Here is an 86,964-nt window from a genome sequence, read left to right as displayed (position 1 = left end):
CGTCTTGCAGCCGTCTTGTCAACGACTCCCACTCGGTCGCCTCGGCTTGCGCGGCGGCGTGTTTCCCTCGAAGCGTCTGTTGGCGCCTGCGCAACGTCGATTGTTGAATCTTCGTTTCCAACCGCTCCGTTGTCAGGGTGTAGCGGCGGGTGAGGCTCGCCGGAAACCACACGCCTGACAGGAGTCCCCCTCGATGATCGCCATGAGACGTCACTGCTTGGAACCGGATGAATTGCGACAAGTGCTCCAAGGAGAGCTGTCCCAGGAGCAGTTTGATTCGGCGATTTTGCATCTGGATACGTGTGAGCCCTGTCGCACGGCGGTGGAGCAGATTGGTGGCGGCTTGCAGGCGATCGGCGAATCCGATTCCTGCCCCGACGATGCGCTGGCCGGCGTGCAGAACGAAACGGCCTGTCAGATCGCGCTTCAGGAACTCTTGCAGCACTCGGCCGCGTTGTTGCCCTCGGTCACTGCCCCGCCGCCGCCGTTCGAAATGCTCGGACCCTACCGGTTGCTGGAACTGATCGGCAGCGGCGGGATGGGGGCCGTTTACCTGGCCGAACACCAACGCCTCAAACGCCGCTGTGCGGTCAAGCTGTTGCCTCCCGAACGCGTGATGCAAGCCGGCTGGTTGGAACGCTTTGATCGCGAAATGACGACGATTGCATCGCTGGAACACCCTCAAATCGTCCGCGCAACCGATGCCGGGCATGAAGCCGGATGGCACTACCTGGTGATGGAATACCTCAACGGGTTGGACATCGGACGCATCGCCGGCCGGATGGGGCAGCTGGAGGTTGCTGATGCCTGCGAGATCATTCGTCAGGCCGCTTTGGGTCTGGCCCATATCCATGACAGCGGGTTGGTGCACCGCGACATCAAACCGTCCAACTTGATGCTGACCCAATCCGGCACGATCAAGCTGTTGGACCTGGGGCTGGTTCTCGATGGCGACGATCCGCTTGCCAAAGACGATCGATTGACCACCGTGGGACACGTGATGGGGACGATGCCGTACATGGCACCGGAGCAACTGGCCGACAGCCGTGACGTGCGCCCCCAGTCGGACATTTATTCACTCGGCGCGACCCTGTATCGATTGATCGCCGGGCATCCGCCGCACCGGTCCGAACGCGGCTTGGCGGCACAGGTGTTGGCGATCACCAGTCGAGACGCCCAACCGCTCGATGCGATCCGCGAAGACATCGATCGCGACGTCGTCAACTTGGTCGCCAAAATGTTGTCCCGCGATCCGGCGAAACGTCCGGCGTCGGCGAGTGAGATCGCGCGGCAATTGGAACCGCTGGCGAAGCCGAGCCGATTGAAACGTTTGCTGCGGGACGCGATCCGAAAACATTCCGCCGAGGATCTGCCACGCAGCACCATGCTGCCATCGCTGGGAAAAGCCGCCGGCTCGGATGATCGATCGAAAGTTAAACGGTGGTTGATGGGTGCCGCGTTGGCGTTTGTCCTCGTGGCTGCCGCCGTGGTGATCAAGATCCAGACCGACCGTGGCGAGTTGGTCATCCACTCCGAACACGACGGATTAACGGTGTTGGTCAAGCAAGGTGACGAGGTGGTCAATCGATTGACCGTCGCATCGGGCAAGGAAAACCGCACGACGCTACGCAAGGGGACGTACCAGGTGGAAATCATCGGCGGCGGCGATGCGCTGGTGCTCAGTGAAGACGTCGTCACGATCGGACGTGGGGGGCAGCAGTCGGTTGATGTCCTGCGACGTGACCCGCCGAAGGGTGACTTGCTGTCGATGGCGATGCCGGGCATCGGCGCGACATCGGGAGAGCAGAATCTCGCCAGTGAGGATCCGTCAACTTTGGGCGACGAATCCGCAACGCCAGGGGCTGCGGAGACCGCACCAGCGACACTGCCGGCAAGTAGAACGGGAGGAATGCCCGCCGAGATGGACCTGGCCAGTTTTGATGGAAAGCCGCCTTCCTATTGGTTGGAACAGATCCACACCGAAACTGAAATGGAACCGCTCGGCGAAGCGATTTACGCAACTGTCGGCGGGTTGCAGGACTTGGCGCGGCGGGGAATGGCGACGAGTCTCCTTCATGAAAGGGTGATCGAGACCTTGCTGGCGCGGGCGCGTGAGTTCGGCGGACTGGAACGCAGATTGCCGCCGCTGCCGGGAACGACGGATCAGACGATCACGCCGTCGCAGCACTTCATGTGGTGTTTGACGGAAGTCTTTGCCGAGCCCTCATTCGATGTTTGGTACGAAACCGCCGTCGGTGAATTGATCGAAGGCAACGTCCACAGCCGTGCCGCGGTGATCACCTGTTTGCACCGACACGTCACGCCAATGGGTGTTGCTCGGATGTACGGCGGCGGCATGGGAGGCTTCGGCGGCGGATACGATCCTGGCGGGGCGATGGGCGGCACGGTTTCCAAGTTCACGACCAGCAAGTTGGTCCGCTGTTGTCTCAGCCTGGCGACCGCCGATGCCTGGTCCGAATTGCCTGGCGATCAACGCAAGGCAGCCGCGTCGATGACACGTGAAGTGTTGATCGAGTTGCCTCGCAGTTTAGGAATGGGACTGTCCCAGGAGGCTTCGAAGGAATTGACCAACGTGATCCTCGCGATCCCGGAACGTGAACGCAGCGATTGGGAAAAGGCGTTCGTAACGGGTAAGAATACCCATTCAATCGACTTCGAAATGTCTGACAGCGAATATGAAGATCACGGCATGTCGAAGATGGATTTCGACAAATCCGAATCGGTCGCGTCGGTCCCAACGCCAAGCACGCTTTTCCAAGGCCGCGACTTGGCCAGTTGGATGGAGGCAATCGAGCGTGAACGCGATGTCGCATCGCTGGGGGAAGCCATGCGGGCCGTCGAAACACTCTCGCGTGAGGCGGATATCGAAACGCGGTTGGCCGCCGCGGAGCGCACGATGCTTCTGGCCCGGCGTCTTGGAGGAATCGTTGCTGGCGGTGATCACGATTCGAATCCGTCGCACCAATTCATGAGTCTGTTTCTGAACACCTTCACACGATATTTCCCCGATCCAGGCGTGACGGTCGTCCAACAGGAATTGTCCGATGGAAATGCCAACAGCCAGATGGCGGCGTTATGGGCATTGAACAATTATTTGAATCAACGCGGTGTCGACTGGTCGACGGTGGTGGCTGAGACCAATGCCAATGTCTGGCTGACCACGCAAGCCGCCAGTCCGCTCAACAAAAGTCGATTGGAGCAGTTTAAAACAAGGCTTCTCAAGTTAGCCGAGGCGCAGCCGGAGGACGGCGAGGAATTGAATCGTGACGTGATGGAGCACCGCCACGCGTTAGACCTGGCCAAGGACTCGGCACTCGTCCTGGCGGTGTCCTTGGGTGAATCGATCGCCGACAACGAGACGCTCAAACGTTACGTCATCGGGCAGGTCGAATCTACCAGAGCAACCATCAAACGCTCCGGTGATGCATTTGGGGCGTACGTACAAACGGCGCTGTCGGACCATCTGCTGGTCGCCGCGATCGAGGTGGCTGAACGCGACGATTCGTTCGGCACCCCGGAGTGCTGGGAGTTTCTCGTCAAGCAACTCGTGTTTCCGGCTGACCAATACCAACAGCTTCGCTTGGACTTGTCCTCGCAGCAACGCGTCGCATTTGAACGTTTCAAAGAGGTCGTTCCGGACGTGTTGCTAAGCGAAATCCATCGGTCTCTGCAGCAAACCGAAGGCTGGCTCGTGCAATCGGATTGGTTCGCGTTGGCGATCCCCTATTTTGCGGAACGGTTTGAATCGACGAAAGAAGCGTCCGAGACGATCGCCGCATTTGAAAAGGCGCTCACCGAGCAATCCATCAAGCTGCCGGAGAATCTGCGAAACGTGATCAACCGGGCAAAGGAGACGATTCAATTTCGCCAGGTTGTCACGGAATAGTGGCTCGTCGTACGACGACCTTTCCAGCTTGTCGCTGTGAGTCGTAGAGACGACGGCCCGGAAAAGCGATCAGCTTAGGTTGGTCTAGAACCGTTGGTGTCTAGCCTTTAGGCGACTCTCCGTCGCTGCTTCGCAGCGACAGGCGACAGCCCGGAAGAGCCATCGTATCCAGAGCAGCGACCGTGGGCGGCTAAAGCCTGGACACCAGCGCGACCTACTTTGCTTTCTTGAACACGATCGTCCGGGCTTTTTCGTCGTCGAATCCCGAGGGGCCTTCGGGGGCGCCCGGGGCGGTCGCACAGACGGTCCATCTGTCGGCGTCCAGCGTGTAGATGCCTTCGACGGTTTGCTTTTTGAACTCGTCGATGGGGCAATCGTTGATCAGCACCGAGATCCGTTTGGGCTTGGCTTCTTCGTCGATGTCAAAGGTGCCTTCATACCACTCGCGGCCGTCAGGCCCGTCGAACCGGATTTTCTTGCCCGCGACGGTCAGCGTCGCCTTTTTCTTACCGCTGTCGGTTTCCACTTCGGCCGTCCAGTCCCCCTGCAATCGCTCCATGTCCGACTCGGCGGCGCAGGCAGGGGAAGTCAAGATCAACGTCGCGACCAAACACAGTCCAAGTACAGCAGAAACAAAACGCATTGGAGGCACCTTGAGCGAACAATTTTCGGGATCCGTTAGGTGACAGCGTAGCAACAACCGGAGGGGCATGGGGGGCGGCAAGGACAGATGATCGTTCCTGTTCGCCTTCGTCCCCCTCATCATTCTGCCCCCCCTCTCCGAATTCCAGCCGACATGACAGAACACCGTCGCCGGGCGGAGAGGTAGGAAGATTTTGGAGGTAGGAAGATTGTCTCATCGGAGACTTGGAGGATTACACCATTTTCTTACCCCCAAAATCTTCTTACCTGATTTGCCCTCGTTGCGAGGCGGAGCCCGGGAACGAGGCATGAAAACGCACCTCACCCCCCACGCCCCATCAGGGCTTTGACTCTCGGCCGGGATCTAATAAAATGCTGCGGTGGAGATTCGCCCCCGTGAATCCCACGCCCGCCCCCGACACGACGGTCCTGGAGGTGGTTGATGGCCCCGGAATCCCCCGCCGAGCACCCTCGGTGATCCGGACAAGCGCAACCGACCGACCCGCTTTCGCCGCACTTGTGCGTGAGGGTTTTTTGATTCTCAAGCCTCTTTTGGAGCGAAACGATGTCTGTATGTGCATTTGCAAGCGGCCTGTTGGCGATCGGATTTCCGGGCATGCCGGAAATGTTGATCGTGCTGTTTCTGGCCCTGTTGCTGTTCGGCGGTGCCAAATTGCCTAGCTTGATGCGGAACCTGGGCAAGAGTGCCAACGAGTTCAAACGCGGCATGAATGAGTCGGCCGACGATGATGAACTGTCCGACAAGAAATCGGACGAATAGTCATGTTCGGGCTCAGTCCCTTTGAAATGATGGTGATCGGCGTGATCGCGGTCGTCCTGTTCGGCGGCAATCTGCCCGACGTGGCGCGCAAAGCCGGCACGATCTACCGTGAATTCCGCAGCCGTCTGAACGAGGTCCAGCGCGAATTCCGCGCCGCCGAGTACGAGGCGACCAAGGCGCTCAACCCCTACGAACCGTCGAAGGCGGAAAGCGAGGAGGATGACGAACCGTCCGAGCCGGCAGCGCCAAAATTCACGCCGCCATCCTGAGGCCATGCCAGCGGGAAGCGTAACGGCCCGTTGATTTAATCAGCCGTTTGGCGCGAGCCTACGGGCGCCAGTGCGTTTTCTTGGGATAGGAAGCCCGTACGCTCGCGCGAAACGGCTGATCCCGCGTGTGATCGGACTAAATCAACGGGCCGGTAAGCGAGCGGCCCCGAGTTGACGGCCTGCTGTCAGGTACCGTCCGTGGGTGACCACGCCGGTCGCTGACGCGTCCCGCTGGCAATCAATCCCTCTGTCGCGACTTGCGCCCGCTATTCCGATCGCTTGAACAGATCCAGGAACCGATCTTCGAATTCCTCGAACACTCCCAGGCGATCGAGTTCATTCTTCAGTTCGTAGGCTTTCGAGCGATCCTCGGCGGCTTGGGCAAACATCTGCTCGATCTTTTCCCGATCGGCGTCTGCAAGCTCCTGTTCGGAATCCTCTTCCGGCTCGAATTCTTCCGACGCTCCGGACTGCTTGTCGGCCATTTTCTGTTTGAACTTGGCGAGTAATTCTCCCAGCTGTTTTTCGATCGCGACGGACTGTTCTTTTAGCTCCGTCAAATCGATCGAGATTTCTGCCATCTCGGCAAACACCTCCAACACCGCCAGAGAGGCTTTGGGGAACGGCAATTGGGCGAACACGTGTGGCATTTCGCCCAGCAGACAAACCCCCTCCATGCCCTTGTCGGCCGCGGCGGCCAGCAGCACCCCGTTCAGGCCAGCGATGTGGCCTTCGTCTAAGTAGCGGACCTCGGGGCGATCGAGTTCCTGCAAGGTCGCCTTGTCCGTGGCGGCCCCGAACAGACGTGAATCATGTTCAGGCAGCATTTCGGTCGCCATCGCCGCGAACGTAAAGATCCGCTCGACGCCCTGATCGCGGGCGAAATCAATCAGCTTTTCACAGAATTCGAACTTGCCTTGCGGCGGCTGAGCTTCGCCGATGAAGACGATGATGTCGCGTTTGCCTTCCGGGGCCTTCCAGATGAAGAAACGACTGCGCGGCCGCTGTGTCTTTTGCACGATGCCCGATCGGATGATCGCATAGTCAACGTCAAACAGCCCGTTGGAGGTGAATTCGCCCAAGTACTGCATCCCCAATTTCGCCATCAGGTAATACCCGGCGCTGATCGCGACGTGTCCCATCCCCGGCCACACGGCGACCATCCAGGGACGTTTCGGTTTGTGTTCTTCGCTCATGAAAACGGATTCACGGGGAGACGGGAACGGCGGCATTGAGACGCGCCGGATGCCAAATTGGCGCTTGTCAATTTTATCCGCAAACAGCGCGCCAACGGGGATTGGCACACCAATTGCCACATCCAAAGTACTTATGTCCCGCCGTGTTTTGGGCTGCGAGCGCCGTGAACTCCTCCCAACCGACTCTTCAACCGAGAGAGCTACGATGCATACCGAAACGACTCCGACGGCCCGCGAAATCATGAACACGCATGTCCTTTGCGTCGAACCCGAGATGTTGCTCGGTGACATCGTGTCGTTCATGCTCAAACACAAGATTTCCAACGTGCCGGTGGTCCGACACGACATCAACGTGAAGCACTTGTTGGGCTTCATTTCCGAAGGCGATTGCTTGGAATTCTTGGCCAACGAGATGTTTTACGGCAATCCGAGTCCCACCCAGACGGCGACGACGATCATGAAGAAACACCCGACTTGCGTCGGCCCCGGCACCGACGTGTTCGCGTTGACGTCGATTTTCATGAGTCACCAATTTCGTCATCTGCCCGTGATCGACCAAGATCAAAACCTGTTGGGCATCATCAGCCGCCGCGATATCCTGCGCGCCCTCGATGAATTCTATCGCATGTGGAATCGCGCCAGCGATCGCGAGCGGTTCCCCGTCGACGTCCACAAGATCATGAATCACCGCTTCATCGTGACCGGTTGATCGCGTGATTTCCGCACAGGTGTGATACGCGCGTGTCGCCGCGGCACAGGATTCGTCCCGTGGACGACAGCCCGGAAGGGGCGATCGGACGTGCGAAAACAATGGTTCTTGGCTGGACGGTCCCAATCGCCGCCTCGGGGACGTTGCACAGCAGGGGCCGCGGACTTGCCCGCCGCCGCGCCGGCGCTAGGATACCCCTGACCACATGCCGGATTGTTGCGCTTGTGGTTCTCCTCCGGTTCGTTGCGGCAAGACGCAGGTTTTGCTGTAAATCCCGCCCACCGTTACCAATCGGTACTCGCACGATGTCTTCCGACAACGGTCGTGCAACGCTGGATGCGTTTTCTCAAACGCCTTCTGATTCGTTTGCCGACCGGAAACTCACCACCGTTTTTCGCCCTGATTCGTCCTCGCGCCCTGCGGCCGCGAATCGCCGGGGGAATCGCGCGCCGAGCCAGCCAGACGCGGCGGGAAAGGGGGTGGATTGGGCCCAGTCGGCGGAGGATCCCGTGCAACTGTATCTGCTGCGGATTCAACGCGCCGGCTTATTGACCAGGGAGCAAGAGACATTGCTGGCGCGCAAGATCGACCTGCATCGCAAGCGTTTTCGCGTCAGTCTGCTGGCGGCCGATTTCGTTCTGCGCGATGCGGTCGGGTTGCTCACCCGGGTCCATGCGGGCGAGCTGCGGTTCGACCGGTACGTTCAGGTCGCTGTGAGCGACCAGCTGGAAAAAGACCAGATCTTAGGCCGCATGCCGCATAATCTGCGCACCTTGGAAGCCTTGGTTCGGCAAAACCACGACGATTACCAGCGGGTGATCGCGACGACCAACCGCCGCCGTCGTGACGCGCTGTGGAACAAGATTCTTCATCGCCGTCGCCGGGCGATCCGATTGGTCGAAGAATTGGGGCTGCGGATCGAGTTTTTGAGTCGACAGACCGAAAAACTGTTCGCCATCGATCGCCGCGTGCAGCAATTGGCCGATCGAGACGATCCTGCTGCGAAGGCGGAATTGGCCGAGATCCTGGCAAGTGTCCAACAGACGCCCGAAGCTTTCTCACGGCAAATCACTCGGATTCGAAACGCACACGCCCAGTTCAATACGGCCAAAAACGAGCTGTGCGAATCGAACCTGCGGCTGGTCGTGTCGATCGCCAAAAAGTATCGCAATCGCGGCCTGGCATTTTTGGATTTGATCCAGGAAGGCAACGCGGGATTGATCCGGGCGGTCGAGAAATTCGAACACCAGCGCGGATTCAAATTCTGTACCTACGCGACATGGTGGATTCGTCAGGCGATCACACGTGCGATTTGCGACCAAGGCCGAACGATTCGGGTGCCGGCCCACGTGAATCCAGAAATCACTCGGATCAAACGTATCGACAACGACTTGCGTCACGAACTCGGACGTGCCCCCTCGGACGAAGAGATTGCCTCGGCCGCCGAGACCTCGTCCGAGCAGGCGGAGGTCATTTTGCGAGCCGGTCAGAGTCTGGCCAGCTTGCAGCAACCGGTCGGGGCCGATGAGAACGGCGAACTGGGGGATTTGATCGAAGCAAGCCACAGTGAGCGGCCCGAGCGGAACACCGATCTGCGGATGTTGAATCAACGCTTGCATCGGATCCTGGAGGAGCGACTCAGTTGGCGCGAACGCGAGATCCTGAAGATGCGGTTCGGCCTGGGCGATGGCCACGAATACACGCTCACCGAAGTCTCCCAGGTGTTTCGTGTCTCGCGGGAACGCGTCCGACAAATCGAAAACCGGGCGCTCAAGAAACTCGCCGAAGGTGGTTCCAACGCCCAACTGATCGGTTTCGTCGACTGACGCAGGCCGAGCGGGTTAGGAATCCAGCGTGCCAATCCGGTTGTGACCAGGCTGGACGGCAACCCCGACGGGAGTTGGTGCATTTGGGGCGAGGCTACGGGGGAAGTCGAAAAAGCCCACGGATGGCAGCGCGAACCCACGGATCCCCAACCACATCACATCCGTGGGTTCACGCTGCTATCCGTGGGAATAAACCGTCCTTGTTGCCTCGTGATGCCGAGGACGTGACGTTTGGCGCCTCGCATTGTTGCACTGCTCGTCGGAACATCGATTGGCACCCGACAACAACGTAGCTACGCTCGCCAGAGCGTGGAAAACCCGGCGAGCCCACCTCGGGGCGAAGGTCGCTCCATCCGACCACCCCAACAACCGAGACCGCTCCGCCACCTCTCTTCGCGCGGTCGTCCCTCCGCCGGCCCTCCCACAGCTTCGCTCGCGCCCCCTGGGCACACCGGAGCCTCCGGTGTGTCACCAAGGCCCACTCGATCGAACGCCCTTGCGTCTCGCCGATGCGTGCAACCCCACCATTGTTCGGCCCGAAGGAATGATCGGGCCCGTCACAAGTGTGCCCAGTCGCGCGCCTTGGTCGCGGCCCGGCATTTGCTCCTTCGCCCGGTATCAATTTTTGCAGCTTTAGCAGGAGCTTTCCAAGTGCAAGACAAGTTTGCCACCCTGGACGGTAATGAAGCGGTTGCCAGAGTCGCGTACGCGACCAACGAAGTCATCGCCATTTATCCCATCACGCCGGCGACACCGATGGGAGAATTCGCCGACGGCTGGTCGGCGGCCGGCATTCCCAACGCCTGGGCGACGGTTCCACAGGTTGTCGAAATGCAAAGTGAGGGTGGCGCCGCCGGCGCCCTGCACGGTTCGCTTCAAGCCGGTGCGTTGACGACGACCTTCACGGCCTCGCAAGGTCTGTTGTTGATGCTGCCGAACATGTTCAAGATCGCCGGTGAATTGACGCCCGCAGTGATCCACGTTTCGGCCCGAAGTCTTGCCACCCACGCCCTGTCCATCTTCGGTGATCACAGCGACGTGATGGCCGCCCGCACGACCGGGTTCGGAATGTTGGCTTCGTCATCGGTCCAAGAGGCACATGACCTTGCGTTGATCGCCCAGGCGTCCACGTTGCGCGCCCGTGTCCCGCTGCTGCACTTCTTCGACGGCTTTCGAACTTCGCACGAGATCAACAAGATCCGCTTGATCGATCCGGCCACGATCGAGGCGATGATCGACACCGACCTGGTCAAACAGCACCGTTACCGCAGCCTGGATCCCGATCGGCCGGTGCTGCGGGGAACGGCGCAAAATCCCGACGTCTTCTTCCAGGCTCGCGAAGCCGTCAATCCGTTCTACGACGCCGTGCCGGAGATCGTGCAAAGTGAAATGGATCGCTTTGCCCAGCTGACCGGGCGAAGCTACCAGTTGTTTGACTTCGTCGGTGCTGCCGACGCCGAGCGGGTCCTGGTGATGATGGGGTCGGGATGTGGTGCGGCCGAAGAGGCGGTGCAGACACTCAATCGCGACGGCGGCCGAGTCGGATTGTTGAAGGTTCGTCTGTTTCGGCCGCTGGACGTGGATCGTTTGATCGATGCCCTGCCCAAGTCCGTGCAGCGGATCGCGGTGCTCGATCGGACCAAGGAACCCGGCGCGATCGGTGAACCGCTTTACCAGGATGTCGTCACGGCGTTCACCCAGGCGTCGTGGAGTCGATCGTTATCGATCCCACGTGTGATCGGTGGGCGCTATGGCCTTTCCAGCAAAGAGTTCACTCCTGCGATGGCCATGGCGGTCTTTTGTGAATTGACCGTTGATGCGCCCAAGCAGCACTTCACAATCGGCATCCATGACGATGTCTCGCTGCTCAGTCTGCCTTGGGACGAGTCGGAGTACAAGGAACCCTCTCACGTCACCCGCGCCGTGTTCTATGGACTCGGTAGCGATGGGACGGTTGGGGCGAACAAGAACACGGTCAAGATTCTCGGGGAGAACACGCCGCTGCACACGCAAGGCTACTTCGTCTACGACTCCAAAAAGGCCGGCGCCGTCACGGTGTCTCACCTGCGATTCAGTCCCGAACCGATCGAGTCGACGTATCTGATTCGCCAAGCCAACTTCGTCGCCTGTCACCAATTCAATTTTTTGCGGCAACGCGACGTGCTGGAAGTCGCGGCGCGCGGGGCGACGTTTCTGCTGAACAGTCCCTACGCAGCCGACGCCGTCTGGGACCATCTTCCGCAAGAAATCCAGCGGCACGTCATCGACAAGAAACTGAAGTTCTACGTCGTTGATGCGGCCACGATCGCCCGGGAAAACAATCTCGGCGGTCGGATCAACACCGTCATGCAAACGTGTTTCTTCGCCCTCTCGAGTGTCCTGCCGATGGACCAGGCGATGGAGCACATGCAGGATGCGGTCCGCAAGACGTATGGCAAACGCGGACCGACGATCGTCGAGCGAAACTTGGCGGCCATCGCCGCGTCGACCGAATCGATCCAGCGCGTCGCGGTGCCCGATCAGGCGTCCAGCACCCTGCACCTGTCGTTGCCGGTCCCCGCCGATTCACCCGACTTCGTCAAACGTATCACCGGCATGATGATCGCCGGTAAAGGCGACCTGTTGCCGGTCAGCGCCCTGCCGGTTGATGGGACGTTCCCGACCGGCACGGCACAGTACGAAAAACGAAACATCGCTGACCAAATTCCGATCTGGGATGCCGACCTGTGCATCGAATGTGGATTGTGCGCCTTGGTTTGTCCGCACGCCGCGATCCGCACCAAGCGATTTGACGATGCCTTAATCGCATCAGCCCCCGAATCGTTTCCCGTCCGGATTTCCAAGGGCGCCGATGGACTGGCGGCGCTGACCGTTCAAGTCGCCCCGGAGGACTGCACGGGATGCGGCGTCTGTGTTGACGTCTGTCCGGCCAAGAGCAAGGAGGTCGTCAAGCACAAGGCGATCGACATGCTGCCCAAGAGTGAACACCTCCAGCGCGAACGCGAGCGATTCAACTTCTTCAGCCAGATCCCCGACCCGGACCGCACCAAACTGGATACCACCAAGGTCAAAGAAGCCCAATTGATGCTTCCGTTGTTCGAGTATTCCGGCGCTTGTGCCGGTTGCGGTGAAACCCCGTACCTGAAGTTGCTTTCGCAGTTGTTCGGTGACCGAATGTTGGTCGCCAATGCGACGGGATGTTCGTCCATTTACGGTGGAAACCTGCCCACCACGCCTTGGTCGACCAATGCCCATGGCCGTGGGCCCGCGTGGTCGAATTCGCTGTTCGAGGACAACGCCGAATTCGGATTCGGCATGCGGTTGGCGCTGGACGGGAAACGCGATCGCGCTCGAGCGTTGGTCAAACAATTGGGCGGCGCGATCGGCGATGCGCTGGCGACCGCGATCCTGGACAGCGGCCAACACGGCGAAGCGGAGATCCAGGCCCAGCGGGAACGAGTCGAGCAGCTGAAACAGCGATTGGCCGCGATCGATTCCAAGCCGGCATCGGAACTGAGTGCGATCGCCGACGCCTTAGTCAATCGCAGCTTGTGGATCGTCGGCGGTGACGGCTGGGCCTACGACATCGGCTATGGAGGCCTGGACCATGTGCTCGCCTCGCAGCGCAACGTCAACATCATCGTGCTCGATACCGGTGTCTACTCCAACACCGGCGGGCAAGCGTCCAAAGCCACACCGCGGGCCGCGACGGCCAAGTTCGCCGCCGATGGACGCAACGTCCACCGCAAGGATCTGGGGGCGATGGCCGTCGCGTACGGAAGCGTCTACGTCGCCCAAGTCGCGATCGGAGCCAACCCCGCGCAAACCCTGCGAGCGTTCCACGAAGCCGAATCGTACAACGGACCGTCGCTGTTGTTGGCCTACAGCCACTGCATCGCTCACGGTATCGACATGTCGACCGCGATGACTCACCAACGCGACTTGGTCCGCAGCGGGTTCTGGCCGCTGTATCGCTACGATCCCCGCGACGCCCACGCCGGCGAACATCCCTTCCATTTGGACAGTCGCAAACCGGCCAAACCCTTCAAGGAGGTCGCGATGAAGGAAGCCCGTTTCGCCATGTTGGCACGCTCCAATCCTGATCGGGCGCGTGAATTGATGGAACTCGCCCAGAAAGACATCGACGACACCTGGCACTACTACCAACAACTGGCCGGTGTCGAACGTGATAATCCCGACCTGCAACCAATTGAAGTGGGATAGGCTTCCAGCTTGTCCATACCGGAATGACAAGTTTGGAAGACTTTTCACCGAAGAACGCCACGACTCACAGACGCCTTTCCATGACCAATATCGACCTCTCAACCAACTACTTGGGACTTGAACTCAAGACCCCCTTGATCGCCTCGGCCAGTCCACTGACCGGCAGCCTCGAATCGCTGTTGCATTTGGAACGCGCCGGTGCGTCGGCCGTCGTGTTGCCGTCGCTGTTCGAGGAACAAATCGAACACGAACGGGAGCAATTCGAACAACTGGGCGACTATCAAACCGATGCGATGGCCGAAGCGTCGGGGTTCTTTCCCACCTTGGATCGCTACAACACCGGACCGGAAGACTACCTGCAACTGATCCGCGATGCCAAAGAGTGTCTCGGTATCCCGGTGATCGCCAGCTTGAACGGTTTCAGCAGCGGTGGTTGGAAATACTACGGCGAACTGATGGAACAGGCCGGAGCCGATGCGTTGGAATTGAACATCTATCTGGTCCCCACCGACACCAGTGTCTCCGCCTCGGACGTCGAACGCCACTATCGCGATCTGGTCAAAGCCGTCCGAGAGCAATTGCGAATCCCGTTGGCTGTCAAAATCGGACCGTACTTCTCCTCACCGGCGACCTTCGGAACCGACCTGATCGAATCGGGGGCGTCGGGATTGGTGTTATTCAACCGATTCTTGTCGCCGGAGATCGATCTGGAAACGCTCGAGTTCGTGCCCGCGCTGCAACTCAGCCAGCCCGAAGAACTCCGGCTGGCCCTGCGCTGGATCGCGATCTTGCGGGACCGCATCGAAGCGTCCATCGCCGCGACCGGAGGCGTCCATTCAGGATTGGATGTTGCCAAAGCGTTGCTGGTCGGCGCCGATGCCGTGATGATGGCCTCTACGCTGCTCAAACACGGGATCGATCGTCTGGAAGCGGTTCGCGACGAGTTGATCCAATGGATGGACGAAAACGGATACTACTCCGTCGAACAACTCAAGGGCAGCATGAGCATGAACAACTGCTCCAATCCCGAAGGACTCAAACGCGCCAACTACATGAAGGCCCTGACCTCCTACACGACCCCAACCTAACACGAGCGTGCCGCGGAAAAGAAACAGGTACGAATGGCAAGGGCTTAGTGAGCCGACGGCGCTAGCCGCGGGCCCTGATACGCCTTTTAACACGGCGGTAAGGCTCGAGGCTAGCGCCTACGGCTCAGAGTATTGGCTTAAGCCCGTGCCCTTCAGGGCAGGTACGAATGGCGCGGGATAAGTGTTGGTGTCTAGCCTTTAGGCGATTCCCTGTCGCTGCTTCTCTCGTTCCCGGGCTCCGCCTGAGAACGGAAATTCCTGGAGGCTCCGCCTTGCGTTGCACGCGGACGGTGTGGCGGAAGCCACAGCGGAAACGCGTTCCATGACGGAGCCTTGGAACGAGGTAAAGAATCGAAACCCGCTCGTCGGCTCTCTCTTGCCTCAAGCGTGCTTTCTCGCACGCACGCACGCACGCACGCACGGATGTGCTTCTCAGGCCCGATGGCGCGTCAGTCGACCAGCTCGTCGGGGCCGCTCGCTTCGATCAAATCACCGAACTCCAGCGGAGCGTCACTGGGTACTTGCGCGGGCGATTCCAAACTCAAACTGGGAACCGAGTGTGCGGCAGCAGCGCGGCCTTCCACGGTCTCGTCCTCTGCCGCCGGAGTGCCGGTTGCTGGGGATCGCTGCGTCTTTTTACCCAACATCTCACGGATGATTTTTGCCGTCAAACTGAGTCGAATCTCGACCGCTTCGCTACCACACCTCGCGGCCAGGTCGCCTGCATGACGCACCCGTTGCCACGCTTGTTCGGTCTGTCCGCGGGCCAACCGAATCCTTGCCGAACGGATGATCCGATCGACCGCCAGATCCAGTCGTTCGGCCGATCCATACGAATGTGCTGCGGCATCCAAGACGTCGGGAATCTCGCGGTAATGTCCGATGCAACGCAGCAGTTTGACTTCGCGGTCCCGGTGCGCCCCGGCTTGCAGAAAGTTGGCTTTCAAGTCGTGGATCAATGCGGCGACGTCGTGGCGATCGGCATGCAGGGAAAGGTCACAGGAGTCGATCGACAGTTGGCAGGCACGCGTCAGGTGTGCTTTCGCTTCGCCTAGAACCAGTTGATTGGCGGCCAGTCGTGCACGCGCCAATTCGATCCGCGCTTCGTAGCCGCTGCGACAGCGGTCGTCTTCCTGTTTGGCTTGCACTTTATCGCCGATCACCGGCAGTCGCACGACACAGCAATCTTCACAGGGGGCATCGGCACAGTTGCCCGATGGTCCACACAGACAGCACGTGTCGACGATCTCACAGGGGGGGCTGGTCGACGCGGCGTAGCGGACATAACGATCCGCAGCCTCGAATCGAGCCTGGGCGATCGCGATCTCAGCGGACAACAACCAGGTGTTCCCGGTCGACGCACCGGCACGGCATAGTTCGACCCGTGAATCGACCAGCCAGTCGGACGCTTCCAAGTAGTCGCCGCGGCTGGTCAGACAGGCGGCCAGATTATACGCCACCGTGCCTGATTCATAGGGATCATCGATCGCCCAAGCACGCAGCAGCGCCTTGCGGTATTTGGATTCCGCTTCGTCCAGGTCGCCTTCATGGAACGCTTCGCGGCCGTCTTTGACATAACGGTGCAGCGTCGCATCCTTTTCGACGATCTCCTGTGGACCGCCGGCGCAACCTGTGACCAGCGCTGCTGCCACCAGCCAGCCCAGCATCATGCAACGATAGGTCGATCTTTTCGTCTTGCCAGCCATCAGCGAACGCCTCCACCGCGAACCGCCGACGGAGACAATTGTTGGGTCGGTGACTTGCGCTCGCGATAGCGTCTCAGCAGCCAGTGGTCTTGGATGTCGCCGACCAACTCTTGCGTGTCCTCGACGGTATCGTTGACGCGTTGGGTGGTTCCCGGCAATTCTTCGGCTTCGCCGCGGACGATGGTGACGATCTCGCGCGTCTCGTTTGTCAGTCGCTGAATCAACCGCGCGGTTTCGCGCAGCGTTGCGAGTGTTGTGGCAACATCTGCGTTTGCCTTGTCACTTTTGGCGTCGATGTTGGCCGCCAGGGTTTCGACACTTTCGGCCGCGTCGGTCGCCGCGGTGGCGGAGTCCTGGATTCGCTGGATGGTGGTTCGGATGTCGCCGTCGACCAATTGATCGACGCGTCTTGCCAGGCGAGTCAATTCGGATTCCAGGTTTTCGGTCGTCTCACGAAGCTGGGCCAACGTTTGGACGGCTTCCGGGCGGATGGCGTCGCTGGTCAGCCTCAGTGATTCGAAGGTCTCCTCGGTCGTGCGGAAGGCCGGGTCGATGCTTTCGCCGAGCGATTTTTGTAGTTGCCTGGCGGCGTTGTCGATCGAGTTTCCGGCCGCCTCGATTTCGCCCGCCATCCGGTCGACTTGGTCGTCCTGTTCCTGAATTCGCGTGATCGTTTGGCCCGGCAATAGTCGTTTCGGCGGATCCGTTTGGCCTTCGGGGCGATTGCGACGAATTCGCACCACCGCGGGGCCGACGCCATACTTGCGGTCCAACGTCACTTCGCTCTCGGTGGTGATCTGATCGCTTTGTTTTGAATTGATCGCCAACGTCACGCGGACCAAGTCGTCATCGACGACGTAGTCCAACGCGTCGACTTGGCCGACCGTTTCGCCCAAGATGATCACCTCGGTTCCGGTCCGCAATTGAGCCGCCATGTCTTCGGGGACATGGATGTAAAACAGATCCTTTTTCACCGCCAAACCGCTGGTGAAGCGGACCGAGATGACGATCGAGAGGATAAAGACGACGATCAAAAAGACACCGACAATCTGATTGACGTAACGCAAGCGATAGGGTTCATTCATGGCCGACGCCTCCCGTGGGTGTCTATCGCCCCGTCGACGATTCGCCAGTGATTGACCGGTTTGCGAAACTTCAGCTGGTACTCGTCGCGGTCGCCTGCGAAGAACAAGATCGCCGTCCCGGCATCACGCAGATCGTCCATCGCGGAAACGAACCTGTCGTACAACGATTCCGGCAGGAAGCGCAGGGGGCGTTCCAGGATCAACAGTCGCGGACCGTTGGCGACCGCGCGGACCAATTGACAAAGTTGCAGCACCGACGGCTCGACGACGTTGGGACGTTTTTTGAGGGCCCATTTGACCTTGGCACGCTGATGTCCCGTCAGACGCCGGATCCAGTGAGCCACCTTTTTCTTCGCGGCGGTTTCCGCGATGCCGTGATGTCGCATCGGCAATTGGATGTTGTCACGCAGCGTCAGACTTTGGACCCATGCCGATCCGGCAAACACCCGTCCGATTTCGCTCCGCATTTGAAAGTGTCGCGGATAATCCGTCCCCAACCAATCTTGGCGGTCGTACAGCACCTCGCCGGCATCCGGTGGGTTCAATCCCAGCATCATCGAAACCAAGTCGCGGGGGTTGTGATGCCGCTCAAGTTCTACTTCAACCAACTCGCCCGACCGGAGGGCTCCCGTGAACCGCTTCATTTGAATCGACGTTTCACCGGTTCCTTTGAAATTCACATCGTGGAACTCCAGGATCGGTGCAGCCAACTCCCATTGCGGGGCCGGTGGTTCGGTCGTGATTGCGTCGCCGGTCACGGGCTTATCCGAATTGGAAAACGAGGATCTTGTTATAGAACAGGATCGACAGGATTGCAGAAACCGCAAACACGGCGGTCAGCGCCCGGATCCCTGCGCGGCTGGCGATCCGTGGCACATCCGTCATTGAACCGCGGGCGTTGACACCTTCCAAACAGCAAATCGCACCGGCAAAGCCGCCCGCGATCATGGTTTTGGACAAGAAGAACGTCAGATCGCTCAGTTCAAAGTTGCTGGCGATTTCACCATAAAAGTCGTTCCAGCTGGTGTGAATCGCATCCATCATGAACCCCACCGCATAACCGGTCACGACCATCGTCACTGCCGTGATGATCGCCAGGCAAAAGACGCTGATCATGACTGCCAAGACGCGCGGCATCACCAAAAACGTCATCGGGTCGATCCCCATCGAATCGATCACTTCGACCTCGCCGCTGGCCCGCATCGTCGCCAATTCGGTGCTGATCGCGATTCCGCTGCGCCCGATCACCACCAGACATGACAGCAGCGGAGCGATTTCGCGAACGATCGAGCGCCAAAGGATCGGTGCGACGATTTCAGTCGTCGCGCCCGCGGCATCGGTCCACATCGCCGCTTGCACGATCAGCAACACGCCCACGGCCCCTCCGAATCGAAGCGCCGCGGGGATGGCGTCGACCGCGGTGAACAGCACCTGTTTGGAAAACATATTGCGGACCGGATACGTCCACGATCCCGGATGGACAGCCAAGGCCAAGGACGCCCACAAGACCGAGGCGATTGCCGACAGTCGGCCGAAGCGGTCGAAGAACAATTCACCCAGGTTTCCCGTCCAATACCAGACCCAACCGGTGACGCGAGCCACGGCCAAGCGAACGAGATCGAAGGAGCGGATGGAAACGCGAAACACGGTCGGTGCTGACAAGGCCTTTGATCGGACGAAGTGGATTCACTGTCACAATCGGCCGAACCGCACCTCGGCTCCCGCATCGAACCGTTCTAGCACGCACAATCCCACCCCCACACCGCCGATCAACCGGCGCAACCGTCACAGTCCCACCAACCCAAACAGAGCAGCACCGCTGTCCCATCCCCCCAAGTGTAGAACCGCTGTCTCAGCTGTTCCCCCCTGCCCGCGAAGCGGGCACCCCGGAGCGCAACCCAGCCGCCCGCGGCCGAGGGAGAACAATTGGGGACAATGGTTCTACAAAACCCCTCTCCAATTGGTGCCACCCATCAAATACCGCCTCCGAGTGTAGAACCGCTGTCTCAGCTGTTCCCCCTGCCCGCGAAGCGGCCACCCCGGAGCGTAACCCAGCCGCACGCGGCTGAGGGGGAACAATTGGGGACAATGGTTCTACAATGCCCCTCTCCAATAGGTGCCACCCATCAAAAATCTCACCACAATAAGCAACGTACCTGCTAGCAATTAAGGTGGCCGATAGCGCACGTTGCCTGTCCGATTCACTGCGAAGCGGGGCAGCGTGACGGAGTCAGGTTCGGACCCGCTGGATCATTTTGCCCCGAATCATTCAGACACAAATCTCGCGTCAAGCTTCAGTCGTGCGAAGTGGATTAAGAAAGCGAAAAGAGCTCCACTCTTCTTTAAGGACACGCTGCAGCTGACGGTCGAGCGACTCGACGGTTGACTTGGTCTTCGCAAGAGACTTGGCATCGATCAGATTTCGATCGAACAAGAAATCGCAAAAATGCTCTACCGCGATCAGTGTTGCGGGAGCTTTGAAGCGATCCAGCGACATGAACCCCAGCAGCGACGCCAGATGTTCATCAAGCTCTACCTTCGGCACACCTCGAAAAAAATCGCGAATCTCCAGCTTCTCTCCGCTGAACGTTTCTAAAACCAGATCACCCAAAACGTCTGCCGGCGATAAAGCGATCGACCGCTGAGTGTTCAGCCAGCCGACGAATTCGTAGGCGAGCAGCATGCGATTGCGAATCGATTTTGGAGAATCGCCCGACAGCTGTTTTTCTGTCCAGTTTCTTGTGTCCTGGCCAGACACACAGCTGACGATTTCGCGCCGTACGGCGACAAACTCTTCGTCCTGGCTCAGGTCAAACTCTTTCAGAGCAGTCTCCATCACGCGAATGGACTCGTCGCTACCCCCTGCCTGGACACACTCGCGCATGTGTTGAAAGAAAATGCAGTGAAGGATTTCTTCCACCGCCCAAGGCATCAATTGGGTTTCGTCCATGCAGCGGTATCCGGCAAGGACCAATGATTCTGCGGCGGCTTCCAGATTTGCCAACCGCAACATGGTGACCGTTCCGTAAAACGCTTCACCCGTTTCCGTCATTTCGTCGGCGTCCTGGGCGACGGCGGCTTCCGCGCGTGCCGCGTCGTCAATCGCCAGGTAGTGTGTGACGCGACTTCTCAAGAACCACAGCAACCCCTCCCGATACAATTCGCGATGGTTTTCCGCCAGGTATTCCAACAGATGGACGTACCGGGCTGGATCAGACCCCATCTCCGCTTCATGCACCGCCTCGGGAAAAAGAGCCTCGCGCCATTCTGAATCCAGGTCGTCTTCAAACGCGGCTCGGACCATCTCAATGCGTTGATTCCCCTTCGCCGCCGAAAAACGATCCCACCATTTGACGATCTCTGGATTTTCGTCGGCGTGCCCCTCTGAGGAAACCGCGGATGGGCCGAAGTCGAATCCGTCCGACAGCGAGAGCGAGTGGGCGGAGTCGACCGCCAAGTCCTGATTCGCGTGAAACCTTGCCCTTGTTTTTTCACGTTTCTTTTTCGCGGCCGCACGTCGTTTTCGCTCGCGCTTCAGTTGCGTCTTCCGTGTGTTTTTGTTCTTCGCCATGCGATGTCTTCAAAAGGGGCATTCGTTCGTTTTCTGATCGACAGTTTAGCAATACGCCAAGGTCGCAGAACCCGAGCGGGCGATGATCAATCCCTCGAGCTGGAAACCGTAGCGTTCGTCCGTACGGATCATTCTCCACCGGTTGACCGAACACAGTCGGCATCCATTTCACCGGCGTGTCGATGGATGTTCCGATGGGCTGGTCAAACGCCAGAGCTGTCGAGGCCGTCGCAGTTTCTGACTCCCGCGCGTGTCCAGCTGCCAATTGGACCAAACGGCGAAGGGCACGAAAAACTTTGGCGATACTCAAGACGCGATGCCCGCACATCAAAAAAACTTCGCCGCCCCCCTTTAGTCGGGGGCTTGCGCGATCACGACTCCATGCGATGAGAACCAGCATCGTGGAGCCATCCGGAGCGTCCCGCCCGATTCGCCTTTGATCGACACAAGGGGCACAAAAAATCTTGTGGAAATGCGAACCCGCCGGCCTTGCAGGTGTCAAATTGGCAGGTTAAGTTTTCCCCACGCCGTCGACGACGGCCCCGGGCGATTGGCTCAGTTGGTTAGAGCGCTGCTTTCACACGGCAGAGGTCACTGGTTCGAATCCAGTATCGCCCATCAGATAGTGATTTCCCAAACTATCCTCAACTATAAAAACCCCTGTTTTACCGGGTGAAACGGGGGTTTTGCCGTTTGGCGGTTGCTGTTCAATAGCGCCAACTAACCCCGAAATGCAACCACAGATGCAACCACGATTCGGGGCTTCTTCGGTCGCGTCCGCCTCCAACGGGTTTTCGATCGCGGACGCCTTTTGAAATGCTTCTTCGGTCCGCATGGCGTAGTGCTTCATCGCCACGGCCACGGTGTTGCCCAACCACGCCGCCACGTCCTTGGCGGGATACTTGGCCATCAGTTCGGTTTCACGTGACGCACGCAAGTTCTGAAACAACCGTGGCCACGGTTTGTGGCCGGCCCGCTTGATGATCTTGGTGAATTGGCTCCGCAGATTCGCGGCGGACGATCGGTAGCGGTTGACGACGTATTCTGAGCCGGGGCCGTCCGGCGCCCGATCCCATGCGGATTCAAGGTAGGGCCGCAACTCTTTGAAGATTGGCACTTCGCGGACGCCACCGTCGGCATGGTGTTCCGTCTTGCTGGCGTGGACGATCATGCGGCCGGCGGGCAGATTCACATCGGTCCATTTCAGACGCAGCACCTCCGACGGACAGCGAAATCCACCGAAGCGGGCCAACGCCAAGATCGTTTGCCACTCCGCATCACAGTGTTTCATGCAATCGTAGATCACCGATTGTTCGACGAAGTGTTGACGGGCCGTGTTGCCGCCGGTTGTGGTCGGCAGATCGTCAAACGGGTTGGAGTCGATCAGCCCACGTTTGACGGCCTCTCCGAAAAACTGCTTCACCATCCCAGTTCGGCGCCGGACCGTATCCTCGGCCATGCTGGTTCGCTTTTGGTTGGTGTCGCGCCGGTTGCCCTTGGTTTTCAACCACGTTCGCCATTTTTTCGCGTCGGTTGTCGTCACATCCCGCAACAGTTTTTTCTTGCCGAAGTGGTCCAACAGGTTGTCGCGTCCCTTTTCGTACGTTTTCAGCGTCTCAGGCTTCACGTCCGTCCGTTCGGCGAAGTATTCCCGCAGCCACGCCGCGATCGTCAGGACACGGGCCTCGCGTTGAACAACGGACTCCACCAATCCGCATCGGGCCAGCTTGTTGCGCAGCCTATCGCTAATTCCCGCCAGCCAATTCGACGTGGCAAGTTCCGGCGGTTGTCCTCGTGGGACACGGCTCAACAGGTGTTCGACGTGTTCCTTGATCTCTCGCGCGGACCATTCCGGAATGTCGCCCAACCACAAACTTCGATTCCGTTTTTCAACGTCGCGAAACTGCAACCGCCAACCGTTTTTCTTCGCTTCAAAACGCAGACTTGCCATCACTTCAACTCCCATCGGTTGAACCCCATAAGAAAACAAACGCCACGGCGGGGCCGGTATGGGACCGGCTTTTCGGGGATCAACCTAGCCGTGGCAGATTCCAGTTTACAGTGAATGAATCTGCTTCGGTCTACGGGTAGGCGCGACAACAGGCAATACCGATCGCTGTAATGAGTTTTGTTGCCTCTTTTCTTCCGAGATGGATAGGGATGTTGACACTTTCCACGCGTTCAGATTCTCCATCGTCACCCGGAATCGTGACCTCGGCGCAAATCTCAATACAAATTCGTTCCTTGTCTCCTTCGACAGATTTGACCTGCCAAGAACCGCCGTCACCAGCGCCTTCGACGAGAGACTTAAACCAACCTAATTTCTTGTCAAACTTTTCGTTCAACTGCCGCAGCTTTTTGAGTTCATCTTCCATCTGCATCCTCAATCGTTGTTAGGGAACACTTTGCTTTCCGGACTTTTGATCGTGACTATCGGCGATCGTCCACGTTGAAAACGAGCATCGACAAGTCCGAAATCTGACATCTTCAACAATACTCTTTTGGCGGTCCTCGTGTGGACGCCCAGTTCGTCCAAGATCGTCTTAGTCAATCGCACCGGGTTCGAACGTTGAAGTGAGGCAGCGTACCACAGCAGCATCGCCACGGCCTCCGATCGGTTGCCACACTTGGACGCCAGCTTCATCCATTCCAGGGGGATTGGTCCCCGGATGAATCGTTCGCCCTTTCCGTGTCTCGGCAAATCAACCGATCGACGCGTCTCTCGTTTCGGTGTTTTGCGATTGGCCGGTCGTTTGGACTGCGCCGCATGCAGTGCAGCCACCTGCGATTCGTTCGCCGCAAAAAGATCTAAGTCTAAGTCCATCGAATTACCCATATAGGAAAAAGAGATCAATCAATAAGAAGTAGTGAATAAGAAGGTACGGGTCGTACATTCCATACACTTTTGCGGACAATTCGTACCGAAGTTTGGACAACCCGTACCGATTCATTTCTCCGCCTCCGTCGCGAGCCGAAACACCTTTTCCCACATTTCGCGGCCACGGTCCTCGTCAAAATACCGATCCGGCCACGACACGATCTTGGCGTCCGAGTCCAGTTCAAACCCGTCCAAGACGATCTTGCCGGCCTCCTGCATGATCAATTGAGTCTGCGCCACCGTCGCGTTGATCTTGTCGGTATCGGCCTCGATCAAGATGGCGTCGTGGACGGGGCAGCAAACTGTGATTCCGGCCTCGGTCGCCAGCGAACACGCCAGACGCATCATTTCCGCGCCGTTCGCTTGCATCGGGAAGTTCGCCAGCGAACGCGGGTTGTCTCCGCCAATCGTATGAATCGTCCATCCGAAAACGGTTTTCAATTCAAGGGTCAACATGGCCGTGTCCACGTTGGATTGCGACCAACGCCAGAACACGGGGAACGTCTCTCGATGTTGACGCAGCAGGATGCGCGCGAACGCCACAGGTTTGTTGAGTTTCGCGGCCAACCCGAATTCGCTCATCCCGTATTGAGTGGCCAGCATGCAAACCTTGAACGCGGACCGTTCGGCCGGGTGCGTCTTTTTCGTTGCCGACGGTGGAACGGCGCCGGCCATACGGGCGAATTCCAAATACGGGTCGCCAGACGCGTACGCTTGCGCCATGGCGGGATCACCGGACAACGCGGCCGCAATGCCAAGTTCTTGCTGTGACCAATCGACATAGGCGACAGAACGTCCTTGTCTCGGTTTGATCAGTGATCGCAGCCACACCGACGGGCCGAAGATGAACTTATTGTTGGACGGTTGGTTCCGTCCGGATCGGCTCGCAAACGGACGCAGCATTGTCCGGTTCCTTCCGTCCGATCCCACTTCCAGCTTTTCCAGCTTCATTTCCGAGAGCGAGTGACGCAGCTCCCGCAGTGGCGAGATTTGCGGGTAGCTTTTCGCTTGCTGGCGGAACGTCTCGTCGTCCAACGCCAACCGGCCCGAATCGGTTTCGGGCCACGGGATACGGTGGCGGATCAAGTAATCCGCAAACCGATCCTGTTTGAACGTCAGGCCGTCGAACACGCCGAAGGATTCGTCCACAGACGCGATCAGATTCGATTTGATCGGTCCCCACTGACGACGGAACATGGCCAGCGTCTCCACATCGATCGGAACGCCGGCATGCTCCATCGCCGACACGGAGACCATGTACCGACCACGGTGGATTGCATAAGGAAAGTCGATCTTCGGCAGCATGATCGGCAACAACTTGTCCAACGCGTCCACGTCCGATTGGCAGTAGTCCAGAAGGGCCAGCATTTCGCTGGCGTCATAGGGACCACCACGTATCGCCAGATCCCGCATAGAGGTTTTCTCGGTCGCGTCCATCGAGTCACACCCGTGGAACGCCAGACAACCCAGCAGTCCAAACCCGGCCGGCGGTGTCGAGCCGTTCAACATGTTTTTAAACTCACACCACAGATCCAACACGAGCGACGGTAAAGGCCATCCCAGCGAACGAAAACAATTCCACTCGGCCGATGAAAAATAGGCGACGAACAACGCGTTCGGTCCCACGTCAAACGGTGGTCGATCCATCTTGTTGATTTCATCGAATCCGATTCGGACGAGTCGCTTGGAATGAAACTCGCGAGCCACCAAGCAAACGACGTGTGGCCGTTCGCCTGGCGGTTGCGAGAATTCGAAGTCGATCGACCAAACCGAATCAAATCGGTTCAGCCAATCCACGATCACACCTGTCCAAACAATTCCAGCAGAAAGGGGTGGTCTAGCGAACGAATGAACCTTGACTTGAACACAAGCTCCAGGCACTGCCTGAAGTCCAGATCCGGCCATTGTGGATCCGGTAGGTTTCCGGTCGCCTCGTACACGGCATAGCTGCCCGCCTGCATATCGGCTTGGCATCGGACCCAACTATTAACCGCAAGCTCTTGCGCTTCGAGCATCGAGGTGTGCCACGCGAGTGTCTTACCGTCGGGATCTGGCAGTTTCGCTGGCCATAAAAACGGTGACCCGTGACGATTAACGGCCAGGCACAGCCGGACCAATTGGATGAAGTCCGGCAGTTCCGGCCACAACTCCCTTACGACCAAGTAGGACTCGCGATTCTTTTTGTCCTCGATGATGGCCGTCTCCAGTCGGAAGGCCGTATCAGGATGAACTCGACAGAATTCCATTTTGTCGGGCTTGCAGCAATTCATCGTCACGATTTTGCGCTTCACGCCGATCGCACCAGCGGCAGTGCTAGGGTCGATTCGCAACGAGACCGGATCAAACGGGTCCGGCTGGGATTCGTTCTTCGGTTCGGCCCCGGTGGCTGGCGTCGGATTCGGCGCCGCATTGTCAGCAATATCCGGAAACAGTTCTTTGCGTTCCTGCTTCGGTGTTTTTTTTGCTTTTTTTTTCGTCGGCCGTTTCGGTTTGTTATACTCAGACATGGATAGCTTCCTCGGCCGGTAGATGTTAGTGGCATCACCGGCCTATTTTATTTCGTTGTTGTCAATTTCCGCGAACGCAGGGTCCGGTGGAATTTCTGTTCTTTTGTGGGGGTAAGCCCAGGGACGTACGCCAGCTCGTATCGCAATACTGAGGCATCCGAGTGTGACCGTTTGGAATTGGTGGTGGGCGGGCTCGCAACCATGACAAAAGCCGCATCTCGTCACGCACCTTTTGACTTGGCCGCCAGATGTTGAATCACAGAGTGCGGATCGAACAGCACCTTGCGCCCGACTCGGATCACCGGCAGTTCATTGTCTCGCAACATAGTGTCCAACTTCGGCAGGCTGACATTGATTACCTGCGCCAATTCGTGGCGAGTAAGCAGTCGACGACGATTTGCAAGGCGATCCGCGACTCGATCGGCTATGGCGTCGGCAATCGTTTCCAACTCGTAGGGCGTCATTGATTACCCTCCGGTCTTGAATTACCGCCTTCGCTAGATGTTCCGTCGTTCGGGATTGCATTCCGTAGTTCCCGCACATCAACGCTTAGGCGATATAGCCGCCGCAGCAGATCTCGCTCCCGCCGCGAGTGATTGATTTCCTTCGCGATTCTCTCGGGCGAAGGCACCGTATCTATCGTTTTCATTCATTTTCTCCGCACCTAGGGGTGAAGCAACGGTGTGGAGTTTGACTGGTCGTCGAAATCAATGGAATCGACAGCCAGATTTCGTTGTTTCGTTATTTCTTTTTTGGTCTGCCTCGTCGATCAAAGGGCCACTTCGGACTCTCTGGATTCTGCCTCGCCCATGCCCTTCTAAGTGCTCCTGCAATACCAGTTTCGGAATCCAGCAACTCCCAACCCTTATCGCCGCCGATGTTCGCCAACCAGTCCTTGAGTTCCCCATTGGTTGGTTGTTCATCCTTTTCTTTCAGAAAATAATTCAGCAGTGCGTTATCCCGTTCAATGCGAAGTTCGGCGGCCGATTTCGGACTGTTGCTGCTCTCTTTCTTTTGCCTGGGTGGATCATGCGTTTTCTCACCATCGCGATTCTCCAACTCGCTCCATATCCGATCTCGATAGTCGATTAGAAGATCCACGTATTCCCGGAACAGGTCAACAAGCTCTTTGTCGACTTGGACAATCTTCCTCGTCGACTCTACTAATCCAATTCCCTCGACCAACGTGCCTCGATACATCGCGTCGTGCACGCGGAGCATGATGTTCTCAGCCCTCTCTGCGTGAACCTCATTCAGCCAATCCTGCACCTCAGTTGGCAACGCTGGAAAGCTTGGCTCTGGCCCACTGTTTGAAACGCGAACGGGCTGGTTCAACTCTGCTTCTGCAACTTGGCGTTTGAGCCAATCTTCGCGTGCCGCAATTCTCCTCGATCGATCTACGATCATCTGTTCACATACACTGATATAATCGCAAACAGCGTCCGCCAAATATTCAAGTTTTCTTGCGTTCATTGCTGATCGAATACAATCGATTGGGGAAGCGGACCGAAGCGTCTGAAGCGGTCCACAGATGCTGGTTCCTTCTCGCTAAATTGATCTGCTCTGGCACATGATACAGCAGCCTTCGCAAGCCCTCCCTCCTCCGGAAATAGTCGCATTCATTGTGCCCCGTGCCCGACATGCACGCCCGCGAGTCGATAGCGGTGATCGATTTGCCTCACCTTAAGCAACCAAATTGGGCTCGTACGAGCCTCCTTCCCGTGATGATCAAGATCGGCTTCCTTCCCATTCTACCGCTGTAAGACCGCCGGAAGGCACTACGCGAACCCATGAACTCTTCAATCTATGCGTCGTCGTGTTCGCGTAGCCTGCTGCCGATCATTTGCCGTTATGCAAATCTGTGGCGAAAACAATTTTCATCATTTGTTTGTCGAGGCTGTTTGGGTGGTCTCTACGGATCAAGATCTCGCAACACACGACGTCGTCTTCTGGTCGGTTCGCTTTGCCAAGCACGGGATTCAAAGTTAGACGTTGACAACCTCTGCAAGCTTCCGGACTGGAACCCCTTCAATTCGACTGCGAAACTCGCTGGCCGAACGCCGTGTGAACGTGATGATGGAGCAGCTCGTCGGCAGAGACTCTGCTCTGCGGCAAATATGCTGCCCTTCCTATGATCGTTCGGATCTTGCCCATTCCGGCACCATCAAAAGTCAACATGCGAAGGAACTGGTTTCGATTGTGGCGATCGGCTCACGGTTGAACTCACGCAGACATGGTGAACTGTTGCCCAACAATGGCTCATGCCAATCCTTTCGAATTCTCATAGTGGTCGTCGAACATTCGCTGGAGGCTGACCAGAACGTTGACGTACTCGTGCGAAGCGATGCCATTTCGTAGGCACTGCACAGTTAACGCGACGGCATCGTCCGACTCGTCATCGCTCGTTCCGCTGGTGACGCACGCCATGGGAATTTGCTCGTGGACTTCCAAGCACGCCACCAACCAGATTTTGGCCTCGTGACGGGTGGTCGAACCTTCGATCGTATGGTCAATAAGTTCGACTGTAAAGGAATCTACGCAGGGTCAGTCTTCGCAGATCGATCGTCGTGATCGAAGGCTTCTCTTCGGCTGCATTTCCGTATCACTGTGACACGCCCCCCTTGCTGCCTTGAACAAGACGTGTCCTCGCACTGAACCAGAGCCTGCCGGCCAAGCTTCCCTCTCCCCGCGACATGGAGACGAACAGTTGCACGTCCCTGCAGCATGAACGCACTTTACACGCCACACAACTGAAAAACGTATCGCTGTGTAGACGCAAATGACCTCCCCGTTTGGCGCGATCGAAAACAACACAATTCCAATTGCGAGCGAAGTCAATCACAAACTCGAAGATTTGCCAACTCGTCACAAGAACCAATGGCTTTCAAGCGGCATTGGCTCCAATCCAACAATCTGTCGCGAAAACTCAAATTTGGCGAAATCAAAAATGTTGTGTACCAAAGGTTTGAAATGTTCATTCGCGTCCCGACTGAAGTTGAAGATTAAATGCCGAACAACACACGCAAGATTCAGCCCAACGAGGCGCCCGCTGCATCAAGGAACGGGCTACGAGATCCGGATTGGCGGTGGCGGCTTGCCATGAGTTTCGTGCCGATCTCTGACGCGGCATCGCTGCCAGACGCAACGTGCTGGGACTTGGCTGAGTTTTTTCAGCACGGCGACGAGTGGATCACTTCGTTGGATGGCACTCGACAGTTCTCGATCGGGCCACTGCTGACGATTTTCAACGATCGGCTAAAACGCCTGACCCTGGAATCGCGCGTGCTTGCCTTTCGCGACATCACGGTTGCCGCCGAGGCAACGTGTGTCCCGGTTCAGGTCGCCCACGACTACTGCAGCATCTTCTTCGATGTCAGCGATCGCCTGCACGCGGTCCGGGCGATCGACGGCAAGATCATTCATGCGGCGGGCCACTGCGACGACACCGTCCGTCGCGAACTGTACTGGCACGCGTACTTCGGCGGGCCGCTGGTCGCCGAACACTGGCTCTTGCACCTGCCTTTTATCGGTTGCGGAGCCGAACACGACTTGGAAACCCCAGAAGGCCGACAGCGGGAGCAAATTGAACTGACGATGGCATCCCGCGAACCGGCTGCCGAGTTCTACGACCCGAAGCTGTTGCCCTTCTACCAGCAGCTACTCGACCGGGAGCCGAAAACCTGTCCCTACGCCGAAAGCGTCCTAGATCACGTTACAGACGCCCTGGTTGACCACTGGCGCCGTACGCCGACCGAAGTTGCCCGGAAGATCCTTGATTGCAAAATCGCTGCCTAGCCATCAACGGAGAACTCGAATGTCCATCAACCTCCGCCGAATCGGCGTCAACTCGTTTGTGACGGAAACTTCACGCCAACAGGGACAGGTCGTGCAGCGTCACCTGGGGAGCTACAAGAACCCGTTCGTACGCTTCATCTACCGGAAATCCGAGTTGCAAAAGGCGATCACAAGGGTGCTCCGCATGGAAATGAACGCGATCCGCAGTGAGTGCCGCGAGATCGAGCAGACCATGAAGCTGCTTGAAGCGCTGATGAATCGCTTTTTCGTGTTCCTCCGACTCGCCGATACCCGTTTTAAGGAACCGTCCTCGATGTCGAAGCCAGACGCACCGGGCCAAGCAACGCAGCCCGTCGCAACCAAGCCTGACTGGGAACGAATCGACGAAGCCCTGAAGGTCCTTCCCGCCAAATACGCATTCGGCAAGCTCTGCAGGCGGGCCGACGCGGGAGACCCAGAGGCCATACGGCGGCTCGATGAGCTGATCGAGCAAGCGCCCGAGATTCTCGAATCGACGGCGGACCTGATTCGGTTTGCCAAGCAGGCGGTGCTGAGCGGGATTTCAAGCGACAGCATCGTATTTACCAAAGCGATGATGGCCAGACTCCAGGGGATCGAAGACAAGATCAAGGCGGAGCACGTCGAAGATCCCATCCTGGGCCTGATGGCAGAGGTCGTAGCGATCAGCCAACTGGACGCGATGCGCTGCGTGATGCTGGTCCTCAACGGGCATGAAAACAAATCCGACGCGGATCACATCCAAAAACTTGCCGACCGATCGGTGCGACGGTTCGTCGGCATTCAGCAGACGTACCAACGTCTCGTCCGGCAAAGCAGAAGCAGACGCGTCATTTCCTACTCGCGCAAAACCAAATAGTCAGTCTTCCGTCACCCCGAACCGAACCCAACCCCATCATGACCACTTCGCCTCAACCCGCGGGCCCACCCATGCATTCTCCAAACGCAGAATCCCAAAACCATCTTGCGGCGATGAATGACGCCGTTGGTGTCGCCGAGGAATTCCTCGCGACGCTGCCGGGGAGCCGTCACAGCAGCTGTGTGTGCGACGTGGACGAGCGTGCCGCCTATTTTCGCGACGATCCCTCGGACCGCGTGTGCCTGAGGTTTGGCCGGATTAACAACCACTCGGGCGGATGCCTACATGTCGAGGTCTCTGACGAGCATGGTGAGACGTTCTACACGGTGTGGATCTGCGATGAGATCGTACCAATTGCGATACGATTCGCTATTGCCAGGCAGATTCCGGCAATGCTCAGATTCGTCGCCCACCATGCACAGGCGGTAGCTGCCGTGCGGGCTGAGACCCTTGCCAAATTAGTTGAAAGAGCAGCAGCGACGATGCCTGAGCCGGGGCAGGTATGCTGTGTTAAACCGCGGTGATCGATCAAATTCGGAAGCAAGGTTTCCTTCGTCTCCAACACGATTTCGGGAAGAAGGTGGTGTCGCTGGCTGCTTGTCCTGTATTCAGACTTTTCCGCGCCGCGACAGTGACGCTGATAAATGTTGCATTTTGATTTTCCATTCCCGTTGCAAAAACTGGAAGGTGCAGGACTGAGCCCGCTGAGAACAGGACGGAGCTTCCGAGGAGGCTACGGCCCAGCCCCGCAGATCTGCAGAGCGACCGACAGCCAAATGTAAGCGATGGGAATGAGCAAGCGACAGTCTCTAACCATCCTGTTGTGCCACACACTCCTTCCACCCTGCCAACGCCCGTTGGGTCAGGTGAGGGATGGCGAACTGCTCCTGTAGTTCTTGCTTTTCGGGACGTTTCAGCGGTGTTTCAAGGATACAGCGAGGCAGACAAACGGCTTCAACTTCGACGTCGCGCTCCATGCCTCGCACGAACATGAAGTGTCGGTGGCCCCTGCGAATTACTGTAGCTTGAGGGCACAGCTTCTTCCGTATGGCATAAATCGGCGTGATGATCCTCCAGACGGATCCATCGCCGAGGCGATAGTCCTTTCCGCCGATGTATCCGTTGAACTGGCCTTCGACGTGGGACATGCTGACGATGTACGAGTTGCTGACGTGCATTATGGCTGCTCCCATGAGCGACTGAGTGTTGGATGTGTTCAATGCCAGTAGACCTCGCAACGCCAAATTCACGAAATAGCTGCGAGTCCGTCCGCGCGTTGGTGTCCTATTTGAATTGCCGACTTCGCTGAGCGCAGGGTGAGCGACGCTCGAAACGCACTCTCATGATCCGCGTTTTCCCTGCGGGATCTTGGGCAATGCCGTGAGGGGTTTCTCGACCTTGATTCGGCGCCATCGATCCCGTCAAATCCACAGCGTTGTTTCCTTGCTCCGCATGTCGCTGGAAACACTGCTCGACTGAGAGTTGGAGCAAACGTTTCTGCACAGGGCGTGCAAATTTGGTGCTCTTCTTAGCGGCGATAGAATCCAACCCAGTAGTCAGTTGTTCCTTCGCGTTAGATGAGAGATTCCATGAATATTGCAGAACTTGCCCGCCCAGAAGTCTCCGAGCCGATTGATCCCAAGGATGAGATTCGATTCCCCTACATGGCCAATCCGTTTCATATGAAGTCTAACCGGGCCATGAAAAATCCCGACTACGTGGCGTTCAGGATGTCAAATTGGCATCTCCCTCCCCCACTTCCTGGGCCTGGTGATATGGGAGAATCTCTACTGAGCATTCCAATGACATGGTACTGGTTGGCGGTTGGCTGTGAGGATTGTGTAGCACCATCGGACAAGGCCGCGTATCCCGTGATATTTCCGTTGTGGGCGCAAGCCCACGCAACCAACCGCCGTGAAATCGCGATTGGAGAAGAATTCCTAGCAGAGTGGTCGCTGGAGTTCCGCAGCATTGATCGAGTCCTAAAGCGCCTCCACAAAAAGTCTTTGCTCGTCTACGCGATTCATAACACCAAACACAACAATGTGATTCTTCTCGCAACGCCGACTTTGGAGGAATGAGCAACGCAACGCCGAGACGGAAAGAAACCGTTTCTCGCTGGATGCGAAGACTCGCCAAAACGTACTTGACCAGCGGGCATTTGAAGAAGACGCGAGGATTCACGAGGTTCATCAAACGCTGATGGAGCTCTCGGCGCGATTGGAATTGACCGAACCCTTAGCATGACAACTTGGTTTTGCACCAAGGGCGAAGAGTGGGGGCGTCACTTTGACGCGTCTCCAACCCTTGGACAATTTGCAAGTCCGTGGCAAAAACAATTTTCATCATTTGTTTGTCGAGTAGCTTCCGCAACTCGTTATCAACAAGCGGCAGTAGCTGATCCGCGGCGGACGGATCGCCGTGTTCGATTTCGGAAAGGATTCGGTTGACGTCGGGCATATCACGCGAAATACCAACACGCGGATCCGGATTCCATTGTCCCAAGTCCATTCATGCTGAAGCTACCGCGGAGGTAGCACCAGACTCCACTGGATGCGACAACAGCCCAACGGGCTATGAATCACTGGGTTCCTTCAGCGGATGTGCCATCGGGGCTGGCACGCAAAGCTTAGTGCCCCGCACGAATGTCAACCAAATGCAGTGACTTGAGCACCTGCATTTAATTGCCCAATTGCTCAGCAACGGTCACGATCACATCCTTAGGTGAAGGCCCCAGTTCCATTCTTCGTGATGGCGGATGCATCGACCGAACGCACGTAGGCGATTTCGCTCGCCGCGGTGGTCAGATCCACCGCAGTGCTGAAACGCACGAGTAACCGTGTGGCGGCTGCGTCTCTGATCGCTGTTGTGGCCACAAAGAACGCCCGCGACTGGCCGACCAAAACCTGGGGCAAAGGCATTGGAACGGTAACCAGCCGCGAGCGTCCGATCCTATCGTAGCGTAAAAGGTTGATTGCGAAAAAGTTTCGCTACGCCGAAGCTGGATTTCTTAAATCCGGCTCGCCCGTCAAGCTTGGTCGATGCGTCATTCGTCGTGCCCTGGGGCGAGAATCCCGATTCGGATTCCCGCCGCGAAACCGGCACCCGAGCGCGGACGCCCTGGCTGATCTCGCGGAAATCGCCAGTGCCGGCTGATCTCGGAATCGTTCGGATTCCATCGTGCTTGTTCCGTCACCAGGTGCCGAATTTGGTGCTGTCAGTGGAATCGTGTCAATTCGAGCGTGGATTCCACGTTCCACCCACCTACTACTAACCAACCTTGGGCATCCAAAATCAATGGACATGGTTGAAGCTGTTGAAACCCGACAGACCACCTGCGACAAGGCCGCCTCATGGCGTTGCGGGCAAACGCTGGGAGTTCCTCCGGCTAATCTGGTGTTCTCTCGGCTGTGGAGGGATGCCGACCGAGGCGATCCGGGCGCAAATAGGATGCTGGGCAAACTGATCGATGAAGCCCCATTTCTGCTTGGCTCCATGGTCGATCTGTTTTGTACAGCCCGCGAGTTTGAGCGGAACGACATGATGAGAGACGACTCTACGTACCTATGGATGCACAGGGCAGAAATCAACACGGTGGTGGAAATGATAAGGTCACACCACGCAAACGATCTCTCCTTGACGTTGGCTGCCGAACTGGTCGCGATTTGCTATTTCGACGCGATGAGATGGAAGTGTTTTGCATTAGAGTGTGGCGAGTCCGGTCTCACTTGCGATTACTCCCAGGGAATGGCCTTGAGCTCACTGCAGAAACTTGCCGCCATGTCACGGACTTACTGCAGGCTCGTCCAGACAAGAGGCACCGCTAGACAGGCTCACGGTTTTGAGAGAAACATAAGTCCCGTAGCGTCACTTGCTCTCAACAAATCGCTGACTGTCCATCGACGGACATTCAATCTTGCAGGGCGTCCATGACAAACGGCCACATTAAGTCGGCATAGAAACGATGCCCGGCACCGCCCCAGCGATGCTCATATCGTTCGATGCGCCCAGAAGCCCCGAAAACCCCTAGGTCTTCCTGATCGCTCGCCCGATCGTAGCCTCGGAGACAAGCGAATCCCGATGACCATTGACCGCGGCCAGACGACGAGGAGCAATCAAGCCTGCAACAGCGGGTAGTCCACCCAAGTCGATCAGTTCAGGCACCATGTTGCAATCGCAGTGGAAGATGTACGGTTCGTGCCGCCTCCAGAATCTCCCATCATGAATACTTGCCGGGAAACCACGACTTGTCTGTCGGTTGCCCGGTCCAGGAGCCGCTGCATGTCCCAGCGACGCTCACCGGTTAACGTGCGGCCCGCCAGCAGGCAGTGAATGGCTCGGCTTCGACAAGCTAGCTTGAGGACCAGCGGATCAACTTGTCAACGGGCGAACGCGAGCCTGGCATTCGCCGTCATCGTTGTCCGGTGTCAATTGCGAGAACCAGCGAGACGCCACATCATTCTGAGCTGAAGTATTCGTCTCTTGTTTGGCGATTACCGGATGCCGTCCGGACCTGTTTTTTCCGCATCCGCCCGCGGCTCTTCCCGCCGAGGTGCCAAACGGTGGATTTTGTTTTTCCCTCTCCGCTGCAAATCGTGGCAGTGCGGTCCGGTGCCTGAAACGGTTTGAAGCATGGGAGCGACGCTGGCGCCCGCGTGGCACCAGCGAAGTTCGACGTCGGGCAACATATCGACGGCGCCACGCATCTGGTTCAAGGTGTAGCGGTCCGACGACCCAACGAGACTTCTTCGATCACTCCCGAGACAAGCCGTCTCCCCTGACCGCTGCCAACCCCGATCTCCCCCGTGGCAAGTCCAACAGTGCCGAAAGAAGGCAACAAACGGATACCTCCACCGCGATGTAGAGGTGCCTCCGCGCGGCCACGTTAGCGTCTCGCTGCGTTTCCCACAGAGTTTGTTGGCGTCGAAGGACATTCAGAATTCGGATTTTGCTTCGAGCTTGGTCAATTTTCCGCGCTGGAAAGTGCTCCCGAAGTGCCGGCGGTGTCCACCACCGCCGCGCCGAGCGGAAATCGGTTCGAGCCGGCGGTGGGTCCATCCGAAGCAGGTTAATGGTGCTGAAGACGGAGCCCGTCAGCGGTGTCTTTGACGCCCATGTGGCAGCTTGTTTGGTGGGCCAAAAGCGACGCCGGTTCACCGCCACTGCGTGTAATCGGGAATTGAGTTTTCTGAGTGATGACCATCAGCGTTCCGAACTTCTCTTTTACGACGGCAACTGCGAACTTTGTCCAATGGCGGTTCGACCGCGACCGAATCGCATTGATCGGCCAGTTGTCAGCGTTCGTCGTAGGGGATGACGGGCTCGTACCTGCCGACTGCCGGGCCTTACAAACCGAACGGTTCGAGCTCTCTGGCAAACTCGTCTGCCGATTCAATGCGTCGTTCACGATCCCGATGAAGCGCGCGTTGGAGCAGGCCCGATAGTCCGGCCGGGAGACTTGGGTCGATCTCGTCGATCGGTATTGGCATCACATTGAGCTTTTGGTGAACGATCTCCGCCGGAGAGTCGGAGTCGTGAGGGAAACGCCCTGTCAACAGACGATACAGGCAAACGGCGATCGAGTAAACATCGCAATCGGGTTCGGCATACTTGCTATTGGTGAGCTGCTCGGGTGACATATAGGCGATTGTTCCGCACACCGCTTCGCTGGCGGTAATTCCTGAATAGCCGGCGGTCTCAAAAAATTTGGACAGCCCGAAATCGGTCAGTTTGACGAAGAGCCGTCGGTTCTCCACCCCGGTCAGGATGTTGCTGAGCTTGACATCGCGATGGACCACGCCCTGATCATGCGCGTGTGCAAGCGCGGACAATATCTTGCGTACGATCCCAATGCACAAACGAAGTCTCTTGTGTTCGGGGTGTTGGGCGAGAACGTCGTCGATCTGACGGTTCTCCACATATTCCAGTATCAAATAGGGATGGTCACCAGCGATTCCGAACCCGTGGTAGCCAACGATATTGGGATGCTTGAGTTGCGAAACGATTGAGATTTCTCTCATGAACAGTTTCTTGAGTTTCTCTGAACGTGCGGCGTCCGGTAGCAGTGACTTGATTGCAAAACGCTTTTGACTGCCCAATTGGATCGCATCGAAGACTACTCCAAATCCGCCTCTGCCAAGCTCGCCTGTGATTTCAAAACCATCGACGCCGATCTGGCGAATGGACGACGCTTCATCATCAGCGACTGTAGCCACGCTTCGCCCGAGACTCATTGGCGTGCGAAAATGAAATTCAATGGGCCCAACCGAGAACGATGAATGATAAGAAACCTCCTGTAGCATTGCGCCCGACGACTCATTTGGAAATGTCACGACGAGGCAACGATCCGACTCCATGATGAAGCATGCGGTTCGCTGGGCGATTGCTCCATGCGTGATGGTCAAATCTGCCTCCGCAGCACTCCCGAAAATGTACTGTCCTGGCATTGAAAGACGGAAAGCGTACTCCTTTCCCTCCAACGTACCAACGAGTTCCCGCTCAGAAACACTGATGGCGATGGTCTCATCCGGTTCGGAGGTCTGCGACTGCAAGGATTCAATTACGTGTTCGACGACCCATGCAAACTCGGGGCGTAGCTGACGGACCTGGTCAAACACCTTCGCCGGCGGTTCAATTTCAGCGTGTAAACGCAACAACTCGAACAACAACACAGGCGCCTCTTGCTCTGGTACCCTGTCCAGCATCGTCAGTAGGTTGCTGTTCCGGGACGATCGCACGTCATCTTCGTAAACACGACAGATTTCATCGATTCGTCGCTGCGATTCGATTGAAAGGTGAGCAATTTCCAGCTTTTTCATGTCGCGGCAGAGTGAGTTATTGGAGCGAATTGGTGCAGGACGAAACCCGTTCTCAATTTCAACAGCGTATCTTCGATAGATACTTTGATTCATTGGTGCGGTACGCGGAAGCCCGGTTGGGGCGCCGCAATCGACGCGTTGCCGACGGCGAAGATGTGGCGTTATCCGCTCTAGGCAGTTTCTATGAGCGGTACGGGGAGACGTCGATTCGGGCGATCGGATCGGAGGACTCGCTTTGGCCGTTGATCGTAACGATCGTGCACCGGAAGACACTCAACCAAGCAAGACGCGAAGCTCAGCTCAAACGTGGTGGCGGCGATGTGCGTGGCGATTCCGTCTTGTCTGAGCTTCCCGTCAAAGCCGAGGTTCGCTGGGACTCCACTCCCGACGCCGTCGTGGAATCACTCGAAACAGTCAATCGGTTGCTTTCCAGCCTCCCCCCCGATCTCGCTGAAATCGCAAACCGACGACTCGAGGGACATACAAATGCTGAGATCGCGGCCCTGATCGGCTGTTCCGTGGCAACCATTGAACGCCGACTTAAGCTCATACGGTCAATCTGGGCGCAAGCGATCGTATGAACGGCCGAATGCGGGGACGTGCAGCGTACTAAATCACCACGAGCCACTGCTGCCCTTTTTGAGTCGTTCATTGCTCACGGAAATGCGAATCAAGTGCTCCACGGTACCATCTTCTTCGATCAGTGACGACGAAGAATTAAATCGGTAGCTGACCCATTAGACGCTCGTTATTGAACGGATGCGTTGACTTCGGCAGCTGTGAAGGACAGTTTTACCTGCGGTTTCGATTGACGGTATCTGTCAACCGCGTTTTGCGAGACGCCCGTTTTTTCCAATTTCAATTCCCGCAGTTCCGTCATTTTCTCAAGACTTGTGAGAGCGGCATCGGACAGGACCGTTGAATCTTCCGATTCGTTGGTAACCTCGAGAACCTGGATCGATTGCGATGTTGACAGTTTCTCGATGGAGGCGTCGGATGCGAGGTTGCTGTTGATTCTCAGCACTTCGAGTTTCGATAAAGAGGCTAAGGCAGTTGCGTTCTTCAATTCGATCTGAACGCCACGAAGGTCGGCCACGTTCAGTGACTTCATCTGCGCGATGGTTTCTGATGTATCGTCACCCAGTCTCATATGACGCCGCCCGTTCGCACGATGCAGGCTCAGCCAGGAAAGATGCTCCAGAGGGAAATTCCGAAGCACCGATGCGGTCACGTCTTGGGCCTGGCTTAGGTCCAGGATTTCGAGTCGAAAACCAGCGTCAAATTTCGGAAGAATGGCTTGAGTCCAATTCGTCGTTGCTGGAGCGGAGATCTTCACCGGTCCCGATATCTTCGCGAGCGGTGAAAAGTCGACTCCCGCAACGGAGACCCACTTCCTAGGTCCTTTCCGTGATTGGGTATTGAGACGAAGCCTTTGCCCACCGGTATCGGCTGATTCGAATGTTATAAATCCGCCGAGCTTTTCCGCTAGGTCGCGGACGTCGCGAAGGGCAGGACCAAACCGTTCTTCGGCCAGCGCGATCGATGCATCGCTTTGCGGATAGGGTGGAACGGCAGGCTTGGGGGCATCCAGACCATCGGTTTGCACGATCGTTTTTTCCACGACGAAATTGCCCCCATTGGCTGCCTTCACTGCTGGAAACAACCGATTCGGGTGCCAAGAATAGGATTGCAGACTCAGTCGGTCAGGTGCTCCATTGAATTCGAAGAGTCTTTTACCGTCCCAGTTGATGACGATTCCATCCGGCGATGAGATGATCTGAATCGAGTGCGTTTGACCATTCTGGAACTGCCTTTTTTGCACGTTGGTCGAGTTGTACGCATAGGATTTGCCGTCGATATCGCTGATGCCACTCCCGCCATTTCCATCAATAACGCAGCAAGCTGGAAAGCCTCTGTGTGGAACGCACACCACAAACGTTCCACCGGTGGATTCTCTACGTACCATTAGCTCCATCCGATACGCTTCCGGCAGGACGGCGGGAATCTCAAGAAAGGACTCGGGGTCTGGACCATGCAAAACAATCGCACCATTTTCCGTCCGGTCGGCGGCTCCCTTGACCAAGCATTCTTCTAAATTGTCTGGTAGATAATCGATTAGTGAGTGGCGCTCCGAACGGCTCGAGATCTCTTTTTCGGTTCCATCTGACGACGCAGTTCGACGAGCCTTGCTCTGGCCAACCTTCGCAGACGCCCCATCACTGACCATTCCCGATCGCGTGGACGTGGGCGCCGTTCTCGTGGGTGATGGCGATGGCTCAAGCAGCATCGACACGTTCGTCTTGGAGTCCGGGGTTCCGTTTCTGTCCCAAGTGATCACATGGTTGTGCGTGGTCGGCCACCCCCGGCGACTTGGATACGGATCGCCAATTGAGAACACCTTGCCGCCTCGGAAGACCTGTTTTCCCATTGACCCTCCGGACTGAAATTCTTTCAAGGTCGAATGTGCATGCAACGGTCGGAACTCAGGGGTTCGGCCACCCTTTGATTGAACGAGGGTGGTGTCCATTGCCGGCAAGACCCAGCCATCACTCGAGGTGGTGCCCGGAGGCAATTCAGCGGCGGGACGTGGTTGAGCAAGCATGTGAGTGATTCGATCGATCGTCCACGCCATGGTGGTCAACTCCTGGTCGATCGTCATTGCGTCATTGGGTTGTGCCGACTTCTTCGCGATAAGCTCCTTACCACTCCAGCAAAGATGTGCGTGGGTCCAGGGAGTCGGAAGTCGGGCTTGTTTTTCCATTGCCGAGACGAGCGTGACAACGGAACGTCCTTCTGGATCATTGTATGTGGCCAGTTGTCCGTCCTCAGAAACACTGACCGATCTGGCGTCTCCGGCGCGGATCGACTGCGACTGGATGACTCCATCATCATTGAGTCGATAAACCTGATTCTCTTGATCGACCAACAACACCACGGGTCTCTCGCGATCGATGCTTGTGACGATCCGAATGATCGACTCGGGGCCTTGGAGTTGTTCCAGGATTTCGCCGGATCGCGGATCGAATACCAATAGCGTCGCGCCCTCATAGGCCAATGCTTCTTCGGCCTCATTCTCGGGAACTGGTAGTGCAATCTCGTCCCGGCCGGCGGCATCCGGGGGCTTATTCGCATTCACGCGAGCGCCGAAACAGCTGATTCCCACGAGCAAGTTGCCTGTCCGAGGATCAAAGTTGATCGCACCCGCGGAGGCACCGGACAGGCGAAGAGTACGGAGATGCTGTCCATCTTCCGCCTGCCAAATATCGATATCGTTGCAACCGCATGCCCCACAGCTACCGCTCTGGCCAGCAGCCGCGACGAGTTTGCCCGCGGCATCGGTCGCCAACATTTCGTAGTGACAATCACTGGCGACCAATTCACGTGGTGACGAAGGAATCGCTGCGCTGACCACATAAGCCGCATCGAACTGTGCTAACGCGAGGCCTCGCCCTGAAGGCAAAAAGATCGCTTTTCCCCTTGCCGTCGTCATGGGGATAACTTTAGCGACAGGGACGGTTCGGGTGCGGGTTTCCAGTCTGCACTTCGTCACCGCAACCGACCGCGTCCTTTCTTCCGTGCGATACTTGGTACACTGAACGATTCGAGTTTTTTTTTCTTCCACTTGAACAGCAAATACGACTTCCATCGCAACGGCTGTCTCTTCTGCTTCAACCGGTGCAAGCCGTACCTGTTTCGTCAACGATTGATCCGAAAACAACTGGATGCTTCCCCGTTCGTCTGATTTCAGAAAAACCCCCTTTTTTAATTGGTGATCGGAAACCAGCGAAATGCCCAGGTTATTTTTCGTCCGTCGAATCTTTCCTTCGAGAATCGCGTCGAGGCGGCTTTGATCCGTCTCCACGAGTGCCCCGGCAATCGTGTCCGGCTCATCAGGGCTGCGGGTCCCTTTCAACACCACTGTCTTCGTGACTGGCACGCACACGGTGTAGGTCTGTTCGATCTCCTCGGTGTACGGGACCTGAACGGTATACGATTGCTCAATTTGCTCCATGTACGGAACTTGAACCGTGTAAGGTTCCTCGCGCGTTTCATAAACTTGGTAGCTTGCGGGGTAACGGTAGTCAGTCCAGAGCCGCTCACCGGTCGCGAGGTCATGAATGCGATAGCCATCGCCCGCCGGTGCCAGGATGCGTCCTAGCGTGGCGTCAACATCGACAAAGCGATAGCTGACACCGGGTTCGCCGACATCGAACATTTTCTTGCCGATTGCGATTTGCCAACTGCGAAGGTGACTTCGGTACGAAGACCGCCCATCGCCCCTTGAACGCAGCGCGCACGGTTCGGCCAGGACTGCGACGAGTTGCTCCGAGGTCACATCGAGATCGATGGCGACCAACCCGTCGGTTTCGAAGTCAGCGATACGCTCCCCAGTCTGCCTGGAGTAGCTTGCAATGGTTTTTTCATCACAGGACACGATCACCAAATCGGAGTCGGGCACAAACGCGCCCGCGATTGGGGATCCGCGTAAGCCTTGCAGTTCGCAAACGCTGCTCCCGTCCGCGGCGCTCACAACCATGGCAAAGCCCACCGCCGCGTCGTCTTCGGTTTCTGTGAAGCGGCTTCCGAAGATCAGGATGTTTTCGCCAGAGGAATCGAAACACGCGAAATTGGGTGCGCCGGATTCAAATCGCCAGCTTCGTAAAACGCGGGTCCCTTGACTCGAAGCCACCAGCTGCCAGATCCGACAGACGCCTTCGCCATCGACCGTCAGAACTTCGTTTCGTTCGGGATGGAAGTCGACGGCATGCGTGCCAGGGGCATGTCCGCCGAGTTCAAACGCAACTTTTCCATCGTTCGTTTGCCAGACCGTCACCACCGATCCGCCGCTGTTGGTACTGAGCAGCGTTCCGTCAAAATTGGAGACCAATCGATCGTCCTGTGGCCCGCCTCCATTAGCGAAGGTGCATCGCGCACCCTCGGGCGTTCGTGACGTTGTCGGCCAAATGCGAATTTCACCCGAGCGATCGCCTGTTGCGACACAGGCAAGATCGGGACGACTCGCCGCTGCGCTGATTTCGGCGAGATGCCCCACTCTCGAAACGGCCCCCTCCATCACATGGCCATCGGAATATCCACGGAAGTAATGTCCCGATGCCAATTCGATTGCACATGTCGGTTGGCCCGGCGAACCACTGTTTACGGGAGCCTCGTCAATCGAAAGCACTTTGCCGCGAAAATAGGTCGGGTTCGGATCCGCACGGTCAATGGGGGCAAGTAGCGGCTGAACGGTCACCACGCTTGGGTCCATTGCGAGGGGCGGTGTCCGCGGGGATTCGACCCACGCTTCGTGACCATCGGGGTGCTCCTCATCGATGATTAATCGCCGGGTGTCCGAGCCATTTTTCACAAGGCATTCGAGTCGTTTTCCGTCGGCGGAGTAGGCGATATCCATAACGTTTCCGCGGATGTTCTTGACGGCACTTTTGACACCCAGGCCGTCTTGCAGATCACGAATCTCGACTCCGCCATCGCCGCAGACGGCGAACAGCCTGCCGGACGGGTGGAACGCTGACGATCGAAAATTGCTGATGTCGCTTTCGCTTTCCGTTGAACGAGCAAGCCGAATCTGATCGCCGTCCCGCGCAACAAGCCACTTACGAACAATCGCCTTGGTCGACTTGCGTGTCTTACGGTTGTACTCTTGATCGTGCAGCGAAATCAGCTCCATGCGCGACGGATGGAATTCCGCAGTTACTATGTTGCCGACGTGCGCAACCGTGAGCGGAGTGTGATGAATGCCGTCCCAAAATCGAATATCTCCTCCTTCGGTCGCGGCGGCCAGGAGCTTGCCATCGTGACTCCAACTCAGATGTCGGATCGGTTCACCGGCATGCAGGATGATGGGCGTTCCCATCAGACGCCGCCTTAATAACGAGTGCTCGATGCCGCGGTCCTTCCACGGGACGCGGTCCAGCATGCGGTGGATCCTCGCGAGGTCGTTTGCTTCAATCACACGCGTTCCGCCGTCGAATTTCCGCGCGTACTCTACTGTTTTTTCCCGAACGATCCGTGATTCCAATTCATGTTCTTTTTGGTCCGATTCAAGACGAACCTCTTTCAACTCCATCTTGGATTGACCAAGCTCTTCGCGACTCGCCGTCAGCTCTGTCGCGGCCGAGTTGAGCTTCACCAGGCCCAGGGTGATTGTCGTTCCGCCTAACATCAAAAAAGTTGCCGCGAGTGCGGCAAGCCAACCTGCAACATGCGGGCGTTTCTTCGCCCAGTGCAACGAGTAATCGATCCATGTTGGATTTCCGGCCTGTACCAATTCACCGTCCAACCATCGCTGGAGGTCGTCGGCCAATTCATCGCAGTCGGCGTAGCGATCGGAAGCATCTCGACTCATCGCCTTCAAGCAGATCTGCTCAAGCGGAAGTGGGACCGCCGACTTCAAATCGGTTGGGTTGGGAACCTCGTCGTGAACGATGCTGGAGAGCAAGCTGATCGAGTCTCCTTCGAACGGCCGCCGCCCCACCAGCCCCTCGAAAAGGATCACGCCGACCGCATATTGGTCGGAAGCGGGCGAAATATTGGACAAGTCGCCTTCCACTTGCTCGGGCGACATGTAGGCCGGGGTGCCCACGAGTTGTCGCGTCGTGTCAGCATCCGCAACAATTTGGTGCGCGAGGCCGAAATCGGCCAACTGGACATGCGAATCCTCATCGATCAATACGTTATGTGGTTTGACATCCCGGTGAATGATGGATTCGCGGTGGGCATAAGCCAGTGCTCTCGACAGTTCGACCAACCAAACGACGAACGCTCGCAGAGCCTCGGGGTCTGGACTGGAATGGTCGGTCCGTTTGAGATGGTCGGCGAGCGTTGTACCGGGAATGAATTGCGACGCGATGAACATTCGTTCTTTGTCCTCGCCGACTTCGTAGACCGCGACGATGTTTGGATGGCGCAGACGAGCCGACGCTTTGGCCTCTCGCAACATCCGCTCTTTGCGCTGTTCGGTCGTCGCCTTTGCTCGCAGGACTTTCAGCGCGGTATGCCGGTCAAGGAGCGGATCGTACGCGCGATACACGTCCCCAAAGCCGCCGGAACCGAGTATCTCTTCGATTTCGAATCGCCCGATCGCGGTCCCGCCCTCTTTTGCGTCGGTTGGTTTTCTAGCCTTCGACACCGCTTGCCTAATCGGACGTTCGGCAGGAATTGCCGGATCGGTCAACGCGTCGCCCTCGGCGGCCATATTCGCTGGTGGAACCGCCGAAGTTGTCTTGTTTTCAGCTAGTACACCCGTCGACTTAGTCTTCTCCCGCGTATCCGCGTTTGCAGTAGATCGTGCAGCATCGGTTTGTTGCTCGACGACCGCGCGTTGTTTTGCGGCAGGAATTGGCATTTTGCGGGACGTCGTATTGGCGTCGGAAGCAGATCGGTTGCCTGTGCGTTGCTTACCAGCCGGTTGCTTCTGCATCGCAGAGTGCTTCTTGGCAGGGCGTTTCGTGCCCGTGACCTTATCGTCGCCTCGTTCCGCGGAGCGCTCGTTCGATTGCGTCGAAGCTGACTGTTTGATGGGCTCGGAAAGTTGAGCCGGTTCGTCAACCTGCAACCCAGATTCAATTGATTGCTGTGAAGGCGTTTGGACGGCTCGAATCTCGAAGACATGCTGACAAGCGGAGCACTTGGCGGACCGTCCCGCCAGCTTTGCCGGAATGATCAACGAGCTCTTACACTGAGGGCAAATTGCTTTGAGTTTCATTGTTCTACAGGTAGCTCAAGATTGCGAATGTTCGAAAACTCCCGGTGCGGGACGGCAGAACACTTGGACGTCGTATCGGCTGCCGCTGGCGGATCAGGCTGTTCCGCGGCCAATTTATGTGAACTCTCTGCTCAGGATGTTTCGCCGATGTCCCTGCAAACGGATCCACATCTCCACGACGTCGACAAAAGACCACGCTCCCTCCGCGATGTTCTCGCCGCCCGTCATCAAGTGGTAGCCTTCGCGGCGAGATCGCGAAAGGAACCCTTTTCCGTTCAATTGGTGAGTAAGCTTTTTTTGCCGCGAGAGGTGGTGGGCATGCTTTTGCACGGCTGCGGTGAGCATGGGATTCTCGACCAAAGGTGCAATCCCAAAGTGTTGTCTTTGAAGATTCGTTCGCCAGATGACACCGTCGACGATCGATTCGAGCGATGCTCCGCAAAGAATGACGCATCGAATTTTCCCGGGTCGCATGACAATCTTGCGGGTGTGCTTCTTTCTCGCCTGAGTGACTCGGTCCTGCCAGGTCGCGGTCAACGTCACATTTTTCGAAGGTTGATCTTTGGATGGCGTCCACTTGTACCAGCGAACAGGCCCGCGGTCGTTTAATTCGCTACCGTCGACAAAAACCTTCGCGTCGGAGGGGACAATAATTCTCGCGTACGCAGGTGCCTTCCAGGCATCGTCTGCAGGAGGTTTTGCAGCGGTCTCGGATGTCAAAATGATGCCGGCAGGCCTGCCAACCGAGCGGGGGCCCCGGCTTTCGGGAGAACGGTCGGTCGCGTGTGCCGGCGAAGGCACCGCGAGCATGGAAAAAGCGAAAATGGCTATGATACGATTCATGTCTGACTCTAAGTTGAATGTGATTGGCGACCGATAATCCAATCACGTTCCAGAGTGTAGTCCCCTCACAAACCCTTTCCATTGGGCGGGAAATCTCCCAAAGTCGCTGCACACCTTACACAAATCTCCAGAGATGGACCGAAGGCGCCCCGCGTCCCAAGGTTAAAAAGTCTCACTTCCGGCGACACGACGATGCCTTCGACCCGGCGCCGTTGATTCGGAAATGTCTTGAGAACGGAAGCTCTAAAAAGATCGCGTACTTAGAAGCCACCATGATCGACGGTGACGGCGGGCGAAGGCCGCAGAAACGACGCGCGGATTACAGTGATCGCCAGCGGGCCCTCGCTCACCGACGAGACGCACGTATGGCGGGAAAACAGCGTTGCGGTTGCGGAAGTGGAAAGATGTTTAAGAACTGTTGTGCCAGTGGTTGACGTGGGATTCGTTTCCGCGATCACATCTTCAACCACCGACCGTGGGTTGATTGGGTCTTGGCAACCGTTTCGTATCCACACCGCGTTCACCCAACAAACGCACCCCCTAATGAAATCCGCCATCAACCGAAGTACGGTCAATGGGCTAGAAACCGCCATTAGCTGACGCGATTCACGTCAGTTTTCGAGATGGCGGTTGCATCGACCGCCGCGCCCAACGAAGCCCGCTTCAGCGCAGCGGTCAGATTCACCGCCGCGCCGAAAAAGCGGTGTCCGACACCGCCGCGCATTAGGTGAACCGCTTCGCGCCGGCGGTGTCCAGGCCGCCGCGCTGACATCGGATGGCACAGTTTTTTCAATGGACAGGACTTTTCCGCTACGTCGAATCGGCTCGCTGGGATGCTTGTTGTAGTTCGAACCTTGTGGTCACGCAGGTGGATCTATCTTGCCAGCAGGGAATCAATGGAATCGTTTCGACTGGATGCGGCCGGCGGGGGGCGTCTGTGACGGACACCGGTGCCCAACCTGGTTCAGACATCCGCTAGCCCGACTTCCCCAGTTCGCTGCGTAATCGCCGCTTTTTGCGGGGTGGCGCCCAAAAAGTTGGCACTACATTTCCGTTTGACGTATTCGCTTGGGAAGATCCAAGCCGAGACGCTCAAGCAAGATCGTTTGATGTTCGCTCGGGTGAGCGATGCAGGCTTGGCGGATTTCAATCCCTTCTTGGGTCGGTAGGACCACATCCATCGATCGAATCTCACTCAGTTCGTCCACCACACGGCGAGGCTCGCTGCCAAGGCCGGCTTGTTCACAGAACCCACCGAGCGTTTTCCACATCACGTAAGACAGAAAACAGACCAGCAGATGAGCGTCCACCCGGTCCTCTTTCTGGTGCCAGATCGGACGGAGTTGAAGATCGGTTTTGTGAATCCGAAACGCTGCCTCCGCTTCGCTCAGTTGCGTGTACGCCTTCCACAGTTCTTCGTCACTCCAATCCTGAACGTTGGTGCGAAGCAAATAACAACCGGCGCTCAATGTTGCCCAATCAGTGTTATTCTTGACTTTTGACCAGATGATTTCCGCCCCACCTGAATCTCGCTCCTTGACCTGCACTTCGAAGAGCCTGGAGGCACGAGTATTTTGGCCGAGCAGCTTGCCGATCTCACGCTCCACTTTCTGAACGTCACGTTTTTGCTTTGTGCAACGCGTCGTCATTGTCTTAAGGCGGGTCTCGATCTTTTCCTCCGACCGGCGCAAGATTGCTTCGTCTTTTCGACGCCGATCTGCTGAACGACACACAACAAAAAGTTCTCCCTTGCCAAGGTCATCGCGACGGCAGAGTTTGACCTCCAAACCGTCGCGAACGCTGTTCCAATCTTTCTTGAGCAGCTCCGCTTCGAACTTCCGTAGCATTGATTTAGGAGTACCAATGATGTAGCGGCGACCACCATCACGAAGAAACTGAATATTGTCCTCGCTGACCATGCCACGATCCATCACCCAAAGACGCCCTGCCGTGCCGTAACGGGACTCCATCGTTTCGACGATCTCTTCAACGGTCGTCACGTCCGCTGTATTTCCCGAGAAAACCTTGTACCCAAGCGGCATACCGCAGCGGGTGACGACCAAGCCAATGCAGACCTGCTTGCAATCGCTTCGCTTGTCTCGTGAATAGCCGCGCTGTGCCTTCGGGTTGGCGGCGGCTTGTCCTTCAAAAAAGGTGCTGGTGACATCGTAAAGTAGCAGGTCGAACTCGATCTCAAACAGTTCTCCGAGTCGTTCCTTGAGATGCATTTCGATCGCATCTTTATGCGGCAACAACTGGTCGAGACCTCTGTAGAGCCGATTGTCATCGACTCGTTCTTGCGGTACTCCGAGCAAAGTCGGCAACGCCGTTTTCGGCAGCCATTGCTCGGCAATGTACAGTTCGCTCGATGGCTCACAGAAACGGGCAATCAGCAAAAGCAACACGGTGGACGACCATGGCACCGCTTCACGTCCTGCCGGAATAAGTCGATCGAACAGCGACTTCAAATTCAGTTTCTCGATCAGCTTCAAAGCGATCCAGGGAGCACCAAACTGGCGGCAGTTCTCCACTCGGACTGCCTTGGCGTTGACTTTGACATACCGCGGTTTGGGTTCCTCCAGCAACGAGAGTTGAACTTGTCCTTTGATCGGATCACTGACGAATGGGAACTTTGTTTCTGATGCAAGCTGGCCAACACCCAGTCGGCCTTCTTCATCGAGCTTGCCGAGCCAAGAAACGACGCGCTGGCGTGGCCCCCGTTCGGTGCGATAAGACTCAACGAGCGCCCAGTAAGCATGACGCTTGCCGTTCTTGGTTCGGAATTTCTGCCGGATGAACATGCCAAGATGTTAGAAATCCCAACAGGCCGGGCCAGTCCAAAAGTCGTCACTACAAAGCGTGTAGCGGGAAACGACGAAAATTTGGGCAAGCGGCAAAAACGTGGCAACGCAAATCAGTTTCAAATCGCCTGATCACGGCCGCAAAAACCGCGAAAAAAATCTTTGAGCGTCTGAACTGGGGAAGTCGGGCTAGGCTTGGAATGTCGAGCGTTATTGTTTACCCGAATGCACATTACTCTCCTTCTGTTCCTGAATCGGATCGAAGAGCAAAAACTCGGCGTAGCAGTTCGAGTGCTTCGTTCCGATGGTGAACGCGGCCTTCGGCGATGGATCCTAGGTCGCCGAGAGGATCTTCACAACGCGAAGTTTGTAGCGGAGTGCATTGCAGGTGTAATTAGCGTGGAGCAAATCATCGCCCTCTCGCCGAACGACGACCTGCAATTCCGGTCCGCCGAAATTGTGAACGGCCAGAATCGGCACTCGCTGCCCCCGCCGAAACACATTGCCGCCGAACGTGCTGGCAAGCCTCTCTTCGACTCGTTCGACGGATTCCCCAAGAACTTCCACATCGACATCATTTGACTTCTGGCCGAGCAGTTTTTCGCGAACCCAACCGCCTTTGATCACGAGCGAGTGTTCCAGATACGCTGAACTCAATGACTGAAGCTTCGCTGATAGCTGATCATCTCGATGGATGTTTCCTACCAGCCAGTCTCCCAGCTCGCCCGTCGCGTGCAAGAGGGTTGTTGCCCGTTCAACTCTTCCGGTTTGACGTTTCGGCGATTTTCTGCAACTGCAAGACCTTGGATTCCTGACCCTCGTTCACCGTGACCCAGCTTTTCCGGCCATCGTGAAAATCAAGGACAAACCTCCGGTCCGTTGCTAGGAGCTTTGAGATGTAGGCTTCGAAGTCGTCAAAGAATCTAGATTCGACTTCCGTCCAGTCAATTCTTTCGGGGGAGAAGAAGCCTTTGACTCGGATCCTCGCTGAGAACGAGTCGCCGCGTACAGCCATGGAGCGTTTTCGACACCACGTCCAGCCGTGCAGTACATGAAACAACGCGACCAGGAAGAAGACTCGCACACCGCCGCCTTCGACCTGCGGCGAAGGGCGGCTGACTCCTGAACCGCAACAATTGCGATCTTTCGGACAGCAAAAGAGCCTGCAAGCATCCGGTTTATCCGATTTTAGGGGTTGTGTGTAGCGTCCTTGAGGGAGGGGGATAAGAATGTGCACTGCTTCAATTGCCCCCCCCCGAGTGATTTTTAGATCCATGACTCGCTTCGCCCCGCAATCCCGCGACAAGAAAGCTCGCCACCGCCGAAAGACTCGACATCACCGGATGGAGCAGCTTGAGCAGCGACTCCTGCTCGCCTCCGACTGGCAGAACCCCTCTCGTCCCCTGGACGTCAACAACGATGGACAGGCGACGCCACTTGATGCGTTGCGGGTGATCAATCGGGTTGCCTTGGATGGTGAGGGCCCGCTTGGCCCCCGGTCGAATCCGCTTGCATCCTACTTTGACACCAATGCGGACGGATTGGTTTCGCCGCGCGATGCGTTGATGGTGATCAACGGTGTCGGGCAATCGAACGGGGCTCCCGTCTACGAACTTGCGGAAGGTGAAGGGGATGTTGCGCCCGCCGGATTCGCCAGCGTCATGTTCACGACGCTGCCAGGCAACGAAACCGAGCTGGTGGATATCGACACGCAGTTCGAGTTCATCGCCGAGCAGTTCAACGAATTGGGATACTTCGTCGTGGAGACGGCGACGGGTAGAGTCGGCGGCCGTTATCCGAACGATCCTGGATACGCCGAAAAGGTCTTCGAGTCAGCCAATCGGCATGTAGTTTATTCGAAGTTCCGTTCCGCACCGCCCGCCTGGGAGATGACACTACCCGCTGGCAGTCATCTCGGCGTTTATGTTTTGCAGCCGGCTGACGACCAAGGCAATCCAGAAAACCACCTGCGCGTCCGCGGCGCGAATTCAATCGCACTCGCGGCGGATGATCAACATCATTCGGCGCATCAGATCGGCTGGGAAATGCACGCCCACAGCTGGCCATCTCACATGGTCGGCGATCGAAGTTTCGATGATGTCTTGATCGACGTGACGATCGGAACCCCCTACCCGTCGAACTTGCCGCCAAAGCTCGATGCCATTCCGGGGCAGACTGTCGACGAAGAGAAACCGTTTACGTACGACGTCGTCGCAAGTGATCCCAACCCCGACGACATCTTGTCCTACTCACTGCTCGACGCCCCAACCGGGATGTCGATCAACGGCCGAACAGGGAAACTCCAATGGACGCCCTCCGAAGCAGTCGGTCCTGGACAAGTCGACGTCACCGTCCATGTCGAAGATCTAGCGGGTGAATCAGACCAAACCTCCTTCACGATCGATGTTCGTGAAGTCAACAAGCCACCGGTGCTTGCCCGGGTCGAAAACCAACGAGTCGAAGAGCAGACGGAGCTCAAGCTTCAACTGACAGCGACCGATCCCGATCGGCCCGCAAACACGCTCACCTATTCGATTGAATCCGGCCCGAGCGGGGCTTCGCTGGACCCGGTCACGGGGGCGTTTTCGTGGACGCCGACCGAAGCGCAAGGCCCGGGAGACTATGTCTTCAGAGTGCGTGTTTCCGATGGCGATGAATCCGACGACGGGACCTTCACCGTGGTCGTCAGCGAAGGCAACAGGACGCCGATCTTGTCGCCGATCGACGATTATGTGGTTCGAGTCGGTGAGCCCGTTCAGTTCACGGCCCAGGCGACTGATCCAGACATCCCGGAAAACCGTTTGACGTACCGGCTTGCAGCCGGCGCGCCTCCCGGGGCAAGCATCGACGCAGATACCGGACAATTCAGCTGGACGCCCACGGGACAGCAATCGCGTCAACAGTACAACCTGTCGGTCGTCGTCAGCGACAACGTTGATCCAGAAGCTATGACCGACATGCAGTCCTTTGTGGTGACCGTGGCGAATTCCGCACCCGAGATGGACGCGATTGAAAACCAGGGTGTCGACGAGTTGACCGAGTGGACGTATTCGCCCTCCGCAACCGACATCGACCTCCCGAGTGATTCGCAGACGTATTCGCTGCAGTCCTCTCCGGCCGGGATGCAGATTGATCCCCAGACCGGCGAACTTTCCTGGACGCCAACCGAGCTTCAAGGACCGGGCAGCTATTCGGTGGTGGTGGTGGTCAGCGACCTGGATGGAGCAACGGATACCGAATCATTCACGATTGCAGCGCGAGAAGTGAACGTCGCGCCGGTAGCGGAGCCAATTCTGAATCAAACCATCGATGAGCAGGCCCTCTTCTCGTTGCACGTCACCGCTACCGACGTCGATCACCCGTCCAACTTGCTGCAATACACTCTGACACAAGGACCTACGGGCGCCCAAATCGATTCGGCCACCGGCGAGTTCTCTTGGACGCCGAGCGAGGCCGACGGGCCGGGGACGTATCCGATCGTGGTGACGGTGACGGACAGCGGAACGCCAACCCTATCCGATCAGGTCTCGTTCGAAATCACGGTTGGTGAACTGAATCGGGAGCCGGTGCTGGATTTCATCCCCGACCAGACGGTCGACGAAGAGACAACTCTGAGGTTCACTGCCACCGCAACGGACCCCGACATTCCGGCAAACAACCTGACCTTTAGCGTCACCGGCAACCCGCCGACCTCCTCGATCGATCCGATTACCGGCGTCTTCACCTGGACGCCATCGGAAACCGAAGCACCGATGAATTACGTGATCCAAGTCACGGTGTCCGACAACGGGAATCCCTCGCGGTCCGATTCTCAAGAAGTGATGATTTCGGCCTTGGAAGTTAACGAAGCACCCGTGCTTCAAACAATTAACGACGTGACGGTGGAATTGGGCGAGACGGTGGCCTTCACCGCGATCGCGACCGACCCCGATTCTCCTGTGAACACACTGACGTATTCACTGGACCCTGGAGCACCAGACGGCGCATCGATTGATCCGGAAACCGGGGCATTCAGTTGGACACCCTCTGCCAACCAAGACGAAGGGGTCTATCCGATCACGGTGACGGTCACCGATGACGGCGATCCGATCAAGGACCACAGCCAGACCTTCGAAGTCAGCGTCGGATCCTGCGCCTTTCCCAACCTCGACAACTGGACCGTCACCCAACACGGCGACACCAAAAACCCAGGTTCGGTCGTGGTCGACAATTGCAGTGCGGTGATGACCGAGGGGGACTCGTTCTTGGTCACACTTGGACAGGCATTTGTCGTTCCAGATGCACCATCAGCGCTCGAATTTTCTTTTGATGACCTAGTGTTTGACGAGACAGACACCGGTTTCATTAATGATGCCTTCGAAGTTGCCCTACTGGATCCATTTGGCAATTCACTGGTCCCTTCGATCGACCGTGGGCACGATGCATTCTTCAATGTGACCGAGCAGATTGCGACGGCGGCAGCCTCGGGTGTGACGATCACCGAAAATAAGGTTGTCGTCGACATTTCAGGCCTGACAACCGGCGAAACGGCCAACTTAGTATTCCGTCTTATCAATGATGATGCTGATTCGGCGAGCACAGTACGTATCACCGAATTGCACTTAGGTGGGCTTCAATCGACAAGCACTGGAATCGCTGCCGTCACTGAGTCCTCTAGCCGATCAAACGTTCTGACGCAAACGTCGACAAACATTTCACCGTACCTCGTCCCCCCGGGTGAGATTCAATCAAGCCTTGATCCGGCGACACCCAAAAACTCGGATTCTGCTAGCGTCGAGCAAAGCAATGATTCAGCCGAAAGCTCGGTGTTCGTGCAGTTCAAAGATTTCAGTGATACGTCAGCCTTAAAGCTCAATGGTGCTGCCCGAACCTTAAATTCTCAAGACGGGCGGGTGTTGAGGGTGACTTCAGCTGGCCCCAGTCAGGCCGGTAGTTTTTTTAGCAGCACACAAGTTAACGCCGCCGATTTCAGTTCGGCATTTAGCTTTCGAATCACAAATCGCGGCGGGCGAATCTTTGACTGCAACAGCATTGCCGGTGCCGATGGGATTGTTTTTGTTGTCCAGTCGGTAAGTTCGAGTATCGGGTCAAGCGGGCAGGGCATTGGCTACGCAGGGATATCCAGAAGTGTAGGCGTTGAATTCGACACTTGGTGCAATGCTGCAAATAGGGATCCAAGCTCCAACCATATCGGGATCAATGTTGGTGGAACTGTCAATCATGGATCGGGAGCGCCTCACACGAGAAACATCTCCCCCGACTTCGACAACGGATCCATTTGGTACGCGTGGGTCGATTACGACGGAACAGAACTTGAAGTTCGAGTGAGCCAGAACGACATTCGTCCCGAGCAGCCGCAATTAACCCGGCAGCTAGATATTCCACAAATCATCAATAGCGAAACCGCCTTCGTGGGATTCACATCGGGCACGGGCGCCGATTGGGGGAACCATGACATCATCAACTGGCAGTACAACGAATCATTTGATCCGATCGGAGTTCCCGAGTTCACCATCAATGCGCGTACAGCGCGTTCCAGGGTGGAAGTAGGCGATCAGACGCTAATCACTGGAGATGCGCGTTCGATTATCGGCAAAGGGGGGCCGACGGAACGGGAGGTGTCCATCACTCACGTCTTAATTAACGACCGCCCAGTCAATATTGTCGACGCCTCTGGGAGCTTTTTTGCCTACGTCGAGGTTGGGCCTGGCGAGAACCGCTTTGAAATCACAGCCTTCGATGCACTGGATCAACAATCACAAACATCACTTACGATTACCGGTCTGTCGAGTGGAGACGACATAGACTTTTCTCGCTTCTCCGATATCACCGATACTTTTCAAGAAGTCTACGGTCGAACTTCATTCAAAGACTCTGACGACCGACTTCTCGTCGACTTGGCGACGAGGAACACAGGGACCTTCGAAACTGATGTCCCTCTGTTGGTCGGAATCAAGAACATCAGCGACCCAACCGTCTCGGTGGTCGGTGCGGATGGGTTCATGCCGGGCGGAACGCCGTACTACGACTACACCGAAGCGGTCCGCGATGGGACGCTCGAAGCAGGGGAAACCACCGATTCGCCCACCGTCACGTTCCACACGCCTTCGCGGCAGCAATTCGACTACGAACTCGTCTTCTACGGCAAGCTCAACGAAGCGCCAATCATCGAGTCGCTACCGAAGATCGAAGCCGCGTACGACCGAGAGTACCGCTACGAGGTGCTGGCGACGGATCCCGAGGATGACCCGCTCAGCTACACCTTGACCACCAAGCCCGCCGGGATGGACTTCGCACCGGGAACGACCGATGTCGTCTGGCAACCCAGCATCAGCGACATCGGCTACCACGACGTCGTCGTCACCGTCAGCGACGGCCGAGGTGGAACCGCAGAGCAACGTTTCACAATTGAGGTGCTCGAAGCCCCGCCAAACCGGCCACCGGTGTTTACGTCCGTGCCGATAACGTCAACAGCGAGTACTTCATTCGAGTTTCTTGGCACCGATATCCCAATTATCTCGTACGGGGAAGCTGGCCAAAAGTACTTGGTCGGGAGTCATGGATTCCTGCCAGGTTTTGAACAGCCTGGTTTCGATGACTCAGATTTTCTTGTGGGACAGGGGGCCTTTGGCAGTCCGAGAAATGGGTGCTCAAATCTTCCGTCGCCTATCAGGACAAATTGGCCCACGAACACCGACCTACTCGTTCGCCATGAAATTGACCTCCCAAGCAACGTCAGAAACATTCGATGGTATGGTGCGGTCGATAATCGATACGAATTGTTCTGGAATGGACAGCGCATTGGAGGCGGTGGCGGTGGATGTGCTCAGAGAGATTACTTTCGAGCAAATGTCTCAGATTCACTCGTCAACGTGGGTGAAAACACTTTGGCGATTCGCGGAATCGATCTGGGTGTCGTCTCTTATCTCGATTTCCGTTTGATTGCCGACTTCGTACCAGAAGGGATTGCCGAACCCGAATATCTGTATTCGGCCAGTGCGATCGATTCCGATAACGATCCACTCAGCTTTTCCCTCCAAGAAGCCCCGGATGGAATGCAAGTCGCGCCGACTACTGGGACTATCACATGGAATCCGACCGTCAAACAAATCGGCAATCACCGAGTTGTGCTCGAAGTGTCTGACGGCCGTGGCGGCGTCGCGACGCAGGAGTTCATCGTCTGTGTGCATCCGGATCCGGATAACCACGATCCAGTGATCATTAGTGAGCCAGTAACGTCGATTACAGTTCCCGCTCGCAGTACCGGATCGGTGCTTTATGGCATTGACTTCGCCGATCCGACGTCATTGTACCGCGTTGATGATCTGAATTCGAACGCCGTCGTCGTGGGCAGCACCACCGTCTCGGAGCTTAGCGATCTCGCAATCGACCCTTCAACCGGTGAAGCGTTTGCCATCAATGCCGACGGATTGTATCAGCTATCCCTTGAAACTGCAGAAACAGCTTTTATTGGCGCGACCGGATTGCCTGCTCCCAGTTCGCTGGAGATCCTTCCTGACGGACGAATCATCGCGGCGGATTTCGAAAGTTCTCAGCTCTATCTTGTCGATCGCAGCACCGGGGCGGCAACGGTGTTGTTCGATACCGGGTGGTTATTTCACGGCGATGTGGCCTTTGACCCATTGTCGGGAGATCTTTTTGGATCCGCTTTCCAGGGTCCTCCCCCAGCATCCGACACGCTGATACAAATCGATTTGGATAGGAAGACGGTCTCCGCGGTTGGTGATCTAGGAATGGTCGTCACCGGATTGGGATTCACCAGCGACGGGCGTCTGCTCGCGGCCAATAGTTCCTCGACCAATGTCTACGTCGTCGATCCCAAAACATCAATGACTCGATCTGTGTATGACGCGGGCATCACGCTTGGAGCAGGCCTCGCATTGCGCGCCGTAGAAATCACGTCCGACCCGACGACCCACTTCGGAATCGAATTCCCGCTAGGTGATCTGTCTTTCGCGGATCGCGTCGTTCGGTATGAACCGGGACCGGATGTCGCAGGTGTCGGCGATGACAATCCTCAGAATGCATTGGGACCGCCAGAACCCAATGGCGAATTCGGGACACGCACTGAACTTGGGAAAGACGGCGTTCTGGTCGTGGAGTTCGTCGACAACTATCTGGTCGATCAACAGGATGTCGCCGGGGGGCTGGATCTGTACATCTTCGAAGCCGGTAGCGCCGTTGAGAGCTTTCAAGTCGAAATCAGTGAAAACGGCATCGACTGGATCGATCTCGGCACGGTCAAAGGCCAGCCCACCGGGATCGACATTGGTCCGTTTGTCGACGCGAACAGCGTCTTTCGTTTCGTCCGTTTGACCGATGTGCTTCCAGACGAAACACGCGGCGAAGCTGACATCAATGCTATTGGCGCGATCGGGTCGATTGACGCATCCGCCTTCTATCAATACGACGTCGATGCAATCGATCCGGACCTGGATGCACTGTCCTACTCGCTGTTAGACGGGCCCGACGGAATAGTGATTGATCCAGACAACGGCTTGGTGACAGGCACTTTCTCTGCTGACGCAATCGGCATACATCCGGTGACCGTTCGGGTCGAAGACGGCCGAGGAGGTTTCGATGAACAGCGTTTTACGATCAATGTGCGGTCTTCCGCCGGCGGAGAGATTCGGGGACGAAAGACGGTGGTCGATGTTGATCCCGTTGTGATCGCAGAATCGAGTTTTGACGAAGGGCCTGGCGGATGGACCATCTTCCTGGACCAGAATCAAAATGGTGTCCGCGACGCTGGTGAACGCTTTACGATCACCGACCAGAACGGGGACTACGCGTTCACCGATCTCGCCGAAGGACGCTACACCGTTCGTGAGGAGGCTCGGCAAGGCTGGGAGCAAACCTATCCAGGACGGCCTGTCGGTTCGCGTTTGATCGCGATGAGCGAGGCCAACGGCGACGTATTTGAAGTTGATCCAAAAACCGGCCAGGCGGTACGAATTGCCTCGATCGGTTTGCCGGCTGACTCATTCGAGTTCATCGCCCCCTACACGGCCTACCTCGGTCACAACAGCAACCGTGTCAGCCGATTCGATCTCAAGACCGGAACTGCAACCGAAGTTGCCGTGCTTGATGGCGTGGAGAACATTGAAGCGTTGGCCTTCGACGGTGTCAATCTTTACGCGGCAATTTCCCTTGACCAGGACGGGCAAGCAGAGCGTCTCGCGATTATTGACGTGGAAAATTCGCAGTGGTCAGAAGTGGCCGTGTTCGGCGCTCAATTCACCGATGTCGACTCGCTCGCGGTCCTCCCCGATGGTCGGTTGTTGTTCACCCATTTGTCACAGCCGTTCTCAATTGGCGTATACGACCCTCTCACCAAGGCGGTGACGAATCTCGGCGGCCTAGAGTACAGCGTCATCGGCCTAGACGTTGATCGTGACGGAACCATCTTTGCCACCACATACGATTTGTTCACCTCCGGTAGTCAGTCGTTGCTTTTGGAGATCGACCTCAACGGACCGATCGCGACCGTCATCGGCGACACACAAATTCCTATCGCCGCCGGACTGTCTGTCGTCCCTGACTACACCATTGCCGATGGCTACTCCGTCCACGTTGCACGCAACCATGTGGTTTCAGACGTCGATTTTACAAATCGAAAGCTCTCTGACGGTCCCAACCGCCGTCCCGCGATTCAGTCTCAACCGGTGACCGCAAACGTGGTTGGAGCACTATATCGATACAACGTGTCCGCGACAGACCCTGACAAGGATCCTTTAACCTTCCAGTTGCCGGTCGCACCTGCCGGCATGACCATTCATCCGAGCTTGGGAGCAATGGTCTGGCAGCCTTCGTTTGAACAGGTTGGCACCCACGAGGTCCTAGTGCAGGTCACCGACGGACGCGGTGGATCCAATGTGCAGTCGTTCAGCATTTCGGTGGATGATCCGAATGTCGCGCCGGTGATCACATCGCAGCCAGTCCGCACAGCAGTCCGAGGCGCCACTTACCAGTACGAGCTGACCGCCCAAGATGCCGACGGTGATCCGATTACCTTCGAGATTGACGGAATGATGCCCGTTGGTATGACAATCGAACCTGTTGAGCTGGAGAATTCAGATGAAAAGATCGTTGAATCGTTCCATCGACTGACTTGGAGTGTTCCTTTTGACGCAGCCGATGCTGACACGTTCATTCGCGTGGTCGCTCGGGATTGCCGGGGCGGCGAAACCGTTCAGCAATGGTCGATCGACTTACTTGACGCCGCCACGGTAAATCGGTTTCCAGAAATTACGTCGACGCCGCGTCTCAAGGCTCGCCACGGCTTGCCTTGGTCCTACCGAGTTTCCGCGTTTGATCCTGATGGCGAGGCACTGACCTATGCCCTCGGAGCTTCCCCCCAAGGAATGCAAATCACATCCGATGGGCTGGTCACCTGGACGCCACCATTGGACACTGACACATCGGTTGCGGTCGATGTGATCGTTTCGGACGGGCGCGGTGGCGAAAAACGACAACCCTTTCGTTTGGGCATCGTCTCCGTCGACACGAATCTTGCTCCATCCATTAACTCCGTTCCTCCGATTGCAGCCGTCTTGGATCAATCCTACGCCTATGATCCCTCGGCGAAGGACCCAGACGGCGATTCCATCACTTGGAATCTAACGGTCGCGCCACGCGGCATGTCGATTGATGCGGTTTCTGGCAAGATCCGCTGGTTGCCCGACGACCAGCAACTGGGATCACACCAAGTCGTTCTGACCGCAAACGATATTTTCCTGGGCCATGCCACTCAGCGGTTTACGATACATGTCGGCTGTAACAATCTTGCGCCGGCAATTGTCTCCGTGCCCCCGACGGTTGCGCTGTCTGACAGAATCTACCTGTACCCGGCACGAGGCGAAGATTTCGAGAATGACTCGCTGCGGTGGCGGCTTGTCAACGCGCCAGCAGGCATGTCGATCGATGAATCGAACGGCGTGATTCGCTGGACGCCGAATTCCGGACAAATCGGCAGCCATGACGTGTTGGTTGAAGTCCGCGACGAACTCGGATTCGGCACGCAATCCTACACGCTCGTCGTCAATTCGGCGGATGCACCCGTTGACCCCAATAACCCCGACGGACCGACCAAGGGCAACCGTGCTCCAATTATCACCAGTGCTCCGGTCTTCAATTCCGAGGTCGGCTCGCTTTACCAATACCAAGTCCGGGCGATTGACGCGGATGGTGACAACGTGACGATTGCATTGGCGGACGGTTCGCCAGCTGGGATGGAGATCAATGATGGTTTGGTGACATGGACGCCCACGGAAAGCGATATTGGGACGCCGTTGATTTCGATTCTTGCCATCGATCAGTTTGGCGCGACCAGCACCCAAGGTTACGTGCTGTCGGTCATCACCAATCAGCCGCCATCGATTACATCGGCGCCCAATACCCAGGTCACTCGTGGCGCGACGTACCGGTATACCGTCGCCGCTGAAGACCCCGATCGAGACCCGCTGACCTGGAGCCTCGGCGACTCGGCTCCAGCGGGAATGTCCATTGATAACAAGGGAAGAATTCTTTGGGAGACGACAGGATTCGCAAATGATTCGGTCGATGTCACGGTCATTGTGACTGACAACCGGGGCCAACCGGATTCGCAAGACTGGACGATCACCATTAACGATGACACCCAGCCACCGGCAGTCGACCTGGTGGTGATCGTCGGAGATCAAGCCCATCGAGGAACGGCGCAGGTCGATTTGGGGGCCGACTACCGGGTGCGAGTCACGGCAACCGACAATGTCGCAGTCACAGACATTCGACTATTAGTCGACGGTCGACCGGTAACACTCGACGCGTTTGGGCTGGTTAGATTGCCGACGATTGCGACAGGTGACATTTCTTTGACAGCGTACGCCAACGATGCCGCAGGCTTGGAGGGATCGACGTCCGCGACCATCACCGTGGTCAATCCGTCGAGCAACAATCCGCCCAAAGAAAGTGAGCCGGGGTTTCCGACACGTCCCGATCCCGATCCGTCCGACGCGGGTGAACCCGTCGTCGAAATCACCAAACCCGTGCTGGGCAAACGCATCAGCAACGCCACACTGATAGAGGGAAGTGCCTACGATCCCGAAGGCAATTTTTGGTACTACGATGTGCGCTACGCCCGTGCCGACCGAGTCTCTCTGGCAAATATCGACATAGATGACCCGGACTGGGTGCTGATCAAACGCTCGTCCAGTGAAGTCAGGGCGGGCGAGTTAGCGGTATTTGATCCGGCATTGGTCAGTAACGATGCCTACGCGATCATCGTCACCGCATTCGACAGCAACGGACGCGGCTACGTCCAGCCGACAATGGTGTACGTCGAAGGCAGCGTTCAGACCGGAAATTTCCAATTGCAGCTGACTGACCTTACGATTCCGCTCTCCGGAATCCCGATCGAAGTCACACGTGTTTATGACACATTGGAAGCCACCGAATCCGGCGACTTTGGGTACGGATGGAAGCTCGGTGTCCAAGACGCACGTATTTTCGAAGCCACCGCGATCGGTAGCGGATCAGCCTTCAACGGAGGCAACGACAAATTTGTACCGGGCGTGACCAAAGTCTATTTGACCAACCCAGATGGCCAGCGCATCGGTTTCACCTACAACCTGACCGACCTTCAAGCCAGCTGGTTCGGCACGACCGCTCGGCCGGTCTTTACGCCGGACGAGGGCGTCTACGACACACTGACCATTGACACCACCAGTGTCGCAGTCGGAGGCATTCTGGGAGCCTTGGGCGGCGGGATCAATCCTGACGTCTACACCTTGACGACCAAAGATGGCACCAAGTACCGGTACAACCAATTCACCGGTCTTCAAACGGTCACGGACCGCAACGGAAACGTGGTCACATTCACTGAAGACGGCATCTCGCATACGTCCGGAGAATCCATCCAGTTTATCCGCGATCATCGTGGACGCATCACATCTGTAATCGACCCGGCCGGCGAGAGGATTAGCTACGAATACGATCTGAAAGGTGATCTGGTAGAGGTTACCAATCAAATTGATCTAAAAACCCGCTATGAGTATCGCCAAACGCCGCCTCACTATCTGGACAATGCCTACGATTCTCTGGGCCGCAAAGTAATGGAAGCGGTCTACGAACAGGACGCCGAAACACGATTGTATGAATTCAAAGGCGTCGTTGATGCGTTGGGCAATCGCGTCGACGAGCGAGATTTTCAAACCGATCAAAACACCGGCGTGGTCCGCGACGGCAACGGTAATGCCACGACGTTGATCTACGACGACCGCGGAAACGTGCTACAAGAGATCGATCCACTTGGCTTGGCAACGCTTCGGGAGTATGGCGACTCTAGAAATCCGGATGCGGAGACACGGATTGTCGACCGCCGTGGCTTCATCACTGACCAAGAATTTGATGCTCGTGGAAATGTGACCAAAATCACTGAACGGGGCAGCGAAGCCAATCCTTTCGCCGAACCGATTGTGACGTTGTTCTCCTACGATAACGGCAATCGAGTGAAGTCGATCACGAACCCGCTCGGTCACGTCACGGCATTTAACTACGACCGCGCGGGAAATTTGATCCGGATCAAGAACGCAGAAGACAACACGTCTTCGTTCACCTACGACGATGAAGGTCGCCGAGCATCGTTCACGGATTTTAACGGCAACACAACCGTCTATGACTACACCGACGCCTGCCCCTGCGGTTCACCGTCCAAGGCCACCTTCGCCGATGGTACCTATCAAACATTCCAGTACAACCAATTTGGCCAGGTCACCGAAGAGTCGACGCACGAAGCCGACGGCACCTTGGTGGAATACCGCAAGACATTCTACGACAAAGCCGGACGAGTCATCGAACAGCAGACCGGCCTCGAAGGCGATCCCAACCATCCGCCCACAATCGTCCGCAGCGTCTACGACGGACATCTATTGGACTGGGAAATCATCGTAAATCCAGAATCTCCGAACGATACACCGGCAACACCGGTTGCCGATCGAAAGAGCCGCATCACGGACTACGAGTACGACGCGAAGGACCGATTGATACGCCAGATTGACGCCGAAGCCTGGTGGAACTCGACGACCGAGCGTTTTGAAAACCGCAAGGGCGAAGCCCGCGGAGTGGTCGAATTCCGCTACGACGCAAACGACAATCGTATCCTGCTGCAAGATCCCGTCGGCAACATCACCACTTGGGTTTACGACGAACTTAACCGCGTCGTCGAAGAGCGTGATCCGTTCTACAACGAAAACCTAACCATCGACGCAGCGATCGCATTGCTTGAGACGCCCAGCGGCGCGGACCTCGCTGCCAACACCGGCGCCGAGCACGTTCGAGCCTTCGCCTACGACGGTGAAGGCAACCAGATCGAGATGATCGACCGCAACGGACGCCGTCGCGAGTTCGATTATGACCACTCGGGTCGCCTGACAGAAGAACGCTGGTATAACGAAGCGGAACATTCGACGGATCCACTGGCGTTGGTCAACACACTCGCGTTCACTTACGACGCGCTCGGCAACATGCTGACGGCCCAGGACGTGAACAGTCATTACGTCCATACCTACGACGCACTTAATCGCCTGACCAGCGTCGACAACAACCCCGAAGGCACGCTCGACCTGCCGCGAGTGATTTTGACGTACCAGTACGACGCCCAAGGCAACGTCATCGAGACCCAAGACGACGCGGGCGTGACCGTCGCCTCGGAATACGACGAGCGCAACCGGCTCGCCATCCGCCGCTGGTACGACGCCGACGTTCCAACAAGCGAAGACCCCGACGTCGATCCGGTCCGAGTCGATTTCCTCTACACCGCAGCCGGCCGCGAAAGCGACGTCTTCCGCTACAGCGACCTCGACTCCGACCCTGCCAACCTCGTCGGTCGCACCGAACGAACCTACGACACCACCGGCAAGTCCAACCTGCTCACCCACCTAAACGCCACCGACGAACTCCTCGCCGGATACGACTACGACTACGACTTCTCAGGCCTGCTGGTCCACGAAGCCCGAACCCACCAAGAAACGCAATACGAACAAACGATCGACTACCAGTACGACCTCACTGGCCAACTCACCTTCGCCGACTTCGACACTCAAGACGACGAGCACTACGAATACGACGCCAACGGTAACCGAACCCACTCAATAGTCGGTACCGAAGAACGAACCTACACCACCGATACCGCCAACCAACTCAAAAGCGACGGAATTTACAACTACGAATACGACGGGGAAGGAAATCAGGTCAAGCGGATCGCATTAGCTTCCGACGAGACACGAATACTCACATACGACCACCACAACCGACTAGTCCAAGTCGATGATTGGAGCAGCGATCCTGGCGATCCCTATAGTCAATCCCCAGGGGCAGTTCTGCTAAGTCGAACTGCACACGACTTCGATGCGTTTGGTCGACGGATCGCTGAAATAGTTGATGTCGATGTTGTTGGATCGGCACATACGCAAACCGACCTGATGGTATTCAATGGTGACCACGGATGGGCAGACTTCAATGGAACAAAGCGTGCACCGACCCGTTACTTCTATGGAAGTCGAATTGACCAAATAATTGCACGCATAGGCAGTGATGAAGATATCGTTTGGTACATGACTGATCGCCAACATTCGATACGCGACTACTCTTCTTCCGACGGCAGTATTGCTTCACACTCCGAGTGGGGCGCATTCGGGCTGGCTTATCTTACGGTCGCCTTCGAGGATGGAGATCGATATGGCTTCCAAGGTCGGGAGGCCGTCGGTACCACGGGGCTCCATTTCTTCAGAGCCCGGCACTACGATCCTTTCATCGGCGGGTTTACAAGCCAAGACCCGATCGGATTTTCAGGAGGGGAATTGCGACTGTATACGTTTGCTTCCAATTCCCCATTGAATGCGACCGACCCATCTGGATTAGCCTCTATCTCGGAATGGGGAGCATTTGGCAGCCTTTTTGCAGTTGGAGCGATACTCGGTGGGACATTGACATTTGGTTTCGCCTTTGCGTGCATACAGCCAAATTCCGTGTATGACCTTATGACAGTAGAAGTAATCGCTACAGCCAGTGCTGGTGCTTTGATCGGGGGCGCAGCGTTAGCCTTTGCCCCAATTACCCTTGAGTTGCTTGGAAGCCCGACTCTCCCAGAGATTTACCTCCTCCTAGGCAGGGCGGGCTTTACGGTAGTTGATGCTGTAGGACCACCTTCGGTGGGAATCGTACCACTTGCCTGCAGTTTCCTGTCTGTTACCCACGATTAATTCAATGAACGAGGAAAGGGGAGACGTGGAAAAGGGGAAGCGATGGACGAGGAGACGAGGAAAAGGGGAAGGGGGGGTTATTGGGAGATCTAAGCTTGTAACATCGTATTGTCGAGATGCGAATGTTGGAAACCGAGGTCCGAAATGCCGCGTACGGAAAGTCAAAGGTTCCAGGACTCAATTCTACCCTATTCGCGTGCAATGCGTCGTAGTTGAAATCTACAAACTGTGAGGGCCGGACATGAACCAGCTTGGTGAGCGTGATGTTTTCCGCTCTGCAGATCTGTTTCAGTATTCGGACTTTGGAATCGTCTTTGGGTGTAAGTTTCGGTCCGAGATGGAGTTTCGGATTCGCGGTGCGATCGAATTGGTTCGCAGCGAACGAGTAGGCACGCTGATTCTGTCCGGCGGGGCGACGGGCACGTCTGGCCGGAGTGAAGCGGAAATCATGGAGGCCATTGCACTCGATGCAGGTGTCGCTCCCATCCGACTCTTACTGGAAGAGGCCTCCCGGACGACGCAGCAGAATATGCTTGAGTGTGCCAAGATCATTCGATCGCGACACGATCACTCAAAGCCATGCTCGGTAGCGCTGATCACCAGCGATTGGCATATGTCACGCGCCTGGATGATGGCGAAGACACACCTGCCTTCGGGCACAACGATCTTCTGTGCTCCACAGAAAACCACATGCAACACAGAAGTTTGGTTCAAGACCATTCAGTGTGCCTGTCTGATTCGCAGCGAACTTCGGCTTGTCAAATTAGCGATGCAGCGAGGCTATCCGGACCCACGGAAATCGAACCACTCAAGTTGATTGTAAATATGCAGACGCCGCAGAAGTGGAGAAGGTGGCGATAGGCAGGGAAATCCTGTTGCGCCGCGACGAACTATGGAACCGAAAGTGAGACAAGAAAATGGATGACAGGAAAATCTGCGGAGGCTCCTTGGGAAGAAGGAATCGAATTCTGCGACCCTCGTAATCGATCATGTCAATTCGTTTCCCGCATCACATTTTCTTGTCAGCAATTCTCCTGTCGATACAATTCCCGACTCCCCCATTTTTCTGCCATCTCAAGCGCAACCCGGCCAATGATGCCTCGGAGCAAAACCCGCGGCGATGCTAGCAACAGTGAACCTTTAGCGGCTATTCCGATTGATCCGCTCGTTCTGGATGTTCTTCCACTCCAGGCCGGGCAACCGCTTTGATCGGTCCGAATGGGCGGCCGATACCTCTCCGCAGGGTGGTGTCTGTCTCTATTGTTGAGGAGCGATCGGTGAGAGTTTCACGCAATGGGTTACTGCTATGCGCGGTTTGCTGCTTCCAGCTTGCCATGACAAGCGTCGATGCTGGCGATGGCAACAGCACTTGCCCTTCGCTGCGCGATCGTCTTCCTGCGATGGTCGGGGATTTCTTCGGCGGCAGTAACATTCGCGCTCGGGGCAGCGCGTCTTTTGATCGGTTGTTCGTCTACGCCGACGACCTGGACGCACCCGCGACATTACCTCCAGGCAACAGCATCATGTCGATTTCCGAATCCGGACCGGTCGGAATTTTCGACACGTCTTTGATGTCCGTCCAGCAAGCTCAGTCGATTTTCCGGGGCGGCGGCACGCTTCCCGGCGTCACGCTGGCCGGCACGATTTCCGCAAATGCGTCACTGACGACAAGTGACACGATCTCGCAAATCCAGTCCCAATTGGCTTCGACGCCGCAGGGCTATGATATCGTTTTGCTGCAAACGCCGAGCGGAACCTATGCTGCCGCGGTCGACTCGATCTTCCAAAGCCGAAACACCGTCGCCGGAACCACCGTCTACAACTCATCAGCCTCGGGGGCGATGATTCAAGGCGGGGGAGACTCGCTCAATGGCGGCGAAGACTTGGATGCATACTACTTCTACGACCACGTCATCAACGTCGACACCGCAATCGCCGATGCGGCCAATGGCAGCGTGGGCTCGTTGAAGATCGCCGAAGGCGGAAGCGTCCTGCCGCAAGACCGCGTCTTCTTCCGCTACAGCTACATCGGCGATGTGGCGTACGGGGGAGGAGGACTGAGCCGTTTCACACCCGGTTTCGAAAAGTCATTCCTGAACCAGCTCGTCTCCTTCGAGGTGCGACTTCCCTTTGTAGCGGACGCGGCCACGAATATCACGGCAGATGGAAGGAGTCTGTCCACCAACTCGGATGCCAAAGTCGGCAACGTGATGATGTACTTCAAGACGTTGCTGCTTGAAAGCACCAACTATGCCATCTCCGGCGGCCTCGGTCTGGCCCTGCCAAGCGCGGAATCCATCGAGATCAACTTGAGCAACGGCAGTCCACTGCTGCGAGTCGCCAACGACTCCGTCCAGATCCAGCCGTTTTTGGGAGGACTGTACATGCCCGGCGACAAATGGTTCGCGCAGGGATTCACGCAGTTCAGCTTCGCCACCAGCGACAACACCGTGTACTTGAACCCCGACGGCAACGGGCTCCAGCAAGCCGGATCGATCAGCGATCCCAGCTACCTGTTTGCCGATCTTGCCGTGGGCTGCTTCGCCTACCGCAACGACCAGGCCGATTACCTGACCGCCATCATCCCCACCTTGGAAGTCCATCAAACCACTTCACTCGACGATGCCGGCAGCGTCTCAGCGGGAAACTTGCAACTCGGAAACTTCAGCGGCACGACCAGCATTACTAGCGCCGTCCTGGCCACCACCTTCGAATTCGGTCTCCACACCCACCTCACCGCCGCCTACGCCTTCCCCGTCACCTCCAACGAACGTCAATACGACGGAGCTTTCCGAATCCAATACAACCGGGCGTTGCGGTAGAGTTGCACGTAAAGCTCGAAACTGACGCCGACAGCAATGGCGAGGATCACATCCGTGAATCTTTTAGCCTAACTCAAAATTCGAAGCGTCGGTGTTTTCACCTCTGCGATTCATGGATCCCCTTCGGCGCGGCGGTCAGATTCACCGCTGCGCCGAAACGGGTGCATGAACATGTGTGGACCAGCTCAGCTGCGTGCGGTTCTGCCGGACGCGACTCGTCTCGGCGCGGCCAGGACGAAAACGAATCGCCAACGACAAAATCGCGATGCGGTGAGCAGCCGCCGATGGCATCGGAACAGGACTTCGTTAAGAATCATGGTTGCGTTCGTGGGGGAGTGAATGCTCACGAACCGATGTGGGGCACTCCGGCGGTCGTCCGATCCATTGGCCTATCGGACGCGGCAATTTGGCAGTTGGGGCCGGTCACTCAAGTCGGACGCCAACGTTATTGCTGTCGGGAAAACCGATGGAATACGTTTTTCCTTTGATGAAATTGAACGAACGCTGAACGCTCTCGATGCCCACCGGTTGATTTTGCTGGCGGACCTAAATGGCTGCCAAGATGCCTCGTCGAGGCATTGTTTCAAGCCTAATTCTGCGATGCGCTGGACATGGGCAATCGCCAGAAGCTGATCGGCGTGGTTGTTGACGCCGGCATGCCCAGGAATGGGGCCGAGGCCACGCTGGATTGCGATAGCGGGATGGATGCACTTGCAATCGCCAGTGAAATGTCTCAGCGTTTTCGAGGTGCTGGAGTACCGTGTTTCGTCATTGATCAAAAGATCACGTTGATCGGTACGCAACCGACCAGCGTTCTCGTTGAAACAGGCGATCCGAAGTTGTTGTCGATCAATCTATTGATGCCCCGGCGATACTCCAAACAAATGCTGCGTTTTGTTTTTCCATTGGTGTTGCAAAAACAAGCACCCGGGTCGTCAGGTGTCGCATCACCGGCGTAGACCGATTGCTGTTTTCGACCGGCCGCATTGCTGGCCGTTATCGGTGGAACAGACCATTGGTTGTTCAACGACCCGGTCACGCCCATACGGTGGTGTGTATCGACTGCGGCCCCAAAACGCCCAGACCGACTTGCGTGGGAAAATCTTCACCGCTGTGATTCGGCCGATCCTCTTGAATTGGTCGACCAATGCAACTGATGTCACGAATAGGCCGAATTGCGGAGCAAACGCATGGGCATCCATCATGCGCGCGGCGTCTGTGCCCGGTGCTATTGCGCCTGCTCATGACATCCGCACGTAGGTTTCGCGTATAGTTGGATGTCGCACAAGAAAAATAGGATCAGCGATGAACCATTTTAGTACCTGGATCGTGCTTGCTTTCACGACATGCCTTTTGCCGCCGCTCACACTGACGGCTGAAAAGCCGGTCGGCTCGCACTCGAACGTCGTTGAAATTGTCGTTGACCTAAGTACTGAGGTCGGCGAGTTGTACAACTTCTGGGATGTCTATCCAGTCACGGTTCAGACGCCGTTTCTCCATGAGCAGCAATTCGATCAATTGCGACAAACCTATCGGTATGCCAAATACATCAATTGTGTGCGGCTACTTGGCGGGATCGACCTCAAGAAAGATGATTACTTTCGAGGCGTTGATGACCAAGGTCAGGCAGTGTGTGATTTCTCTGAAGGGTTAGCGATGCTCTCCGGAATCCGGAATTGCGGTTTCACGCCGTGGATCGTCCTGGACAATGTGCCTGCCGAGATGAGCGAGAATCCGACGCAAAACCGCTACGGCAACACGGAACCGCCGGCTGATTTTAACCTATGGAGCAGCTACATCCGGCAGTTCGTTCAGTCACTGGTCGACGAGTTCGGGCCTGAGGAAGTCTCCAAGTGGCGTTTCCGCGTCGGTACCGAGCCGGATCTCTACCCGGGACACTGGTCCGGTACGAAGCAGCAGTACCTGATGCACTACGACTACACCGTCGCGGCGGTCCTGAGCGTGTTGCCTAACGCCGAGATTGGTCCCGGAAACATCATTGATCCGGTGAAGAAAAGAAAGTGGAAATCATGGGGGACCGAGATCATTGAGCACTGTGCCAACGGAACGAATCATGCCACCGGCCAGAACGGGACTCGGCTCGGATTCTTCGGTTCTTCGTACTACACGGCTGTAGGAACAACGGACGAGCGGTTCGATGATTTGGTAGTTCTATTGCGCAGCAAGCTCGGCGAGCATGCTCAATTTGCCGACGTACCCGTCGAGATCCAAGAGTTCGGTATCCTAAGCGAAGGTGGGAAGTGGATCGTTGGCGACGGAACTGAGTTTGGAGGATCGTGGCTTCCCCACATGGCGGACAAGATCTATCGAAACCGTGTTCGTCGTGTCTTCCAGTGGTCGTGGAACACAAATAAGGGCGGCGACCTTCCGACCCCGCTTACCCATGTCATGGACATGCTTGAAGAGATGGCTGGCGGAACGCGAATGGCCGTCGAAACATCCCGAACCAGTGAAGAGGACCACATTGGTTGCATTGCCGCGAAGCAGGGAGATCGGGTCAACCTGATCGTTTTCCGCCACTTGTCTGTACGTGAGAACGGAGAGAAACTGCCCGTCCGTCTTACGCTCGGCGGCGACTCACTGCCGAATAAGAATTGGGCCGTCACCCGCGCCGATGTGCTCGATGGGGATCACTCGGGATTCATGGGCGAGCGCAGTGCCGATATGGAGCAGGCCCGGGCCGAAGTCCGGGATGAAGCGAATCCTTATGCAATCGCGATCAAGGTCATGGCAGCAAACCGAGCAAAATACGAAGAAATGAGCAAGCTTCAGCCCCTTGACCCAATGCCCAAACCGACCCTTGATCGCTCAGGCCGAATGCACTTCGATCTGACGTTGGACGGCCACAGCGTCGTTCTTCTCCAGTTGAAGTGACCGACAACATTGGAAACTCGTTTTCATTCCGATTTTGTCGGTCCCCCGGTGGTGCTGGCGAAGGCCAAATGAGAAGAAGAATGACCACAAATTTGTCCCGCCGAAGATTACTTGTCGCTGGAGCTGCCGCTCCTACGTTCCTCGCCACTGGATTGGCAAACGAAATCAACAAACGCGTACCACGAGTCGACACACACCTCCACTGTTTCGCCGGTGCCAACGACCCGCGTTTCCGCTATCACGATCGAGCTCCCTATCGTCCCGACACCCCCGCGACACCCCAACATCTGATGGAATGTATGGACGGCGCCGGCGTGGACTTCGCAGTCGTGGTTCACCCGGAACCCTATCAAGATGACCATCGGTACCTAGAGCATTGCCTTGAGGTCGGCGGCACTCGCCTCAAGGGAACTTGCCTCTTTTTTTCCGACCGGCCCGGCTCTGTCGCCAAGTTGCCGGATTTGGTCAAGCGTGCTCCTATCGTTGCCACGCGTGTTCATGCCTACGCTCCGGATCGATTGCCACCGTTTGGCAAATCGGAACTGCGTGATTTGTGGAAAACCGCGAGCGACCTTGGCCTGGCCATTCAACTTCACTTTGAGCCTCGCTACGCCCGTGGGTTCGAGCCGCTGATCAAGGAGTTTTCCCAGACTCGCGTCGTCATCGATCACCTCGGTCGACCATTTCAGGGCGTTCCGGAGGAGCATGAAGTCATCGTCCGGTGGTCGCGATTCCACAACACGGTGATCAAGCTCTCGTCGATTCCTTTACAAACGAAATACCCGCATCGCGACATCGCGCCGGTCATCAAGAGATTGGTCAGCGAATTTGGCGCTGAGCGAGTGATTTACGGTGGCGGTTTCAGTGCGGACGCCACGCCTGAGTCCTACCGAGCGGCATTCGACCGAGCCGAATCGTTCATCGCCCACCTACCGGAAACGGATCGTATGGCAATTCTCGGCGGGAATGCCGCGAAGTTGTTTGGATTTGAGTGAATTCCCAGAAGTCGCTCGGCAAATTTTTCGCGGATCCGTGCGTCGCACGTACCCGATCCACCACGGCCGCCGAGCTAATTCCAAACAAAGCGACATGCTGTCGCCGGCCGATAACGGGAGTACCACCGCCGGGCAGATCCCGCGTCACGCACAATGGTCCGTCGATTAGCCGGGGCAGTTCCCGCTACCGATCACGAGAGTCGATTTCACACCGCCAGCCGGCTTCTCCCAATTGGCCGGCCCCCATTCCAAACGAGACTCGGCCAACCAGCCAAGTCGACAAACGGCAAATTTTCTTTTTGCCACGCACTTGCGTATTTGCATCAGCTGTTCACGTAACTCACATGATCAGCAAGTCCAAAATGTCGACCGGCCGACATCGCTCCGATAAGCAACTGCTCGCCGTGGATCGTCGAAACAAAGGCATTGGCCCGAAACGGATCGACAGTCGGTCTCCTTCGTCTTTGACCGTGAGATGATGGAATGAGGCCGCAAGGATGAACATCAGCACGCCAACGGCAGGGAAAACTCACTGAATCACCGGCTCTCCGCGCAAAACCAAACCCAATCCAAGAAACACGACCGCGATCACGTAAACGAGCAGACAGAGCGGCGCCCGATGCGTCTGTCGATAGTTGCACTTCATCGTTGCAGTGCCCTGACGAAACGGCCAACGACATCGACGTATTCAATCTCGTTCGCCCGAAAAATCGTGTTGTGATTCCCATACGGAAATCGCACAAGTTGCTTCTGTCGGGAACCGGCCCATTGGTGATTGCGCTCGGCGTGGGAGATGTCAATCAGACCGTCATTTTCGCAGTGCAGCGTCAAAAGCGGTTTCGTGTATCCGGCAAGCTTCTTGTTGTGATTGAAGTAGCGTTTGACGTCCGCCTGGACATCCGCTTCGTCCAACCCCGCCGCCTCCAGGTCGGTATAGGTCAAGAATCGCTCCAAGGGATCGGCGATGCCGCTCTCGATGATCAGGCCAGCGATGCTTGGCTGGCGATGAGCTAGATCGATGGCGTAGAGCGATCCAATGGACCGTCCGAAGACGATTGCCTTTTCTGGGGCAACCTCAGCGGCATCCATGGCCGCCTCGCCGTCACCGAGCATCGCAACGAGTTGGGCCTCGCCAGTCGAGCCACCGTAATCGCGATATTCAACGAACAAAGAATTCAGGCCCATATCTGCAAACACGTCCGCCATGAAGGGGACGTAGTCGGCAACCGCCTCGCCGTTGCCGTGGAAGTGAATCATCGTGAACCCATCGGCATCAATGATCCTCCTGTAGCAGGCCAGTTCTATCTGATCGATTTTGACGCGAAACGGATCCTCAACACACCGCGTCTGTGGAAAGAGGTAGCATCCGCTGATCGCGGGGTTATCGAGAATGCTCTTCACTTCAAAAATCCGTTGTTGTTCGGATAGACAGAAACAAGGCATTGCCGGATGATTCTCGGGAAATGGCCTCTGGCTCAAGCGGTCGGTCCTAACCAGGTCAGTACACCGCGGTCAATCGTCTCGCCTGCTATTTTCCACGGCGGTTTCGTAGACCGTGACCGCAGCTTTCGCCATCAGGTGCATGGTCTGGTGACTTGGGAGAAGCGGCAATCGCTTCAAACCCATCTCCATGATGACTTGAGCGATTGCCTTCTGAAAATCGCGTTCAAGCTTCTTGACGATCTTCTGGTCCATTAGCGATCTCCTTTGATGAACTCATTTACAAACAGCGATTGCGATCAAGAGCCCGACTCCCACCATGCAGCCCAAGGCGATCACAGAATAGCCGATTCGGAGGCTTTTGCGGATCAGGACCGAAGCAATGATGGACCGCCGATGATTCCTATTTGCGAGGGGGCTACAATGGGTGGATCCTGCGATCGCGATTTCCCGAATCGAGGTTTTTGATGAACGACTCACGCAACGGTCTCAACCTGCTCCCTTGCCTCGACTCCGACGAGATGGCCGACGCCCGTCGGCATGAGCTGGGGATCTCGCGTGAATTCGCTCGGGATCTGGGGCGATCCGCCGTCGAGATTTCCGAGTCAGGCTCTTATCAAAACGCCAAGGGCGAGCGAGTCGACATCGGGAAGATGGTCGAAAACGCAGTTTCAGGTAAGGTCAGCATCGCGCCAGACGATTCCTTGCCGGCAACAAGCCCGACGACGATTGCCGAAACGACCGTCCAGGTCACGAACGAGACCACCTTGCTAGCGGCGAAACGGCTGACCGATTCAGGACAAGACCCGCTTGCGTTGAATTTCGCCAATGGTGTTAACCCGGGCGGCGGGTTTCTCCATGGCGCGCGTGCTCAAGAAGAAGGCCTTTGCCGATCGAGCGCGCTATTTCTCACACTGGTCGGCGATCCGATGTACGACCACCACCGACAGCGAGAAGAACCCGATTCGACCGACTGGGCCATTTATTCGCCGCAAGTCCCCGTCTTTCGCTCAGATGACGGCAAGGAGCTCGACGAACCATGGCGGCTGAGTTTTCTCACCTGCGCGGCACCGTACGCCCCGACGATCGGTCAACCACGATCCGTAGACCTGCTAAAGAGCCGCATCCAACGCGTGCTCGCCATCGCCGCGGCGTACGGCTATCGCAGCCTCGTGCTCGGAGCCTGGGGCTGCGGCGCCTTCGAAAACGATCCGAAACGGACCGCACAGGATTTCCGCTCTGCACTCGAATCGCAGTTCGCTGGCGTCTTTTCAACCGTCGTGTTTGCGATCACGGACTGGTCTCCGGAGAGGCGGTTCATAGGGCCTTTCCGCGACGTTTTTTCGCAGTAGCGAGGTGTAGAAGCATCCCCCAGAGAAAGCATCGGTTTGCAAAGCCCCCACTGCCGAGATCTCCAGCCATTCCGAGCAATTATTCATTGCAACCCTGACAAAAACTAATCCGTCATCAACTTGAAACGAATAATGAGCTTCGCCGGTTGAACGCAACCGTATACCAGAACTAGTTGGCAATGCGTAGTTGACTATACAAGGAGACGGAGGCTTGGGCGATTGCGGTCGGCGGCGGCGGCAGTCACGCTCTCGGCGGATGCTGTGCTCGTCCCGTTGCTTCTGGCGGCCGCGGGAATCGAGTCTTGATCGAATACCCCCACACCTTTGAACGAAGCGATTCGTAGTCTCGATTTCCGGATACCAGCTCAATCATGACGTCTTCCACCGTACGAGAGAGCTTTATCCGGGCAAGCGATCCATGGAAGCCTCTGGGTTGAGTGAGTGTAACTTCGCCAACCCACAGCACACGCAAATAATTGTTTCCTCAATCGCTCGCGGAACTGCGACCTGTTACCGGTGAATTTTGGCTCTTGGCCAGTCGAAGTGATGCACGCCTGAGTAGTATTTGGTTTTCAACCACTCGAGATCATCACGCCAGTCCTCGATCGCTTCTTGGTAACTGTCGGCGCCGGAGCGATTGTTGGCGTTGTGGATGTTTGCTGCAAGCAAACGAGCGAGTTTCCGGAGACGTTTCCCAGATCCGGACCTTCCCCATTCTTTCATGTAGGATGCCGATTGGACAAACGGAAGGTCACCGGTGAAAGCATCCGAAAGTAGTTTCCGCCGAGCCGAAGGAGTCAGCCCCTGCCTGCCCACGCGATAGCCCATCTTGTAAATTGGACTCGATGCAACTCGATCAATCTCATCGGCTTTCGCACTCTTCGGCAGCTTGCCTCGCGTGGTAAGGTCGGCTCGGACCCATCCGGCCCATCCCTGGGAGACGTACTCAAGGCCAGGATGCCCGACTCGAAAGGCATTCAGGCAGAGCGTCCGGTGCCTCATGCTTCGGATCTCAAACGGATCCGGTTGACCAGCAAGCACGGATAAGAACATTTCTTGCGAGTAGATTCGCAAAAAGAGGCCGCTCGCTGAATTGATAATCGTGTTGATATCAAACTCTGACCAGCCTTCGCGTCCGAGGATGATGACTTTAGTTCCCCTGCCAAGCTCGCAAACGCTAATCCGATGGTCCGTCAAAAAGTGAGTGAAGTCAACACGGTCGAAGGGCGACTGGCCTACAATCGCAACTGGATAGGAAAAGTAGCACTCTGCAGCGACATTAAAGTACTCGTCTCGAAGCAGTGGACAATTCAAAAAGCTTCGCGAGGCCGGTGGTAGCGTGTCGACTATCTGCTCCGCCGCAAAGTCCGGGTCTTCACGGAAGACGTAGTACCAGCCGCCGACGTCGATCAATTCACGCTCCGTCGCCCCCATCCTTGAGAAGTCGTCAAATAGGTCTAGCCTATCGTCATCGTCGGAGGTGCCCTCAACGTGCTTTGTTGCTTCTTCTGCCATGAATCGTTCGGTCAGCTTGGAAGCTACGTCATACTCGATTGCTTTCCCATGACTGTCCCACCAAGTTTCAGTACCGTCTTTCCAAACGTAAGTTTTCCCTTTCCATCGCACTTGATAGGTCTTTTTCATTTTTGGCATTGCTGTCGTAAAGATGATGAAGTTGGAGTTGTTGCTATTGACTGCTTGCTGCTTGTGCCACGAGCCAACCTGCCAACTCGTCGACACGGTCGCTGTTTTCGACACACCAGTCGCTGATTCTGTGTCCCGCGGTAGCGCGGAAGCCAAAGCGAGACTCGAAGTCGGCTTGCCGGTCCTCCGGCCAGTCTTGGAGTTCACTTCCACGGCGTTTACAGATCCACATCCCTGAGTCTCGCGACGCATCATCATGCGGAAGTCGTATTTCTGCTCGGCAAATTTCATTTGCATCGCTCCAGAATTCCGCGAATACCCTTGTTGGTTGCCGGTAGTACCTGACTTGAAAGACACCGCTGGCGATGAGCGCGTCGTAGATGCGTTTGGACAACTCGCTTCGCACAGTTCGTAATTGACGATCGAACGAATCGAGAAAAGTCGTTTCCATTATTTCTTCGCGATTTGGCATGGCGGTGATTCGAGCATTGCGGATTTGGAAAAGACGACTCTTAAAGGTCCTGGATTGGAGACCTTCCGGCAGTCGGGAGGAGCCGCCCACGTGTTGTCGGTAGCAACATCGATTGTTTTTTCAGTGTCCAGGTTTGGGAGCGGGGTCAGATCATCTGCCGCATCAATTCGGCGTCACGTAGTCGGAAGAAGTGCCTAGTCAGCCTCTCGGCGAGCCAGCGACTGCGGATGTTCAATCCGACCTCGATGTTTCTATGTTGCCCAGCGTCGGTGAAGTTGGCAGAGGATACGAAGACCCGTTCGTCGTCGATGACGACGCATTTCGCGTGCAACGATGACCGCACTGGGACGTCGTCGGCGACCGATCGTGGATCATAGTAGACCTCCGGTAATCGGCAGCCTGCGGGCCATTGGGTGCTCTCGAATCGATTTTTGAACCTTGCCACCAAAATCTCGGACTTGGTTTTGTCGCCGTCGGGCCGGGCGATGTTCAGGAAAAACTGAACCTTCAGGTTCGGCCGGTCTTCCATCCGCTTTGCAAGTGATTCAAAGACTTTGTCGCCTTGATACACGGCATAGCCGACCACCATCACGGAATCTTGTGCATGGGTAAACAGCTCTCGAACGACGACTGATGTGTCACGATTGTTGATTCCGGGAGCTTCCGGGCCAGACGTCACCAAGTCAATCGTTTCTCGGTGGGCTCGTGCCCGGCCGCGATCAGCCAGAAGCAATTCGATGGCGAGCGAGATCTGATCGGCCGCCATCCCTCGCTGGGAGAGGAGGGCCAGGGCGCGCGACACCGACTTGCTGGTCGCAGCACTGAGAACGCGAGAGAGCTGAAACTCAGAGTATGGGGCCGTGATCCGTCCGGACCGCAAACCGCTGAGAAGGCCACGCAGGTCCGTGTCGCTCAGCTTGACCAGATCTTCCGTCATTTCCTTGCCAACTTGAAGAACTCGATTCCAAGATTGTCGACGGTCGGCACGACCAGCGAACGGTCCAGAAACTCGTTGTGTTGCTCGCAGGACGTTTCCGAGATTAACAGGCATCCGTGGCAGGCGGCACCGTGGAGGAAGCGACGCTCGTGCTGGTTTGCGGGCTGGTGTTGCGCACAGACGGGGTCGTTGGAACACAGCTCGCCCATCTCCAGGGCACTGCGGATGTGTTCGTGGATCTTGCGACCGACTTGAATCAGTCCCCCCAGTGTTCCCTCGGCATCGGACGTCCCGGTGAAGAGCAAGACTCCGTAACCTACGTCTGGGATCGTGTAGATTCGCTCGCGGATCGAGCTTGCCGGGTAGCCACATTCCAGGGAGACCGCCGTGACGAGCATGTGCGAGAAGGAATGGAACAAAACGTAGGGCAGCAAGCCCCCCTCCTCGACAAACTTTTTCGTTGCACCGGTGTGTTCGCCCTTCCAGGCTTCGTAGCCTGCCAGCAACCGTTCTCCCCTTGCCCGCACCTCGTCGCGAGCCACCCAATTCTGGACGGCTTCCGAATTGAATTGAATGAAGACGCCTTCACCGCGATTTTCGATCGCGGGAAGCCATGAGATTTCTCGGGCGAGCGATGCCCGTCGGACTCCCATTTCGAGTTCGCCATCGATGTCGGGCGAGACTGCTTCAAAACGCGTAAAGCCGACCTGAGCCATCACTTCACGAAGCCGATGGACGAGCACGACGCGATCGACGTCCTTCATCCACGGTGCGTCCCAGTGCTCTCGTGGTAGGTTCCGCGCGAAGAAGTTGCCGTCGGGTTTGTCGTCTCCAAGTTCGTCCTTGCTAGCGACCAGCGTCTCCATCTCGGCTTGTTTTACCGACTTTTTCGTTTCGGCCGACTGGCCCTTCCTAACCTTCACCTCATTGAAGACCTCGTAGTTAGTGTAGCCCTCAAGGACTTTACTGACCTTCTCCTTCTTGCGTTCATACTTGATTTCACCCTCGTCTTCAGCTTGCCCGATGAAATCCCAAACCGACTCAACGGCCTCCCGTAGATCCGCGTTCCGATCGGGAAGCGAGATCACGCTCATCACTTGAGGGAAATACGCATTGCTCGCCGTGCGGATCAGCAGGCGGTTGGACTCGCCGCATCTTTCGTTCGCATAGGGTCCGAGCCAAGGTCGTTTTCCGTCGCACCGGAGCAGCGAAGCTGGAGACTCCGCCGCGATCGCCATGTTTCGTTCACCTTTCCCGCATTCGCAGCGCACCCAGACTTCGGCCAAGTCCCCACTGGTACCACGCTCCTCTATCCATAGCTGCCGCCGACAGTCTGTCTCGCCGCCGTGAACGAAGTTGTACCAGTCGATGTCGCCAATGTGGCCGCTACGGCAGGCCCGGACGAATCGAACCGGAACCACACTTCGCTTTTTGCGATCGTCATCAATAAACTTTCCCCTGGTCAGCATTCGGCGATGGACCAACATTCTGGCTCGCACGACGCCGTGGCTGGCTTCACGGTCAACATCTTGAGTGATGAACCACTCGGGAAATTGCCACGCTGTAATACCGGTTTGCGGTGCCCCATGGTCATCATTGTCCGGCGGTGGACTAAACAGCTTCAAATTCTGAAGCGGTGGCTCGAACAGGTCCTTGAGTTTGTCCGCGAGTCGCGGCTCGATAATCTCGTCGCCGCCCGTGCTCCAGGAATCCAATCCACCAACCAACGCCGAGTGATCGGGAAGATCCAACATCGCTCCGGGACCGAACGAGGTGATCAGTTGGCTCTGGCGAATTTGTCCGTGCGGACGTGCGTGCCTCCGTCGACTCATGACGACTCCTCCTCACTTTCGATTTCAATGCCATCGATCGTCTTGAGCCACAAGTTGACGCTCGGCTCAACATCTCGCATGGACCGGTTCGCCCGAAACTTCTTGTGCCGCGGCGGCAGATTCTTGAGTTCCGGATTCAGAAACTCGTACAGAAGCCGCTGGGCACTTCCTACCTCTGTCTGGTACTGAAGGGCGCCACCGGCATCGTAGAGTTCCTTGGCGATCTTGCTCCAGTCATCGAGCAGGTCCTTGCAACGTTCTTCGACCTTGAGCCGCAGCTGCCGGGCCTCTTCCGAGGAGGAATTCTGGTGAGTGTCAAAAGCTCGTTGGGCGAGTTGCTTCACCGCAAAGTCGAGCCGTGGGTACTCGTTCAGGATTTCAGTCGCCCCTCGCGGTGCCGTCATTGGCGCGTGTCCCTGGCGGGCAAGCGCGACCAAGGTGCCCGCTAGTCCGCGATCGAGCGCCCGCGGTGAGAAGGGGGTAACGCTGGTCGCTTCGACGCTGCGGTAGAACGACTCATGGAATGTCGCAAACCGTTCGTAATGCGATCGATCGCGGGGCCGATGAATGTTCAAAATCGTGATCACCAGACCCGGGCGATTGTCATCACGTCCGACACGGCTAGTCGCCTGGATGTACTCGGAGCTGGTCTTCGGTTGCCCAAAACAGACCATCAGGCCCAGGCGGGTGATGTCCAGTCCGACGGAAATCATGTTGGTAGCGATGGCAACGTCGACGTGGTCTTTCTCCTTGAAAGGTTGCTCCAGCCGACGTTTTGCCTCGGAAACCTTGTCGGTTGTCACACGGCTGGTAAGCTCCACGGGCTCGTAGGCGATCGTGCGGTCGTTGAATAGGCCATCGGACTCGCCGACGCGTTTCCTTGCTCCGCGGCCGGTGAGTTGTGTCCTGACTTCATCCTCGATCAACCGTCGGGCACCGCCCAGCTCCCGCAGGCTGTTGAAGTAGCCAAGCAAAGTCATGTACGGATCCGCGGGATTCGCATCTGTCTTGTTGCCACCGGCTTCGTCGTAAGCCTTCTTTGCCGCCGAGAGCAGAGCCAGATACACGCGAAGCATAATGACCTTGGGACTGCGTCCTTGCGCCGCAATCCCGACATACTTGCGGGCGTTACTTTCATCCGTCGAGTGGGTTCGTGCGAAGAAAGAGTCTCGAACATCCGGCCCGGGCGGTGGAAACACGTCAACATCGCGGCGATTAAAGAGCGCCCGGATCTGACTTTGCGCCCGTCGAACCGTTGCTGTTGACGCGATGATTTTGGGATGGACGCGTTGCCCGTCAACTTCGATTGCTGACAATTCGTCCAGGGCGGTTTCGTACAAACCGACGATGGTCCCCAGCGGGCCTGAAATCAGATGCAGTTCGTCCTGGATGACCAGATCGGGAGGCGGCAGTCGATCGGCGGGAAGCGGTCGACCCGCTACAGGAGTGCATGGGCCGTAAAAGCCTTCGGAATCCACTCGATTCACGCGTCCGAAGAACCCGCCGACCTCACCTGTCCAGGGCATCGCGGCGAATTTGTCGACCGTCGCGATCAGGAAGCAGGGCAACCGACGATAGATTGGCTCGTCGACCGAAAGGATCGGCAGGTTGTTTCCACGTGAAAAGTCGCAGCGTCGGTTTGCGCACGTGACTCGAAGATCCGTCGGCTCGTCGGCGCTGGGTAGCAACTGGAACGACGTCCGATTGAACTTGGTGCCGCACCAGGGACACTCTTCCAGTGGAATTGGCGATGGCTTTCGGTCATCGTTTTTGAATGCGATCGTCTTTCGCCGGGCCGACTGACTGTCCGTGTCCCCTTTGTGGCCCATTCGGTTCGGCGTTGCCGCCCGGCCGACCCAAAGCCCGATTTCAAACGGCCACTCGCCAAGTTTCTCTACATCCTTTTGGCGTTCTAGTTCCAAGGCACAGATCAAGGCTGCTGCTCGGCCGAGTTGGTCAAGCGTCAGCAGGCGAAGCGTGTACCGCATTAGGACGCTAAGTCCGGCCGACGACAGCCCGGGGTGAGTCAATCGCCGCAGCACAAGGGTGAACGCCGCGAGTCCGAGATAGGCCTCTGTTTTACCGCCACCGGTTGGAAAGAACAGCAAGTCGACGAGTCCGCGATCGTTACTTGTAGGCTCGGCGATCCCTTTGAGGTTCATCAGGATGAACGCGAGCTGGAATGGTCGCCATGCCGGGATGATCTCGCCCGGAGGCTTTCCAAGCTGCTGAGCGAGGCGTCGCCGTCCCTGCGCCGCCATCGCCCGGTTCGCGATCCGGAAGGCTTCCAGGTACTTGGAATCACCAAGCAGATCGATCCCTGACTGGATGCGGTTGGCAGCGATATTGGCCCGATGAAGCAGTTCGTTTGCCGTCACCTGCCGCCGCGCTGACAGACTGGAAACAGACGCCTTTTGCTTATCGATCCAAGTCTTATAGTTCGTGACGAACCCGCCCAGCTGCTCCTGTGCGTCTGCGCCATCTCGCAGAATTGCCAGGGCTTCCATTTCCAAGGTGATGCCGGGGATCTTTGACGGCGCGACCTTCTCGACTTCGGCGGTCGGCAACCAACAGGATCGCACGACTCGGCACTCGCCGTTCTCGACCACGGATTCGGTTGAAACACTGTGTCCGACGGCGAACTCGAAGGCATTGCGGTACTGGACGTCGGCGACACACTCGTCCCAATCGTCGCTCTGCAAACTGTGGAGGTTCGGCCGTGCTACGAACGACACGTTGCTCCGCACCTCCAATGAGACCTGGAAGATGGATCCTTCGTCTTGCAACTCGTCAGACATCGGCTTCCGACGGTTCACGACGAACAGCGAAAGACTTCGCGTGCCTTTGGGCAGCCCGCCATCAATTTCATGATCGGGAACGGTCCGCAACGACCAGACCAATTCCACGCCGCGACTTGCGGGGATTGGGACCACACCGTTCCCCGTGGTCTTATTTCCAAGGTCGACGAGAACCGTTTGGCTATGTGGCACGCGTCGCCACTGCTGCGGACCAGTTTCTCCCTCTTCATGCTCGACACGTAGGTATTCACCGTAGGCAACCGTTGCATCGAGTTGATCAGTACCTGCCGGTAGAAGCAGGCTGATCCCCATACTGCTTGGAAGATACGACCGTCGCGCGGCTGGTTTCTCCGGTGTCTCGTCGTCATCCAGCCCTGCTGGTTCGGCAGCTTGGTCCAGTTCGTCATTGCTGGTGGGATCCGACCGTTGCTCTTCGTCCGCATCAAGCGGAACGAGGAACCCTGTCAGGTACCAGCGTGACGGGGTTTGCGGCAAAACCTCTCTGGTGTTCCCGAGTGAATCCGATGGCCCAATCAGATCGAGCTGAAGAGCCTCCAACAGCGATTGTCGAACTTGGGTCGCTTCGGGGTGAGTCTCTTTGTTCATGCGTTTCAAAACTCTGCAGAGGCGATTTTGACTGTTTGAAAAAGCTCTTGTGCATCCTGGTATGCCGCCTGCCGCATCAGCTCTGCATCTTGGCCATTTTCCTGGGCAAATGCCGCGACCTTCCTCGGGCCTTCAGAATCAATCTGATCGAAACTGTTTTGAAGGATTGAGTATGCTTCACGCCCCGAATCCGTTTCTATCAAGGGTGCCAGACGCGCTGCTAGTCGGCGAAGGTCTGGTTGATAGTGTTGCAAGATAAAAGCGATGTCGTAGGCGTCTTTCGCTTTTTTTCGACGACCCAGAGGATAAGCTTTTATCAAGATAAATGCCTCTGGTCGGGCAACTTTCACAGTGATCTTGCAGCGTTTCCCCTCGGTGTCTTCGCCATCGATGGTCAGCGTCTCATGGCAGCGTAACGCAAGATCCAGTCCAGGAAGACTTCCGACAGACACTCCACCTATTTTTGCATCGACAACCTTTTTGCCTTGATGAACAGGCGTCGTCAAAAGATCAATGGCGACTTCGGCTTCCGTGTTGGGGACGGGACGGAGGTAGCGAGTCGGAGCAGGTTTTTCACATCGACGGTATCCGTGGTGCCGCAGATAATCGTCTAGATCGATTCCCTGAGCGACTCCGTCAGGGGCCACGACAAGGTCCACATCGATGGATCCCGCATGTCCCTTGTTCGGGAATAACAGTTCAGGAACCCAGCCCCCTACGATGACGAAATCCCCGCACCGGGCCAGTGTTTCGGTGACTTCAAACATCACCTTGTAAGCGGCCTCTTCGGGACTCATTGGAAGCTCCTCGCTTCCTCTGTCGCCGCTTTCATCGGCTGTTTCAGATATTTGTCGAAGATTGGTTCAGCCGCCTCTGCGCCACGTCCGCTCATGCTCATCAAATCCAGGAATGTCTGCAGTGGAGACGTCATTTGAAGAGGTTCACTTGAACGGCCACTAAAGTGGCTCTCGTCCTCGGGGATTTGCAACATTAGATTCGCTCCGCTTTCGACTCGCCGCGCTCCGCATTCTTCTCTGAATTTTTTGAGCGAGTCATCGCGAATTGCCTCATTGGACACCAGGAACGTGGCAACGTTGTAGCGAACTTCTGGAGCTAGCCGCCATGCAGCGGAGAGATGCGACAGAGCGTGCTCAACGTTGCAGTCCGTAAACCAGTCGGCAACTTTATTCTCGATGTCTTGTAGTTCACCCCGCATGTAGAAAGCGTATCGGGGCTGATCGACGTTGCGGTAGTGTTCTACCCAGTCGCGCAACAACGCCTCAGGGTGTTTCAAGCGAAGCAGTCCATCGTGCATGACGGCATAGCTGTCTGCGACCAAGGACTTTTTGATACGTGACATCAAACCCGGGCTGATTCGAACGTCGGGGTGTTTCGCCAGCTCATTGAGTTGCCAGCCCTGTATCGGGTCTTGCAGCATCACTCGGACGACGCGGCTTGACTTCGGCGAAAACACATTCAGGTTCGTCGAAACGGTTTTGCCATACGGATTACGGAGTCCGCTGCGAAGCACATAGATTCCTTGACGGGGAAACACCAGACGGCAGTTTCCCGCAAAATCCATCCAAGAAACTCCCTGTTCTACCGCGATCTCGGCGGTTCGATCGGAGATAACCGCAGCGTAAAGAACAGGCTCTGCGCCGGTCACCTCGCACTTTCTTTTCAGATCACGGAGAGCCGCTTCGGCTGTGGCTGGCGTGACCCGCTTGTATGCCTTGACTTCGATGAGGGTTTTGGAGCCATCGGGTGCGACCAAGCAGTAGTCGTAGCCGCGATCAGCGCGGGGAACCAACGAAAAATCGCCCAGATCGGCCAGTGTTTTGGCCAGAGTCTGCTCGAAAGGGGGCGGCGTGGAGTCCATGGATTTACCAAATTGACGGCATTTACTACGCAGTAAATATCTGATTTCTAGTAAACTCACGCAAGCGTAATTTACCGAAACAGGCAAATTCACTACGGAGTAAATCGGCGTTTTCGGGTAAATCAACTTCGAACCTCCAAGCACAGCAGGATCCCTCGCACGGCTAGACGTCAATTTGCAGGCTGTTTTGCCGGATCCGCTCCAGCACGAGAAAGCCCGCCTCTTCCAGGGCGTCGGTCTCGTCACTGGCCTTTTCGATCATGTCCACCGAGATCGGGAGGTTTCCGTGTGAGATGTCGTTGCGCAGCTTGATGACAGCCTTGACGCGATCCTCGTCGGCAAGGAGTTCTGGTGTATCCTCCGGTCCGAACAGATCGGATGTGAGCTGAGTGACGCACTTTCGAACGCCTCGCTCGTCCGGTGCCCAACTGGACTTGTCGGCGTAGGTGGATGCGATTCGCTCAATCACCCGCCAGTAGCAACAGAACACTTCCAGGCAGTCTTTTCCGGTCAGCCCTTTGCGGTACCAGCTGGCAGCCGCAAGGAACCGAGGGTGTTCACGGCGTAAGGCGACGAGTGAGCCGGTAATCCACGACCACTCCTGCTCCGTGAGCTTCCGCTCGATCGTCATGGTGCGACGCCCAAGACGCATTCGTTCTTCGATTGCGTCATTGGGGTCAGCATGAAACTCAACCGGAGACCGTGTCACAGCGCTAAGCAAATCACAAAGCTGAGACAAGTAGACCGTCCCGAGCCGCTCTGCCGATTTCGGTGACGTCGCGGTCACGAGATATTCGACGGTCATCTCACACGGCCGTCGCCCGTCCGTAAGCGTGATCTCGGTGAAGTGGTCACGTCCTTCTTTGTGTGATTTCAAAGCTCGTTGGGTTTGCCGATGAAGCTCCCGCGACGGACGCAGTGGACTAAATAGCGTCACCGTCATCGGGTAAATGCTTGCAGGGCTTTGTCGCGGGTCTGGGGAAGATTGTTCGGGCATGATATTAGTCGTTGAGCATTCAAGGTTGTGATTTCGACGGTCCTCTTGCGTTGGGCCTCAACATCGGGTGCTGACACAGAATACGGATGTATTCGCTTGGTCCGAGAAACGCACGTCAAAACACCCTCCGCATGAGTCGGCCGTCTTGACCTGTGGCGTCGAGGGTTTCCACGACGTATGGGCCCTGGGGATTGGCGAGGTCTTTGGGTGGTTCTGATGTTGTGGTGACGATGTACTGAAACGACACGCTCTCGGTGTCGGTGAATTGTGATTCCAGTTCGTGCACGATCTCGAACAGGCGGCGGAACAGTGGGCCTTCCATATCGCCTTCGCGCGGGCTGTCGTGCGTGAGAAATCGTGGATGCTGTCCGTGTCCGTAAACGCTGGCGGCGAGGCAGCTCACGTCGAAGGCCAGCACTGTCGTCATAACTGACAGTGCCGCTCCGGACGGAGCTAGTCGTTTATCAGGGACAGGGGTAAGGCCGTTCCCATCAACCTGAAGTTTCCCAGAGGCTTTGGCGCCAAAGATTTTTTGGAGGATCTGTTCGTAAACCTCAGAGAGGCGGTTCAGTTTGCGACGGTCTTTCTTGCGAAGGTCATCGAGCGTCTTCAAGGACTCGTCGTAATCGCGGTCAGCCTTCTTGAGCTTTTTGGTGATTCGATTCGCCGAGGAAGCGAGCGACTGAAAACTGCTTGCTTCCTTCTCCATGCCTTGCCATTGACCGATCGACTGGTCGATGCCAGTCAACTCATCGGCCAGCCGTTTCTTCTCTGTCTCCAGCTGCTG

At 56.7% G+C, this 86,964-nt stretch carries 53 protein-coding genes, 1 tRNA gene and 2 pseudogenes (1 of these 56 running past the window's edge); 21 read left to right on the top strand and 35 right to left on the bottom strand.

What is annotated here, in order from left to right; all coding sequences use genetic code 11:
• The first annotated feature begins 202 nt into the window (after nt 1–202).
• Nucleotides 203–3,907: a serine/threonine protein kinase gene (locus Mal15_RS20600; RefSeq protein ID WP_167546942.1), complete on the top strand. Its 3,705-nt coding sequence runs from the start codon at nt 203–205 to the stop codon at nt 3,905–3,907.
• A gap of 214 nt (nt 3,908–4,121) precedes the next feature.
• Here Mal15_RS20600 and Mal15_RS20595 read toward each other — a convergent pair whose 3' ends face one another.
• Nucleotides 4,122–4,550, bottom strand: a complete 429-nt coding sequence (locus Mal15_RS20595; RefSeq protein ID WP_167546941.1) for a TIGR03067 domain-containing protein — start codon at nt 4,548–4,550, stop codon at nt 4,122–4,124.
• 564 nt (nt 4,551–5,114) lie between these two features.
• Between Mal15_RS20595 and tatA the strand changes: the two genes are divergently transcribed.
• Nucleotides 5,115–5,330 carry a twin-arginine translocase TatA/TatE family subunit gene (gene tatA / locus Mal15_RS20590; RefSeq protein WP_147869485.1) on the top strand — a complete coding sequence of 72 codons (216 nt, stop codon included), beginning with the start codon at nt 5,115–5,117 and terminating at the stop codon, nt 5,328–5,330.
• Nucleotides 5,331–5,356: 26 nt separating this feature from the next.
• Nucleotides 5,357–5,599: a Sec-independent protein translocase subunit TatA/TatB gene (locus Mal15_RS20585; RefSeq protein ID WP_233902922.1), complete on the top strand. Its 243-nt coding sequence runs from the start codon at nt 5,357–5,359 to the stop codon at nt 5,597–5,599.
• Between the two features lie 266 nt (nt 5,600–5,865).
• Here the strand turns inward: Mal15_RS20585 and Mal15_RS20580 are convergent, their stop codons facing one another.
• The gene (locus Mal15_RS20580) at nt 5,866–6,795 is read right to left on the bottom strand and encodes a PAC2 family protein (RefSeq protein ID WP_167546940.1); all 930 of its coding nucleotides are present in this window, start codon (nt 6,793–6,795) and stop codon (nt 5,866–5,868) included.
• A gap of 205 nt (nt 6,796–7,000) precedes the next feature.
• On the opposite strand from Mal15_RS20580, the gene Mal15_RS20575 reads away from it, so the two are divergent.
• From Mal15_RS20575 to Mal15_RS20560, 4 genes are all read left to right on the top strand, one after another.
• Entirely contained in the window at nt 7,001–7,504 is a 504-nt protein-coding gene (locus Mal15_RS20575) for a CBS domain-containing protein (RefSeq protein WP_233902921.1), read from the top strand.
• 305 nt (nt 7,505–7,809) lie between these two features.
• A complete protein-coding gene (locus Mal15_RS20570; protein WP_167546939.1) occupies nt 7,810–9,330 on the top strand; it encodes an RNA polymerase sigma factor RpoD/SigA in 1,521 nt (506 codons plus the stop codon).
• A 651-nt stretch (nt 9,331–9,981) separates the two neighbouring features.
• Nucleotides 9,982–13,554, top strand: a complete 3,573-nt coding sequence (gene nifJ / locus Mal15_RS20565; protein WP_147869480.1) for a pyruvate:ferredoxin (flavodoxin) oxidoreductase — start codon at nt 9,982–9,984, stop codon at nt 13,552–13,554.
• Nucleotides 13,555–13,634: 80 nt separating this feature from the next.
• Nucleotides 13,635–14,642 (top strand): dihydroorotate dehydrogenase-like protein, encoded by a 1,008-nt coding sequence (locus Mal15_RS20560; protein ID WP_147869479.1) that lies wholly within the window; start codon nt 13,635–13,637, stop codon nt 14,640–14,642.
• Nucleotides 14,643–15,091: 449 nt separating this feature from the next.
• Here the strand turns inward: Mal15_RS20560 and Mal15_RS20555 are convergent, their stop codons facing one another.
• The 5 genes from Mal15_RS20555 to Mal15_RS20535 form a co-directional block, all read right to left on the bottom strand.
• On the bottom strand, nt 15,092–16,348 hold the full coding sequence (locus Mal15_RS20555) for a hypothetical protein (RefSeq protein ID WP_147869478.1): 1,257 nt from the start codon (nt 16,346–16,348) through the stop codon (nt 15,092–15,094).
• A complete protein-coding gene (locus tag Mal15_RS20550; protein ID WP_147869477.1) occupies nt 16,348–17,433 on the bottom strand; it encodes an MlaD family protein in 1,086 nt (361 codons plus the stop codon). Before Mal15_RS20550 ends, Mal15_RS20555 begins: the two co-directional genes overlap by 1 nt.
• Nucleotides 17,430–18,191 (bottom strand): ATP-binding cassette domain-containing protein, encoded by a 762-nt coding sequence (locus Mal15_RS20545; RefSeq protein WP_147869476.1) that lies wholly within the window; start codon nt 18,189–18,191, stop codon nt 17,430–17,432. The genes Mal15_RS20550 and Mal15_RS20545 overlap by 4 nt, the downstream gene beginning before the upstream one ends.
• Nucleotides 18,192–18,195: 4 nt before the next feature.
• Nucleotides 18,196–19,095, bottom strand: coding sequence for an ABC transporter permease (locus Mal15_RS20540; protein ID WP_147869475.1), 900 nt, complete (start codon nt 19,093–19,095; stop codon nt 18,196–18,198).
• Nucleotides 19,096–19,720: 625 nt separating this feature from the next.
• Nucleotides 19,721–21,004 carry a hypothetical protein gene (locus Mal15_RS20535; protein WP_147869474.1) on the bottom strand — a complete coding sequence of 428 codons (1,284 nt, stop codon included), beginning with the start codon at nt 21,002–21,004 and terminating at the stop codon, nt 19,721–19,723.
• A 544-nt stretch (nt 21,005–21,548) separates the two neighbouring features.
• On the opposite strand from Mal15_RS20535, the gene Mal15_RS20530 reads away from it, so the two are divergent.
• Nucleotides 21,549–21,622, top strand: a tRNA-Val gene (locus tag Mal15_RS20530).
• Here Mal15_RS20530 and Mal15_RS20525 read toward each other — a convergent pair.
• From Mal15_RS20525 to Mal15_RS34160, 7 genes are all read right to left on the bottom strand, one after another.
• Complete coding sequence (locus tag Mal15_RS20525; RefSeq protein ID WP_147872278.1) at nt 21,582–22,955, bottom strand: tyrosine-type recombinase/integrase; 1,374 nt, start codon at nt 22,953–22,955, stop codon at nt 21,582–21,584. The genes Mal15_RS20530 and Mal15_RS20525 overlap by 41 nt on opposite strands.
• A 130-nt stretch (nt 22,956–23,085) precedes the next feature.
• Nucleotides 23,086–23,379, bottom strand: coding sequence for a hypothetical protein (locus tag Mal15_RS20520; protein ID WP_147869473.1), 294 nt, complete (start codon nt 23,377–23,379; stop codon nt 23,086–23,088).
• A 572-nt stretch (nt 23,380–23,951) separates the two neighbouring features.
• Nucleotides 23,952–25,679 carry a DNA polymerase gene (locus Mal15_RS20510; RefSeq protein WP_147869471.1) on the bottom strand — a complete coding sequence of 576 codons (1,728 nt, stop codon included), beginning with the start codon at nt 25,677–25,679 and terminating at the stop codon, nt 23,952–23,954.
• Between the two features lie 2 nt (nt 25,680–25,681).
• On the bottom strand, nt 25,682–26,389 hold the full coding sequence (locus Mal15_RS20505) for a PH domain-containing protein (protein ID WP_233902920.1): 708 nt from the start codon (nt 26,387–26,389) through the stop codon (nt 25,682–25,684).
• Nucleotides 26,390–26,610: 221 nt separating this feature from the next.
• Complete coding sequence (locus Mal15_RS20500) at nt 26,611–26,853, bottom strand: excisionase family DNA-binding protein (protein WP_147869470.1); 243 nt, start codon at nt 26,851–26,853, stop codon at nt 26,611–26,613.
• A gap of 277 nt (nt 26,854–27,130) precedes the next feature.
• Nucleotides 27,131–27,862: a hypothetical protein gene (locus tag Mal15_RS20495; protein ID WP_147869469.1), complete on the bottom strand. Its 732-nt coding sequence runs from the start codon at nt 27,860–27,862 to the stop codon at nt 27,131–27,133.
• Between the two features lie 786 nt (nt 27,863–28,648).
• Nucleotides 28,649–28,816, bottom strand: coding sequence for a hypothetical protein (locus Mal15_RS34160; protein ID WP_167546938.1), 168 nt, complete (start codon nt 28,814–28,816; stop codon nt 28,649–28,651).
• Nucleotides 28,817–29,395: 579 nt separating this feature from the next.
• Between Mal15_RS34160 and Mal15_RS20490 the strand changes: the two genes are divergently transcribed.
• From Mal15_RS20490 to Mal15_RS20480, 3 genes are all read left to right on the top strand, one after another.
• On the top strand, nt 29,396–30,184 hold the full coding sequence (locus tag Mal15_RS20490; protein ID WP_147869468.1) for a hypothetical protein: 789 nt from the start codon (nt 29,396–29,398) through the stop codon (nt 30,182–30,184).
• Nucleotides 30,185–30,203: 19 nt separating this feature from the next.
• Nucleotides 30,204–31,061, top strand: a complete 858-nt coding sequence (locus Mal15_RS20485; protein WP_147869467.1) for a hypothetical protein — start codon at nt 30,204–30,206, stop codon at nt 31,059–31,061.
• 71 nt (nt 31,062–31,132) lie between these two features.
• Nucleotides 31,133–31,585 carry a hypothetical protein gene (locus tag Mal15_RS20480; protein ID WP_147869466.1) on the top strand — a complete coding sequence of 151 codons (453 nt, stop codon included), beginning with the start codon at nt 31,133–31,135 and terminating at the stop codon, nt 31,583–31,585.
• Between the two features lie 285 nt (nt 31,586–31,870).
• On the opposite strand, the gene Mal15_RS20475 is transcribed toward Mal15_RS20480, so the two are convergent.
• Entirely contained in the window at nt 31,871–32,254 is a 384-nt protein-coding gene (locus Mal15_RS20475; protein WP_147869465.1) for a hypothetical protein, read from the bottom strand.
• Between the two features lie 396 nt (nt 32,255–32,650).
• Here Mal15_RS20475 and Mal15_RS20470 point away from each other — a divergent pair, with 396 nt between their 5' ends.
• The gene (locus tag Mal15_RS20470; RefSeq protein WP_147869464.1) at nt 32,651–33,142 is read left to right on the top strand and encodes a hypothetical protein; all 492 of its coding nucleotides are present in this window, start codon (nt 32,651–32,653) and stop codon (nt 33,140–33,142) included.
• 157 nt (nt 33,143–33,299) lie between these two features.
• Here Mal15_RS20470 and Mal15_RS20465 read toward each other — a convergent pair whose 3' ends face one another.
• From Mal15_RS20465 to Mal15_RS20455, 3 genes are all read right to left on the bottom strand, one after another.
• Nucleotides 33,300–33,521: an ECF-type sigma factor gene (locus Mal15_RS20465; protein ID WP_147869463.1), complete on the bottom strand. Its 222-nt coding sequence runs from the start codon at nt 33,519–33,521 to the stop codon at nt 33,300–33,302.
• A gap of 260 nt (nt 33,522–33,781) precedes the next feature.
• Nucleotides 33,782–33,982 carry a hypothetical protein gene (locus Mal15_RS20460; protein WP_147869462.1) on the bottom strand — a complete coding sequence of 67 codons (201 nt, stop codon included), beginning with the start codon at nt 33,980–33,982 and terminating at the stop codon, nt 33,782–33,784.
• A gap of 2,424 nt (nt 33,983–36,406) precedes the next feature.
• Complete coding sequence (locus tag Mal15_RS20455; RefSeq protein ID WP_147869461.1) at nt 36,407–37,972, bottom strand: serine/threonine protein kinase; 1,566 nt, start codon at nt 37,970–37,972, stop codon at nt 36,407–36,409.
• On the opposite strand from Mal15_RS20455, the gene Mal15_RS35170 reads away from it, so the two are divergent.
• The gene (locus tag Mal15_RS35170) at nt 37,891–38,460 is read left to right on the top strand and encodes an ECF-type sigma factor (RefSeq protein WP_390623383.1); all 570 of its coding nucleotides are present in this window, start codon (nt 37,891–37,893) and stop codon (nt 38,458–38,460) included. The genes Mal15_RS20455 and Mal15_RS35170 overlap by 82 nt on opposite strands.
• Nucleotides 38,461–38,627: 167 nt before the next feature.
• Here Mal15_RS35170 and Mal15_RS34735 read toward each other — a convergent pair whose 3' ends face one another.
• The 6 genes and pseudogenes from Mal15_RS34735 to Mal15_RS34155 form a co-directional block, all read right to left on the bottom strand.
• Entirely contained in the window at nt 38,628–42,713 is a 4,086-nt protein-coding gene (locus Mal15_RS34735; protein WP_233902919.1) for a hypothetical protein, read from the bottom strand.
• Between the two features lie 969 nt (nt 42,714–43,682).
• Nucleotides 43,683–45,095: pseudogene (locus Mal15_RS35165) on the bottom strand (serine/threonine-protein kinase); the annotation flags it as partial.
• A 624-nt stretch (nt 45,096–45,719) separates the two neighbouring features.
• Nucleotides 45,720–46,490: a CAP domain-containing protein gene (locus tag Mal15_RS20440; RefSeq protein WP_147869459.1), complete on the bottom strand. Its 771-nt coding sequence runs from the start codon at nt 46,488–46,490 to the stop codon at nt 45,720–45,722.
• 1,001 nt (nt 46,491–47,491) lie between these two features.
• Entirely contained in the window at nt 47,492–49,249 is a 1,758-nt protein-coding gene (locus Mal15_RS20435) for an IS1634 family transposase (RefSeq protein ID WP_147869458.1), read from the bottom strand.
• A gap of 333 nt (nt 49,250–49,582) precedes the next feature.
• Nucleotides 49,583–49,906: a hypothetical protein gene (locus Mal15_RS20430; RefSeq protein ID WP_167546934.1), complete on the bottom strand. Its 324-nt coding sequence runs from the start codon at nt 49,904–49,906 to the stop codon at nt 49,583–49,585.
• 97 nt (nt 49,907–50,003) lie between these two features.
• A complete protein-coding gene (locus Mal15_RS34155; RefSeq protein ID WP_167546933.1) occupies nt 50,004–50,525 on the bottom strand; it encodes a hypothetical protein in 522 nt (173 codons plus the stop codon).
• Between Mal15_RS34155 and Mal15_RS35160 the strand changes: the two are divergent.
• A pseudogene (locus tag Mal15_RS35160) lies at nt 50,479–53,313 on the top strand (putative Ig domain-containing protein); the annotation flags it as partial. The gene Mal15_RS34155 and the pseudogene Mal15_RS35160 overlap by 47 nt on opposite strands.
• Here Mal15_RS35160 and Mal15_RS34720 read toward each other — a convergent pair.
• Nucleotides 53,298–53,501, bottom strand: coding sequence for a hypothetical protein (locus tag Mal15_RS34720; RefSeq protein WP_233902916.1), 204 nt, complete (start codon nt 53,499–53,501; stop codon nt 53,298–53,300). The pseudogene Mal15_RS35160 and the gene Mal15_RS34720 overlap by 16 nt on opposite strands.
• Between Mal15_RS34720 and Mal15_RS20425 the strand changes: the two genes are divergently transcribed.
• The 6 genes from Mal15_RS20425 to Mal15_RS20400 all read left to right on the top strand — a co-directional run bounded on the left by Mal15_RS20425 (nt 53,494) and on the right by Mal15_RS20400 (nt 72,220).
• On the top strand, nt 53,494–65,508 hold the full coding sequence (locus Mal15_RS20425) for a putative Ig domain-containing protein (protein ID WP_233902915.1): 12,015 nt from the start codon (nt 53,494–53,496) through the stop codon (nt 65,506–65,508). The two genes, Mal15_RS34720 and Mal15_RS20425, sit on opposite strands and share 8 nt — an antisense overlap.
• Before the next feature lie 241 nt (nt 65,509–65,749).
• Entirely contained in the window at nt 65,750–66,325 is a 576-nt protein-coding gene (locus tag Mal15_RS35155; RefSeq protein ID WP_147869455.1) for a YdcF family protein, read from the top strand.
• 517 nt (nt 66,326–66,842) lie between these two features.
• Nucleotides 66,843–68,330: a hypothetical protein gene (locus tag Mal15_RS20415; RefSeq protein WP_147869454.1), complete on the top strand. Its 1,488-nt coding sequence runs from the start codon at nt 66,843–66,845 to the stop codon at nt 68,328–68,330.
• 611 nt (nt 68,331–68,941) lie between these two features.
• Nucleotides 68,942–69,289, top strand: a complete 348-nt coding sequence (locus Mal15_RS20410) for a thioredoxin domain-containing protein (RefSeq protein WP_147869453.1) — start codon at nt 68,942–68,944, stop codon at nt 69,287–69,289.
• Nucleotides 69,290–69,635: 346 nt separating this feature from the next.
• The gene (locus Mal15_RS20405) at nt 69,636–71,225 is read left to right on the top strand and encodes a GH39 family glycosyl hydrolase (protein WP_147869452.1); all 1,590 of its coding nucleotides are present in this window, start codon (nt 69,636–69,638) and stop codon (nt 71,223–71,225) included.
• A 152-nt stretch (nt 71,226–71,377) separates the two neighbouring features.
• Nucleotides 71,378–72,220, top strand: coding sequence for an amidohydrolase family protein (locus tag Mal15_RS20400; RefSeq protein ID WP_167546931.1), 843 nt, complete (start codon nt 71,378–71,380; stop codon nt 72,218–72,220).
• Between the two features lie 642 nt (nt 72,221–72,862).
• Here the strand turns inward: Mal15_RS20400 and Mal15_RS20395 are convergent.
• A complete protein-coding gene (locus tag Mal15_RS20395) occupies nt 72,863–73,621 on the bottom strand; it encodes an alpha/beta hydrolase (RefSeq protein WP_147869450.1) in 759 nt (252 codons plus the stop codon).
• Between the two features lie 111 nt (nt 73,622–73,732).
• On the bottom strand, nt 73,733–73,915 hold the full coding sequence (locus Mal15_RS20390) for a hypothetical protein (RefSeq protein WP_147869449.1): 183 nt from the start codon (nt 73,913–73,915) through the stop codon (nt 73,733–73,735).
• Between the two features lie 212 nt (nt 73,916–74,127).
• Between Mal15_RS20390 and Mal15_RS20385 the strand changes: the two genes are divergently transcribed.
• On the top strand, nt 74,128–75,012 hold the full coding sequence (locus tag Mal15_RS20385) for a TIGR02452 family protein (RefSeq protein WP_147869448.1): 885 nt from the start codon (nt 74,128–74,130) through the stop codon (nt 75,010–75,012).
• A 510-nt stretch (nt 75,013–75,522) separates the two neighbouring features.
• Here the strand turns inward: Mal15_RS20385 and Mal15_RS20380 are convergent.
• The 8 genes from Mal15_RS20380 to Mal15_RS20345 form a co-directional block, all read right to left on the bottom strand.
• On the bottom strand, nt 75,523–76,947 hold the full coding sequence (locus tag Mal15_RS20380) for a hypothetical protein (RefSeq protein ID WP_147869447.1): 1,425 nt from the start codon (nt 76,945–76,947) through the stop codon (nt 75,523–75,525).
• 326 nt (nt 76,948–77,273) lie between these two features.
• Nucleotides 77,274–78,065, bottom strand: a complete 792-nt coding sequence (drmC, locus tag Mal15_RS20375) for a DISARM system phospholipase D-like protein DrmC (RefSeq protein WP_167546930.1) — start codon at nt 78,063–78,065, stop codon at nt 77,274–77,276.
• Nucleotides 78,062–79,897: a DUF1998 domain-containing protein gene (gene drmB / locus Mal15_RS20370; RefSeq protein WP_147869445.1), complete on the bottom strand. Its 1,836-nt coding sequence runs from the start codon at nt 79,895–79,897 to the stop codon at nt 78,062–78,064. The genes drmC and drmB overlap by 4 nt, the downstream gene beginning before the upstream one ends.
• Nucleotides 79,894–83,301: a DISARM system helicase DrmA gene (gene drmA / locus Mal15_RS20365; protein WP_147869444.1), complete on the bottom strand. Its 3,408-nt coding sequence runs from the start codon at nt 83,299–83,301 to the stop codon at nt 79,894–79,896. The genes drmB and drmA overlap by 4 nt, the downstream gene beginning before the upstream one ends.
• Nucleotides 83,302–83,306: 5 nt before the next feature.
• Nucleotides 83,307–84,098, bottom strand: a complete 792-nt coding sequence (locus Mal15_RS20360; RefSeq protein WP_147869443.1) for a hypothetical protein — start codon at nt 84,096–84,098, stop codon at nt 83,307–83,309.
• On the bottom strand, nt 84,095–85,180 hold the full coding sequence (locus tag Mal15_RS20355) for a type IV toxin-antitoxin system AbiEi family antitoxin (RefSeq protein ID WP_233902914.1): 1,086 nt from the start codon (nt 85,178–85,180) through the stop codon (nt 84,095–84,097). The genes Mal15_RS20360 and Mal15_RS20355 overlap by 4 nt, the downstream gene beginning before the upstream one ends.
• A gap of 163 nt (nt 85,181–85,343) precedes the next feature.
• Complete coding sequence (locus Mal15_RS20350) at nt 85,344–85,811, bottom strand: hypothetical protein (RefSeq protein WP_147869441.1); 468 nt, start codon at nt 85,809–85,811, stop codon at nt 85,344–85,346.
• A gap of 481 nt (nt 85,812–86,292) precedes the next feature.
• Nucleotides 86,293–86,964: the 3' end of a coiled-coil domain-containing protein gene (locus tag Mal15_RS20345; RefSeq protein WP_147869440.1), read on the bottom strand. 1,269 nt of this gene lie beyond the right edge of the window; 672 of the gene's 1,941 nt are visible here — the last part of the coding sequence; its start codon lies beyond the right edge, outside the window; the stop codon is at nt 86,293–86,295.

The organism is Stieleria maiorica (assembly GCF_008035925.1).
GTDB classification, from domain to species: Bacteria; Planctomycetota; Planctomycetia; order Pirellulales; family Pirellulaceae; genus Stieleria; species Stieleria maiorica.
Note: the sequence above shows the minus strand (reverse complement) of the source record. Positions and strands in the feature narration are given on the sequence as shown.

Excerpts from the sequence above, each read along its gene's own strand:
- Mal15_RS20600 (WP_167546942.1), top strand. The coding sequence starts at position 203 with ATGAGACGTCACTGCTTGGAACCGGATGAATTGCGACAAGTGCTCCAA.
- Mal15_RS20595 (WP_167546941.1), bottom strand. The coding sequence starts at position 4,550 with ATGCGTTTTGTTTCTGCTGTACTTGGACTGTGTTTGGTCGCGACGTTG.
- tatA (WP_147869485.1), top strand. The coding sequence starts at position 5,115 with ATGTCTGTATGTGCATTTGCAAGCGGCCTGTTGGCGATCGGATTTCCG.
- Mal15_RS20585 (WP_233902922.1), top strand. The coding sequence starts at position 5,357 with ATGATGGTGATCGGCGTGATCGCGGTCGTCCTGTTCGGCGGCAATCTG.
- Mal15_RS20580 (WP_167546940.1), bottom strand. The coding sequence starts at position 6,795 with ATGAGCGAAGAACACAAACCGAAACGTCCCTGGATGGTCGCCGTGTGG.
- Mal15_RS20575 (WP_233902921.1), top strand. The coding sequence starts at position 7,001 with ATGCATACCGAAACGACTCCGACGGCCCGCGAAATCATGAACACGCAT.
- Mal15_RS20570 (WP_167546939.1), top strand. The coding sequence starts at position 7,810 with ATGTCTTCCGACAACGGTCGTGCAACGCTGGATGCGTTTTCTCAAACG.
- Mal15_RS20560 (WP_147869479.1), top strand. The coding sequence starts at position 13,635 with ATGACCAATATCGACCTCTCAACCAACTACTTGGGACTTGAACTCAAG.
- Mal15_RS20555 (WP_147869478.1), bottom strand. The coding sequence starts at position 16,348 with ATGGCTGGCAAGACGAAAAGATCGACCTATCGTTGCATGATGCTGGGC.
- Mal15_RS20550 (WP_147869477.1), bottom strand. The coding sequence starts at position 17,433 with ATGAATGAACCCTATCGCTTGCGTTACGTCAATCAGATTGTCGGTGTC.
- Mal15_RS20535 (WP_147869474.1), bottom strand. The coding sequence starts at position 21,004 with ATGGCGAAGAACAAAAACACACGGAAGACGCAACTGAAGCGCGAGCGA.
- Mal15_RS20525 (WP_147872278.1), bottom strand. The coding sequence starts at position 22,955 with ATGGCAAGTCTGCGTTTTGAAGCGAAGAAAAACGGTTGGCGGTTGCAG.
- Mal15_RS20520 (WP_147869473.1), bottom strand. The coding sequence starts at position 23,379 with ATGGAAGATGAACTCAAAAAGCTGCGGCAGTTGAACGAAAAGTTTGAC.
- Mal15_RS20505 (WP_233902920.1), bottom strand. The coding sequence starts at position 26,389 with ATGTCTGAGTATAACAAACCGAAACGGCCGACGAAAAAAAAAGCAAAA.
- Mal15_RS20500 (WP_147869470.1), bottom strand. The coding sequence starts at position 26,853 with ATGACGCCCTACGAGTTGGAAACGATTGCCGACGCCATAGCCGATCGA.
- Mal15_RS20495 (WP_147869469.1), bottom strand. The coding sequence starts at position 27,862 with ATGAACGCAAGAAAACTTGAATATTTGGCGGACGCTGTTTGCGATTAT.
- Mal15_RS34160 (WP_167546938.1), bottom strand. The coding sequence starts at position 28,816 with ATGGCGTGCGTCACCAGCGGAACGAGCGATGACGAGTCGGACGATGCC.
- Mal15_RS20490 (WP_147869468.1), top strand. The coding sequence starts at position 29,396 with ATGCCGAACAACACACGCAAGATTCAGCCCAACGAGGCGCCCGCTGCA.
- Mal15_RS20485 (WP_147869467.1), top strand. The coding sequence starts at position 30,204 with ATGTCCATCAACCTCCGCCGAATCGGCGTCAACTCGTTTGTGACGGAA.
- Mal15_RS20480 (WP_147869466.1), top strand. The coding sequence starts at position 31,133 with ATGCATTCTCCAAACGCAGAATCCCAAAACCATCTTGCGGCGATGAAT.
- Mal15_RS20475 (WP_147869465.1), bottom strand. The coding sequence starts at position 32,254 with ATGGGAGCAGCCATAATGCACGTCAGCAACTCGTACATCGTCAGCATG.
- Mal15_RS20470 (WP_147869464.1), top strand. The coding sequence starts at position 32,651 with ATGAATATTGCAGAACTTGCCCGCCCAGAAGTCTCCGAGCCGATTGAT.
- Mal15_RS20465 (WP_147869463.1), bottom strand. The coding sequence starts at position 33,521 with ATGCCCGACGTCAACCGAATCCTTTCCGAAATCGAACACGGCGATCCG.
- Mal15_RS20460 (WP_147869462.1), bottom strand. The coding sequence starts at position 33,982 with ATGCCTTTGCCCCAGGTTTTGGTCGGCCAGTCGCGGGCGTTCTTTGTG.
- Mal15_RS20455 (WP_147869461.1), bottom strand. The coding sequence starts at position 37,972 with ATGAATCAAAGTATCTATCGAAGATACGCTGTTGAAATTGAGAACGGG.
- Mal15_RS20435 (WP_147869458.1), bottom strand. The coding sequence starts at position 49,249 with ATGTTCATCCGGCAGAAATTCCGAACCAAGAACGGCAAGCGTCATGCT.
- Mal15_RS34155 (WP_167546933.1), bottom strand. The coding sequence starts at position 50,525 with ATGGATCTAAAAATCACTCGGGGGGGGGCAATTGAAGCAGTGCACATT.
- Mal15_RS35155 (WP_147869455.1), top strand. The coding sequence starts at position 65,750 with ATGAACCAGCTTGGTGAGCGTGATGTTTTCCGCTCTGCAGATCTGTTT.
- Mal15_RS20415 (WP_147869454.1), top strand. The coding sequence starts at position 66,843 with ATGACAAGCGTCGATGCTGGCGATGGCAACAGCACTTGCCCTTCGCTG.
- Mal15_RS20410 (WP_147869453.1), top strand. The coding sequence starts at position 68,942 with ATGGGCAATCGCCAGAAGCTGATCGGCGTGGTTGTTGACGCCGGCATG.
- Mal15_RS20405 (WP_147869452.1), top strand. The coding sequence starts at position 69,636 with ATGAACCATTTTAGTACCTGGATCGTGCTTGCTTTCACGACATGCCTT.
- Mal15_RS20390 (WP_147869449.1), bottom strand. The coding sequence starts at position 73,915 with ATGGACCAGAAGATCGTCAAGAAGCTTGAACGCGATTTTCAGAAGGCA.
- Mal15_RS20385 (WP_147869448.1), top strand. The coding sequence starts at position 74,128 with ATGAACGACTCACGCAACGGTCTCAACCTGCTCCCTTGCCTCGACTCC.
- Mal15_RS20380 (WP_147869447.1), bottom strand. The coding sequence starts at position 76,947 with ATGAAATTTGCCGAGCAGAAATACGACTTCCGCATGATGATGCGTCGC.
- drmC (WP_167546930.1), bottom strand. The coding sequence starts at position 78,065 with ATGACGGAAGATCTGGTCAAGCTGAGCGACACGGACCTGCGTGGCCTT.
- drmB (WP_147869445.1), bottom strand. The coding sequence starts at position 79,897 with ATGAGTCGACGGAGGCACGCACGTCCGCACGGACAAATTCGCCAGAGC.
- drmA (WP_147869444.1), bottom strand. The coding sequence starts at position 83,301 with ATGAACAAAGAGACTCACCCCGAAGCGACCCAAGTTCGACAATCGCTG.
- Mal15_RS20360 (WP_147869443.1), bottom strand. The coding sequence starts at position 84,098 with ATGAGTCCCGAAGAGGCCGCTTACAAGGTGATGTTTGAAGTCACCGAA.
- Mal15_RS20355 (WP_233902914.1), bottom strand. The coding sequence starts at position 85,180 with ATGGACTCCACGCCGCCCCCTTTCGAGCAGACTCTGGCCAAAACACTG.
- Mal15_RS20350 (WP_147869441.1), bottom strand. The coding sequence starts at position 85,811 with ATGACGATCGAGCGGAAGCTCACGGAGCAGGAGTGGTCGTGGATTACC.